We start from the raw sequence: 113988 nt of genomic DNA on the forward strand, positions 1-113988 counted from the left end.
CCGCTGGCGGCCCCCGCATGGCAGAACACGCTGCTCTATATAAGCAACTGCATTCAGCTCGTTGCCCTGCCCGCCCTGATGGTGGGCAACGCGGTACTGAGCCGGGGGGCAGACCAGCGCGCGGCGGAAGACCATGCGGCGCTGATGGAAATTCTGAATGACGTACGCGATGAGGTGACCGAACTGAAAACGGTCATCAATGACCTGACCCGCAAAACGGATGAAGTGGCCCATCGCCCACCATCGGAAGTGGTGTCGATTTCCGATGAGGCTGTTATCAATGTGACGGATGAAGCGCCGCATGTCACTCCGCCTGCCCCGGCATCCTGACCAGTCACTATTGAGGGAAAACCACATGCCCCCGGAACTGAACCGCAATGAAATCGTGGCGGAACTGACCGCCATGTCCGACCGCTACGAGCGTGCATTGGGTGAAAACGACATCCCTGAACTCGATGCCCTGTTCTATCACGGACCTGAAACGGTGCGTTATGGCGTGGGCGAGACGTTATATGGATATGACGAAATTGCCGCCTTCCGCCGCAACCGCACGGGCGGTTCGCCACCGCGCGATGTGCTGCGTCGGCACATCACCGCCATTGGCACGGATCTGGGCACGGTTGATCTGGAATTCCGCCGCCATGGCAGCGAACGCATCGGGCGGCAGAGCCAGACATGGGTGCGTATGCCCGATGGCTGGAAGATCATCGCGGCCCATGTCTCCCTCATGGCCGATATTTCCTGATTTAATCGTGCGCCATGCCCTGCAACTGCGCCAGGGCATCAACAAACGCCGTGGCGAAGGAGGCTGGGCCCTGCGCTGGGCCAGCCGCTTTTTCGGCAGCGCGGGCATACAGGGCATGCACTGCCGCGACGGCTGTCAGCCGCTCGTCTGGCCTGGGGGTTACGGCAAGGCTGGCAGCAATCAGGCCGCCCAGGGCACAGCCCGCCCCGGTTACGGCTGTCAGCCAGACATGCCCGCCCGGTATGATGATCAGCGCACCATCGGGGGAAAGGACATGATCCTCCGGCCCGCTGATGGCCACGATCGCACCCAGCCTGTGCGCCAGTTCCTGCCCCAGTGGCACGGCCTGCGTGATCGAGGCCGTTGTTTCCACCCCGCGCGCGGTGGCGGCACCGCCTGCCAGCGCCATGATCTCGCTGGCATTGCCGCGAATGACCGCAGGCCTGCGCGCTGCCATGCTGCGAATGATGTCATCATATTCCGCAGCGCCAGCCCCCATGGCCACGGGGTCGAGCACCCACGGTACCGCTGCCGCGTTGGCCGCGTCGATTGCAGCCAGCATATCGTGCACTGTCGCGTTGATCAGCCCCGCCGCATTCACCCATAGCCCACCAGCCCCCGCCCCGAAGGCGGCAGGCCAACCGGGAGCGGCCCCAATGGCAGGCGCCGCGCCTGCGGCAAGCAACACATTGGCGCTCAGGGTGGCGGCGACATAGTTCGTCAGGCCATAAACAAAAGGGGCACGCACGCGGATGCGCCGCAGGACGGGGCCGCAATCGGGACTATCATGCTGCATGCGGCGCGTGACACATGTTACAGAATGCATGGATGCGTTTCCTTCCCTTCCCGTCATGCAGGCAGAGGGCATGAAACAGACAGGGGGTTGCCTTTTGATGATAATCAACTGAAAAACAAAGAACGAAGCCGGTCAACCATGCCGGAGCCCAGTGACGACCTTCATGCTCCCAGCCAGCCTATCGTAACAGGAACATATCGTGCGCCCAGCTCTTCTTTCCGCCCCCGTCCTTTTTGCAGCGGGACTACTGGCCGCCCCCTCCGCCTGGGCGGCTGACGCGCTGGGCCAGCCCACGGCTTCGCTGTGCTTTCGCCTGCATGACGCCGCCCTTGCCGGTGGCTATTCATGGGGCAAGGGGCGGCTTTATTTTGGCGGCCATTCCTACCCGGTCAAGATCACGGGCGGTGGCGCTGTGGGAATCGGCTACAGCACGCTACGCGGCGAGGGAAAGGTCTATAACCTTGCCCGCCTGTCCGACATCAATGGCACGTACTGGTCGGTAAGGGCTGAAGGCACGATTGGCCGGGGCCGCAACGTGACGGTGCTCGATAACAACCACGGCGTCGACATCAAGGCGACCATGCACACGAGCGGGGCGCATCTGGCTGCCGCCGTCATGCGCCTGACCCTTAAGGTCAATCCCGGTGGCGAACGGGTCGAGGCCACGCCCGCGGCCTGCACCTTTCCCATCCGTTAACTGTTGATGGAGCGCTTTTTTCAAAAGCGCTCCAGCTCAACTAGACCGTACTGATCACGATCTCCACAAGGTTGGGCCGCCCAGACGCCATCGCGGCCTCAATGGCCGGTGCAATGTCGGCTGCCCGCGTGATCTGCCGGGCCTCCAGCCCGTATGAAGTCGCCATCGCCTGATAATCGATGGGCGGATCGCACAGATCCATCGCCAGAAAATTCCCCTGCCGGGCCGAGACATAATGCGTCTGCCCGCGCATGAAGCCCTTGAGCACGTTATATTCGCGGTTGTTCATCACCACGAATGTCACGGGCAACCGCTCGTGTGCGGCCGTCCAGATCGCCTGCGGGGAATAAAGGGCCGCGCCATCACCCACAAGGCAGACCACCGGCTCGCGCCCCAACCCGAGCGAGGCCCCCACCGCAGCGGGCATGCCCCAGCCCAGCGCCCCTCCGCGCAGGAAGGAATACTGCGCTGCCCAGTCACTGTTGAGGAACATGCGCGTGTAGGACGACGTGGCGATTGCCTCATCCACAATGGCAACCTGCGGGCCAATGGCGCGCACGGCCTCGTGGGCGGCAACACAGGGGGCGATGACCGCATCATCCTGATGGGCCGCCACCAGTTCTTCGGCCTCGAGGCGCCTGCGGGTGCGGGCCGCCACAACTTTTTCGCGCGCGGCGACATGGGCCGCGCGGTTCGGCTCCGTCTCGCGCTGCAACAGCGGCAGCAGCACGTCGAGCGAGGCGCGGATATTACCCACGAGGGAGAGTGGCGTCTGGAACGTGCGGCCAAGGTCACGCGCATCAGCCGAGACCTGATAGACCGCGCAGCCCGGTGGCACGGGCGAACCTTCGGAATAAAGGATGGTGATGAGCGACTTGCCGCCCAGCGCGAAAATCGCATCATAATCCGCAAGGCGGCTGGCGATATCGGTAGCGCGCGTGGGCATGTTGCCTGCCCAGAGCGGGCACGACGTGGCGAACGGAATGCGTGAGGGCCATGACGCGCCATAAACCGGCGCCCCCAGCATGTCAGCCACGGCAGCGACCTGTGCTGCGGCATCCGCCCCATGCACCTCGTCGCCCGCGATGATGGCCAGCCGGCCCGGCGCAATGCCAGCCAGCGCGCGGGCCAGTTCCGGCAGCCCGCCCGCTATGGCCTCGCGGTTGATGACAGACGGGCTGCCGATGTCGATATCGCTGGCCTCCTCCATCACATCCATGGGCAGCGACAGGAAAACCGGCCCCGAAGGTGCCGCCATCGAATCGTTGAAGGCCCGGCGCACCAGCACGGGCAACTGGTCGGCATGCAGCACTTCCTGCGCCCATTTCACGGCCGGGGTGGCGATGCTGACCAGATCGCCAAACAGCAGCGGATCGGAAATGGTATGCCGCGAATCCTGCTGGCCCGCCGTCACCACCAGCGGTGTCTGCGATACGCTGGCATTGAGCAGGTTGCCCATGCCATGCCCCAGCCCGCCTGCCGTATGCAGGTTGAGAAAGCCGGGACGGCCTGCCGCCTGGGCATAGCCATCGGCCATGGCCACCACGCTGGCTTCCTGCAGGGCCAGGATATATTTCAGGTCCGGGCGGCGCTGCAGGGCATCGATCAGGGGGAGTTCCGTCGTGCCGGGATTGCCAAAGATATAGCGAACCCCTTCACTTTCCAGAATTTCCAGAAGGATGTCGGCGCCGCGCCGTCCGCCTGTTCCCCGTGCCGCGACCTCAAGCGGTGTAATGGCCATGCTGTTCCCTGCCTGCTTTGAAGGTGTGGGTCATGGCAACACGTTTTAGGGTGCGGGTCCAGCAGCAGCGGGGGAAGCGGGCGTCAATTTTTATCTTGATAATAATAATTATTATCATTATCAGAACTGTCACCCGTGGGTTCCCCGACAGATTCCCGACCGTCGATTTCCCAACCCTTCCCACGGAAACTTACGGCATCACCTGCACCCCGGTGATGCCGTTTTTTTATGACAGGCCAGAACAGGCCCGTGCCGCATGGCAGCCCAACCGTACATCTTGTGATTGACCACCCGCCACAACGCGAAGATGATACACGCTTACGCGACCATGAAAGTACGCCCCTTGCCTGCCGACAGTCCCGCGCCACTGACTGCCCAGCCAACCGCCCCTGGCACGCAGGCGGATCATGACCCGGCACTCCCCGTCATTATCGAGACCCTGCGCCATGATGGCATCATTACCGCCCGCCAGGTCGAGGCGGCACGGTTCTGGGCCACGGATTACCGGATTGGCGTGCTGGGGCTTGAAGATCCGCTGTTTGACCGGACATCGCTCGGCCTGTCGCGCCGCCCGCTCAACGGGCGGATCGGGTCGATCAACCGGTATCGCCACATTCACGATATTATCGGGGCGCGTTACGAGCGCGTGCTCATTGCTGCGATGATCGACCAGCGCCCCCTGCCTGAACTCGCCCGCCATGCCCACCATGACCCGCAGCATATGGGGCAGGTGATCGCCCTGCTGCTCGATTTCCTGACCCGGCATTACGATGCCATGCCCGGTCATCTGTGGCGCGGCTGAAGTCTGCGCGCCCATAACAAACTGAAATCACAATTTTTTTGTGAAGCGTTTTAAAAAAATACCGCCCTTTCTTGCGAAAAGGCGGCATCAGGACGCTGTTATTATTTTTTATCAGGCAGCCCTTTCCGGGCTGGCTGTCAGTCTTGGCGGTAAGCCTCGGCAAAGGCGGCTGCCGCACCGAGCAGGCCGGGCTGCGGATAGGTAATCAGCTTCACCGGCATTTCCGACATCATGCCCTCGAACCGGCCCTTGGCCACGAAGCGTTCGGCAAAGCCGGAATTGGGCAGGTGCTTGGCCAGGCGCAGCCCAAGGCCGCCTGCAATCACCACGGCGCTGCCGCCCTGCGCCAGCGCAAGATCGCCCGCCACGGTGCCCAGGCTGAGGCAGAAGCGCTCAAGCGCTGCGGCCGCCACGGGGTCGGAGCCTTCCAGCGCCATGGTCCACAGAGCCTTGTCATCACGCGCCTTGACCGAGAGTTCCCCCATTTCGGCAATCGCCTCATACAGGTTCAGCAGGCCCGGCCCGGACACCACGCGCTCGACCGACACGCGGCGGTAACGGCGGCGCAGCACGGTCAGGATCCGGTCTTCCAGCTGGTCGAGCGGCGAGAAATCGATATGACCACCCTCGGTCTCGCACACGAAGTAACCATTCTTGCGCCGCACGATGTAAGCCGAGCCCAGCCCCGTGCCCGGCCCCACCACGGTGGTCACACCCTGCTCGGGCAGCGGAATGTCAGGCCCGCAGATATGCTGGAGGCTGTCCACGCCCACCTGGGCCACGGCATGGGCCACCGCGCCGAAGTCATTGACCAGGATCAGCTCGTCCACCCCCAGCTTGACCGGCAGCCACGCAGGCTGGATCACCCACGGGTTGTTGGTCAGCTTGAGGATATCGCCCTTGATCGGGCACGCCACGGCAATGCCGGCCGCCTTGGGCAGCGGGCGGTTGACCACGCGGGCAAAGGCTTCCCACGCCAGCTGCAGGCTGGCGTGATCGGCACATTTCAGGGTCGTGGCCTCCCCCAGCGTGACGACACGGCCCTGGTCTACCTGGGCAATGGCAAACCGCGCATGGGTTCCACCAATGTCAACTGCTACGATCTCTTTCATGTCCGGTCACGCTCCGTGGCCATACGGCAGCTTGCTGCCCGCATCATTGTAATAAAAATGGCCTGCAAGTGTGCCCGCCCCCGGCATCACATGCAACAGGCGGATGAATTGAAGCCTCGCAGGCCCATGGGTTTATATCTCAGAACTGAAAAGAGACCAGCCGGGTCGGCATTTCATTGATCGAGGTCACAAAATGGCCATAATCGTTGCGATCAGGACTAAAATACATTTTATAACCTCCCCGCACGGCCCGGTCAGTCCGTCTGGTCCGCCTTGATGGCGGCAAGGATACGCCGCTTGAGCGGCCACGGCACCAGCGTATCGACCAGCCGCAGCACCGAAAACACGAACGGAAAGACCAGATGCGGCTGGTTACGGGCCACCGCGCGCGCAATGCGGTGGGCGGCAGAGGGCGCGCTCTGCAAAAAGGGCTTGGCCCCCACCACGCGGCGGCTCATGGGCGTATCGACAAACCCCGGCGAGACCAGCGTCACCCCGATGCCAAGGGGAGCAAGGGCCATCTGCTGGGCCTCGGCAAAACGCTTGAGCCCGGCCTTGGAGCCGGAATAGGCAGCGGCAAACGGCAGCGCATGAAAGGCCGCGACCGAACCGAGCATGACGATATGCCCCCGCCCGCGCGGCACCATGCATTCCGCCGCCGCCGCCGCCATGGCGGAAGGGGTGGCGTAATTGACCAGTCCCAGCCGCAGCACGTCCTCCGCCTTTTCCACCACCTCATCACCGCGGCGCATGTCGCCCAGTCCGGCGGCAAGGATGGCGATGCCGATGGGATGGGCGGCATCATCAGCGCGCAGGGCCGCGATGGCGGCGGCCCCGTCCGCCAGGTCGAGCACGCGGGTCTGCACCGCAACGCCATGGCCCCGCGCGCGCGCCGCCACCGCATCGAGCCGCCCGGCATCGCGCCCCCACAGCACAAGTGGGCGCCCCTGGGCCGCATAAAGCCACGCCAGTTCCGCTCCTATCCCGCTCGAGGCCCCCGTAATCAGCACATATCGACCTTCATCCGTGCGTGATGCAGAGCTTACTGTCATTGTCCATCTTCCTTTTCAGGGTCCATCTGTGCCATGAGCACAACAACAGGACGGACCACCGAATCATTTCTTTCAACCCATGCCTGCATAGCCTGCCCCGTTTTGCCACGGAATGAAGGTCGATGCCGGTAATGTTCAGGATGCAACGAACCGGTCATGAACGAAACCGATCGCCTTACTATCATACCCGTTTCCGGTTTTCGTCAGATGACCACCTTCATCCAGTTGCCCCGCCATCTCTATGCGGGGCTGCCGGGCTATGTGCCACCACTCGACCTGACCCAGCGCGACCTGCTCACCCCGCGCAAGAACTCCTTTTTCCGCAACGGGCGGGCGCAGTATTTTCTGGCCATGCGCGGCAGGCGGGCCGTGGGCCGCATCTCGGCGCAGATCGATCCGGTCTCGATGGAGCATTATGGCGAGCCGATCGGCTTTTTTGGCGCGCTCGATGCGATTGACGACCTTGAGGTGGTTTCCGCCCTGCTCGATGCCGCAGGCACATGGCTGCACCAGCGCGGCATGAAGACCATGCGCGGCCCCCAGACACTCGACAGCAATGGCGAGTTCGGGATGATGCTCGAAGGCCACCACGCGCTGCCCATGGTGGCCATGCCGTGGCACCCCAAATGGCTGCCCGGCATGATGGATGCCTGCGGCTGCACCAAGGTGCGCGACCTCGTGGCCTACCAGATGCATACCGGGCCGGATGCGGAGGAAGCCCATCTCGTGCCCGCCAGCCTGCGGCTGGGCGAAGGCAGGCTGGGCAATGTCACCACGCGCGGCCTGCGCATGGACCGCATCAAGGAAGATGGCGAGATCCTCCGCCAGCTTTACAACGATGCCTGGCGCAATAACTGGGGATCGATCCCGCTGGCGCGCGAAGACATCGAATCCATGATCGTGGAGATGAAGCCACTGCTCAAGCCCGAGCATTTCGTGCTGATCGAGCAGGCGGGCAAGCCGGTCTGCGTGGCGCTGGTGGTGCCCAACGTGTTCGACATCTCGGCCGACCTGAATGGTGACCCCTCGCCTCTGGGCTGGCTCAAGCTGGGCAAGCGGCTGCTGCGCCACGAGTTCCATTCCGCCCGCGTGATCCTGCTTGGCGTAAGCTCCGTGCTCGATGGCACCGCGCTGGGCGCGATCATGCCGGCCCTTGCCATTACCGAACTCATGAAGCGTGGCCGCAGCCTGCCCTACCGCACCATCGAACTGGGCTGGGTGCTAGAAACCAACACATCGATGCGCCGCCTGATCGAGCGCATCACGCCCGAGCCGTGCAAGCGCTACCGGGTCTATGACCGCGCGTTGGAAGAATAAGAAAAAACAGAAGTTTCCGGGCGCCGTCTTTTTTCCAAAAGGCGGCGTTCTTCAAAGCTTTCCGAAAAAGCTTCACCAGAAACTTTCTTATGTTTCAAGGTCGGCCACGTGGCTCCAGCCACGGTGGGCCAGTTTTATGTCCTGCCCCGCTTCATCACGCACCTGCACGCCGCTCCCTGGCACGATCTGGCCAATACGGGTCATGGCCACGCCCACGCGGCCAGTATGGGCCAGCAGGCGGGCCTCCTGCGCGGGCGGCACGGCCAGCAGCAATTCATAATCATCGCCGCCTGTCAGGCAGCGCGGCAGCCATGTGGGGCCAAGTGCGCGCACCGCAGGCGAAAGCGGCACCCGTGCAGTCTCGATTATGGCACCCACACCGCTCTCACGCGCCATGTGCCCCAGATCCTGCACCAGCCCGTCCGACACATCCATGCCCGCCGAGGCAATGCCGCCGAGTTCAAGCCCCAGACGCGGGCGCGGCAACTGGTATCGGCTGGCAAGGAAGCCATCAGGGTCGGGCACCTGTCCCTGCCGGGCCAGCAGGCCCATGGCGCCATCGCCAATCGTGCCGGTGACCCATATCCCGTCACCTACCCGCGCCGTATTGCGCCGCAGCGCCATGCCCGGGGCCACATGCCCCAGTATGGTGAGCGAGAGCACCAGCGGACCAGCCGTGGCGGTGGTATCGCCACCAAGCAGGGTAATGGCGAACTGCTGCTGGTCCTGCGCGAGACCTGCCGCAAACCCGGCAAACCAGGCCTCATCACGCGCAGGCGGCATGGAAACGGTCAGCAGGTAGCCCAGCGGCGTTGCATCCATGGCCGCAAGGTCGGACAGGTTGCAGCGCAGCAGTTTGCGGCCAATGGTATGCGAAGGGTCATCAGGCAGAAAATGCACGCCCTCGACCATGGCATCCGCCGCGACGACAAGCTGCTGGCCCGCAGGGGGCGTAAATACGGCAGCGTCATCACGCAGGTCCAGCGCCCCGTTCCCGGCCAGCGGGCGGAACACGCGGGCAATAAAGCCGAATTCAGCCGGCAGGCCGTTCTCCTCGGCGTGATCCGCTGCCATGGCCGCCCTCCTTATCTCCCCGCTTCAGGAAGCCGGGCTGTCGGGCGCTTCTTCATCAACGACTTCCTGAACCGCCTCGACCGTGGCGGCGGGAGCCGGTTCGTTCACGCGGCGTGACAGGGCATCGAGCACGCCGTTGAGCATGCGCGGCTCATCACCGGCCAGAAAGCCATGGCCGATATCCATGTATTCATTGATGATGACGCGCGCGGGTGCGGGGTCAGCGGCCAGCATCTCGCCGCCTGCCGCATGCATGATGGCGCGCGGCACCGGGTCAAGCCGGGCCAGCGGCCACGAGGCGGGCAGGATCTCGTGCAGCAGCGCGTCGATACGCTCCTGCCGGGCCATGGCCCCGCGCACCACAATGCCGAACAGCCGCGCATCGGCTTCAGGCACCTGGCCTTCGGCATATTCGGACCCGGCCCCGCCAAGGCGGTGGCGGTTGAACTGGTTGATGACCTGCTCCGCCCCTTCATGGCCCTGTTCGATCTGGAACAGGGCCTGCACCGCTGCCACGCGTGAAGCGGTACGGGAACGGACCTTGGGCTGCCGGTCGCCGTCTGTCTGTGTCATGGCGCGTTACTCCTGCTGTGGCGTTGCTGCAAAATCACGGCTTCATCGCCTCTTTGGGCGGCGGGGTCCAGTTCAATCTTTGTCTTTCGGGCCGGAAGGCGGAAAGTCCTCGCCGCCCTCCCCCGGCCCGGCGGTTGAAATCGTGGCCAGAATATCAGCAAAATCCTTGGTTTCACGGAAATCCCAGTGCACGCTGGCAAAACGGATATAGGCAACCGAATCAATTTCGCGCAGCGTTTCCATGACCAGCCGCCCGATATCGCGTGAGGGGATGTCCGTCTCGCCCATCGCCTCGAGCCTGCGCACCAGTCCGTTGACGATCCGCTCGATCCGCTCGGCATCCACCGGGCGCTTGCGCAGCGCGATCCGCACCGAGCGGGCAAGCTTGTCGCGCTCAAAGGGCACGCGCCGCGCATCGGCCTTGATGACCACAAGATCGCGCAACTGCACGCGCTCGATGGTGGTGAAGCGCTGCCCGCATGAGCCACAGATGCGCCTGCGGCGGATGGCCGCCCCATCTTCATGCGGGCGGCTGTCCTTTACCTGTGTGTCATCATGTCCGCAAAAAGGGCAACGCATGGGCAAGCTGTTCCTGATCTGGGGGCAAAATCATGCATGGCGCGGCCTCAGGCCCCGGTTTGCGCCAGCACATCGAGCACCGCCTCACCGTAGCGGGCCAGTTTCGAGCCCCCCACGCCACGGATCATGCCAAGTTCATCAAGCGAGGTCGGCCGCTCAAGGGCAATATCATGCAGCACGGCATCATGAAAAATGACATAGGGCGGAATTTCCTGCTCACGGGCCTCGCCTAGCCGCCAGTTGCGCAGCGCCTCGTAGCGGGCGGCAGCCTCAGGCGTCAGGTCGGCCATGGCAGGCCGGGTGCCGCCGCCGACGCCACGCACTGCGGTGGCCTTGAGATCCTCGGTTGCGTCCTCGCGCAGCATGATCGGCTGCTCACCCCGCAATATGGGCCGCGCGCGCCCTTCCTCAAGGGCCAGGGCGTTATATTCGCCCGTTACCCTGATGGCGCCGCGCGCGATGAGCTGGCGGATCACGCCACGCCAGAACGGCTCGGGCCGGTCGCGGCCTATGCCGAACACGCTCAGCTTTTCATGCCCGTGCCGCGCCGTCATGTCCGATGTCTTGCCGCGCAGCACGCCCGCCACATGCACCGCGCCAAAGCGCTGCCCGGTGCGGTAGATGGCCGAGAGCACCTTCTGCGCGGCCACCGTGCCATCAAACGTGGCCACCGGGCTGCGGCAGTTGTCGCAATGGCCGCAGGCTTCATCGAGTTCCTCGCCAAAGCACGAGAGCAGCGCCTGCGTGCGGCAGCCCGTGGTTTCGGTCAGGGCGATCATGGCTTCGAGCCGTGCGCTCATGATGCGTTTCTGCGCATCGGGCGCGTTGGACTGCTCCAGCCAGTAACGCGCGCGGGCCATGTCATCGCCGCCATAAAGCAGCACGGTTTCCGCCTGCTCGCCATCGCGCCCGGCGCGGCCGATCTGCTGGTAATACCCTTCGGGCGAGGAGGGCATGTCCAGATGCACCACGGCGCGCACGTCGGGCCGGTCGATGCCCATGCCAAAGGCGATGGTGGCCACGATCACCACCGGCTCGCCCGAGCGGAAGCGCATCAGTGCCGCACGCTTTTCCACCGGCGAGAGACCGGCATGGAACGGCAGCGCCGCATAGCCCTTGCCCGCAAGCGAGCGGGCCACGCGCTCGGTCTTGCTGCGGCTGCCGCAATACACGATGGAGGCCGCCCCGCGATGCCGGTCGAGAATGGCGGTGAGCTGGCGGATTTCCGATGTCTTGGGCTTGACCGCAATATCAAGATTGGGGCGGTGGAAGCTGGCCTTGAGCACCGTGGCATCGGGCATGGCCAGGGCTTCAAGGATGTCGCTGCGCGTGCGTGCATCCGCCGTGGCGGTGAGGGCTATGCGCGGCACATTGGGGAAATGCTGCGGCAATGCCGCAAGCTCGCGGTATTCGGGGCGGAACTCATGCCCCCAGGCCGAGATGCAGTGCGCCTCGTCAATGGCGATGACCGAGAGCGTCAGCCGCCCGAGCCGGTCGAGCATGCCCGGCGAGAGCAGGCGCTCGGGCGAAACGTAAAGAATGTCGAGCCGCCCCGCCATCAGGTCGGAACGCACGCGGGCAGCATCCTCTGGTTCCTGCTCGGAATGCAGGGCACCCGCGTTGACGCCAAGCTGCCGCAGCGCGGCAACCTGGTCATCCATCAGCGCAATCAGGGGGGATATGACCAGCCCCGTGCCGGGCCGGGCAAGGGCGGGCACCTGGTAGCACACGCTCTTGCCGCCGCCGGTGGGCATGAGCACAAGGCAGTCGCGCCCGGCCATGACCTCCGCCACCGCCTGCTGCTGCAGGCCGCGGAAATCGGGAAAGCCGAAAACCTCGGCCAGCACCGCGCGCGGGTCGCGCGTGCCGCCTTCGGGCGTGGTCATATCATCAAAAGCGGGGCCTTCGCTCAGCGTCCGCCAACCTCGATCTCGACCCGGCGCGAGGCCAGCGCACCGTCCTCATTGTTCATCGGGCCACGCGGCTGCTGGCTGATATGGCCTGCATCCACGCCGTCAACCGCAAGCTGGCGGGCCACGATCTTGGCGCGGTCAATGGCCAGCAGCTCATCGGCCGACAGGTCATGGCTGGCAGCGGCATAGCCTTCAACGCGCACCTTGGCGTTGTGCGCCACCGCGCGCTGGGCCGCCTGCGAGATCACGGTCTGGGCCGGAGCATCAAGCTGGGCCGAATTGGGGGTGAAGAACACGACATATTTGCCCGGATGGCCACCAGCGCATCCTGTCAGCAGACCAAGACCAAGAAGAAGGGACAGGCGACGCATGATGGAGTTACTCCCGTTTCAGATATGCATGACGGACCGCGCCCAGCCTTGAGGTGTGTCCGATCCGGTTTTCCGCTACTTCGTGCCCGCTGGGGCGGGGCACGTCAATCCTTTCGGCGGGCATGACCGCCCCTTCATGCCGTAGCGGCCACAGTTTTGCCACCCACGATACGCCATGCCTGATCCAGCTTTTCCACACCCGTCAGCCGATGCACGATCAAAATGACCGTGCGCCCCTGCGTCACGTCATTGAGGGTGAGCAGGAATTCACGCTCGGTCTGGGCATCAAGCCCGGTGGCCGGTTCATCCAGAATCAGGATCGGCGCGCGCGACAGCAGCACGCGGGCCAGCGCCAGCCGTCGCCCCTGCCCGCCGGACACGCTCGCCCCCCCTTCACCCAGCCAGCTATCCAGCCCATCAGGCAGGTCGCGCACCACATCGGCCACGCGGGCCTGCTCGAGTGCTGCCCACAGGTCGGCCTCGGTGGCATCGGGGCGGCCAAGCAGCAGGTTGGCGCGAATCGTATCGGTAAACAGATGCGTCGCCTGTGACAGCCACGCAATCCGCCCGCGCAGCGCCTCGTCGCGGATGGTGGCGATATCCTCGCCCCCCAGCGTAATGCGCCCCGCCTGCGGCCCCACCACCTTGAGCAGCAGCGCCGCCAGCGTGGACTTGCCCGCCCCCGATGGCCCCATGACCGCAATGCGCTGCCCTGCGGGAATGCTCAGGTCAAGATGATCGAGCACGGGCGCGCGGGCCTCATCCCAACGGAAGGAAACCTGCTCGAAGCGGATATCGGTGCCTTCGGGCGCGGGTTGCGTGCCTTCAGGCGGCGCATGCCCGGGCAGGTCGCCCACCGCCACCACGCGGGCGGCGGCACGGGTGATGTTGCCCGCCAGCGCGCCCGCGCGCGTCAGCCCGCCAATGCTCTCGAAGGCCGCAACCGTGAGGAACAGCACGGCGGCGGCAGGCAGCGGGGCAATGCGCGGCATACCCAGCCCAAGGGCCGCGGCCAGAACCGCAACAACCGCCGCCTGCCCGCACAGATAGGAGGCAGCGCCAGCAAGCGCCAGCATACGGGCCTGCTTCATCTGCGCGCGGCAAAGGGCGGCATCCCGGTCGCGCACATGGTCGAGCATGCGCCCCTCCGCACCGAAGGTCGCGATTTCACGCAGGCCACCCACCATGTCGAGCACGCCCACGCGCAACTGCGCGGCCTCATGGTTGACCACTCCACCTTCGCGCCGCCCCAGCATGGCGGCGCACAGCGGCAGCACGAACGCCCCGCAGGCGAACAGCGCACACACCACCATGGCCAGAACGGAACTGACCATGTTGATGGCAATGAACAGGAACGGCAGCACAAGGCACGCCCCCGCCAGCGGAATGATGATGCGCAGGTAAAGCCCGTCCAGCGTCTCGACATCCGATACGAGGCGCGAGAGCAGATCGCCCGCGCGGCGGAAGCCAAGCCCCGCCGCCGCCCCGCGCGCAAGGTGGCGGAAGAACCACACCCGCACATCCGCCAGCGCGCGGAACATGGCATCATGCGTGACCAGCCGCTCCGCATAGCGCAGGATCACCCGCGCACTGCCAAAGATGCGCAGCGCCCCGGTGGTGACCACGATCATGCCCATGGTCATGGCCGCGACGCGGATGCCGGCCTCGCGCATCAGCACAAGGCCGATGATCAGGGCCAGCAGCGACAGCAGCGCCCCCGCCGTGAGCAGCGGCGCACGACGCTGCCAGATCTGCAGGATGCGGCCCACGGGGGCGAGCACGCCCTCGCGCCGGGCCATGCGGTTCAGTTCCCTTGTCTGTGAGGATTTCACGATACTTTCTCCCCACTGGTCACGACATGGCCCTGCGCCAGGTCAATCCGCTGGCCGTCAAAGCCCGTTACAGCACTGGAATGGGTCGCCAGGATGACGGTGCGCCGGGCGGCAAGGCGGCGCAGGCTTTCAAACACATCGGCCTCGGTATCGGGGTCAAGATGCGCGGTTGGCTCATCAAGCACCACAAGCGGCGCATCCTTGAGGAAGGCGCGGGCGATCGCCACACGCTGCGCCTGCCCGCCAGACAGGCCAAAGCCTCCCTCGCCAATAAAGGTATCAAGCCCGTGGGGCAGGCTGGCCACGAAATCCTCGGCCGCTGCCGCCACAACGGCCGCTTGCAACTGTTCGGGTGTTGCATGGGGGCGGGCAAACAGGATGTTCTCGCGCAGCGTGCCCGCAAACAGCACCGGCTTCTGCCCGATCCACGAGGTCATGGCCACCAGCGCTTCAGGCGCCAGCGTGGTCATGTCCACGCCGTTGAACGTAATGCGCCCGCTGGCGGGCTGGATGAAGCCGAGCAGCAGTTCGATGATGGTGGACTTGCCCGAACCCGATGCACCGCACAGCAGCAGCGTCTGGCCCGCGGGCACGTTGAAGGAAACATCATCAACCGCCATGCCGCGTGCCGCATCCCATGCGAAGCTGACATGCTCGAAAGCGACCGCGACACCCCCCGTCATGTCGCACACCGCCTGCCCGCCAACCCGCGCGGGCGTGGCATCGGGCAGGATGCGCATCGCGCCCGCCGCACCCGAGGCATGGGCCCGGTCCTGATAGGCCAGGGCAAGACTGCGGAAGGGCGCAAAGAATTCCGGCACCACCAGCACCACGAACAGCCCGCGCGCGACCTGCCCTGCCATGATGGCGGCAGGCACGCCCTGCTCATGCAGGTCCATCAGGTGGGCGCCGTTGCGCAGGGCGATGAGCACGAGGGCCACAACCATGGCGCAGTCGATGGAGGCGGAAGACAGGAAGGCCACGCGCAGCACCTTCATGGTGCGCAGGCGCAACTCCTCGGCCGCAGCGGCAAGCTTGCGGGTTTCATCCTCCGTGCGACCGGACAGGACAATGGTGGCGATGCCGCGCACCCGGTCGAGAAAGCGGGCCTGCAGGCGGGTCATGGCCAGAAACTGGTTGCGTGAGGCCACGGCCGCCCCGATGCCGAACAGCGCCTGGCCAAACGGCACGGCCATGCCGCACACGGCCATGATCAGCGCCGAGCCCGGCTGCACGAACGCCGCGAGCACGCCAATAACAAGCGGTGCCGCCACCCACAGCACGGAAGCGGGCAGCCAGCGGGCGAAGAACCCGTCCAGCGCCTCGATCCGGTCAACGGCCAGCGCGGTCAGCTCACCCGTGTGGTGCTGGCGCAAAAGGCCCGGCCCGCCACGCATGATGGCCTCGATCACGCCATTACGCAGCCGGGCGCGGCCTTTCATGCCCGCCCGCGCGGCCAGGGTGTCAGACCCCGCCTGCAACCCCGCGCGCGCTACCGCCAGCCCGGCCAGCCCGGCCAGCGGCCACGCAACGACCGGCATGCCACCGGGCACCAGCACGCAGGCCAGCACGGTGGCGATGCACCACACCTGCCCCACGGCGATGGCGGATATGGCCAGACCCAGCAACACGACAGGCATGGCCTGCCTGCGCCCCAGGCGCGACTGTGCCCGGGTCCACGCCTTCATCACTGTCTTGTCATCGTTCATGACCGCTCCCTATACCGAATGACACGACACAGGGACAGCCATCATGCGCCGCCATAAACTGCCCGTGAGATAACTCTGCCATGCATTTTTGCATGTATTCAGTCGGCCAGTTCGTCCTGATCGGGCCGCTTTAACGGAAAAACAAGCACATAGCGGGTGCCGTTTTCCTCGAACATCTGCAACGTGCCGCCCAGTTGCCGCGCAAAGCCGCGGATCAGCTGCATGCCGATTCCGCTGCGCTCATCTTCCGCGCCCCCAAGGTTGCGGCCCGCCGCCATGCCCACGCCGTTATCGGCAATCCACAGGCACGCCCGCCCGCCATCAAGCGCGCGCAGCCCCACTTCCAGCGTGCCGTGCAACTGATCGGGGAAGGCGTATTTGATGGTGTTGCTGACCGCCTCGGTCACGATCAGGGCCAGCGGCACGGCCTGATCGGGCACCATCAGCAGGTCATCGACGCGGATATCAAGCGTGATGCGCGCTTCATCGGCTTCACCAATGGCATGTATGATCTGGCCACACAGTTCACGCACGAAGCTCTGCATGTTCAGGCTGTACAGCTCGCCATCGGCATACAGGTAGCGGTGCAGGGTCGCCAGCGCGCGCACGCGGTCACGCGCCTGGGCAAATTCCTCGCGCGCCCCGGGCTGGCGGATGCGCCCCGCCTGCAGGTTGAGCAGGGAGGCCACGATCTGCAGGTTGTTCTTGACGCGGTGGTGCATCTCCTTGAGCAGCAGCTCCTGGCGCACCTGCGCGCGTTCAAGGCGCTTTTCATGGCGCGCCAGCCTGCGCGTGGCCTTGCTGAAGGCATGGGCCAGCTGCCTGACTTCAAGCGGCATGGCCCAGTTCGAACGCACGTCATACACGCCGCCAAGCTGCCATTGATTGACCGAGGCCGTAAGCTGGCGCAGGGGCGTTATGACCAGCACATCCGCACTTTTCGAGGCCCCCAGAAGCCCCACGAGCAGCAGCACCCCGCTGGAGACGAGCGAGATGGCGAACATGACCACCGCATGCCGCTCGCTGGCGTTGCGCCGCGTCATGGTGAGCACATACACGCCCCCCTGCACCCGCCCGATGGAATACGAGCCTTCCGGCAGGGTGATGTGGTCGTGCTCCACGCCATGCGTGACCTCGAAGCGCGCCCACTGCATGATCCGCGCCGGTGGGTGGTCCTGCCAGTTGCAATCCGCGCATAGCGGCATGGTGGCGCGGGCACGGCTGTCCATGACCCAGATCTCGATCGGGCCGTTCTGCTGCATCAGGTCAAGCCGGGGGTCGCTGGTCTGGAGCATGGCGCTGCGCCATGACAGCGGCATGATGGCCGTAAGGTAGCCCGACCGGGCCGTACGCCCGGCATCATCGCCAATCATGGCCGCAACCGTGATGCGGAAATGATCGGGCACGCCCGTCAGCGCATCAGGTATGGCCACAAGCTTCACGTCACCCTGAAAGCGGGGCATCTCGTCAACGGTCAGGGGTGTCGCGTCATGGTCGGGGCCGACGGCGGCGGCGATATTGCCCCGGTCATCGGCCAGCGCGATCTGGCTGTAATGCCGCCCGGTCAGGGAATCGACAAGCTGCAGCATCCGCGCAAGCCCGCCGCTATCGAGCCGCATGCGCGCCACGGCCTGCAGCAGCGAGGCGACATGCTCGGATTCATGGCGCAGTTCAAGATCGATGCGCGCCACGGCCATATCGGTGCGGTAGCCCGGCGCCTCGAGGGTATTGTGATAGCTATGCCATGCCTGCACGGCCCCGATCAGGGCGATGGGCATGGCCGCAAGCAGGATGATCGCCATCATCCGGCCACGCACGGCGTCGAACACTCGCCCGACCCGCGTAAACAGGCTGCGATGGCGCCCGTGCCTGCCGCCCCGACCGGAGGAAGGTGGAAGGGACATCTATTTTGTCCGCTTCCGGTCTTCCTCAATAAGACGCAGCAGTTCCTCGGGAACAGGCTCTTTGGTCACATCATCGAACAACTGGTGCAGCCCTCGCCTCAACCATAGCTCGAACGCATCATCCGATTTGCCTGTGGACTTCTTTCCTGGTTGCCTGGGAGGACACCTGTCCTTCAGAGCCATCGCATTATCCCGAAGTAAATTCCCGTTCGTAGCGGCATGCCCGGGCGGTTTCATTGGAAAATATATCTCGCTTTTCCTTCAGGCATAACCGCCTGCCATGCTGCTGACCCCAGGGATGGAGCCGTTTTCATTCCGATATGTTAAGGCACGCCTCAGTCCGCACCAAGAGCAGCCGCCCTGTCGTCTTTCTGCCGCCAGTAACGGGAAACCGCCAGCAGAACAAACGGTATGACAAGAACAAACGGACCGATGGCCCCCATGAGAAGAAACATCAAGAAATATGCGAGGCCATGCTCGTAAACAAAGGCAACACCAGAGAGAATCCACTCGAAGAACGTCTTCGCGTCATCGTCCTTTTTCTTCTTGCCCTCGTCTTCACCGGTTGCGGTGATCTGGGTAACGGCCATGTTCAGCAGGTATGATGACAGAAGCCACACGATCAACATGCTGAAAAGCAGGGCCGCCAGGTAGCCAGGGCGCTCGTACCACCAGTGCGCCCTGAAGAGACCGAATATATACTGCTGATGCTCGTGCATATGTCACCTACCCCCATACAACCGCTGGCTACGCCAGCACGCTCTTCCCCTGTAAACGCCGGGATACCAGCGGTGTTGCCATTGTCAGTGCCATATTCACGTCACAATTCAAAGTAGGAATTCCCGTATCAGGCCGATGCCGTTGCCGTAGCGACACGGGCCTGCGTGCGCGAGCGCAGGCGCTCCACGGCTCCGCGCAGTTCAACGGTGGAGATATCGCGCTCTTCACCATACAGCCACGTGGCGAGCTGGCGGCGGGCACGGAACACGCGGCTCTTGGCGGTGCCCACGGCGCAGCTGGTGGCGGCGGCAAGCTCGTCATAGCTCATGCCCTGCATCACCACGAGCACCAGCGCCTCGCGCTGGTCGGCGGGCAGGCGGTTCATGGCTTCGGCCAGTTCCTTGACCATCAGGCGCTCTTCATGCGCGCCGCTGCCAGCCATGCTCGATGCGGGCACATCGTCGATATTGCCGGTCTCGCGCTTCTTGCGCAGGTCGGAAATGAAGCGGTTGCGCAGGATGCGGTGCATCCATGCCGAGAAATTGGTGCCCGGCGTAAAGCTGTGCTGGGCGGCCAGGGCATTGCACACGGCATCCTGCACCAGATCATCGGCTGCCGCGCGGTTGCGCGTGAGCGACAGGGCCTGCACACGCAGTCGGGGCAGGATTGCAATCATCTGGTCATGAAAGCTGCTGGTCATTTTCATCTCCCCTGTTTCGTCGTTCATGCCGGTGCAATGAACGGGAGAGAGGAAAGGTTACATTTTTCATGTAACGAAAACGCGAGCACCGCGCGGTGGTTCCCTCAGCCTTCGCCCCCGGCGCCCGCCTGCATGTATTCCATGATCTGTACGCGCGCGCGTGATACGCGGGCCTTGAGCGTGCCCACCGTCACGCCGCACACATGGGCGGCCTCGGCGTAAGTCATCTCCTGCACGCCCACCAGCACCAGCGCCTCGCGCAGGCGGGGGGTGAGCTGCCAGATCGCGCCGTTGAGGTCGCGCAGCGCATCGGCCTCGCCCGCGCTGGCGCCACTTTCGGCCTGGTCGGGGCGACAGGCGTAATCCGACATCACGTCACGCTCGCGCCTGCCTTTTCGCGCCTGCTCGTAAAACAGGTTGCGCGCGATGGTATAAAGCCACGCCTTCATGCTGGTGCCCGGCGTGAACTGCTCGAGCGCGCCGAGCGCGCGCAGCACTGTTTCCTGCACCAGATCATCCGCCGCCGCGGGCTGGCCGGTCAGGAAGCGGGCAAAACCACGCAATTGTGGCAGGAGAGACAGGATCTCCCCACGCAAGTGCGTGACCCGTGACGGATCGGATGGTATTCTGGATTCCAGTTTGTTTACTCTTCAACTCTTGCAGCACAGTCTAACGCTGTCATGATCCGGAGTGTAACAGTTTATCTGGAGAGATGAATGCCTCATGCCGCTATCACGGCGTCAAGACCTGCTTCGCGCCCTGCCCTATGCCCGGCGTTACGCCCGTGCATTATGTGGCAGCCAGTCAAGCGGCGACCTTCTGGTGGCCGAAAGCCTGCGCGAACTCATGGCGGTGGATGACCCCACCCTGCCACCGAGGCTACGCCTTTACCAATGGATCTCGCGCCACCATGCCCAGCACGGCGCGCAGGATGCAAAGGCGGGCGGCATGCCGCCGCTGGCACGCAAGCTGCTCCTGCTCACCTCGCTCGAGGAACTCAGCGTGAATGACGCCGCCCGCGTGCTGGCCATTGCCCAGCCGCAGGCCGCCGCCATGCTGGAGGATGCCCATGCCCGCCTGCGGTCATGCGCCCAGACCAGCGTGCTGATCATCGAGGATGAACCGATCATCGCGATGGATATCGAGGAACTGGTGCGCCAGTGCGGCCACACCATTGCCGGCGTTGCCAGCAGCGAGGAAGAGGCCGTGCGCCTTGCGCGCGAGACCCGGCCCGGCCTGATCCTGGCCGACATCAACCTTGGTGATGGCGGCGACGGGATGAAGGCCGTCTCGGCCATATTGCAGCACCAGGATATTCCGATCATCTTCGTCACCGCCTACCCCGAGCGACTGCTCACGGGTGATACGATCGAGCCTGCCTTTGTCATCACCAAGCCGTTCGAACCACTGACGCTGGCGGTCTCCACCTATCAGGCCGTATCGGGCGGCGTGCCGCTGAACTGACAAAGCCGCATGCCTGTCCCGGTGCAACCGGCATCCCCCTGTCCGGTTAGATGTGTATGCTGCCCCTGTCGTGCTGCCGGACAAAGCTGGGCCGCCATGCGACAGCTGAGTGAAGAGAGGGCAGAATGAAACGGCTGGTCATCGTCTCCAATCGCGTTCCCGTTCCCAAGGAGGGGCTGCGGCCAGGCGGCCTTGCGGTGGTACTCAAGGACCTGCTGGCCCGCCAGGGCGGCATGTGGTTCGGCTGGAACGGCACCTGCCACCCCGATGCCGCCCACCTGCCACCTGAACACCAGCAGGCGGAAGGGGTGGAATACGCCACCATCGGCCTCACGCCAGCCGAGCACCGCAATTATTACACCGGCTTTTCCAACGCCACGCTGTGGCCGCTCATGCACTCGCTGCCCGAGCACATCCACTTCGAGCGCCGTGAGCTTGAAACCTACTGGTCGGTCAACCAGCGCTTCTGCGAGAACCTGCTGCCCCTGCTGCGGCCTGATGACATCATCTGGATTCACGACTACCACCTGCTGCCGCTGCCCGCCCTGCTGCGCCGCAACGGGGTGCGCCAGCCCATCGGCTTCTTCCTGCACACCCCCTTCCCCGCGCCCGACATGCTGGCCACGGCGCCTGATGGCGGCACGTTCCTGCGCGACCTGCTCAAGGCGGACCTGCTGGGCTTCCAGACTGCGGATGACACCGCCAACTTCATTTTCGCCGCAACCCGCACCGCCGGCGCGATCCATACAGTCGAGGACACGCTGGTGTTCGAGGGGCATACGGTGCGGGTGGGCACCTTTCCCGTCGAGATCGACCCGCAGGCCTTTGCCCGCGTGGCCGCCACGGCCGCCGATTCGCAGGATCTCAGGCGCCTTTCAGGCTCGCTGGCGGGGCGCAAGCTGATCTTTGGCGTGGACCGCATGGACCCCACCAAGGGGCTGGACCACCGGCTGGCAGGCTACGAGCGCATGCTCGAGACCTACCCCAAGCGCGAGCGGCAGGTCACCTTTTTGCAGATCGCGGCCGAAAGCCGCACCGAGGTGGCCTCCTACAAGGCGCTGCGCAAGAAGCTCGAGCACCAGATCGGCAAGCTCAACGCCCATCGCGGCCAGGCGGACTGGACGCCGCTGCGCTTCCTCACCCGTGGCAGCCCGCGCCCCACGGTGGCGGGCTACATGCGGCTGGCCGATATCGGCTACATCACCCCGCTGCGCGATGGCATGAACCTCGTGGCCAAGGAATTCATCGCAGCCCAGGACCCCGAAAACCCCGGCGTGCTCATCCTGTCGCGGCTGGCGGGGGCGGCCAACCAGCTTGATGCCGCCCTGCTGGTCAACCCGCTCGACCATGATGGCATGGCCGATGCGCTCGAGCGCGCGCTGGCCATGCCTGCACCCGAAAAGCGTGAACGCTGGCAGGCCTGCTGGAACGCCATCGCCAACCGCACCGCGCTGGGCTGGGGGCTTTCCTTCCTCAAGCTGCTGGAAAGCACGGCGCGCAAATAGGGGTTGCCCACACGGACCTTGCGCCAGGCCCGCCAGAGGCGACATAAGCGGGTATGGCTCCTCCTCCCCTTCTCCTCCTCCAGGATATTACCCTGACCCTTGGCGGCGCGCCGCTGCTTGATGGCGCGGGGTTTGGCATCGGCCCCGGCGAGCGGCTCTGCCTTGTCGGGCGCAATGGCTGCGGCAAGTCCACCCTGCTGCGCATTGCGGCGGGCGAGATCCAGGCCGATGACGGCACGGTGTTCCTCCAGCCCGGCACCACGGTGCGCTACCTGCCGCAGGAACCCGACCTGTCGGGCTTTGCCACCACGCTGGATTACGTGCGTGCGGGCATGGGGCCGAACGACCCGGAATACCGCGCCGAACTGCTGCTGAACGAACTCGGCCTGAATGGCACGGAAGACCCGGCCACGCTCTCGGGCGGGGAAGCGCGCCGCTGCGCACTCGCCCGCGCGCTGGCCCCCGAGCCGGACCTGCTCCTGCTCGATGAGCCGACCAACCACCTCGACATGCCCACCATTGAATGGCTGGAGCGTGAACTGCTTTCACTCTCATCGGCCATGGTCATCATCAGCCATGACCGCCGCCTGCTCGAGACACTATCGCGCTCGGTGGTGTGGCTCGACCGTGGCGTGACCCGCAGGCTCGACCAGGGCTTTGCCCGCTTCGAGACCTGGCGCGAGGAGGTGCTTGAGCAGGAAGAGCGCGACAGCCACAAGCTCGACCGCCAGATCGCGCGGGAGGAAGACTGGATGCGCTACGGCGTGACCGCACGCCGCAAGCGCAACGTGCGCCGCGTGGCCGAACTGGCCGAACTGCGCAACCAGCGCCGCACCGCCATCCGCCCGCAGGGCGGGCTGAAGATGGAAGCCCGCGAGAGCGACCTGTCGGGCAAGCTCGTCGCCGTGGCCGAGGATGTCTGCCGCGCCTATGACCCCGCCCACCCCGTGGTCAGCCACCTCGACCTGCGCGTGCTGCGCCGCGACCGGCTGGGCATCGTGGGGGCAAACGGCGCGGGCAAGAGTACGCTGCTGCGCCTGCTCACCGGGCAGGACCAGCCGGATTCGGGCACGATCAGCATCGGCAGCGCGCTGTCGGTCGTGACACTGGACCAGCAGCGCCGCACGCTCGACCCCAGGGCCACTTTGGCCGATACGCTGACCGGCGGCGGTGGCGACATGGTGCAGGTGGGCGACGAGAAGCGCCATGTCATTGGCTACATGAAGGACTTCCTGTTCCGCCCCGAGCAGGCGCGCACCCCGGTGGGCGTGCTGTCAGGCGGTGAGCGCGGGCGGCTGATGCTGGCCTGCGCGCTGGCACGCCCTTCGAACCTGCTGGTGCTTGACGAACCGACCAACGACCTTGACCTTGAAACGCTCGACCTGCTGCAGGAGATGCTGGCCGCCTATTCCGGCACGGTGCTGCTCGTAAGCCACGACCGTGACTTCCTCGACCGGGTCGCCTCCTCCATCCTGATGGCCGAAGGGGGTGGCAAATGGGTGGAATATGCCGGTGGCTACAGCGACATGCTGGCCCAGCGACAGGATGCCACCCTCGCCGCCCGCCCCCGCGCCGAGCGCAGTGAGGCCGCTCCCGCCCAGCCCGATGTCAAGCCCACCGCCTCGCCCCGCCAGCCCGCGCGCAAGATGACCTACAAGGACAAGCATGCGCTTGAGCAGCTGCCGAAGCAGATGGCGGCACTCGAGGCGGAAATCGGGCGCCTGCGCGCAATCCTGAGCGATGGCGGGCTTTATGCCCGCGACCCGGCAGCCTTCACCACCGCCACCGCGGCACTGGAAAAAGCGCAGACCGACCTGACGGCCGCCGAGGAACGCTGGCTGGAACTCGAAATGCTGCGCGAGACGCTTCAGTCCCCCTGAACGGGGGGAATGATCAGCCCCGAGGCCTCCATCCGCACCCGTGTTGCGGCAATGCCCTGTGTTACCGCAAGGGCTGCCGCCAGCGCCCGGCGGCCTGCCGCACCATCCACCAGCACTTTCGCGCCATCAAGGCAGGATGCGGCAAAGGCCGCGTGTTCGGCGGCCAGCGTGTCATGGTCGCGCCACGTGACCGATTCGCGGCGGAAGCCGCCTGTGCCCGGCAGCGGCAGGCCACGCTCGCGCCCGATCATGGTCAGTTCGCGCTTCATGAAATCGGCGGAGAGATAGCCTTCCTGCGAGAACACGCGCATGCGCCGCTCGGTCTTGAGCGAGATGCGGCTGGCAGCAATCGTGGCGACACAGCCATTTTCAAAACGCACGCGGGCATTGGCAATATCCTCGAACGGTGAACTCACCGCCGCCCCCAGCGCATCCACGCTTTCGATCGGGCTGTCCACGATGGCCAGCACCAGGTCGAGGTCATGGATCATGAGGTCAAGAATGACCGATACATCCGTGCCGCGCGGCTTGTAGGGCGCGATGCGGGTCGCCTCGATATAGAGCGGGCGGGTGATGCGCTCGGTAATGGCCCGGTGCTCGGCGGAATAGCGCAGCAGATGGCCAACCTGAAGCACCACGTCGTGCTTCCGCGCCAGATGCATCAGCTCATCGGCCTGCTCCAGCGTCGCGGCCATGGGTTTTTCCACCAGCACATGCTTCCCTGCCATGAGTGCTGTTCGGGCAAGGTCGAAATGATATTCGGCAGGGGCGGCCACGATGATCGCGTCGGAACAGGCCAACAGGTCGGGGTAGGACAGCACCGGCACGCCACCGGCCTCATCAGCTACCTTGCGCGCCCGCGCGGCATCGGGATCATGGATGCCCACGAGTTCCTCCCGCGCGCCAGACAGCACCTTGAGCGCGTGAAAGCGGCCAAAATGCCCTGCCCCCACAATGCCGATGCGTAACCGCCGTGCTGCCTGCGCCATATCCTGCCTTCCCTGCGTATTGTTCTTTCAGGACCGTTTCAGAAGCGGGCCCATGCGACCACGCTTTTGAAACAGCCCCCCTGCCGGATTAGCAGCCAGCACGCCGGTAGCCCAGCCCCTGCCCTGCCCGCTTCTCCCCGCCAATGCGGCAAAACGGCAACGCCGGGCAGGCGCTCCGCGCATCAGCGGTTGCATCATCGGGCGTGGGGCGGCATGTTCCCGCACTGATTTTACGTGCACACGACACATTGACCATGCCGGGCAAGTGAACCGGCTCAGCCGGGCGCAGGGAGCTTTCCATCAAGTCATGATGTATTACAGTCGGCTCAGAATGGCTTCGGTCATTGGCGTATGTCTGATCGGGCTGGCGCTGTGCCTGCCCAATTTCATCCGCCAGCCCAGTCCCTCCCTGCCCTGGCGCCAGATCCATCTGGGCCTTGACCTGCGTGGTGGCTCATACCTGCTTCTGCAGGTGGACATGGCCAGCGTTACCGCCGACAGGCTGCGCGGCCTGCAGGATGAAACGCGCCAGACCCTGCTCAAGGCCGGGCTGGGCTACCGCAATCTCGCCACCGGCGCCCATGCCGTAACCTTCACGCCCCGCACGCCCGACGAGACGCAGCCCGACCTCAAGGTGCTGCGCGCCATGCCGATGAACGCGCCGGGCGAGTTCAAGGTGGAACAGGGCGAAGGCGGCCAGATCGCCATCACGCTCGCGGCCGATGCGGCCCGCCAGCGCGCCTATGATGCCGTGACCCAGTCCATCGAGATCGTGCGCCGCCGCATTGACGCCACCGGCGCCATCGACCCCGAGATCACCCGCCAGGGCGAAGACCGGATCATTGTGGAGCTGCCCGGCATCAGCGACCCCGAGCGGGTGAAAAACCTGCTTGGCACCACGGCGAAGATGACCTTCCATCTTGTGGCCGATTCCGCCATTGGCTCAGCCGTGCCGCCCGCAGGCGTGGAAATGCTGCCCATGAGCGAGGGACAGGGCACGCTGCCGGTCTTTTCACACGTGGACGTGGATGGCGCTGACCTGACCAACGCCAGCGCCTCGATCGACCAGCAGAGCGGCGAATGGGCGGTGAACTTCACATTCGATTCGACCGGCGCGCAGGAATTTGGCGATGTCACCCGCGCCAATATTGGCAAGCGCTTCGCCATCGTGCTCGATAACAAGGTGATCGAGGCCCCGGTCATCCGCAGCGCCATTACCGGCGGCAACGGGCAGATTACCGGCGGCTTTTCCGCCCAGCAGGCCACCGACATCGCCCTGCTGCTGCGCGCGGGCGCCCTGCCCGCCCCGCTCAACGTGATCGAGCAGCGCTCCATCGGCCCGTCGCTCGGCGCTGATTCGATCCGCGCTGGCGGCTACAGCCTTGCGGCTGGTTTCGTGCTCGTGATCGCGTTCATGGCGCTGTTCTATGGCCGGTTTGGCTGGTACGCCAACATCGCCCTGCTGGCCAACCTGGTGCTGATGAGCGCCATCCTCTCGCTGTTCGAGGCCACGCTGACCCTGCCGGGCATGGCGGGCATGCTGCTGACCCTGGGCATGGCGGTGGATGCCAACATCCTCATCAACGAGCGCATCCGCGAGGAAGTGGCCCGTGGCCGCAGCGCCCTGCAGGCCATGCAGGCAGGCTTCGAGCGCGCCACAGCCACCATCGTGGACAGTAACGCCACCGCGCTGCTGGCCCATGTGATGCTGTTCGTTTTCGGAACAGGGCCGGTGCGCGGCTTCGCGCTCACCATCACGATCGGTATCGTGACGACCCTGTTTACCACCCTTCTCCTATCCCGGATGCTGATGGTGCGCTGGTATGCCCGCACACGCCCCAGCACCCTGCCGGTCTGAGGCGCGCCGAATGATGTTTGATCGTCCCCTTCTCCGGTTCGTGCCGCGTGGCACGAAAATCAACTTCATGCGCGGGCGCTTCATCGGGCTGGCCACGTCCGCCGTGCTGTCCATCGCCTCGCTGATCCTGTTCTTCCACCCCGGGCTGACGCTGGGGCTGGATTTCCGGGGCGGCATCGTGGTCGAGGCCCGCACGCAGGGGCCGGCTGATTTCAACGTCATCCGCACGGCCCTTGCTGCCCAGCATGTCTCGGCTGCGGGGGTGCAGTCCTTTGGCGGCCCGGACGATGTGCTGATCCGCCTCGACACCCCGCCAGACAGCGAACCCGACCACGAGGCCCGCACGCAGGCCATGGTCGACTCCGTGCGCCATGCCATCGCCACCCTGCCCGGAGCCCAGGTGTTGCGGGCTGATGCGGTGGGGGCCTCGGTGTCGAAGGAACTGTTCCGCAACGGCATGCTGGCGCTGGGCATCAGCCTGCTGATGATCCTGGCCTATATCTGGTTCCGTTTTGAATGGGAGTTCGCGGTCAGCGCGGTGGTGACGCTGGTGCTGGACCTGACCAAGGCCATCGGCTTTCTGGTCATTACGCATTTCGAGTTCGATCTGGTGATGGTGGCCGCCATCCTGACCATTCTGGGCTATTCCACCAACGACAAGGTGGTGGTGTATGACCGCGTGCGCGAGAACCTGCGCAAATACCGCACCATGCCGCTGGCCGAACTGATTGACCTGTCGATCAACGAAACGCTGAGCCGCACGCTGGGCACGTCGTGCACCGTGTTCCTTGCCGCCCTGCCGCTGGCGCTGTTTGGCGGGGCCAGCCTGTCCGGCTTTGCGTGGGTGATGCTGTTCGGGATCGTGGTGGGCACGTCCTCGTCCATCTTCATCGCAGCGCCCCTGCTGCTGCTGATGGGCGAGAAGCGCCTGCGCCGGGATGCACGACCGCCCGCGCGCTCCTGAGAGGCGAGTGTAAGCCCCTAAAATCCACAAAGATTAAACGTTTCCGGGTGCCGCCTTTTTTAAAAAGGCGGCATTCTTTTTTTGATTATCTGGGGGCAGGCCCGGCCGATGGCGGCACGACCTGCCCGTTTGCATTGACCGGCATGAGCGGCGCGCCAGGAATGCAGCGTGGGGGCGCCACGCCATGCAACGTGGAGGGGTCAGGCTGGTTGGCGCATGCCACCATCAGCGCCACGGCCTGCCTGCCATCGCGGCGCGCGCGGCGCGAGGGCTTCTGCAGCACGGTCATGATCGTGTGCTTGCCGTATTTGAGCGAGGCCGCCATGTCATACACCTGCTGCCCCGACAGGCCGCCATCCTGCAGGCGGCTGACAAGGCTGCCCTCGGCCATGAAATAGGTCGAGACCAGCAGGTAATCCTGTGCCGGGCCGGGCAGACGCGCCATGTCCGGGCGCTGCGGGCCATGGCAGCCCGCAAGCAGGCCGGCTGCCGCTACAAGCAGCATGCCGGAACGGACATGTCGTCGGATATCAATCATGTAGCGCCAACCCTGTAACGGCTGTGAAAATTCTGTCATGCACAGTGCATGCCCCACGCCGTGGCCAGGCCAGGCGGTCAGGTTATGGCCATCGGGTTACACAAACGCCGCATCCGATCAACCTGCGCCTGCAATAGTGGGCACGCAGGCCAGCGGGCACAAGGGTGCGCACGGACACAAAAAAACGGGCACCCATAACAGGGTGCCCGTTCCTTACGCTGCGCCCGGGGCGTGCGCTCAGGCCTTGGGAGCCTCGCCCTTCTGGGCGGCTTCGGTCTTGAGTACGTCGAGAATGTCCTGCAGCAGCACTTCGCTGCGCGGGGGCGCGGGCGGCGTTGTGGGCTTCTCGGCTTCTTTCTTCGCGCTCAGGCGGTTGATGGCCTTGACCACCCAGAAAATCACGAAGCCGATGATGACGAACTGGATCACGGCGTTGAGGAACAGGCCCACGTTCAGGGTTACGGCCCCGGCCTTCTGGGCATCGGCCAGCGTGGCCAGATGCGGGCCGCGCAGGGTCACGAACAGGTTGGTGAAGTCGATGCCGCCAATGAGCAGGCCAAGGATGGGGGTGAAGATATCCTTCACCAGGCTGTTCACGATGGCGGTGAAAGCCGCACCGACGATAACACCGACAGCGAGGTCAACCACGTTGCCACGCATGAGGAAGTTACGGAATTCACCCAGCCAGCCGGGTACATGAATATCCTTGACGTGCAGCTCAGGCACGTGATCCGGCAGTTTCGCCATTAACGCCAATCCTTTATTTCTCAGAAGAGATTCACTCCTAGCAACATCGGACGCGCGTGACGACTGCATCAAGCCCGCTTTTTTGCCATTCCGCCCCCCTGATGCAACGCGGTAACACCCGCCTGCCCACTAAAGGCGCGGGTTTTCTTGCCATCGGGTGTTGATCTCGGGCGCCCATCTCGTCTATAGGCCAGCCGAACATACGCCCCCGGTCGGCATCGGTGGGCCCAGCGCGAAAGTTGTTTGAAATGAAATCCGGCATCCACCCCGACTACCACGAGATCAATGTCATCATGACCGATGGCACCGAGTACAAGACCCGCTCCTGCTACGGCAAGCCGGGCGACACGCTCCGCCTCGACATCGACACCAAGTCACACCCGGCGTGGACCGGCGTGCAGCGCATGATGGACACCGGGGGCCAGGTCGCCAAGTTCAACAAGAAGTTCGGCGCGCTGGGCCAGCGCAAGAAGGGCTGATAACCCTCACCTCCACCGAACATACACTGCGGTTACCGGCAATGCCCGGTCCCTTGAACGGGGGACCGGGCATTCCCATGTCTGGACCATGCGAACGCCCGAGCGGGTTCGCATATTCCCTACAGCGCGGCTCGCTCGACCGAGGGGCCGCCCACCCGCAGACCTTGCTTCATGGAGGTTTTGAACATGGCTTATGATTTCGCACCGCTGTTTCGCAGCGCAATCGGGTTTGACCGGCTGGCACAGCTTGTCGATACGGCGGCCCAGAATCCGGTCAGCCCGTCCTATCCGCCCTATAATATCGAAAAACTGTCCGATGCCCGCTACGTCCTGACCATGGCGGTGGCAGGCTTCGGCGCCGATGACATCGAGCTGACCGTGCAGGACAACACGCTGATCGTGGCCGGTCGCGTGGCGGAAAACACGCAGGACCGCGAGATGCTCCATCGCGGCATCGCAACCCGTGCGTTCGAGCGCCGCTTCGTGTTGGCCGACCACGTGGTAGTGGAAAAGGCGGACATGACCAACGGCATGCTGCGCATTGCCGTGCGCCAGATCGTGCCCGAAGCGCTCAAGCCGCGCCGCATCCCCATCTCGTCGGGGCAGGTCATGGGCATGGAAGGCGCACAGCCTGCGCCAGACTCCGTTGCAGCGCCTGCCATGACGGCACAGCCCGCCGCCTGTGGCTGCGCGGCCTGAACAGGGTCATGAATGACGGGGCGGGCCATCTGGCGCGCCCCTTTTTTACATGGCGCGGGAGCCTGCCCGGCTGGTGGCCGTATTTGCAAACTTCAGGCTGATGGATGCGAAACATCCGGCGCGGGCGGATTGAAGTCTTGACCTTTGGCGCCCTCAACCTTCATATCACTTCCACGAGTGTTTTCCGTTTCTGGCGCGCCAGCAGGTACGCACGGCTCCCGCTTCGGGATGGAGCCGTTTCAAACACCCTTTCAGGTGCCTGCGTGTGGCGCCACACGCTGTAGGACCTGAGTGACAATGACTGCCCTGCCCCTGATGCCCAAGGCAACCGCCGTGTGGCTTATTGAAAAGACGGCGCTGACCTTTACCCAGATTGCCGAGTTCTGTGGAATGCACCCCCTTGAGGTGCAGGCCATCGCCGATGGCGAAGTGGCGCAGGGAATCGTGGGCTATGACCCGATTGCCAACCACCAGCTGACCCAGGCTGAAATCGACCGCTGCGAAAAGGACCCTGAGTCGCGCCTCAAGATCCTGCCGCCCGCCAACCCGATCAACCGCCGCTCGAAGGGCGCGCGCTATACGCCGGTGGCCAAGCGCAACGACCGCCCGGATGCGATTGCGTTCATCCTGCGCAACTTCCCGCAGCTGTCCGAGCAGCAGACCAGCAAGCTCCTGGGCACCACCAAGGACACAATCGAGAAAGTGCGCAGCAAGCAGCACTGGAACAGCCCCAACATCAAGCCGCGTGATCCCGTCACGCTGGGCCTGTGCAGCCAGACCGACCTCAACGCCATGGTTGCCGCCGCCAATGAGCGCCTTGCGCGTGAAGGCCAGGCCGTGCCCCCGCCGCTCGAACTTGACGACGACGCCGAGCACTCACTGTAAGCCTGATCGCCCGGCGGCATGAGCCACCGGGCGGAAGCAGGGCTTTTTTTCAGCCCAGCCTGGCCAGTCGCTCGATTTCTTCCTTTACGCGCAGTTTTTCCAGCTTGAGCCGCCTGATCGCGCCTTCATCGGGCAGCGGCCTGCGGTCTTCATCAAAAATGCGGGCATCAAGCCGCGCATGGCGAGTTTTGAGGCTGTTGATACGCGCTTCATACGACATGGAACCCTCCAGCGTCATTGCTACGACCCGATCAGGCTAGACCAGACGCGCAGGCAAATTCCATGCTAAAATTGCAGACCGTAGGGCAGGGTGCGCATTTCGCCTTTTGGCGCGGATATGCTTAGACTAGGCCCCTGCCCACCGAACAGATGAGCCGCCATGCTGACAGATCGCGAGACCCTCCTTCGCAAGCTGCATGAACTGCGCAGCGAACATCGTGACCTTGATACGGTCATAAGCCGCATGGCCCTGCAGATATCGGACCAGTTGCAGCTGCAACGGCTGAAAAAGCGCAAGCTGCTGCTCAAGGACGAGATCACCTGGCTGGAAAGCCGCCTGATCCCCGACAGCATTGCCTGACGACCTGACGAGAGTATTTCAAACCGTGAGCCACCCCTCTTCCGCCTCCCCCCGCGTGGGGATCATCATGGGCAGCCAGTCCGACTGGGAAACCATGCGCCACGCCATCGCCGTGCTGGAAAAGCTTGAAGTTGCGCATGAAGTGCGCATCGTCTCCGCCCACCGCACGCCAGACCGTCTGGCCGAATACGCCAAATCAGCCCAGGGGCGCGGTCTTTCGGTCATTATCGCGGGCGCGGGCGGGGCGGCCCACCTGCCGGGCATGTGCGCGGCATGGACGGCGCTGCCGGTGCTGGGGGTTCCGGTCGAATCGCACGCGCTCAAGGGCATGGACAGCCTGCTTTCCATCGTGCAGATGCCCGGCGGCGTCCCCGTGGGCACGCTGGCCATTGGCAAGGCCGGGGCCACCAATGCCGCGCTGATGGCATCTGCCATCCTCGCCCTGTCCGACCCGGCGCTTGGCACGCGGCTGGCGGCATGGCGCGCCGCCCAGACAGCCGCCGTGGCGGATGAGCCGACCCGATGAGCATACTGCCCCCCGGTTCCGTTCTGGGCATTGTGGGCGGTGGCCAGCTTGGCCGCATGTCCGCCATCGCCGCGGCCCGCCTTGGCTACCGCGCCCATATCCTGACCACCGAGGCCGATGGCCCGGCGGCCCAGGTGGCGCATGCCGTGACCCTTGGCAAATATGATGACCACGACGCCCTGCGCCGTTTTGCCAATGCGGTAGATGTCATTACCTTCGAGTTCGAGAACATCAGCGCCGACGGGCTCGACCTGCTCTCGAGCCTGCGTCCGGTTCACCCGGCGGGCGCCATCCTGCGTATCAGCCAGGACCGCATTGCCGAGAAAACCTTCATGGGCGAACACGGCATTCCCGTCGCCCCCTGGCACGCGGTGGAAAGCCGGGCCGACCTTGACCGCGCAGCGGAAGTGCTGGGCTATCCCTTCATCCTCAAGACCACGCGGCTGGGCTATGACGGCAAGGGGCAGGCCCGCATTCACAGCGCCGCCGATCTGGACCCCGCATTCGATACGCTCCGCCCTCATCCGCTGGTGGCCGAGGGCATGATCCGCTTCGCCTGCGAGGTGAGCGTGATGGTGGCGCGCAACGAACACGGCGAGATCAGCACCTTTGACGTGACCGAGAACCGCCACCGCAATGGCATTCTCGACATCAGCCTGGCCCCGGCCCGCATCAGCCCTGATCTGGCGGCGCAGGCCCATGACCTGGCCCGGCGCATTGCCGCGGCCCTCGGCCTTGTCGGCCTGCTGGGCGTGGAAATGTTCGTGGACCACGATGGCAGCCTGCGCGTGAACGAGATCGCGCCCCGACCGCATAATTCAGCCCACTGGACCATGAATGCCTGCCCGGTGGACCAGTTCGAAATGCATGTGCGCGCCGTAACCGGCCTGAAGCTGCCGCCCGCCACCCGCCATAGCGACGCGGTCATGAAAAACCTGATCGGCCCGGATGACATGGCGCTGTGGCCTGAAATCATGGCCACCCCGCACCTTCTGGCCCACCACTACGGCAAGGCCGAGGCCCGGCCGGGGCGCAAAATGGGGCATGTGAACGTGATCTTTCCGCTTGGCAGCCTGCCCGGTGAGTTCGGCGTTGAAGCAGCACTTGGTCCGCTCGCGACCCCTGCGGACGCGACCGGCTAGGTCAGCCTGAAAAATGCTCAAGGCTGCCGGGTGTCGCCTTTTTTAACAGGCTTCACCAATCTGCCTTTCAGGCAGCCTCTCAGGTAATCAGCCCCATGGCGCGAAAGCTATGGCTACGCCCGTTACCCACGATAATATGGTCATGCACCACAACGCCCATCAGCTTGCCGATCTGGGCAATGCGCATGGTCATCTCGATATCGGCGCCCGATGGCTCGGGGCGGCCTGCGGGGTGGTTATGGGCCAGCACCAGCTTTTTGGCACCAAGCTGAAGGGCGCGCCGCATGATCTCGCGCGGATAGACGGGAGAATGGTTGACCGTGCCGGTGCCCATCAGGTCATCGGCCAGCAGGCGGCATTGCCCATCGAGAAACAGCACCCGGAACTGTTCGATCACCTCATGGCCCATGCAGGCCTGCAGGTAGGCCTCCAGCCCCTTGCGCCCCGCAAGCACATCCGTGCGCCGCACCCGGCCCCGATACAGCCGTAGCGCCGCCTCACGCGCCACTGCGAGCAGCGGCGGCACGAGGGTTCCGCGCCCCGCTACTTCATCAAGCCCGCCCACATGCGCCGAAAGCGCCATGCCCGCCGAGCCAAAACGCGCCAGAAGGCTGGCGGCCAGCCGGTCGGGGGCGGGATGCGCCGCATCAAGCGTGCGGATGAGGCGATGCAGGAAGGCATGGTCCTGCGCGCGGCTGATGGTGCTGCCGCCCAGAGGCACCGATGCGGGGACGGGTGGTCGCTCAGGATCGGACAAAACGGCCCTTCTCCAACAATTGCAGGACAGAACGCGCCGCCATGGTGCATGATGGCGACAAAATAAGGAGGTTATGAACCTGCATGCGTCTTCATCAGTCCCATACCGTACTTTTTGACCTCGACGGCACCATCATCCGCTCGCGCGATGGCATTGTCGAATCCATCCATGCCGTGCTGCGCGACCTCGGGCATGAGCCTGACCTGTCGATGGACCTGACCTGGGTGGTCGGCCCGCCGCTTGAGGAACTGATCGGCCACATCCTTGCCCATTATGGCGATGACCGGGTGCACGAGGCAATGGCGCTGTATCGCAAGCACTACGAGTCGGGCGGCATGCACAAGAGCCCGGTGTTCGAGCATATGCGCGAGGTGATCGAGACCCTCTCGGCCGAAGGCGTGCGGCTGTTCGTGGCCACCTCCAAGCCGCGCTACCTGGCGCGCAAGATCCTGCATATGCGTGGCCTCGTGCAGTATTTTGATGGCCTGTCCGGCGCGCGCGAGGATGAAAGCGGGGCCGAAAAGCCCGAACTGATCGCCGCCGTGCTGCGTGAATACGCGGTCAACCGCGAGGATGCGCTGATGATCGGCGACCGCCGCTTCGACATCAGCGGCGCGCATGCCAATCATGTGCGCGCGCTGGGTGTGCTGTGGGGCTACGGCACGCGCGAGGAACTGGTGCTGGCAGGTGCGGATGCGCTGGTCAGTCAGCCCTCCGAACTGCTTGCGGCCATCCGCCAGCAATTCGCGGCAGCCGAGGCGCATCCCCATAGCTGAACGGGTTATCCGTCAATGCCGCCTTGCTGAAAAAAGGCGGTGCCCAAAAATACCTGTTCTCCGCTTTCAGCGTTCCATCAGCGCCCGCATGCTCACCACCTGCCCCGCTCCGCGCACCAGACAGTCCTGAAACATCAGGCCAAGCAGGCGGGCATGCGCGTGCAGCATGCGCAAAAAGCGTAGTTCGGGCAGGTTTTCTGGCGGTGGTGGCGCATTCTGGCCCATATCGCGCACCGCAATGAGCGAGACCGCATGCAGTTCCAGCGCGCGGGCCAGAACCGCGCGGCACTGTTCGGGCGCGGGGCCTGCGGGCACGACCTCATCGGCCAGCATGTGCCGGGCTGAATCAAGGTAGAACAGACGCATGCCATCAGCCTCGCAGGCAGGCAGGCGGTCGCAGTAATCGAGCAGCACCGCCATATCGGTAAAGACAACCTGCCCGCGCAGGTCGGCATGGGCCAGGCGCTGCGCCACCTCCGCCGGCACGCTGACAACCGCTACCCCGCGCGGGCCAAGCCCCGCAGCCCGCAGGGCGGCGGGCGTGGCCTCAAGCACCGCCTCAAGGCTGCCAAACTCAGCCAGCAGCGCCTTGGCCTGCGGCTTGGTGTCGCGCCGGGGGGTTGATGCAAACAGCAGCACCTCCAGCAGTTCATAATCGGCCAGCGAGTGCGCGCCCGCCACGCGAATGCGCTGGCGCATGCGCGCCCTGTGGCCGCCGGGGCCGACCCGCGCCGGTGTTTTTGCGGGTTCTGTTGCCTTCATGTCCCCTCCCCTCGCCCGATAGCATTGGTGCGCACCACCCGGATTGGTATAGAAGAAAACGTGATGGACAGCCTTATCCCTACCGGCAACGCGCCGGAATACCTCAGCCGCCTCAACCCCGAGCAGCGCGCCGCGATCGAGACCACCGATGGCCCGCTGCTGGTCCTTGCCGGTGCGGGCACGGGCAAGACGCGGGTGCTGACCACGCGGTTCGCGCATATCCTGCTGTCTGGCCGGGCGCGCCCCAACCAGATTCTGGCCGTGACCTTTACCAACAAGGCCGCGCGCGAGATGCGCGAGCGCGTGAGCGCGCTATTGGGCGAACCGGCGGAGGGGCTGTGGCTGGGCACCTTCCACGCGCTGTGCGCGCGCATGCTGCGCCGCCATGCGGAATATGTGGGGCTTACCAGCAGTTTCACCATCCTTGATACCGATGACCAGTTGCGCCTGCTCAAGCAGGTGCTCGAGCCTTACCGTATCGACACCAAGCGCTGGCCGCCACAGGGGATCATGGGCGTGATCCAGCGCTGGAAGGATCGCGGCCTCGTGCCCGACGCCATCACGGCGGCCGAGGATACGGATTTCGCCAATGGCCGCTGCGCCGAGATCTATACCGACTATCAAAACCGGCTCAGACAGATCAACGCCTGCGATTTTGGCGACCTGATGCTGCACATGACGGAGATCCTGCGCAGGCACCCCGCCGTTCTGGAGCAGTATCACCGCTACTTCCGCTACATTCTGGTTGATGAATATCAGGACACCAACACCATCCAGTACCTGTGGCTGCGGCTGCTGGCCCACAGGGAAGGCCAGCCGTCGAACATCTGCTGCGTGGGCGATGATGACCAGTCCATCTATTCATGGCGTGGGGCGGAGGTGGAGAACATCCTGCGTTTCGAGCGCGACTTCCCCGGTGCGCGCGTGGTGCGCCTTGAGCGCAATTACCGCTCCACCCGCCAGATCCTTGGCGCGGCATCGGGCCTGATCGCCCATAACGAGGAGCGTCTGGGCAAGACGCTGCACCCCGGCCGCGAAGATGCGGAAGGCGAGAAGGTGCGCGTGATTGCCGTGCAGGACTCAGATGACGAAGCCCGCATGGTCGGTGCCGAGATCGAGCGCCTGCGCGGCGATGGCCACGCCATGAGCGAGATCGCCATCCTCGTGCGCGCGGGCTTCCAGACCCGCGCATTCGAGGAACGGCTGATTACATTGGGCCTGCCCTACCGCGTGGTCGGCGGCCTGCGCTTTTATGAACGCGCCGAGATCCGCGATGCCATTGCCTATATGCGCGTGGTCAGCCAGCCCTCCGATGACCTGGCGTTTGAGCGCATCATCAACGTGCCCCGCCGGGGCGTGGGGGCTACGGGGCTGCAGAAGCTGCACATGCACGCCCGCGAACGCCAGATACCACTCACCGCCGCCGTGCTGGAAATGCTGGCCACCGGCGAGATCAGGGGCCGGGCGAAAGAGCATCTGACCGCGCTGATGCACGCACTCGCCACCGCGCGCGAGCAGGCCGGGCGCGAAGGGCATGTCGTGGCCATCGACAACCTGCTTGAGGAGAGCGGGTATATCGAGATGTGGAAAGCCGACAAGTCACCCGACGCGCCGGGCCGGATCGAGAACCTGAAGGAACTCGTCCGCTCGCTGGCCGATTACGAGAACCTTGGCGGGTTTCTCGAACATGTCGCCCTTGTCATGGATACCGAGGCGAAGGCGGGCGATGACAGCATGAGCATCATGACGCTGCATGGCGCCAAGGGGCTGGAATTCGATACCGTGTTCCTGCCGGGCTGGGAGGAAGGGGTCTTTCCCTCGCAGCGCACGCTTGATGAAGGCGGGCTGAAGGGGCTGGAGGAGGAACGCCGCCTGGCCTATGTGGGCATTACGCGCGCGCGCAGGCTGGCCATCATCAGCCATGCCGCCAACAGGCTCATCTACGGGAGCTGGCAGTCCGCCATTCCCAGCCGGTTCGTGGAAGAACTGCCCGCCGAACATATTGAAAGCCGGGGCGACAGCGCCAACAGCCGCCGCAACTTCATGGGCCGCCCGGCAGTGTTTGGCTCCGCCCCCTTCCCGCTCGTGGCGGCGCGAAAGGTGCATGACGTCACCCCCGCATCCGCTCCGGCCGCGGGCATGAAGGTGGGGGTGCGTGTGTTCCACCAGAAATTCGGCTACGGCACGATTACCTCGGTCGAGGGAAACCGGCTGGAAGTCGCGTTTGAAAAAGCAGGCCCCAAGCGGGTGATCGATAAATTTGTTGAGCAGGTATAGATGAGCCTTTCCCCCCGGCGTCACGCCACCGAACTTGAAACCATATCGGTCACCGTTCCGCCTGAGGCGGTCGAGGCCTATGAATCCGCACTGGCCACCGTGTGCGCCACCATCGGCATCTTTGAACTCGATGACAGCCAGACCCTGTGGCGCGTGGAAGGGGTGAAGGACACCGGTAACGGCGAGGACGAACTGCGCGCGGCCCTGATCCTGGCAGCCCTGACCAGCGGCGTGGATGCCGAACTCGAGCGCAGCCACACCGAGGCCGAAGGCTGGCTGGCCCGCACCTACGAATCCTTCCCCGAGCAGCTTGCGGGCAAGCGCTTCGCCATTCGTGGCACGCACCTTGAGGATGCGCCCAGCCCACAGCGCATTACCATCACGCTTGATGCGGGCGTTGCCTTCGGCTCGGGCGAGCACGGCTCCACGCGCGGCTGCCTGCGCGCCCTCGAGATGGTGGCCTACCGCAGGCCCCAGCGTATCCTCGACCTTGGCTGTGGCTCGGGCATCCTTGCCATGGCGGCGGCAGCCCTGCTGCACAAGCCGGTGCTGGCAACCGATATCGACCCGTGGTCGGTGCGGGTGACAAAGCGCAACGCCGCCATGAACGGGCTGGCCAATCTGGTTGACTGCCATCTGGGCAATGGCTGGGCCACGCCCGCTATCCGCCATCATGCGCCGTATGATCTTGTGTTTGCCAACATTCTGGCCCGCCCGCTGTGCAGCATGGCGGCCGACCTCGCGCTCAACCTGCTGCCCGGCGGCACCGCCATCCTGGCAGGCCTGCTCAACACGCAGGTGCGCATGGTGCTGGCCGCCCATCGCCGCCACAGGCTTGTTCTTGAGCGCCACCTGCGCGAGGGAGACTGGGGCACGCTGATCCTGCGCAAACCCCATGGCTGACACGCCTGCCCTCCTGATCCGCGATGCGACGGATGACGACATCCCGGCCATTGTCGAGATCGTCAACCACGCCATCCGCAACAGCACCTCGATGTGGGAAACGCAGGAAACCACCATCGAGGCCCGGCTGGACTGGCTGCACACCAGCCAGGCCAGCGGCTTTCCCGTGCTGGTGGCGCAGATGCCCGATGGCAATGTTGCAGGCTACAGTAGCTGGAAGATGTTCCGCCCGTTTTCGGGCTACCGCCATACGGTGGAACATTCGCTGTATATCGCGCCCGACTACAAGCGCCAGGGCATTGGCAGCGCCCTGCTGCAGGCCCTGTGCGAGCGGGCGAAGGCTGCGGACGTGCATGTGATGATCGCGGGCATTACGTCAACCAACATCGCCTCGCGCAAGCTGCACGAGCGTTTTGGCTTCCAGCACGGGGGCCTGCTGCCTGAATGCGGCACCAAGTATGGCCGCTGGATGGACCTGCTGTTCCTGTACCGCATCATGTCGCCGGTGTGAGTTCCAACCCCCATCCAAGGATACGCCCATGTCGCCTGTTCCCAGCCGCCCCGATGCCCTGCGTGCCGCCCTGAGCCAGATGGGCGTGGATGGCTTCATCCTGCCGCGTGGCGATGAGCATCTGGGCGAATATGTCGCCCCCTGCGCGGAACGGCTGGCCTGGCTCACCGGCTTTACCGGCAGCGCGGGGCTGGCGGCCATCCTGCCTGAGCGTGCCGCCGTGTTCTCTGATGGGCGCTACATTACCCAGATGGACCAGCAGGTTGATGGAACAGCGTGGGAACGGCTGCACATCACCCGGACCCCGCCCGCCAGCTGGCTGGCGCAGCATGGCGCACAACGGCGCATCGGCTACGACCCGCGCCTGATTGCCGAGAGCGCGCTGCGCCCGTTCAATGATGCGGGGCTGACGCTGGTGCCGCTGGCCGAAAACCCGGTCGACCGGATCTGGACCGACCGCCCTGCGCCCCCCTGCACGCCCTGCGTGCCCCAGCCCGAGGCATGGGCCGGGCAGGCCAGCGCCCCCAAGCGCGAAGCCATTGCCGCCAGTCTGCGCGCGGCAGGCGAGCACGCGCTGGTGCTGAGTGACCCGGCCTCGATCGCGTGGCTGCTCAACATTCGCGGCGCCGATGTGCCCTACACCCCGCTCAGCCTGAGCTTTGCCATCGTGCATGATGATGCCCGGGTGACGCTGTTCATCGACCCGGCCAAGGTGGCAGGGCAGACGCGCGACTGGCTGGGGGCCGACGTGACCCTGCTGCCGCCCGCAGCACTGGAGGAGAGCCTGCGCGCCCTGGCTCCGGCCCGCGTGCAGGTGGACCCAGCCCGCAACGCCATCTGGTTCATGCAGGTGCTGGAACAGGCCGGGGCGACCGTCATCCGCAAGGATGATCCCTGCCAGTTGCCCAAGGCCATCAAGAACCCGACCGAGCAGGAAGGCAGCCGCCGCGCCCACCTGCTTGATGGGGTTGCGATCTGCCGCTTCCTGCACTGGCTGGATGAAAACGCGGCCCGCACCACGGAACTGGCTGCGGCCGAAAAGCTCAACGGCTTTCGCGCCGACTGCCCCGATTACCGTGAGGAAAGCTTTCCCGCCATCTCCGGCGCGGGGCCGAATGGCGCGATCATCCACTACCGCGTCACCCCCGAAAGCAACCGCGCGCTCCACGCCAATGAGGTCTATCTGATTGATAGCGGCGGGCAGTATCCCTTTGGCACCACCGACATCACCCGCACCATCTGGACCGGGCCGGATGCGCCTGATGCGGATGTGCGCGATGCCTTTACCCGCGTACTGCGCGGGCATATCGCGCTGGCCCGCGCGCGCTTCCCCACTGGGGTGACCGGGCACGCGCTCGATGCGCTGGCCCGCCATGCCCTGTGGGAGGGCGGCCTGAATTACGACCACGGCACCGGCCACGGCATTGGCAGCTACCTGTCGGTGCATGAGGGACCGGCCACGATCTCACCCGTGTTCCGGCCCGTGGCCCTGCATGCGGGCATGATCCTGTCCAACGAGCCGGGCTATTACCGGCCCGGCGCGTTTGGCATCCGGCTTGAAAACCTGCACCTGATCCAGCCCAGCACTGTGGGGGAGGCCAACCGCTCGTTTATGGAATTCGAGGTGCTGACCCTTGCCCCCTTTGACAGGCGGCTGATCGATGCCACGAGCCTTTCAGCAGCCGAAACTACGTGGCTGGACGGCTATCATGCACGGGTTTTTGAAAGCATCGCGCCGCATCTGCAAACTCCGGCGCGCACATGGCTTGCGGCGGCCTGCGCGCCGCTGCACGCCGGATAATGTGACTGTAAAACCACCAGCCCGGCCCCGTGGCCCGATTGTCACGCCGGACTGGGGGGCCTAGGACTTTTAACCAGTTCCGACGGGGCACCCGGCAACGAACCGGGTCCGCCAAGCCGGTGCGTATGCTGAAACGCTTTTCAGTAGCAAGCACTAAAGGGAGACGTTCGAGAATGTCCGCAGAAAAAACAATTCCCGCTACCCTGATTCCCGGTGATGGAATCGGGCCTGAAATTGTCGACTCCGTTGTCGAAATCCTTGATACCGTTGGCGCACCCTTCAAATGGGAAAAGGCGCTTGGTGGTGTTTCCGCCCTTGAAGCCACCGGCAGCCCGCTGCCCAAGGAAACGATCGAGAGCATCCGCCGCACCGGCCTTGCGCTGAAAGGCCCGCTGACCACGCCCGTCGGTGGTGGCTTCAAGTCCATCAACGTCACACTGCGCCAGGAGTTCGGCCTGTTCGCGAATGTGCGCCCCACAAAAACGATCGTGCCGGGCGGGCGCTTCGAGAACATCAATCTCGTCATCTTCCGTGAGAACCTCGAGGGCTATTACGCGGCACTCGAAAACTACATTCCCGTTGGTGATGACCCGCATGCCATTGCAACGAGCGCAGGCTACACCTCGCGCGCGGAATGCAACCGCATCGTGCGCTATGCCTTTGAATACGCGGTCAAGAACAACCGCAAGCGCGTGACACTGGTGCACAAGGCCAACATCCTGAAGCTGCTGACCGGCCTGTTCCTTGAGGAAGGCCGCAAGGTCGCCAAGGAATATGAAGGCCGCGTGGAAGTGAACGAGCGCATCGTTGACGCCTGCGCCATGCAGCTCGTGACCGATCCGTGGCAGTATGACTGCATTGTCACCACTAACCTGTTTGGTGACATCCTGTCCGACCTGACCGCCGGTCTGGTTGGCGGGCTTGGCCTGGCACCGGGTGCGAATATTGGCGAGAAGGCCGCCGTGTTCGAGGCCGTGCATGGTTCCGCCCCTGACATTGCGGGCCAGAACAAGGCCAACCCGACCTCGCTGCTGCTCGCTGCCAACATGATGCTGCAGCATGTGGGCCGCCAGGACCTGGCCACCCGCATCGACAAGGCCATCGAGAAGGTCATCTCCTCGGGCGCCGTGCGCACCGGCGATCTTGGCGGCAAGGCCAGCACGACCGACCTGACGGCAGCGCTGAAGCAGGCTGTTTCCTGATTTTCGGTGCATCCTGCGGCGGGGCGACCTGCCGCAGGTGCCTGCAAAAAGGGCCGTGGCATGATCGCCACGGCCCTTTTTGCGTTTATGCTTGTGAAGCTTTTTGAAAAAAGCTTCACCAAACACTTCTGATCCTAACTGCCGCGATAGGTCGAAAACCCGAACGGCGAGGCCAGAAGCGGCACATGGTAATGCCCACCCTTGCCATCTGCCCCCGCTGGCGCGATGCCAAACGCGATCGGCACCACATCAAGGAACGGCGGGTCTGACAGCGCCGCACCCTGCGCGCGGAAATAGGCAGCCACGGCAAATTCCAGCCGGTAGGCGCCCGGGCGCATCTCGCCTGTCTGCTGGCCCAGTTCGGGGCAACGGCCATCGGCGTTGGTCACGCCACGGAACAGGCAGTCCTGCCCCGCCCACAGGCTGATGGCCATGCCAGCGGCGGGCCTGCCCGATACGAGATCAAGCACATGCGTGGAAAGGGTGCTCATACGTCATGCTCCAGGCGTTCGAGCACATCGGCCAGGCGGAGTGCTGCGATCTTGTTGATCTCGGCCAGCGCGGTCTGCTGCTCGGCCTCGGGCGTGTTTTCCAGCCGGGTCCGCAGTCCGTTCAGGATGGCCTGCTTGTCCGAGCGCCGCACGCAGATGATGAAGGGCATGCCGAATTTGGCGGCATAGGCCTCATTGAGCGCGCGGAAGTCGGAAAACTCATCAGGCGTCAGCCGGTCCAGCCCGGCGGAGGCCTGCTCGGCCGCCGAGGCCGAGGTGAGCGTGGGGTCAACCCCCATGCGCTGCGCCAGTTCAGGGTGAGCGCGGATAAGGGCCATCTTTTCGGCCTCATCGGCCTGCTCCAGCACCAGCGCCATGGCGGCCAGCATGGACTCATGCCCGGCAAAGGGCGCATGGCCATGGGCGCGCTGGGCAATCCAGGGCGAATGCTCGTATATCGGGCCGAACAGCTCTACAAACCGCACGGCGGAGAGCGCATTGACCCGGTCAAAAACGCGGTTCATGCCGGGTGCGTCTCCAGCCAGTGCCGCGCGATGTCCAGCCGGGTAGCGACCCACACCTTCTCGCGCTGGGCAATATAGTCAAGAAAACGCGCTACTGCCCGCGCACGACCGGGGCGGCCCGCCACGCGGCAGTGCAGGCCCACCGACATCATGCGCGGCCTGTCCGCCCCTTCCTCATACAGTTCATCAAACGTGTCGCGCAGGTAGTTGAAGAACTGCTCGCCCTCGGTAAAGCCGTTCAGCGCCACGAAGCGCATATCGTTCACATCAAGCGTATAGGGCACGACCAGTTGCGCCCGGCCAGAGCTGCGGTCGTAATAGGGCAGGTCATCAGCGTAGGAATCAGCGTCATATACAAACCCGCCTTCCTCGGCCACGATGCGGGCGGTATTGGGGCTGGTGCGGCCCTGGTACCAGCCCAGCGGGCGCGATCCGGTCAGCTTTTCATGCAGCGCGATACATTCAAGAATATGGGCACGCTCCACGGCCTCGGGCACGTGCTGGTAGTCAATCCAGCGCAGCCCGTGCGAGGCGATCTCCCACCCGGCTTCCTTCATCGCGGCAACTGCTGCGGGGTTGCGCGCCATGGCGGCGGCCACGGCAAAGACCGTAAGCGGCTGCCCGCGCTGCGTAAAGATGCGGTGCAGCCGCCAGAACCCGGCGCGTGAGCCATATTCATACAGGCTTTCCATCGCAATGGCGCGGGCGCCGGGAATGGACTGCGCCCCCACCATCTCGGACAGGAATGCCTCCGACCCGCGATCACCATGGAGGACCGAGTTCTCGGCCCCCTCCTCGTAATTGATGACGAACTGGACCGCGATCCGCGCCCCGCCGGGCCATTTTGCATCGGGCGGATTGCCCGCGTAACCAACCATGTCGCGCGGATAGGCACCTGTGTCAGACATTACGCCGGGTCTCCTGTTATCAGTCGTTATAAGCGGCAAGGGCGGCATCGACGCCTGCACCCGCGGCAAAGCCGTGGCCTTCATGGCGCAGAACGGTTTCGAGCGCGCCCATGGTCAGCAGCACCTTGTGCTTCTCCGCATTGTAGCCCATGGCCCCGATGCGCCAGATCTTGCCCTGCAGCGGACCGAAGGCGGAGCCGATCTCGATCTCGAAATCCTCGCGCATGCGCGCGCGCACCTTCTCCCCGTCAATGCCCTTGGGAATGTACACGCCGGTCACGTTGGTCATGCGGTGTTCGTCGCCACCAAACAGTTCGAGCCCCATGGCGCGCAGCCCGGCGCACACCGCGCGCGAGGCGCTGGCATGACGGGCGAAGCGGGCCTGAAGCCCTTCCTCAAGCACCACGCGGGCGGCTTCACGCGCGCCATACAGCATGGTGGTGGCCTCGGTATGATGGTTCAGGCGCTTTTCGGACCAGTAATCCATGACCATGGCGAGGTCGAAATAGTTCGACGGAATGCGCACGCGGGTGCCGTCCGTGGTGTCGCTGCCGCGAATGCCAGCCTCGACATGACGGCGGGCGAAGATGTGCTCGGCCGCACGGTCGGAGATGGTGATGGGGGCCGAGCCCGGCGGGCCGCCCATGCACTTCTGCAGGCCCGAACTCACCACATCCACGCCCCAGCGGTCGGTCGCCACTTCCATGCCGCCCAGCGTTGCCGTGGTATCGACATAGGACAGCACATTGTATTTGCGGCAAAGCGCGCCCACGCCATCGAGCGGCTGGGCCATGGTGGTGGACGTATCGCCATGAATGCACGCCAGCACATGCGGGCGGTGGGTGATGATGGCGTCCTCGATCTGTTCAAGGCTCGCCACCTTGCCCCACGGCAGGTCCAGCGTCACGATCTCGGCGCCGATGCGCTGCGCGATCTCGGAGAGCAGCAGGCCAAAACGACCCGCGCGCACAATCAATAGCTTCATGCCCGGCTCGACGAGCGAGACGAGGGCCGCCTCGATGCCCGCGCGCGCCGTGCCATCAACCAGCAGGGTCCAGCGGTTGTTGGTCATGAACACCTGACGGTAGAGTTCCATCGTCTGGTTCATGTAGTCAGTCATTTCGGGGTCGAACTGGCCCAGCATGTCGGCCGCCATGGCGCGCAGCACGCGCGGGTGCGCGTTGACCGGCCCCGGCCCCATGAGCAGCCGGGCGGGAGGGTTGATCTGGCCGAAAAAGGTCTGGGTCATCCGAAATGTCTCTCAAAAAGTCCGATAAAGGCGATCATGGCCCGCAGCGCCGCATCCACATCCGCGTCGGTCACGGATTCCGCCGGGTTATGGCTGATGCCGCCCGCGCAGCGGATGAACAGCATGGAAACCGGGGCCAGATGCGCCATGATCATGGCATCATGCCCGGCACCGCTGACCAGCAGGCGCGGCTCTGTTCCCGTCACATCGCGCACGGCCTGCTCCATGAAGGATGTCAGGCGCGGGTCACACGGGGTGGCGTCAAGATCCTGCTGCACGCTGATGGCGACTTCCAGCCTGCGCGCCTGCGCCACAGCGCGAGCCACGGCCAGGATTTCCTGCGCCGCCCGGTCACGCGCTTCATTGGTGCCAGCCCGCACATCAAGCGTGAACACCACCTCGCCCGGCACCACGTTGGCGGCACCCGGCATCACATCGAGCGACCCCACGGTAGCCACCAGCCCCTGCGTGCCCGCGCGGCCGATGCGCTCGGCGACGAGAATGATCTCGGCGGCCCCGGCCAGCGCGTCGCGCCGCAGGTCCATCGATACGGTGCCCGCATGCCCCGCCATGCCGCGCAGGGTGATGCGGTAGCGGTGCTGGGCGGCAATGGCGCTGACCACGCCAAGGGCCCGGCCCTCTGCCTCGAGCACCGGCCCCTGCTCGATATGCGCCTCGACATAGGCAAGGATCTGCTCTCCCTTGCGGGATGCCTTGTGCATCTGGCCTGCATCCAGCCCGAATGCTTCGAGCGCCGAGGCCAGCGTTGCGGTCTCGGCCCAGTCGCGCATGGCGGGATCGGGGGCTTCGAGCACGCCCGCCACGGCATGCGAGGTCAGCATGCCTGAGGGAAAGCGCGAGCCCTCCTCATCGCCAAAGCCGATGACTTCCAGCGCGAAGGGGAAGCGCCTGCCCGCTGCCGCGAAATGGGCCACGGCCTCGATGCCGAGGATGACGCCCAGCATGCCATCAAAAAAACCGCCATCGCGCACGCTGTCGATATGCGAGCCGAGCAGCAGCACCGGGGCATCAGGCGTCAGGCCCTCATACCGGCCCAGCAGGTTACCTGCCGCATCCATGCGCGTGGTCATGCCCGCCGCATGCATCCACGTGGCCAGCCGGTCGCAGGTGGCGCGGTAGGATGGGCCGAGATAGGGGCGGAACAGCCCGCCCTCCATCTCGGAATACGGCGCGCGCCCCAGTTCGGCGCAGCGTGCAACCGCACGCTGGCCCGAAGGCTGATCCATGCCCGCCTGTGCGTTTACCATGCTGCTACACACCCGTCGCTACGCGGATCGGTCGCCCCTTCGAGCAGGCCGGATTCATGGCGCACCAGCGCGCCCGCATGCCCCATGATGGAGGAAAATGGCGCCACGCGTTCCATCTGGTGGCCTGCGGCACTCATGCGGGCAATCACCTCGGGGTCGAAGCGGTCCTCGTATTTCAGGCTGACGCTGGATTCCCCCCATGTGCGGCCCAGCAACCAGCGCGGCGCCGTTATGGCGCGCTGCAACGGCATGCCGTAACGCGCGTAGCGGGTGAATACGGCCGCCTGTGTCTGGGGCTGTCCCTCGCCCCCCATGGTGCCGTACACCATGGTCCGGCCATCCTCGAAGCGCGCGCCCGCCGGGTTGAGCGTATGGAACGGCTTGCGGCCTGGCTGCAGCCCGTTCCACCCCTGCGGGTCAAGGCCAAAGCTGGTGCCCCGGTTCTGCCACACAACACCCGTGCGCGGCAGCACCACGCCCGAGCCATATTCAAAATACAGGCTCTGGATCATGCTCACGGCCAGCCCGTCGGAATCGATCACGCCCAGCCAGACCGTATCACCCTGCTGCGACTGCCAGGGCCACGGTGCCGCCTTGTTGGGGTTGATGGCGGCTGCCATGCGGTCGAGCGCCTTGCGGTCATCAAGGATGTCCTGCGCCTGCACGGTCATGTAGGCGGGATCGCCCACATGCGTGTCGCGATAGCGGAACGCCTGCTTGGTGGCTTCAACCAGCCCGTGCAGGTAATCGAAATCATTCGCTTCCGCCGCCTTGAGCCGGTCGAACAGCGCCAGGATCAGCAGCGAGGCCACGCCCTGGGTGGGCGGCGCCATGTTGTACAGATCCGCGCCGTGAATGCGGGCATGGAGCGCTGGCTGGTGGGTTGCCCTGTGCGCCTGCAGGTCGGCCAGGGTGAGCGGGCTGCCAAGGGCCTGCAGGTCAGCGGCGAGTTCACGCGCCACCGTGCCGCGATAGAAACTCGAAAGCCCTTCATCGGCCAGTTGGCGCAGCGTCGTGGCCAGGCGCGGATTGTGCAGGATGTCGCCTGCCTGCGGCAGCTTGCCACCGGGCATGAACTGCGCGGCAAAGCCGGGTATATCCTTGAGTTCTTCCACCTTCTGGCGGGTGATCTCGGCAGCACCAGCGGTTACGGGCACGCCCTGCTCGGCATAGTACAGCGCATCGCGCAGCACGCGGCCAAGCGGCAGGCCCGGCGCCATGGCGTGGCTCCAGGACAGGGCCATCTCCCACCCCGACACCGTGCCCGCGACCGTATTGGCCGCAAGCGGGCCACGCCACGGAATCGTGTCATGGCCTGCGGCGTGATAGAACGCGGCATCCGCCTTGCCTGCAGCCGCCCCGCAGGCATCAATGGTTTCAACCCTTCCATCGGGCCACATGGTCAGCCAGAAGGCATCGCCCCCGATGCCGGTCATGTGCGGATAGACCACGGCCAGGGCCGCGGCGGTGGCCACGGCGGCCTCAATGGCCGTGCCGCCTGCCTTGAGCACGTCAAGGCCTGCCTGGCTGGCAAGGTGGTGGGGGGATGTGACCATCCCCCGGCACGAACGCGGCGTGTTCAGCATGCCTTTTCCTTCCGTGCGTAACCCGCATCAAGCGGGCGGCAGGCGGCAAGGCCCGCGCGTTGCAGTTCGGCGGCTACGGCGAACAGTTTCGCCTCGGCACCCGCCGCGCCAATGAGCTGGATGCCCAGCGGCAGGCCGTCTACAGCCAGCGGCGTTGCCAGCACCGGCAGCCCGGCCAGGCTGATGGGCTGGGTATAGATGCCCAGATTGGCCCGCGCGGAGACACTCTTGCCATCCACCATGATGGAGGGCTGGTCGATGCGCGGCGCAACACCCACCGTGGTGGGGGCCACCAGCACATCGGCCTGCGTGAAGGCTTCATGCACCTGCGCGCGGAACCACCGGCGGAAGCGCTGCGCCTGCACAAAGGTGGCGGCAGGCAGCATGGCGCCTGCCATGAGGCGGCTGCGGGTGGCGGGGTCATACTGCATGGAGCGCCTGCGCAGGCGGGGCAGGTGCAGGTTCCCCCCCTCCGCAGCACTGATGAGGAAGGCCGAGGCCCGCGCCCGCGCGACCTCGGGCAGTTCAATCACGCGGTCATGGCCCAGATGCGCCATCACGCCATCAATCGCGGCACTCAGTCCGGTGCTGATATTGCGGGCGAACCAGCCCCCCAGCCGCGCCACTTTCACGGATGCCACATCGGGCAGGGCCGATACATCCCGGCCTGACATGATGGCATACACCGCCATCAGGTCTTCGAGCGTGTCAGCCATGGGGCCTGCGGTATCGAGGCTGGCCACGAACGGATAGACCCCGCGCAGCGGCACCTGCCCAAAGGTGGGCTTGAGCCCCCACACCCCGCACAGCGCGGACGGAATGCGGATCGAGCCATTGGTGTCCGACCCCAGCGTAAAGGGCAGCAGCCCTGCCGCCACGGCGGCCGCCGACCCGCCGGAGGAACCACCGGCAAGGCGGGCATGGTCATGCGGGTTGCGGGTGGTGCCGTTATGCGCGTTCTCGGTGGAGAAGCCGTAGGCGAACTCATCCATGTTCAGGGTTGCCACCGGCACGGCGCCGGCGGCGCGCAGGCGGGCGATGACGGTGGCGTCCTCGGTGGCGGGCAGGTTGTCACGCAGCACGATGGAGCCTGCGGTGGTGACCTCGCCACGCACGTCAAACAGGTCTTTTACGCCAAAGGGCACGCCCGCGAGCGGACCGGGGTCGCGGCCTGCGGCAATGGCCTTGTCCACCTCCTCGGCCTGCGCCACGGCGGCGGGGCCAAGGATGCGGGTTACGCTGTTGAAGCGGGTATCACGCGCCTCGATATCGGAAATGACCGCCGTGACCACGCCCACGGCATTGCGGTGGCCTGCGCGTATGTCAGCGGCGATGCCGAGCGCTGCCCCCATGGCGCGCGCACTCATGGCGCGTACTCATAGGCTGGCTCGCAGTCATCAGGCAGCACGAAGCCTGTCACGAGGTCGGCATAGCCCTGCAGCAACGCCGTGTTGGCCAGGACATCGGGCAGGCAGGCCACCGGAATGTTCAGGCCGATGATCCGGGCCATGTCTGCCACGGGGGGAACCGTGTGGTCATTGCTTGCCCCCGCGCCGGCAACGCCCGGCGCGGAAGGTGAAAGGCTTACAGCGCTGCTCATCTACTCACTCTCTCCCGAATGGATAAATCTACCCGGGGCGCATCATGCAACAGGAGGATCGAGACTGACCAGTTCCGCCACGTCATAGGACAGCAGACTTTCAAGGTGCTGCTGGCCATCGGCCACGTACAGGTCACGCCCCAGCCCATGGGCCAGGCGCTCGACGCCAAAGCGCATGCCGCTGATAGAAGCGCCCGACAGCCCCATGCTCGGCGTGGCCGAGAACGTGAAGTTGTGGATGTTGGCCAGCATGGGCGCCAGCGGATCATCCTTGTGGCGCGGCAGGAACTGATAGCAGTCGCCCAGATAGGGGTAGCTTTCCAGCACCGCGCTCTCGGAACCGGCAGGTGCCGTGTAGCGCTCGCCCCACAGCGCGACGGAGGGCGCAAACGATGCGGTCTCGGGCCGGCGCGACAGGTCGGTGGCGAAGCCGGTGCCGATGATCACGAAGTCAAAGCGCATCTCGCCGGTGGGCGAATCAACAACGATTTCATCGCCTTCCATGCGTGCGCCCGTCCAGGGGCAGCCGGTGCGGTAGGCGAAGTTTTCATGCTTGCGGCACCGCCAGAACGTATCCTGCGGCGGCGGCTGGTTGAGGTCGAAGATACGGCGCATGAAGCCCCAGCGCAGATCATCGGACAGGGCCGGGTAGTAGGCGAGGAAGCCCGTATTCTCCATCCACCGATACGGGTTGATGGAAGGGATTTCCTTGCGGCGCAGGCACAGCGTCACGCTGCCGGCACCATCCTCAAGCGCCGTGGCGGCGTTATCGAACGCCGAGGCCCCGGCGCCGAGCACGCCAATGCGCTTGCCCTTGAGTGCCGCGAAATCGATCGCCTCCGACGTGTGGGCATAACGGTCGCGCGGCAGGCCTTCACGGATGAAGTCGGGCACATGCCACGTGCCACAGCCCTCGATGCCGGTGGCCAGCACCAGCTTGCGGGCATAATGCACGTGGCTCGTGCCATCCGGGCGGCGGAAGGTCAGGCGCAGCAGGCCATCCTCCCACGTCACACCCGTGAATTCATGGTCGTTGGCCACCGGCAGGTCGAGGATGTCGCGGTACCAGTCGAGATAGGCCTGCCAGTCACCACGGGGGATCTTGTCCAGCTTCTCCCACGCGGTGGCGCCGTACTGCGCCTCATACCATGAGCGCGGGGTGAGAGAAGGCACGCCAAGGTCGGGGCCGGTCACGTATTTGGGGGTGCGCAGCGTGATCATGCGCGCGAATGTCACCCACGGGCCTTCGCCACCTTTTGAGGCCCGGTCGAATATGCGCACGTTGGTGATGTTGTTGCGCTTGAGCGCAAAGGCCGTGGCAAGACCACCCTGCCCCGCGCCGATAATCGCCACATCAAGCACGCGCTGGCCATCACGTTCGATGGGAGGAATCCATTCCTTGCGCGGGTAGCGGATGATTTCCAGATCACGGCGCACGGCTGCATCGAGCGCTGCCAGCCCCCCGTCTTTCGGCTGCATGTTGGTATCCATCTGCGGGTCCCCATCTGTTTTTTCGTCTTTTGCTGATGCAGCCCCGTATGACGTCCCCCGACGCCATACGGATATCCCCCAACCGCACCATGATGGATTGATCTAATCAGCCCGCAGGGTGTTTCGTCCAGTAGAATGATTTCATCGTTACGTTGCGTAAATCGCAACAGTAGTCAGACCACCCGCTCGTCGCTCACGCCCTGCACGCGGCGCAGTTCAAGGCGCAGCTCCTCGATAACGGTTTCCAGCAGGGGCGGCAGCCAGCGGGATTCGCGCACATAGGCCCCGAGGTCGGTCACGGCGCGGGTGTCACGCAGCGGCACATGGCGCAGGCTGTCCTGGCCGGGCTGCACGCCCACCGCAAGCGGCGACTGGAAGGCCAGCCCCGCGCCTGCAAGCACCATGCGGTTGGTCAGTTCGATCGAGCCGGTCTGGAGCACGACGTTCAGCCGGTCCTGCCACGGACGCAGCATGGGCTCCATCACGCGGTAGAGCGAGAGCGTGCGCGTGGGCAGGATCAGGCGGTAGGCCACGCATTCCTCCACCGTCACGGTGCGCAGGTGCGCGAGCGGGTGATCCGCGCGCACAATCGCGCCCACGGGAAAATGCCCCACCGCCACCCGCCGCAATTCGGGGTAGAGCGCCAGCGAGAACGCGATGCCAAGGTCAACCCGCCCATCCTGCAACGCCGAGACGATGGTCTTGGGCGCGCCCACCTCCACATGCAGTTCAACGGCGGGAAAGGCGGAGATGATGCGCTCGAGCAGCGCGGGCAGGAGCTGGCCCGCAATGCCTTCCACCGCCATGATGCGCAGCCTGCCATCATGCCGCCCGGACAGGGCGTTGATCTGCTCCTCCGTGCGGGCGGCATCCTGCATCACGGTCACGATATGGCGGGCCATGATGGTGCCCACCTCGGTCAGGACCATGCCTTCGGGCAGGCGGTCGAACAGGGGCGCGCCGATCTCGGCCTCCATCTGCGCAAGCTGCCGCGTGAGTGCTGATGGGGTGACATTGAGCCTGCGCGCCGCCTCGCGGATGGAACGGCATTCCCGCACCGCATTGAAGTAGGAAATGCCCCGCGCGTGCAGGCGCATCATGCGGGGCGTGCGCGAAAGCGGATCGTTCATAAGCGTTTCTCATCCCCATCTGCATCACACCCTTCCTGCGGCGCGTGCAGGAAGCGCGTGACGATTTCCGCCGCCACCAGCGCCGCAATGACCGGGGGCCGCTTGTCACGCACGCCCTGCCCCCCGATCGGGCAGACCATGGCATTGATGCGGTCTTCGGGCAGGCCGAGCGCACGGAAGGCCGCGACAAAACGGCGGCGCTTGGTGTGCGAGCCGATCAGGCCCACATAGCGAAAATCGCCCCGTTCGAGGATGGATGCAACAATCACGCTGTCAAGCGCGTGGCTCTGGGTCAGCACCAGTGCGCCAGAACCGGCGGGCGCACCGGCTACAAGGTGCTGCCAGTCGCCATCATCATGCACGTCCACCCCTGCGGGAATGACGGGGCCGAATTCATGCGGGCGCGAATCGCACCAGGCCAGCCGCAGCGGCAGCGGCGCCAGCACATGGGCCAGCGCGCGGCCTACATGCCCTGCCCCGAACAGCACAAGCAGCGGCGCCGCGCGCCGCTGGCGCTCGAGTTCCGCCATGATGCCGTCCAGCCCCTTGCCATCGGGCACATCGATGAACAGCACCACCTCGCCCCCGCAGCACTGCCCTGAGCGACCGCCGAGGTCGATGCGCAGTTCCTGCGCCCCGCCCCCCGTGGCGAGCAGGGCGCGGGCGTGATGGATGGCATTCCATTCCAGATCACCACCGCCCACCGTGCCGGACTGCTCCGTGCTTGTGACCAGCATGAAGGTTCCCGCCTCACGCGGGGTGGACCCGCGCGCGGCGGCCACGCTGATCCGGGCCACCGGCTGGCCCATGAGCCGCCACCGGGCCAGATCGGCGCGCATGTCCATGCTCATGGGGTTCAGCGGGCGGGAGGCTGGCCGCAGCGCAGGCGCTCTGCCGTGCGCAGGATCATCTCCGGCGTGGCGGGCGCGTCGAGCCGGGGGCAGGTGCGGTAGCCATCAAGGCTGGCCAGCGCATCCGATATGGCCTGCAACACCGACACCCCATGCACGAAGGGCGGCTCACCCACCGCCTTGGAGCGGAAGATGGTGTGCTCGCGGTTGGGCGCGTTTTCCAGCAGATCGACATTGAACACGCGCGGGCGGTCGGAACAGGCGGGAATTTTATAGGTGCTGGGCGCGTGCGTGCGCAGGCGGCCCGCATCATCCCATACCAGTTCCTCGCATGTCAGCCAGCCTGCGCCCTGCACGAAGCCGCCCTCGATCTGGCCAATATCAAGGGCCGGGTTCAGCGACTGGCCCGCATCATGCAGGATATCGACCCGGTCGATCCTGGTCTCACCCGTAAGGAGGTCGATCACCACCTCCGAACATGCGGCCCCGTAGGCGAAGTAATAGAAAGGCCGCCCCTGCCCCGTATCGCCATTCCACGAGATCTTGGGCGTTTTATAGAACCCGTTGGCCGACATGGACACACGCGCAAAATAGGCCTGCCGCGTAAGGTGCGAGAACGCGATGACCTTATGGCCCACATGCACGCCATCGGGGGCAAAGCGCACCTCGTCCTCGCCCACGTTCCAGTGGCTGGCGGCGAATTCAACAAGGCGGCGCTTGATGCGGCGCACGGCATCGAGCACCGCCATGCCGTTGAGGTCGGCCCCGCTCGAGGCCGCGGTGGCCGATGTGTTGGGCACCTTGCCGGTGGTGGTGGCGGTAATACGGACCTGGTCGGTGCCAAGGCCGAATTCCCGCATTGCCACCTGCACCATCTTGGTGTGCAGGCCCTGGCCCATCTCGGTGCCGCCGTGGTTCACCTGCACCGAGCCATCGGTATAGACATGCACCAGCGCGCCCGCCTGATTGTAATGGGTGGCGGTGAACGAGATGCCGAACTTGACCGGGGTGATGGCAATGCCACGCCGCAGGTAGGGGCTGGCCGCGTTGAACTCACGGCACGCCGCGCGGCGTTGCGCGTAATGGCAGCGCCGGGCCAGTGCGGGCAGCAGATCGTGGGTGATCGAGTCTTCCACCACCATGTTGTACGGCGTCACGTTACGGTCATGCGTGCCATAGGCGTTGCGCAGCCGGACTTCGAGCGGATCGAGGCCGGTGGCGAACGCGATCTCCTCGATCACGCGCTCGGCGGCGACAATGCCCTGCGGGCCGCCAAAGCCCCGATAGGCGGTGTTGGACTGCGTGTTGGTGCGCAGCGGCTCCGAGCGCAGGCGCACATCGGGGTAGAAATAGGCGTTATCGGCATGGAACAGCGCGCGGTCGATGACCGGGCCGGACAGGTCGGCCGACCAGCCACAACGCGCGGCGAGCACCATGTCCACCGCCACGATCCGGCCTTCATCGGTAAAGCCGACATCGTAATCGATCACGAAGTCATGGCGCTTGCCGGTCATGGTCATGTCGTCATCGCGGTCGAGGCGCATCTTGGCAGCACGGCCCGTCTTATCGGCCACGAGGGCAGCGAGGCAGGCACAGGCATTGGCCTGCGTTTCCTTGCCGCCAAAGCCGCCGCCCATGCGCCGCACCTCAACGGTAATGAGGTTTGAGGGACGGTCGAGCACATGGGCAATCATGTGCTGCGTCTCGGTCGGGTGCTGGGTGGAGGAGGTGACATGCATCTCCCCTTCCTCGCCCGGGCGGGCAAGGGCGACCTGCCCTTCAAGGTAGAAATGCTCCTGCCCGCCCACCGTAATGCGGCCTGAAAGCCTGCGTGGCGCATGTTCCAGCCCGGCCAGCGCATCGCCACGCTTCATTTCCATCTGTCGCCAGACCATGGGGCTGCCGTTTTCACGGGCCTGCGCAATGTTCAGGATAGCGGGCAGGTCTTCATATTCCACCTGCGCCAGACGCGCGGCACGCCGGGCCGCGCCACGCGTGGTGGCGGCAACCACGAACAGGGGCTGGCCGTAAAACGAGACAAGATCCTTGGCCAGCAGCGGCTCATCGCCCTTGCCCACCGGGCTGATCTGGTTCTCGCCCGATATGTCGGCTGCCGTATAGACCGCCACCACGCCCTCGGCCTGCCGCACGGCGTCAAGGTTCATGGACACGATGCGGGCATGGGCGCGCGCGCTCAGCCCGGGCACGAGGTGCAGCGTGCCACGGGGCTCGGGCAGGTCGTCAATGTAACTGGCCGTGCCCTGCACATGCATGGCCGCGCTCTCGTGGCGCAGGCTGTCCGATGCGCCGCCGGGCACGAAGCCCGCAGCCAGTACGGGGGCGGCGGTGGCCGCGATGTTTGCATCAGCCATGAGCGTGTTCTCCCGTGGCGGCACAGGCGGCGTGCACGCTGGTGGGCACACGGGCGGCCTGCGGCCCGCAATCAGCGTAAAGCCGGGTGAGCAGGTTGGCGGCTACCGTGCTGCGGTACCACGCACTCGCCCGCATGTCGGTCAGTGGCGTAAAATCCTTCATGATCGCCTCACGCGCGGCCTGTAGCGTGGCCTCATTCCATTTGCGGCCCGCAAGGGCTGCTTCCGCAAGCAACGCGCGGCGCGGGGTGGCGGCCATGCCGCCAAAGGCGATGCGCGGATTGCTGATGGTGCCATCGGGCGCAAGCGTGAGCGAAAACGCAGCCAGAATGGCCGAAATGTCCTGATCGAAGCGCTTGGACACTTTCCACGCGCGGATGACCGTATCGGGCGCGGGAGCAGGAATGGTGATCCCTTCCACGAACTCGCCCGGCGCGCGGTCCTGTTTGCCGTAATCGATGAAAAAATCTTCCAGCGCGATGGTGCGGCGTGCCTCACCGCGGCGCAGGTGCACGCTCGCCCCTGCCGCGATCAGCACCGGCGGCCCATCGCCAATGGGCGAGCCGTTGGCAATGTTGCCGCATACCGTGCCTGCATTGCGCACCTGCACCGAGCCGATGCGGCGGAATACTTCCTCATCCGGCTGGGGCAGAATTGCCGCCAGGGCTGCGCGGGCTTCCTGCCATGTAACGGCAGCGCCGATGTACAGCCCTTCTGCCGCAGGCTCGATACGCCGCAGGTCGGCAATCTGGCCAATCGAAACCACATGCGGCAGTTCGCGCAGGCCCTTGGTCACCCACAGCCCCACATCGGTCGCCCCCGCCACGATGCGGGAATCGGGGTTTTCAAGCAACGTATCGGCCAATGCATCAGCCGTGGCGGGAATGGTCAGGCGGCCCGTGGGCGTGGCGATGTCAACCGTGGCCCCATCACGCAGGGCACGCAGGCGATCGGCCATATCATCCGCCATGGCATCGAAATGGTCCGGCCCGGCCTGCATGGCGTGGCGCATGGCGCGCACGATGGGCGCATAGCCGGTGCAGCGGCACAGATTGCCTGCCAGCATGTCGTCAATGCCGCGTTCATCCTGCGCAAGTCCTGCGGCCTTGCGGCCCGCCACCATGGACATGACAAAACCCGGCGTGCAGAACCCGCATTGCGAGCCATGATGCGCCACCATGGCCTGCTGCACCGGGTGCAGCGTGCCATCGGGCGCGCGCATGTCCTCGATGGTCAGCACCTGCGCGCCATCGAGCATGCACACGAACTGGATGCATGCATTGACCGCACGCCAGATCAGGCGCTCGCCTTCCAGCCGCACCACCAGCACCGTGCAGGCACCGCAATCGCCTTCGTTACAACCTTCCTTGGTGCCGGTCAGGCCACGCTCCTCGCGCAGCCAGTCCAGCAGCGTGCGTGTTGGCGCGATGTTGTCCAACACATGATACTCGTTTCCGACATAGAAACGGATATCGCGTCTGATCCCCGTCAAACCTGTTCCCTCATTCCTGTGGCCACGGACTGCCTCACCCCCCTCAAGGCAGACAGCCGGAACAGCCATTGATGTTTCCTGATCCTACCCTGCCACTCCGCCCGAAAGCAAAGGGGCAATGCCATGAAACGTTTTTTCAGGATGTGGTTTGAAACGTCGCCTTTTCTTTAAAGAAGGCGGCATCCAAAAACTTTCATCATTGTTGTCAGGACGTTAATTTTTAAACAGATAACCGCGCCGCCTGCCGCATCCGCGCCGACAGGCCGGGCTGGAACGCCGGGCAGGGCACGTAGGCACCCCGGCCCGCCCCCTCCTGCAGCGCCCCGTTGCGCAACGCCACCACGCCGCCCCGGATCACGCATACCGCCTGCCCGCCCAGCATGATGCCACCATACAGGCCGCCCGCGCTGGCTGGGCGCATCTCCTGCGCATCGGGGTTCCACAGCACGAGATCGGCATCGGCACCCGGCATGATGGCCCCCTTGCGGGGGTAAATGTTAAACGCCCTTGCCGCCGCCTCCGACGTGGCGCGGACGAATTCCTCCGCCTCCATCACGCCCGCCTGCACGCCATGCCGCCACACCACGCGCATCCGCTCGGCCAGCCCCTCCGGCATGCCGTGCGCCGCCTGCCCTGCCGGGCTGAAGCCACTGGCCACCATGCCCACCGCGCCACAGGCCAGCGCGCCCCACAGCGCGCGCCGGTGCGTACTGTCCCGAAAAGGGGGGCGGGCCAGATAGGGGGAAGCATCATCAGCGTCATACACAGCCTCATCGAGCACAAGATGCGGGGCGAGCACATGCGCCTGCACGCGCTGGGCCTGGGCACGGGCGGCAATAATGGCGGCACATGAACCCGTGGTTGAAACCGGCCCCACATGCACCGGCGCCCCCACCAGTCCCGCCAGCATGATGGCGCGGCCTGCGGCTTCCGCCTCGATGGCGGGCGGGCAGGCCAGCAGGCAGGCCTCGGCCCCGCTCACCCCCGCATGGTCAAGGGCCGCGCGCAGGTAAGCCATGGCCTGCGCGTTCTGTGCCTCGATCACGCATAATGCGCCAAGACCCGCTGCATGGGCCGCCAGATCAAGGATTTCACGATCCGCCATGCCCGATGCCATGGACAGGTGAAAGCTGTTGACCCCATGGGCCGCCAGCATGTCCATGCCGCCCATGACAGCGCCACCGGCATCAGGCAGCCCCATGCACAGCCCGACATCAACCGGCGCGTGGGCCGCTGCCTGCCGCCAGTCGCGCCAGGCCTGCGCCATGTCCCGCCCGTGGGGCCGCATCACATCAATGATGGTGGTGGTGCCGCCTGCCAGCGCCCCGGCCGTTGCGGCAAAACCGGCCTCATCCACGCCAATGCCGGTGTGCGGGTCAACGCCGCCCGGCAGCACCAGCAGGCCATCGGCGTCAATGACCGTGCAGCCGGTGGGGACGTCAAGCTCCGGCCCCACGGCCAGAATTTCCCCCACGCCGCCGCACAGCACGTCCACCCGCAGGCTGGCCTGACCCGTTACGACCATGCCGCCGCGGATCAGCAGCAGGTCGCGTTGCTCTCCGTGCTTCATGCCCGCCCCCTGTTACCGATATGCCTGAGCGTTATTGAAGGAACGCCGCCTTTTTGGAAAAAGGCGGCACCCAAAAACTTTTATCCTGAACCAATTTTCCACTTAATGGTCGCGGATACGCACCGGCATGTCCATGGCGCTGCCCAGGCGCTCAAGTCTGCGGCGCACGCTCTCGCCCTGCACCACATCGCGCCCCGGCGCGAAATGCAGCGACAGCGTGCCGCCCGCCATTTCCAGCCGCGTGCCATCAAGCAGGGCTTCCGTGCCGCCACTCACCGTATAGGCCAGCCGCAATGCCTGCCCCAGCACCACGGCATGGGCAAACTGCGCGGAGTCAAGCAACTGGCGCGAGGGCTGCAGATACGCCACCGACAGGTCGGCCCCGTAGCGCACCGCAAGCGTCAGCGACAGGAAAGCCCGCGCCTGATGCGTAAAGCCCACGCCCTGCAGGCGCAGGATGCGCAGGTAGGTCTGCTCGGCACGGTATTCAGGGTGGTCATGCGCGCCAACATCCGACAGCCAGCACGCCACCGCGCGCAGGCGGCTGGCCACGGCGTCTTCATCGGGGAAGAGCGGTGCTGTCCAGTCAGCCAGGCGCTCGGGCAACTGCATACTGCGGCCAAGCATGCTGCACATCTCGCGCGCCACGGCATCCTGCGGGTCGTTATCGGCCACGCTGGCGGCGACATTGCGCATGTACCACCCCTCGCGCAGGCCATCGACGCAGAAGACCAGCCCGTTGGGCTGCGCATGCCGCATGAGCCGGCGCAGCACGGTAGCGGCAAAGGGCGCATCATCCAGCCGCTTGCGCGGCACGCCGGGCAGGCGCTCGATCGAGCGTTTGTTGGCGCCCAGGATCCAGTCCGTCATCTCGCGCGCGGTGTCGGGTGCAAGCTGGTAAAGATGCACGATATTGAGCGGATAGGCCGTGCGCGCGATCTGCATGCGCGCCAGCGCGCGAAAGGCGCCACCCACCAGGTACAGATCCTGCCCGCGCACATCCTCCAGCCAGCCCACGCGGGCCAGGTCTTCATCCACCAGCGCACGCGCGCGCGACAGGTCGCCATCGGCGCGGTCATTAAGCCGGATCACGCCCAGCGGCAGGGTGCAGGCATCGCGCTTGCGCCCGTTCTCGATGCGGATCAGCTCAAGCGAACCGCCGCCAATATCAGCCACCAGCCCGTTGGCATCAGGGATACCGCACAAAACGCCGGTAGCGGAATAATCGGCCTCCTCCTCCCCGCTCAATATACGGATCGGCACGCCGGGCAGGCGTGATTTCAGGCCCGCCACGAATTCAGGCCCGTTGGTGGCATCGCGCACCGCCGCCGTGGCCAGGACCTCGAAGGGGCTGGCCTCCATGCCACGCGCAATGGCGTTGAAACGGGCCATGACCTCCATGGCCAGCGGCACCGCCGCCTCGTTCAGTCGGCCCGTGGCGTTGAGCCCCCGGCCCAGCCTGAGCACGACCTTCTCGTTGAAAATGGGCGCGGGATTGCGCGAAATGCCGTCAAACACCACAAGGCGCACGGAATTCGAACCCAGATCAATGACCGCCGAACGGCGAAACCCGCCAGCACCCGTCACATCGCGCCCCATATGCTGCCAGCGCGTTCTGCCTTGAGCCTGCCCATGACGTAATCCTCAGTCCTCAATAATCTGTTCCGCATGCCAAGGCTGCGATGCGCTGACCCGGATCGGGGCTTCTGGCGCGCCACGCACCGGATAACCCGGATGCTCCATGAAATACTCATGCGATGAAAAGGGCCTGCGCCCCGGCTCCAGCCGCCGCCAGACCCCGTTACGCTGTAGAATCCACGACTGCAGGTTGTCTTTGAGATCGATCATCATGATCTGGTCAAGCACGCGGGCATGAATTTGCGGGTCGAGCATGGGCACCATGCTTTCCACCCGCCAGTCCATGTTGCGCTGCATCCAGTCCGCCGAGGAGATATACAGCTTCGCCTGCTTTGATGGCAGGCGGTGCCCGTCGCCAAAGGCATAGATGCGCGCATGCTCCAAAAAGCGCCCCACGATGGACTTGACCTTGATGTTCTCCGAAAGGCCGGGAACACCGGGGCGCAGGCAGCAGATGCCGCGCACCACGGCCACTATGCGCACGCCTGCATTCGATGCCGCATACAGCCGGTCGATCAGGTCGGGATCGACCAGCGAGTTCATCTTGAGCCAGATCTGCCCCGGCCGGCCCGCCTGCACATGCGCGATCTCGCCTGCGATCAGTTCCTCAAGCGTGCGGCGGATGGTCACGGGCGAGAACGCGATCGCCTCCATCTTCGCGGGCATGGCGTAACCGGTCATGTAGTTGAACAGCCGCGCCGAATCGCGCGCAAGCTCCGGGTTGCACGTAAAGAACGACAGGTCGGTATAGATCCGCGCCGTAATGGGGTGGTAGTTGCCGGTGCCGAAATGCGCGTACGAGCGCAGGCCACTGCCCTCGCGCCGCACCACGAGGCTGAGCTTGGCATGGGTCTTGAGGTCGGAGAAGCCGAACACCACCTGCACGCCCGCCGCCTCAAGCGCGCGGGCGAGGCGGATGTTCGCCTCCTCGTCAAACCGGGCGCGCAGTTCGACCATGGCGGTGACCGCCTTGCCTGCTTCCGCCGCCTCGATCAGCGCCTTGACGATCGGGCTGTCGCGCGAGGTGCGGTAGAGCGTCTGCTTGATGGCCACCACGGCGGGGTCGAGCGCCGCCTGCCGCAGGAACTGCACCACCACGTCAAAGCTTTCAAACGGATGATGCACGATCATGTCGCGCGCGCGGATGGCGGCAAAGCAGTCGCCACCGCAATCAACAATCCGCTCGGGGAAGCGCGGCGTATAGGGCGGGAACAGCAGGTCGGGCCGGTCATCGACGATCAGCTGCTTGAGGTCCACCACCCCGATCAGCCCGGACTGCACGAACACTTCATCAGGCGGCGGGGCCAGCCCGTCGGCCATGGAGCGGGCCAGATCCTCGGGCATGCGCGATTCGATATCGAGATGGATCACCACGCCACGCCTGCGGCGCTTGAGCGCGCTCTCATAGGAGCGGACCAGATCCTCCGCCTCGTCCTCGAACTCCACATCCGTGTCGCGCACCACGCGCATCACCCCCCAGTCGCCCGCCACAAGGCCGGGGAACAGGCGGTCGATGCACATCACGATCAGGCGCTCAAGCAGGATGAAGCGCGTGATGCCGGGTGGCGAGAGGCTTGCCGGCAGCCGGATGAAACGCTCGATGCGCGCGGGCAGCAGGATCAGCGCCTCCATCACGAACTGCCCGGTCTCGGCGTTCATCAGCCGCAGCGCCTGCGCGATGCCCATGTTGGGGATGAAGGGCAGCGGATGGGCGGGGTCGATGGCCAGCGGCGTGAGCACGGGAAAGACGCGCTCCATGAAGCAGCTATCAAGCCATTCCTGCTCCTCGGCGGTGAAGGAGACTTCATCGCACACCACCACGCCAGCAGCTTCAAGCTCGCGCTGCAGGTCACGCCAGATGCGCTGCTGCTCCTGCAACAGCCGCCCCGTGCGCTCGCGCACGGCGGAAAGCTGCTGCTGGGGCGTCAGCCCATCGGGCGAGGTCTTGACCAGCCCCTCGCGCACCTGCCCCACAAGCCCCGCCACGCGCACGGAATAGAATTCATCAAGATTGGAGGCGCTGATCGACAGGAAACGCACGCGCTCGAGCAGCGGATTGCGGGGATTATCAGCCTCATCAACCACGCGCTGGTTAAAGTCGAGCCAGGACAGTTCGCGGTTGATGAAGCGCGCGGGCGATGTGGCGTCGATGTGGGTTTCAGGGGCTTCGCGCACGGCAACCTGCCGCCCTGCCGCCGTGGCGGAGTGGGCGCGGCTACGCGCGCGGGGCGCCGGTTTTGCGCCCGTGGCAGGCTTGCGTGGCGTTCTGGCCAATGGATTCGCGCTCCCGTTCGGCGGTGGCATTGCTTGTTGCAAGCGATTCTAGACGACGGGACACCCTCTTGGCCAGCACCAAGCCCATGCGTGCCCCGTTGCCCTCAAGGGGGCATCCGTAAGTTTCCGATGACGCTTTTTTCAAAACGCTTCGGGGAACGCCGCTTTTTTGCAAAACGGCGGCACCCGGCAACTTCTATTTCCAAAAAATATCCACCGACGCGCTTCAGGCTGAAGCCCATGAATTTTTCATGACAGGCGCAAGCCCCTGTTTTTTCTAGTCCGACGGCATGAGCGGCAGTTCGACTGGCAGCAGGTCGGCCAGTGCGTGCACGGCCAGAGCGCGGGTGACCGGGCGCCCCGAGGCAAGGGCTGCGTGATCCAGCCGGTTCACGGCCTCCTGCATGGCCAAAGCCGTGCGCGGCAGGCGGCGCAGCAGCCACTCCACCACCGGCTGCGCCACCACGATCTGGCGCTCGGCCAGCAGGCGCAGCAAAAGCACGCGCAACAGCCCGTCACCCGGCTGGCCGATGGCCACCGCCATCGTCGCACGCAACCTGCTGGCCAGGTCCGGCAGCGCCACCATCCAGCGCGCGGGCGGCGTGCGCGCGCCGAGCAGCAGGACCATGCCATGCTCGCGCGCGGCGTTGATCAGGTGCAGCAGGGCGCGCTCGTCAGCGCATTCATCGGCACTGTCAAGCGCAATGGCCATGAGCGGCACCCGCGCGCCACAGGCGGGGAACAGGGCCGCCACATGCGCATGCGACAGGCTGGCCCCATGCAGCAGCCGCGCGCCATGCCGGTGCGCCCAGATTTCAAGCAGATGGGTCTTGCCGGTGCCCGCCGCGCCCCAAAGCGCCAGCCTGCGCTCGGGCCAGGGCGTGGGGCCAAGCAGCCAGCTACGCGCGGCAGCGTTGGAGGCGGCAAAAACGAAGTCAGCAGCGGCAAAACGCGGCGTGTGGGCAAACGGCAACACCATCTGCCCGATCACCGCGGCAGGCGTGTTTTCATCCGTTTTCAGCTTCGTATGCTCAACCACCGCTTTGTGCACAGCCCCGCCATGACGTAAAGAAAGCCGGAAGTCCGTTTGAACCCGGCTCCAAGGGCAGTTTTCATAGCCTGCGCGAGGGAGTCCGGGAAAGTGATAGTTTGCTTGTGAAAAAGGCCTGCTGCATGACGTCCGCCCCCCGCCCGCCCAATGCCACCCCCGCCAACGCGCCGAGCGCCACCTACCGCGATGCCGGGGTTGATATCGCCGCGGGCGACGCCCTGGTCGAAGTCATCAAGCCTGCGGCAAAGGCCACCGACCGCCCCGGCACCATGGGCGGGCTTGGCGGATTCGGCGCGCTGTTCGACCTCAAGGCCGCCGGTTTTTCCGACCCCATTCTCGTGTCATGCACCGATGGCGTGGGCACAAAGCTCATGATCGCCATCGAGAGCGGCCTGCATGAAACCGTGGGCATCGACCTTGTGGCCATGTGCGTGAACGACCTTGTGGTGCAGGGCGCGACACCGCTGTTCTTCCTCGACTACTTCGCCACCGGCAAGCTTGCGGTCGAGGATGCGGCCAAGGTGGTGCGCGGCATAGCCAAAGGCTGCGCCGAGTCGGGCTGTGCGCTCGTGGGCGGCGAAACCGCCGAGATGCCAGGCATGTACGGCCCCGGCCATTACGACCTGGCCGGCTTTTCGGTCGGTGCGGCCGAGCGCACGGCGCTGCTGCCCGGCGATATCCGCCCCGGTGACACGCTGATCGCGCTGCCTTCGGCGGGCGTGCATTCCAATGGCTTTTCGCTGGTGCGCAACATCGTCACGCGCAGCGGTCTGGGCTGGGATGCCCCCTGCCCCTTCGCCGATGGCCTCACACTGGGCGAGGCGCTGATGACGCCCACCACATTATACGTTCGCCCCGTGCTCGACCTGCACCATGCGGGCCTGCTGGTGGGCGCTGCCCACATTACGGGTGGCGGCCTGCCGGGCAACCTGCCGCGCGTGCTGCCCAGGGGCGTGCGCGCCGTGCTTGATGGCACGGCCTGGCCTGTGCCGCCGGTGTTCCCGTGGCTGGCCAGCATTGGCAATGTCACCACCGAGGAAATGCTGCGCGTGTTCAACTGCGGCGTGGGCATGGTGCTGGTGGTGCGCGACAGTGACGCCGCCATGGCGAAACTGGCCGAGCGCGGGCAGCAGGCGTTCATCATCGGCACCATCACGCAGGGCGAAAGCCCGGACAGCCCGGCCACGCTGACCTTTGATGAACTGCCCGAACTGCGTGACTGACCCGGCTCCGATGCACAAGACACCCATCGCCATCCTCATCAGCGGGCGCGGCAGCAACATGCGCGCGCTGATTGCCGCCTGCGCGCGGCCTGACTACCCCGCCCGCATTGCCCTGGTGCTGAGCAACAACCCCGACGCGCCGGGACTGGACGTGGCGCGGGAAGCCGGGCTTGAAGCCCGCGCCATCGACCACCGCGCCTACCCCCGCGACCGTGAGGCCCATGAGCGCGCGCTTGACGCAACACTGCGGGCGGCGGGCGTGGAATATATCTGCCTTGCGGGCTACATGCGCCTGCTCACGCCATTCCTGACCACGGCATGGAAGGGGCGGATGCTCAACATCCACCCCAGCCTGCTGCCCGCCTTTCCCGGCCTGCACACGCATGAGCGCGCGCTGGAAAACGGCACCCGCATCCATGGCTGCACCGTGCATTGGGTGACGGAGGGCATGGATGAAGGCCCGGTCATCGGCCAGGCCGCCGTGCCCGTGCTCGATGGCGACACGCCGGACATGCTGGCCGCCCGCGTGCTGGTGCAGGAACACAGGCTCTACCCCGCTGCCCTGCACCGCGTGCTGGCTCCGGCCACGACACCCGTGCCTGACGCGGCTGACAGCCTGCTGGCGGTTTAAACAGGCTTCCGGGCGCCGCCTTTTTCACCAAGGCAGCGCCCTGTCGAAGCTTTTTGAAAAAAGCTTCGCCAAAAACTTCTTCTCTTTGCCTTTATCAGAGCCGGGCATCTGCGCGGCTTGCGCTGCGCTTTCCGCTTTTCAATACCATTATGTGCGATAAAATATTCAGACGCCCGTCAGCCCGCAGGCATAAAAAAAGCCGACCCGAAGGTCGGCTTTTCCGCAACCGGAGCATGATGCCCCGGCCCTTTTCCAATCCATAAGGATCAGGGCAGGATCTCGGTGCCAGCGAAGAAGAAGGAGATCTCGTTCTTCGCGTTCTCGAGGCTGTCGGAGCCATGCACGGAGTTGGCTTCGATGCTCTCGGCAAACTGGGCGCGGATGGTGTGGGCTTCGGCCTTCTTGGGGTCGGTGGCACCCATCACTTCGCGGTTCTTCAGCACGGCGTTCTCGCCTTCAAGCACCTGCACCACGACCGGGCCAGAGATCATGAAGGACACGAGGTCGTTGTAGAACGGGCGCTCCTTGTGCACTTCATAGAACGCGCCAGCGGTCGCCTTGGTCAGCTGGATGCGCTTCTGGGCAACGATGCGCAGGCCATTGCCTTCGAACACGGCATTGATCTTGCCGGTCAGGTTACGACGGGTCGCATCGGGCTTGATGATGGAGAGGGTACGTTCGACTGCCATGGGACAGCTCCTTTCAACAGGTTGCAAAATATACGAGGCGGCATTGGACATAAGCCGACATCACCTTACAACCGCCATCTAGAGCATATCGCCGCAGACTGGTAGGTACAAAGCCGCACGAAACCAGCCATGCCCCCTATTATTGCCGGAGTTTTCCGCCCGTGAGCCTGCTCGTCATATCTGACCTGACCCTGCGCATTGCAGGGCGCACCCTGCTCGATGGCGCGAGCCTGAGCATCGACCCCGGCCGCAAGATCGGCCTTGTGGGCCGCAACGGGGCGGGCAAGTCCACGCTGCTGGCCGCCATTGCAGGTGATATCGCGCCCGATGGCGGCTCCATTCATCTTTCCGCCCGCGCGCGCATGGCCCGCATCAAGCAGGAAGCGCCCACCGGCTACGGCTCCCTGCTCGACACCGTGCTGGCGGGTGATACCGAGCGCACGAGCCTGCTGGCCGAATCCGAGACCTGTACCGATCCCGCCCGCATTGCCGATATTCACGAGCGCCTGCTGGCCATTGATGCCCACAGCGCGCCCGCCCGCGCCGCCGCGATCCTGTCCGGCCTTGGCTTTGATGCCAGCGCCCAGGCGCGCCCGGTATCCGACTTTTCGGGCGGGTGGCGCATGCGCGTGGCGCTGGCAACCGCCCTGTTCCTCAACCCCGACCTGCTGCTGCTCGATGAGCCGACCAACCACCTCGACCTCGAGGCCACGATCTGGCTCGAGAACTGGCTGGCCCGCTTTGGCGGCGCTGCCCTGATTGTCAGCCATGATCGCGGGCTGCTCGACCGCGCGGTGGATGCCATCGCCCATCTCGACCGGGGCAAGCTCACGCTCACGCCCGGCGGGTATGAGGAGTTCGTGCGCATCCGCACCGAGCAGGCGCTGCAGCAGGCCCGCATGGCCGAGCGCATCAACGCCAAGCGCGCGCATATGCAGTCCTTTGTTGACCGTTTCCGCGCCAAGGCCACCAAGGCCAAGCAGGCGCAGGCCCGCATCAAGGCGCTGGAAAAACTGCCGCAGATCGACAGCGTGGTAGAGGATACGCCCAGCCACTTCTCCTTCCCCGAGCCCTCCGCCCTGCCGCCGCCCATGCTGACCATGGAGCGCGTGAGTGCGGGGTATGGCGAGCACACCATCCTGTCCAACCTGTCGCTGCGCATCGACATGGAGGACCGCATCGCCCTGCTTGGTGCGAACGGCAACGGCAAGTCCACCTTCGCCAAGCTGGTGGCGGGCAGGCTGGAGCCCCAGTCGGGCACGATCCAGCACAGCCCCAAGCTGAAGGTGGGCTATTTCGCCCAGCATCAGGCCGAGGAACTGCGCCCGGACGAGACCCCGGTCGACCACATGGCCCGCGCCCTGCCCGAAGCCACGCCGCCTGCCGTGCGCGCGCAGCTTGCCCGCTTCGGGCTGGATGCGGAGCGGGCCGAAACACCCACGCGCGACCTGTCAGGCGGCGAGAAGGCCCGCCTGCTGCTGGCGCTGGCAACGCGGGATGCCCCGCACCTGCTGATTCTGGATGAACCGACCAACCACCTTGACCTTGATGCGCGTGACGCGCTGATCCGCGCACTGGCGGAATTCGAGGGCGCGGTGCTGCTGATCAGCCATGACCCGCATCTGGTCGAACTCGTGGCCGACCGGCTGTGGCTGGTGGGCGATGGCACGGTGCGCCCGTTTGAGGGCGACATGGCGGAATACCGCGTATGGCTGACCGAACGCGCCCGCGCTGTCGCGGCCAGCAACCCCGACCGCCCCGCCGCCGCCCCGAAGCGCGATGACCGCCGCGAACGTGCCGAGGCCCGCAAGGCCACGGCCCCCCTGCGCAAGCGCATCCGCGATGCCGAGCAGCTTATGGCAAAACTGGTGGCCGAACGCGCAAAACTCGAAGCCCGCCTTGCCGACCCCAAACTGTATGAAACCGGCAAGCCCGAGGAGGTTACGGCACTCAACACCCGCCTTGCCGCCATTGCCCGCGAACATGACCACGCCGAGGAAGACTGGCTGGAAGCCGAAACCGAGCTTGAAGCCGCGAATGCGGACTAAGGCCGATAAAAATTTTTGGTAAAGCTTTTTTTCAAAAAGCTTCGAAAGAACGCTGCCTTTTTGAAAAAGGGCAGCACCCAAAAACTTTTAGCATTTACAGGTTGCTTTCCGGGAACCGGCCAGCCCGATCAGGAAAATCCCCAACCCCACAGCCGAGAGGCAGGCCCCGGCCCACCCCACGGACTGCGCGCCATAACCCGCCGCAATCACCGCCCCGCCCAGCCAGGCCCCGAAGGCATTGGCGATGTTGACGGCACAATGGTTGAGTGCCGCCGCCAGCCCCTGCGCCTCGGCTGCCACGTCCATGAGGCGGGTCTGTAGCGCGGGCAGCAGGGCGATGATGCAGCCGGTCAGGCCGATGACCGGCAGGATCAGCCACACGTTGCCCGCGCAGAGCGCAAACAGGCATGACATGAGCGTGCTCGCAATCAGGGTTACGATAATGGCCAGCACCGGGCTCACATCAACCAGCCGCGCGCCCGCCATGTTGCCCGCCACCATGCCCAGCCCCCACAGCATCTGCGCTACCGGCAGCACGCCAGCGGAAACCCCCGTCACGCCCAGCAGCACGGTGGAAAGATAGGTGCCGACACAGAACATGCCACCAAACCCGACCGCGCCGGTGGCCAGCGTCAGCCATACCTGCGGGCTGCGGAGCGCACCAAGCTCGCGCCTTAGGGAGGGCGCATGGGCAGGATCGACCGGCACCTGCGGCAGGCTGCGCGCCATCAGCCCGAAGGCGAAGACACCCATGAGCGTGACCAGCGCGTAAACCGCGCGCCAGCCCAACGCTTCACCCACCCATGTCACCAGCGGCACGCCCACCACATGCGCGATCGTAAGACCTGAGAACACGCCTGCCACCGCCCGCCCCCGGCGCGCGGGTGGCACCATTTCTGCCGCCACCAGCGCCGCCACGGCATAAAAGGCGCCATGCGGCAGCCCGGTCAGAAAACGCAGGGCCACCAGCGTGGCATAACCGGGTGCCAGCACGCACCCGGCATTGCCCGCCACGAACACGGCCTGCAGCACCAGCAGCAGCCTGCGCCGGGGCATGCGGGCGGCCAGCAGGATAACAAGCGGCGCCCCCACCACCACCCCCAGCGCATAGGCGCTGATGACATGGCCTGCCACCGGCACGCCAACGCCAAGCGACCGCGCCACGCCGGGCAGCAGCGCCATGAGCGCGAACTCACCCGTGCCGATGGCAAAGGTGGCGACCGCCAGCGCAGCCCAGGCCATCCATACGCGCCCCGCCGGAAGGGGGGCCATATTCGCATCACTCACACATACGCCCTTTCCCGATGGGGAAGATTGGCTTACCGCTTGCATATCAATGCGGCATTAACCCATCAGGGGCCATATCACTTTATCAGACCATCCGTGACGGAATTTCATTCTCCGGCAATCCGTCCGCCTCACCATGCGTTATCCGGGTTCACGCCACGCGCACGTCAACCCCGTTCCACACGTTCCATGCCCAGCACACGGACCCATAGATGACAGCCTCGCCCCCTACGGCTCCTTCTTCCAACGAACCCGATTCAAGACCTGCCCACCACAAGGATGACATACCCGACCCCCGCGCCACACAGCTAGCGCGTATCTATGCCCTGCTGCGACTGACGCTGATCGTGACCATCGTGGTCATGCTGATCTGGGTTGTGGGCGATGTGCTGATGGTCATCTTCGCCGCAACCCTGGTGGCGGTGATCCTGCACAATCTGGCCCGCCTGGTTGAGCAGCGCATGCGCATGCCTTACTGGCTGGCGCTTTCCATCGTGGTGGTGGCGCTGATCGGCGCGCTGACCGGGCTGATCTGGAGCAGCGGCCCCGAAATATCGGAGCAGGCGGTCAAGCTGCGCACGGCCCTGAGCGAGCAGGCCCACAACCTGCGTGACAGCATGGGCAATTCCTCCACCGGGCGGATGATCCTCGATAACCTGCCCACCACCCTTGGCGGCAACGAACAGACTTCGGGCAATGCCGGGTTCGGTTCCATCGCGGGGTCGATGACCGGCTTTGTCTCCTCGGCCTTTGGCGCTGCGGGCACGCTGGCCGTGATCCTGATCGCGGGGCTGTATTTCGCCATCTCACCCGAAATCTATGTCAACGGCATGCTGCGGCTGATCCCCCACCCCTACCGCAAGACCTCGCGCGAACTGCTGCTGACCGCAGGCCGCACCCTGTGGGCGTGGACGGCGGGGCAGGCGCTGGACATGACGGTGGTGGGGCTGCTGTCCTTCATCGGGCTGTGGTGCATTGGCGTGCCGCTGGCCCTCGCCTTGGGCGTGGTGGCGGGGATGGCCAATTTCATCCCCTATATCGGGGCCTTCGTGGGGGCCGTGCCCGCCGTGCTCATCGGGCTTTCGCAGGGCACGCGCGAGGGGGTCATGGTGCTGGGGCTTTACGCCGCCATCCAGTTCTTCGAGGGTAATGTCATGGCGCCGCTCATCCAGCGCCATGCGGTCAAGATGCCGCCGGGTCTGACCATCCTGTCACAGACGATCTTTGGCACCATTCTGGGCATTTCGGGCCTGATCCTGGCCTCGCCGCTCACCGCTGCCCTGCTCGCCACCATGGACAAAGCCATGCCAGAACTCGATGATGACGAGCGGGTCTAGGCACCGGCAGGCTGGCAGGGAAGTCATGCCGCCTTTTTTGAAAAAAGGCGGCACCCAAAAGCCTTGATCTTTTTATCAGGCCTGCAGGGTATTCACATCCACATGCGCCATGCCAGCCCGTGTGGCGGCCTGCATGCCCTCGCGGCTGTCCTCGAACACGAGGCAGGCGGCGGGCGCACAGGCAATATTGCGTGCCGCGAGCAGGAACATGTCCGGCGCGGGCTTGGGGTGGTTCACGTCATCAATGGTGATGATGACATCGAACAGCTTCTCGAGCCCGAGGTGGCTCAGGCAGGCCGAAACAACCTGCCGCGACCCGTTCGAGGCCACCGCCATGGGCAGGCGGCCATGATATGCGCGGGCGATATCGGTCACGACCGTGATCTCGCGCAGCACATGCAACTGCCGGAGCATGCTGGCGCGCGCGTTCGATATGATGCCATCACGGTCCACCACGCGGCCCAGGCGCTGCTCGACAATATCAAGCACCATATGCTCGGACATGCCGCCATGACCATGAAACCATTCCGGCGGCACGCCCTGGCCGATCGCATCCTCAAGGGCGGCGAGCCAGCCTTCACGGTACAGCGGCAGGCTATCGACGAGCGTGCCGTCGCAATCAAAGATCAGGCCCTGCGTGCCCGCGCGCACAAGGCTCATGGGAAAGCCGACCGGGCATAGTCATACTGGTTGACCAGATCACGCAGCGCGTCGAAATCCTTGTCCTTGTAGTGATGGAAGCGGATCACGGCGCCAGGGCGCTCCTCCACGAACACGGTGTTGTTCCAGTCAGCAGCGCTGATGCCGGTCCATAGCGTGATGCGATATGGCACGGCGGGGCCGCTGGCCTGTCTGCCATCTTGCGCCACCTGCATTTCCATCACGGCATCACCGCTTGAAGGCGGGGTCTGCCCCAGCGGGCCCCAGCCCTTGGTGTGGGCCTGCAGCCAGTCATTAAGCGTCTTGACCTGCGCTGCCGTGAGCGTGCGCTCGCGCCGCATGGGGCCGACCGCAATGGTGCCCGACTGCATGGTGGGGAAGCTCAGCGGCCGGAAATTGGGCATGGCCATGTACCACAACCCTGCTGCCGTGCCGATAGTGATGAACAGAAACCCGATCAGCAGGGCGGTTTCGCGTCTCATTGGCGTATGGTCTCCTTATGCACACACAGCCGCGATAACCCGGGCCACGTCATTGTCCGACAGTTCCGGATGTAGCGGAAGCGCCATGATCCGGCGCGAAAGATCTTCGGCCACCGGCAGCGACGCGCCATCATGACACGCCTCATAGGCGGGCTGGCGGTGCAGCGGCCGGGGGTAATAGATGGCCGAGGCCACGCCACGGGCCTTGAGCTTCTCCTGCATGGCGGCGCGATCGGCCTCGCCCTGGGTCAGCACGGAATAGATCGCCCACGAGGACTCGCTATCCGCCACGCGGGCGGGCGGCACCAGATGGCCCGCAATGCCCTTGTCATAGGCGCTGGCAATGGCCCGCCTGCGGGCAAGCTCCGCATCGAAACGCTCCAGCTTGGCCAGGATGATGGCGGCCTGCAGCGTATCAAGCCGGGCGTTCATGCCCGTGCGCAGCACCTCGTAGCGGGTCTTGCCCTCGCCATGGGTGCGCAGCGAGCGGTAGAGTTCAGCGCGTTCGGGGTCATCGGTCAGGATCGCGCCTGCATCGCCATAAGCGCCGAGCGGCTTGGAGGGGAAGAAGGACAGCGTGGTGGCCACCCCCTCGCGCCCCAGCCTGCGGCCCGACAGGCTCGCGCCATAGGCCTGCGCGCAGTCCGCCATGAGGAACAGGTCTTCTTCCGCCGCAATGGCCCGCAGTTCGGGCCACGGCGCGGGCTGGCCAAACAGGTCCACCCCGATCAGCGCGCGCGGGCGCAGGCGGCCAGCCTTGCGCACATCGGCAATGCGCTGGCGCAGGTTTTCAGGGTCGATCTGGAAGGTGCGCGGGTCCACATCCACAAAGACCGGGGTAGCGCCAAGCACCAGCGGCACCTCCGCCGTGGCGGTGTAGGTAAAGGCGGGCAGGAACACGGCGTCGCCTTCCCCGATTCCCTCCGCCATCAGCACGACCTGGATGGCATCGGTGCCCGATGAAACGCCCACGCATTCCGCTGCCCCCACATAGCTGGCCAGCCGGGATTCGAGCTCGGCCACTTCGGGGCCCATGACAAAGCGGCAGTGCCGCATCACCGCATCGACACGCGCGCGCAGTGCATCGGCAATGGCAGCCTGCTGTCTGGGCAGGTCAAGAAAACCTATAGGCGCCTGCGCCGGAGCGTTCATGATGCATTCCTTTCCACATCGGCCTGCCCCGCCGGAACCTGGCTGGCCACGCCGTGCGGGTTATGGACAAATTCAGGTACGAGCCTGCGCGCAAGGTCCAGCGCCTGCGCGCTGTCACCATGACGACATGCCACTGTCAGTGCATCCATGATATTGACGACCTGCGCAAGGTCCACCGTACGCGGCGTTGCCATCCGCAAACCGGGACAGCCGGTGGGTTGCAGGATTTCCTGACTGTAAAACAGGTCTTCGGCCAGCTTTTCGCCCGGTCGCAGCCCGGTAAAGTGGATCTGCACGTCACGTCCCGGCCGCAGCCCCGCCAGCACGATCATCTGCCGCGCCAGTTCAAGGATGCGCACCGGCGTGCCCATGTCGAGCACGAACACTCCGCCCCGGCGCAGCAGGGCGGCGGCGAGCTGGTCCTCCTGCGCGCCGGTGCCACAGGCGCTGGCCTGCAGCACCAGCCCCACGGCCTCCGACACGGTCATGAAATAGCGCTGCATGCGCGGGTCGGTCACCGTAAGCGGGCCGCCACGCACAAGCTGGTGCTGGAACAGCGGAATGACCGAGCCGGTCGAGCCCATCACGTTGCCAAAGCGCACGGTCACGCAGCGCATGGCCTCCGGGCCGCCCGCGCGCCGGACCCGGGCATCAAGGGCCTGGCAGTACATCTCGGCAATGCGCTTTGAAACACCCATGACACTGGCGGGATTGACGGCCTTGTCAGTCGAGATGAGCACCATGGCCCGCACGCCGTGGCGGCTGGCCGCATCGGCCACGATGCGGGTGCCGGTCACGTTGGTCAGCAGCCCCTCGCACGGATTGGCCTCGACCATGGGCACCTGCTTCAGCGCCGCTGCATGAAACACCAGTTCGGGGCGATAGCGGGCAAAAACCTGCTCGATGCGCGCGTGATCGCGTATGTCGGCCAGCACCAGATGGCGCTTCAGCGCAGGCACCATCGCTTCAAGGTCGATATCCACCTGCCATAGCGGGAACTCCCCCATATCGAGCAAAATGAGTTCCGCAGGCGCATGGCGGGCGATCTGGCGCACCAGTTCCGCCCCGATCGAGCCACCCGCCCCCGTAACCAGCACCCGCCGCCCGCGCAGCATGCTGGCCAGCCCCTGTTCATTCGGCGCCACGGGCTGGCGTGGCAGCAGGTCCGCCAGCCTTACGGGGTGCAGGGGCGCCCGCGCGGTGCCTGTCAGGCCGGACAGGTCGGGCATGCAGCGCACCGGGGTGCCGCTTTCATGCGCCATGCGCAGCACAGTGGAAAGCCGCTCGCCGCGGAAATGCGGGTCGGCCACCACCACCATCCAGTTTTCATCCGCACCCAGTGCCGCAAGAATGGCCCGCAGGTCGCCCGCCTGCCCCAGCACCGGCAGGCCGCGCAGCCTGCGGCCGGGGCGGCGCTGGCGGCCTTCAAGCACCAGCCCCGCCACCCGGCGGCCCATATGTGGCACCAGCGCCAGGAAGCGGCTGGCATCTTCCCCATCGCCCAGCACGATCACGCGCTGGCTGCCCTCAAGCCCCCGCAGGCCCTGCCGCCAGTACTGATAGCCGCCCCGCACGCCCGCCAGCAGCACGAACGCCGCCATGCCGTAAACCATGCCAAATGCCGGGGCGGGCGCGCCCAGCAGGTCTGTGGCCCCCAGCACCAGCCCGGACGCCAGCGCGCAGGCCCCGCCCAGCCGCCAGAAATCGGATTGCCCGGCAAAGCGCCAGTGCTGCTGAAAGACGCGGAACGGCCACCCCGCCACGCCAAGCCCCGCCATGCCAAGCACCTGCACGCCACCAGCCAGCACCCTGTCAGACACTGGCACCTGATAGCCACACGCCCAGCCCGCAAGGCTTGCCGCCAGCCCCCCCAGGACCGTATCAAGCATGCAGTTCAGCGCTATGGTCCGTGTCATGCGCAGGCACTCGGCCAGGGAGTGGCTGCTGGAGGATTGCGTTGCCATTACCTCCTCCCTATAGCCGAGCCTGCAGGGGGGCAAGAAGGAGAGACCATGCCCCGGACCCTGCTTTCATGACCCTTTTACATAACGATCATGCCGAAAACGTAATTTTCGTGCTGCTGCTGGGCGCGGGCGCGGTCATGGCCGCCCTTCTGTCGCGCCGGGTCATCGGGCTGCGCATACTCGATTACCCCACCGGGCGCAGCGCCCATGCCCGGCCCGTGCCCAAGGGTGGTGGGCTTGCCATTCTGGCCGTGTTCGTAACAGGCGTGCCGCTGGCGCAGATGATCCTGCACCATGCCCCCACCCTTGCTGACAAGACCCTGCTGGCCGCGACTGCCTGGCTGGGCCTTTTTTCATGGCGCGATGACATGCACCCCATGCCCGCCATATGGAAGCTGGGCGCACAGGTACTGGCGGCATTGCTGGTGGCCTGGGGCAGCCTGGGCGTGCTGCCGCATGATGGCGCGACATGGGGCCTGCTGCTGGGGCGCGGCCTGTGGCTGGTCGTGTTGTGCAACACCATCAACTTCATGGACGGGCTGGACGGGCTGGCCGCGGGCTGCACCCTGCTGGCCTGCATGGTCACCGCCATTTTGTGCCTGCATGCGCACGCAGGGGTGGAGACATGGGGCACGGCGCTGGTCATGGCTGTTGCCATTGCCGGTTTCCTGCCCTTCAATTTCCCCAAAGCGCGGCTGTTCATGGGCGATGTGGGCAGCCAGTGCTGCGGGCTGGTGCTGGGCGCGCTGGGGCTGCACATGGCCGACCTGCCGCAACTGGCGCATGGCTGGGCGCTCATGCCGCTCATGCTATCGGGCCTGCTGGCCGATGTGGGGGTGACACTGCTGCGCCGCACCGTGCTGCGTCGCCCGCTCCTGCAGGCGCATCGGGAGCATCTCTACCAGATGGCCCATCGCAGCGGCATGAAACCCGCATCCATCACCATACTGGCATGGGCGGCAACGCTATGCGGCGCGGGGGCGGCGTGCGCACTGGCTGGCAGCGTCATTGACCTGCCAGCCGCCTTGCTCGGGCCGCTGGCGCTACAACTGGCCTGGGGCGTGGCGGTGATCGGGCGCGTGCGCCATGCGCCGGAATTGCGGTGGTAGAAACAGAACAGGGGGAACGGCCGTGCGACCATTCCCCCTGCCGATCGTGACAGATAACGGACCTTACTTGCCGGTAAGGGTAATCTTCATGCCCTGGGCTGCGGCGGCAAGGCGACCGCCGGAGCTTGAGGTATCGAGCCGGATGCGCACGCCCGCGGGGTTGTTGAGCAGGACCGCGCCAATGCCGGTGCCTGCTGTCACGTCACCGTTGACGGCGGCATAGCTTCCCTCGAAATCCTTGACCGAATGCAGGTTATAGACCGTGCCGCTGCCCTTAATGTTGGCATAGCCCACGGCCGCAAGCGACCCGCCCTCGATCTTGAAGCGGTAGGTATGGTGCCCATAGACCAGCTTGCCCGTGCCCCATGTATGCCCCACGCCGATATCAAGCGACTTGAACTTCATGGTGACGGTGCCCGATGGCGTGCCCAGCGAGGATTCCTCGGCCATGGCCGCACACGGCAGGCCGGCAAGGGGCGCCACGGCGATGGCCAGGGCAAGCAGACGTCGAGAGATATGCATGTAAGGTAAACCTTCCGTCGCGAAATGCACGAAGAGAACCTGCTGCTAACTCAGCTCGCGCGGCGAAGTTCCTCGGTGCGGCGCGCACGCGGGGCCTTGCGCACGGGGGCGGCAACCTTTTCCTGCGCTGCAGCGGATGTTTCGTTCACGATCGTGCGCAGGTCACGCAGGAAGCCGTTGCCCTGCGGGGTGTGCGTAATCAGCACCGAGCGGCGATCCATCGGGTCGGCCGTGCGGCGGGCGAGGCGCAGATCCTCGAGCCGGTCGAGCGCGCGGGTGATCGCGGGCTTGGACACGTTCAGCTCGGCGGCGAGGCCACGCACGGTGTGGGCGTTGTCGCTGAGGTAGCAGGTCAGGAACACTGCGAGCTGGCGGGCTGAAAGGTCAGGCCCGTCGCGGCGAACCATGGCGACAACGGTGTCGCGCAGGGACTGCGTCATCTGGTCCGCGTTAGCCTGATTAGCCTGTGATGACTTGGCCATCGGTTGGAATCCTCTGTCATGATGTCGTGCCGGCCCATGGGTTCTGGAAGCCCTGGAATCGGGCCGACACGGAATGGTTTCTTCTGGTGGTGCCTATATAATTAGCATTTACGGCATATATAAGTCGCATCTGGCAAATTAGTTCGGTTTCATAATTGTTTCTTTAACGTCGCGTTCATTTCGTCAAGATTAAATATTTTTAATATCCCTGCGTAAGCTGCTCTTAAACCTAGGCTTTCTCCGCCTTCCGGGCGGCCAGGGCGGTCAGAATCGTTCCACCCGTAGGTATCGATATGAACCCAGCGCACATCAGTTTTGACAAAATTCTCTAAGAAAAGCGCCGCCGTAATCGCCCCGGCCATCGGTTTGGATGAAATATTGTTCAGATCTGCCACCGGACTGCGCAGCCATTTGCGGTAGCCCGGCCATAGCGGCAGGCGCCATAGCGGGTCGCCGCAGGCACGCCCTTCCCCCTCCAGCGCAAGGGCTGCTTCATCGCTGTTGCTGAACAGCGCGGGCATGTCGGGACCCAGCGCCACGCGGGCCGCCCCGGTCAGGGTCGCGGCATCGATCAGCAGGGCGGGATCATGCTCGCACGCGGCATGCAGCAGGTCGCACAGCACCAGCCTGCCCTCGGCATCGGTATTGCCCACTTCCACCGTCAGCCCCGCGCGCGTGCGCACCACGTCGGACGGGCGCATGGCGCGGCCCGACACGCTGTTCTCCACGCAGCCCAGCCGCAGTTCCAGCCGCACCGGCAGGTCGCGCAGCACCACCAGCCGCGCCAGCGCGAGCATGATGGCCGCGCCCCCCATGTCCTTTTTCATCCGCAGCATGGATGAAGGCGGCTTGAGGTCGTAGCCGCCGGTATCAAAACACACGCCCTTGCCCACCAGCGACACAAGCGGCGCATCCTCGGGCGCGGTGCTGCCGCTCCAGCGCGCCACCACCACGCACGGCGCGCGCTCCGAGCCCATGCCCACATGGAACACGGTGGGGAAATCCTGCTCCAGCCGCGCGCCACGAATGACCGACACATCGGCGCCCAGCGGCTCAAGCGCCACCTGCGCCGCCCGCGCCAGATCATCAGGGCCCATCAGGTTGGGCGGCGTGTTGATGAGCGAGCGCGCAAGGTTGATGCACTGCGCCACCGGGCCTGCCGCCAGACCCGCCGCGTCAACCACGAGCCGCGCCCGTGGCGGTTTCGGGGCACCATCGCGCCCGAAAGCGGGCATGCGATACGCGCCAAGACAGAAGCCAAGGGCCATGTCGGAGGCGGAAACATCTGTGGGTGCGCTGATGCGCCACAGCCCGCTCGGCAGCGAGTCGGGCAGGATGCCGAACACGAAGGGATCGGCTCCATCCGCCGCTTCCGGCACGCCAAGCACGGCGGTGGTGATGTTGCCATCCGCATCGGGCAGGCCCTGCACCTGCCCGTAACGGGCGACAAAACCGGCCTGGAGCGCAAAACGCGCCGCCTTCTCGCCCACCAGCGCCTCAAGCCCCCCCAGGGCCGAGGGGCGAACGGCGTGCACCACGCCTACGGGTTCATGGCCCACATCGTGCGCGGCGACCAGGCAGTCGGGTTGTTGCGGCTTGTTCATGGCATTCCTCGGTTGCGTCATCCGTTATTGGCGCCAAGGGTGCGTCCGCCATCGCGCCAACGCAACACCCTCAGCCATGCACCGGGGCATACCCACGTGGTTTTGCTTGCATTTCCGTCCACTTGGCCGGAGCATACCGGCATGACGGGTGTACCCTCGGGGCTTTGTGGCCCCCATCGCGCAGCGGCCGGGCATCGCTCCGGCCCCCATTCCGACCAGGTGGTCCGGGCTGTGCTCGGCCCGACCAATACCGGAAAGACGCATCTCGCCATCGAGCGGCTGCTCTCGCATTCCAGCGGGGTGATCGGCTTCCCGCTGCGCCTGCTGGCCCGTGAGAACTACGACCGCATGGTGGCCCGCAAGGGCGCGCACGCCGTGGCGCTGATAACGGGGGAGGAAAAGATCATCCCCCCGAAGGCACGCTGGTTTTCCTGCACGGTCGAGGCCATGCCGCTCGATCGGCGGGTGGAATTCGTGGCGGTGGATGAAATCCAGCTCTGCGCCGACCCTGACCGCGGCCACATCTTTACCGACCGCCTGCTGCATGCGCGTGGCACGGCGGAGACGATGTTCCTCGGCGCGGACACCATCCGCAACCTGATCCGCCGCCTTGTGCCGGGCATCGAGATCGAGCACCGGCCCCGCCTGTCGCAACTGACCCATGCAGGCGCGTGCAAGCTGACACGCCTGCCGCCGCGCTCGGCCATTGTCGCGTTCTCGGCAGGCGAGGTTTACGCCATTGCCGAACTGCTGCGCCGCAGGCGGGGGGGCTGCGCCATCGTGATGGGCCAGCTTTCGCCACGCACGCGCAACGCGCAGGTGGCGTTGTATCAGGAAAAGGAAGTCGATTACCTCGTCGCGACCGATGCCATCGGCATGGGGCTGAACATGGATGTGAACCATGTGGCCTTTGCCAGCCTGTCGAAATTCGACGGCTCGCGCATCCGCCCGCTCACGGCAGGCGAGATCGCGCAGGTGGCGGGGCGTGCCGGGCGCGGCCTGCGCGATGGCACGTTTGGCACCACCGGCACCTGCCCCGCCCTGCATGAGGAACTGGCCGAGGCCGTGGAGCAGCACCGCTTCGACCCGCTCACCCGCCTGTCATGGCGCAACAGCGCGCTTGATTTTTCCTCGCCCGCCAGCCTGCTTGGCAGCCTCAACCAGGCCTCGCCCCGGCTGGAACTGATCGCGGGGCATGAAGCGAGCGACGTGCTGGCCCTTTCCGCCCTTTCGGCCAACTCCGACATCCGCCCGCTGGTCCATTCCCGCGCCGCCACCCGGCTATTGTGGGAGAGCTGCCAGATCCCGGACTTTCGCAAGTTGGGCGATGACAGCCACATCCGCCTGTGCGGGCGCATCTTCACCCATCTCATCAGCGATGGCCGCATCCCGGCCACATGGATGGAGAACCAGATCACCCATTTCTTCCAGACCGATGGCACCATCGATACGCTGATGCAGCGCCTGGCGGGAATTCGCGTATGCAGCTACATCGCCGCCCGCCCCGGCTGGATCGCCAATGCCGAACACTGGCAGGCCCGCACGCGTGAGGCGGAGGACCGGCTGTCCGACGTACTGCACGAGCAGTTGACCGCCCGCTTTGTCGACCGCCGCGCCACCACACTGATCCGCAGGCTTGACGAAGGCGGGCACGACAACCTGCTCTCTGCCGTGACCGCGCAGGGCAATGTGGTGGTGGAAGGCCATGAAGTTGGCCGGATTGCGGGCCTGGACCTGATTGCGGGCGATCATACCGATGCCGAGGATGGCCGCCTGCTCATGCGGGCCGCCCGGCGTGCCGTGCGCAGCGAAATTCCCCGCCGCGTGGCGCTGCTGGTGCAGGATGACGACCAGCAGTTCGCTTTCTCGGCCGATGGCACGCATATCATGTGGCAGGGCATGAACCTCGCCCGCCTGCTGCCGGGCGCCGATGTGCTCTCGCCCCGCCCGCTGGTGCTGGACAACCCGCTGCTCGACAACGCGCAGCGCGAGCGAATCCGCAACCGGCTCCAGACCTGGCTCGGGCAGGTCGTGCGCGAGCATCTTGCCCCGCTTTTTGCCGTGCAGGCCGCCGTCGCCACCACGCCGGAACTGCGCGGCATCATTCACCGCCTGCTGGAAGGGGCAGGCATCGCCCCGCTGCACCGGGGCGAGCGCCTTGCACCCGAGATGCTGGGCCGCCTGCGCAGGCTGGGGGTGCGCGTGGGCCATTACACCCTGTTCATGCCCGCCATCCTCAAGGAGCGCCCGCTGCAACTGCGGGGCTGGCTTGTGGCCATCAGCCTGAACATGCCCTGCCCCACCCTGCCCGCCATGAGCCGCATCACCCTGCCGCCCGATGCCCTGCCCCCGGCCTTCATGGACCGCATGGGCTGGCTTGCGGCGGGCCCTGTGCGCATACGGCTCGATATTGCGGAAAAATTCATTCGCGAACTGGCCCGCCTGACCCGCCGCGCGCCCGTGCCGCTGCCACCACAACTGGCATCACGGCTGGGCGTGCGCCGTGAAATGCTACCCGCCGTGCTGAAGGGGCTGAACATGCGCGTGTACCACCCCCGCCCCATGCCGGCCGACCGCTACGGGCCGCCTGCCCCGGTCATGATCCGCTTCCATGCGGAGGGCGAAAATACCCGGACCGAAAAAACCCGCCCGGCACAGCACCGCCAGGCCAGCAGGCGTGCAGCCACCCGTCGGCCCGCGCGGTCCGACAGCCCCTTCGCCGCGCTTGCAACCCTTCTGGATCGGCCCTGAACGTATGAAACAGGCCCCTGCCCTCCAGCCCCAGAGCCAGCGCGTGGATGTGTGGCTGTTCCATGCCCGCTTCGGCCGCAGCCGCAGCGCCTGCGCGCAGATCGCCACCAGCGGGCATGTGCGCATCAACCGCCAGCGCGTGACCAAGGCGCATGCACTGGTGCGCGCGGGTGATGTACTGACCCTGCCCGCCCCGGACCGCAAGGCCGTGATCGTCATTCGCGTGCTAGGCCAGGCCGAGCGCCGCCAGGCTGCGCCACTTGCACAACTTCTGTATGAAATTGTTCCAGAAACTGCCTGAATATTGTGGCGATACGGACAATACAGGCACCGATTATGCATTAGCCGCCGTCTTGGGCTTGCCACGACCGGAAAACACTCTCATATCTTCCGCCATTCCCGATGAGGTCATGCCCCCTGTGGCGCCTCGTCCCTTTCCATGGCTGGGCCTACTGCCACAGGCCACACAAATAACGATCGGAGATAGGCGATGACCTATGTGGTCACCGAAAACTGCATTCGCTGCAAATTCACAGATTGTGTCGAAGTCTGTCCGGTTGACTGCTTCTACGCGGGTGAGAACTTTCTCGTAATCAATCCGGATGAATGCATCGACTGCGGCGTATGCGAACCGGAATGCCCGGCTGAGGCCATCTTCCCCGATAGCGACGACCGCGCCACCCCCTGGGCGGAACTCAACGCCAAATACGCCGCCGTCTGGCCCAACATCACCCGCAAGATCGATGCCCCGGCCGATGCCGAGGAATGGAAAGACAAGCCCGGCAAGAAAGACCTGCTTTCCCCCGAGCCGCAGAAGGGCTGATCCCGCCTTTCCTGCCCGGAGACAATAAAAAAGACCGGCACGGTTTCCCGTGCCGGTCTTTTTTTTATGCCGTCTGGCCCCGGGGGTGGTTGCCCACCCCCAAAGCCCAGCATGAAGCCGCGTATCAGCGCGACATCATGTTGATGGACGTGTCATGCATGATGAACATCGTGCCGGCCACAAGGACCAGAACCGACAACACCGTGAATGTAAACGCCATGACGTTCCAGCGCTGCTCGGACGAACCGTTCATGTGCAGGAAGTAGATCAGGTGAACCACGATCTGGACCACCGCCAGCAGGGCGATCGCCCCACCGGTGGCGGACGGTGACATCGCATGCGACATCACCAGACCGAAGGCTGCTACCGTCAGGATAACGGCAAGTACGAACCCGGTAAGGTAAGATCCTACGCTACCATGGCCCTCTCCCGAGGATGAAATATGATCAGCCATCAGAGCACACCCATCAGATAGACAAAGGTGAAGACACAGATCCAGACAATGTCCAGGAAGTGCCAGAACAGGCTGAGGCAGGTCAGCTTGCCGATCATGCGCTCGTTCAGCTCAGTCTTGCCAGCCGTCTGGAACAGCAGGACCGCCATCCACAGCAGACCGCAGGTGACATGCAGACCATGCGTGCCAACCAGCGTGAAGAAGGCGGACAGGAACGCGCTGCGATCCGGGCCATTGCCTTCGGCAATCATGTGCGAGAACTCGCGGATTTCCATGAACAGGAAGCCCAGCCCCAGCAGGAAGGTCACCCCGAGCCAGGTCCGCATGGTGCTGACCTTGTTCTCGTGGGCGGCGATCATGCCAAAACCGTAGGTGATGGAGCTGAACAGCAGGATAGCCGTTTCAATGCCAACACCCGAAAGTTCGAACACTTCGTGGCCGGTCGGACCGCCGGCAAACTGGTCACGCAACACCGCGAACACTGCGAACAGCGTACCGAAGATGATGCAGTCCGTCATCAGATACAGCCAGAACCCGAACACCACGGGAGATTCGTGGTGTTCATCATGGGCATGGGCTGCATCAGCAGTCATGTTTTGCGCCATTATTCCGCTGCCTGTGCTGCCATAAGGTTATGGGTGTGCTCCTGCTCGATACGAGCCACCTCGGACACCGGCACGTAGTAATCGACGTCATTGTCAGCCGAACGTGCGATCACCGTAGCGATGACACCGATCAGACCAACAGCCGCCAGCCACCAGATGTACCAGATAGCACCGAAGCCAAGCACGAAGCTGAAGGCACCGATCAGGAAACCGCATGCCGTGTTCTTGGGCATGTGGATGGGCTGATAGTCACCACCCGCGCGACGCGTATCGATACCCGCTTCCTTGTCGTGGGCAAAAGCGTCGAGCTCGTGCACTTCCGGCAGGATGGCGAAGTTATAGAACGGCGGCGGCGAAGAGGTGGACCATTCCAGCGTACGAGCGTTCCACGGATCGCCCGTCAGGTCACGGTTCTCGGCCAGGTTACGGTCGCGGATCGAGACATAGAGCTGGGTCAGCTGGCACACGATACCGCATGCAATCAGCACGGCACCGGCTTCAGCAATCAGCAGCCAGGGGTGCCATTCCGGGTTGTCGTAGTGGTTCATACGACGGGTCATGCCCTCGAAACCAACGACATACAGCGGCATGAACGCCACATAGAAGCCAATGAACCAGCACCAGAACGCCCGCTTGCCCCATGCTTCGTTCAGCTTGAAGCCGAAAGACTTGGGGAACCAGAAGTTCATGGCCGCCACGTAGCCGAAATACACACCACCGATAATCACGTTATGGAAGTGGGCGATAACGAACAGCGAGTTATGCAGCACGAAGTCGGAAGCCGGGATGGCGAGCATCACGCCGGTCATGCCACCGATGGAGAAGGTGATCATGAAGCCGATCACCCAGTACATGGTCGCATGGAACTCGATGCGGCCCTTATACATGGTGAACAGCCAGTTGAAGATTTTCACGCCAGTCGGAACGGCGATGATCATCGTCATGATGCCGAAGAACGCATTCACGTTCGGGCCAGCACCCATGGTGAAGAAGTGGTGAACCCACACGACCAGCGACAGGACCATGATGGAAGCGGTCGCGTAGACCATGGTCTTGTAGCCGAACAGCGGCTTGCGGGAGAAGGTCTGCGTGATTTCGGAGAAGGCACCGAAGGCAGGCAGAACCAGGATGTACACTTCCGGATGGCCCCAGCCCCAGATCACGCTCAGATAGAGCATCTGGTTGCCGCCGCCGTCGTTGGTGAAGAAGTGCATGCCCAGGTAACGGTCCAGACCAAGCAGGCCCATGGCCACGGTCAGGATCGGGAAGGCAACCATGATCAGCACGGTGGTGCAGAAGATGGTCCAGGTGAACACCGGCATACGCATGTAGGTCATGCCCGGCGCACGCATCTTCACGATGGTCGCGAAGAAGTTCACACCCGTCAGCAGCGTGCCCACACCGGACAGCTGAACCGCCCAGATATAGTAGTCAACACCGACACCGGGGCTGAACTGCTGCTCGGACAGGGGCGGGTAAGCCAGCCAGCCGCACTGCGAGAACTCACCGATGAACAGCGAGACGTTGACCAGCAGGAAGCTGATGGTCGTCATCCAGAAGCTCAGCGTGTTCACGAACGGGAAGGCCACGTCGCGCGCACCGATCTGCAGCGGCACCACGATGTTCATCAGACCCTGCATGAACGCCATGGCCATGAAGAAGATCATGATCGTGCCGTGAGCGGAGAAGATCTGGTCATAGTGATGCGGCGGCAGGTAGCCGGGGTTACCGGCATAGGCCAGCGCGAGCTGGGAGCGCATCATGATCGCGTCCGCAAAACCACGGAACAGCGCCACGAGGGCCACAACGATATACATGACACCAATGCGCTTGTGGTCGACCGAGGTCAGCCATTCACGCCACAGGTAGCCCCATTTACCGTAATAGGTGATGAGACCGACAACGGCGAGACCCGCGATAGCGGCACCGATGAACGTCCCAACAAGGATCGGCACATCATAAGGGATGGCCGACAAAGTTAATTTGCCAAACATCTGTCCTATTCCTTCATGTTCATGTCGGACATCGCGGACTGCTGCACGTGCAGCATCTTGCCGGTGCTCTTGTCCATGACCATGCCGTCATTGTACTTGGCAACAATGGCATCGAAGAGACCCGCATCGACATGCGAGAAGTACTCAACCGGGTTGGCCTCGCTCGGCGCGGCCAGCTTCGGATAGCTTGCGCTGTCCAGCTGCTCGGAAGAAGCCTTCACCTTCTCGACCCAGGCGCTGTACTGGTCCGCCGGCATTGCCAGCGCACGGAAGCGCATGTCGGAGAAGCCCTTGCCGCTGAAGTTGGACGACTCACCCTGGAAGTCACCCGCCTCGTTGGCGATCAGGTGCAGCTGTGTCTGCATCCCGGCCATGGCATAGATCATCGTACCGAGCTGCGGAATGAAGAACGAGTTCATCACGGAGTCAGAGGTGATCCGGAAATCGACCGGCGTATTCACCGGCATGGCCATCTGGTTGACGGTAGCGATCCCTTCATCCGGATAGATAAAGAGCCACTTCCAGTCCAGTGCCACAACATCGACATGAATTGGCTTGACGTTGGCTTCAGCCTCAAGCGGCTTGTACGGGTCAAGCGAATGACATGTCTGATAGGTCAGCACCGCCAGGAACAGAATGATCAGGCTGGGGATTGCCCAGATGATCACTTCGATCTTGTTGGAATGCGACCATTTCGGCAGGTATTCCGCCGAAGTATTGGACTGACGGTACTGCCATGCGAACAGCAGCGTCAGGATACATACCGGTATGACAACCAGCAGCATCGCGTAGGTCGAGGTCAGGATCAGGCTTTTTTCCTGAGCACCGACAACGCCCTTGGGATCAAGTGTATCCCAGGTACAGCCTGCTAACAGCGCTGCTGAAGATAGGCTCATCAGCTTTGTTAATCTCGGCAAGATTTTTTTCTTCATCTCACGCCTCGTTGGTTTCGACATCACCCTGTTTTGCTCACATCCTCGCTTCATCCACGGGCTTAGACAACAGCGGCCACGTTATACGCATGGCGGGAAAAAAGCATTCTGCTTTCCCGGCATCCAGCGACATCGCGCCTGAGTCGACTTCCGAAAACGACAATCGCCTCTTTCGGTTTGCATCCGTCATGAGTTAGTTGCCGGCCAGCTGGCCATGACCTTGATCAATACGGCCCGCCAGACCTTACGTAAATATTACTCTCAGGGCAGATCGGACCATGAATCGCGATGCCGTCCTGTGTGCTGAAGCGCATGTCCTGTGCCGCATACCCTTTCATATGGTTTTTCTATTCAAGGGTTATCCGACCTGAACGGCCTCATAGGCAAGCCTTCACATAATATTTCAATAGATTTCATTGCTTAAAATTTATCTTACAAAATCGTTGTTTTACAGCGACTTAATCGGGTGTCATTAACCTCACACTCTCGTCATCATATAATTTCCATATATGAATAAGTCTTATCTTTTTTAACAGAAAGGCCTTTCCAGCCCCCCATTCACGCAAAAAGGGCCGCCACAACCGTGGCAGCCCTTCTCATGCAGGCAAACAGGACTGAAACAGTCCTTGAAAGCAGGAATCCTGCCGATCAGTCGTTGCTGCTGTTTCGCACGCCCATGAACTGCAGCAGGAACTGGAACAGGTTGATGAAGTTCAGATAAAGGTTCAGCGCATCATAGACAGACCGCTTCGCGGCCTGGTCCGGCCCTTCATAGGCCGCAAGCTGCTGGTAGTTGGCCTTGATGTTCTGCGTATCGAACATGGTCAGCCCGACGAACAGCAGCACGCCCGCAGCGCTGTAGACAAAATACAGGGCCGGGCTGTGCAGGAACATGTTCACCACGCCCGCGATGATCAGGCCGAACAGCCCCATCATGAAGAACGAGCCAAAACGGCTGAGATCGGTACGAGTCGTGTAGCCCCAGATGGACATGGTGCAGAACGTCGCTGCGGTAACGAAGAAGACGCGCGTGACCGAAACCCCCGTGAACACCATGAAGATGTTGGACAGGCTCGCCCCCATCACCCCGCAGAACAGCCAGAACAGGGTCTGCACCGCCTGGGTAGAGAGTCGGTTGACCCCGAACGACATGACCAGGACAAAGCCGAGCGGCGCAATCATGGCCAGCATGCCAAGCCCGGTCGGCTTGATCGTGTTCAGGGCAGGCACGTACTGGAAGAACAGCGACTGCAGTTGGGTGTTGGCGATCAGATAGGCGACCAGTCCGGTCAGGACCAGCCCGGATGCCATCCAGTTATAGACTCGCAGCATATAGGCGCGCAGGCCCATATCGACGGAGCCCATGGCACTCTCAGCGGTGGGGCGGATGAAACTCCGCGAATCAGGGCCAAAAGCCATTTGTTGTTTCCTTCCTCCACGTCCGTAACTGACGTGCGTCTGCCAGCATGTGGGCTCATGCTAGACGAGGTTCAAGAACATCAGCGTGAAGAACACATTACAATGCGGCAACACGCTCCGTATTTCGTGGCACTATATATACTGTACAAGGCATGCGGCATGTGCCGTTTTTCCTTTCCATCAAAAAAGGTGCCGGATGCGTCTGTTCATTGGCCTTGAACTCCCCCTTCCGCTCACGCGCGCCCTTGCTGGCCTGCGGGGCAACCTGCCGGACGTGACGTGGTCTCCACCGGAGTCCTATCACCTCACACTGCATTATCTGGGCGAGGTGACGCACGGCCATGCGCTTGAAGACATCCACCACGCCCTGAACGCCATAACGGCCACGCCCCCCACACTCAGCCTGACCGCGCCGGGCCTGTTTGAAGCCGAAACCCACCACGGACTGGATGCGCTGTGGGTCGGCTGCGCGGCCGATGCCGCCCTGATGCACCTGCAAAAGCGCATCCGCACCAGCATGAACCGGCTACTGCCCGGCGCGGCCCGATCCGCGCGCCGCTTCGTGCCGCACGTAACGATGGGCCATATGCAGCACCCCGACCCGTTACGGCGCCAGGCCTGGCTGGCTTCAATGCCGCCGATGCCGGATGGCGAGCCGGTAGGGCATTTCACGCTTTTCCAGTCGCTGCGCCATGCGGACGGGCCGTTTTATGAAGCGCTGGAGCATTATCCGCTACGCGGCTGATTCTCTGGCCTGATCCGTTACGCGTACGGCGTGAAGCAGATGCTCGTTTCACCAAAAATTTATGCCATTCATGAATAATAAAAATATATTTCTCATCATTTATTGTGAAGCACCTGTCGCGCGGTCTCAGGCGGGTCTTCTCATTCTTGCTGCAATATCAACATATTTTAAAAAAAACTCGGCCAGAGCGAGCTATCTGTTTCATTGCTTATCAGACAACATATTCACGTTTTCGTGAGCCTGAACACTAAAATGTCAGGAGACGGGCGTGCTAGCCTCGGTATGTTCGGATGAAACGGACTACCTGCTTTTTCTCCCTGCCCGAAGCCGGTTTCCTGTCTGGTCGGAAAATGAGCGCTCCCCGCGCTTTTTGCCGGTTACATTCAGAAAGCCTGCCCGGACGGAAAGTTGCAGCGGCGGCGTCCTGAATTCGAAACCGTTAGTTTTCTGAGGACATCACATATGATTTCTGCCGTTTTCGGAAAAAGACGTTCTCTGAGCAGAACGCTTACAGCCGGAACGATATGTGCGGCTCTCATCTCGGGCTATGCCACCATGGCATCCGCAGATGACGGGCAGGGCGCCACGGGTGAAGCAATCATCCATGCGGATGACCATCCCGGCGACTGGATGACCTATGGCCGCACCTATTCTGAACAGCGCTACAGCCCGCTGGACCAGATCAATCGTTCCAACGTTGGCAACCTGAAGCTGGCCTGGTATCTCGACCTTGATACCAACCGTGGCCAGGAAGGCACGCCGCTGGTTGTTGATGGCACCATGTATGCCACCACCAACTGGAGCATGATGAAGGCCATCGATGCCGCCACCGGCAAGCTGCGCTGGTCCTATGACCCGCGCGTGCCCGGCAACATCGCCGACAAGGGCTGCTGCGACACGGTCAACCGTGGCGCCGCCTACTGGAACGGCAAGGTCTATTTCGGCACCTTCGACGGCCGCCTGATCGCGCTTGACGCCAAGACCGGCAAGCTGGTCTGGAGCGTGAACACCATCCCGCCCGAGGCGGAGCTGGGCAAGCAGCGTTCCTACACGGTTGATGGCGCACCGCGTATCGCCAAGGGCCGCGTCATCATCGGTAACGGTGGCTCCGAGTTCGGCGCGCGTGGCTTTGTCTCCGCGTTCGATGCCGAGACCGGCAAGCTGGACTGGCGCTTCTTCACGGTTCCGAACCCCAAGAACGAGCCGGACCATGCTGCCTCCGACAGCGTGCTGATGAACAAGGCCTACCAGACCTGGAGCCCGACCGGCGCCTGGACCCGCCAGGGTGGCGGCGGCACGGTGTGGGATTCCATCGTGTATGACCCCGTGTCCGACCTGGTCTACCTGGGCGTGGGCAACGGCTCGCCGTGGAACTACAAGTACCGCTCGGAAGGCAAGGGCGACAACCTGTTCCTGGGCAGCATCGTGGCGCTGAAGCCGGAAACGGGCGAATACGTCTGGCATTTCCAGGAAACGCCGATGGACCAGTGGGACTTCACCTCGGTCCAGCAGATCATGACGGTTGACCTGCCGATCAACGGTGAAACCCGCCACGTGATCGTTCATGCGCCGAAGAACGGCTTCTTCTACATCATCGATGCGAAGACCGGCGAGTTCATCTCGGGCAAGAACTATGTCTATGTGAACTGGGCCAGTGGCCTCGACCCCAAGACCGGCCGCCCGATCTACAACCCCGATGCGCTCTACACGCTTACGGGCAAGGACTGGTACGGCATTCCGGGTGACCTTGGCGGCCATAACTTCGCGGCCATGGCGTACAGCCCCAAGACCGGGCTGGTCTACATCCCCGCGCAGCAGGTTCCGTTCCTGTACACCAACCAGGTCGGTGGCTTCACGCCGCATCCCGACAGCTGGAACCTTGGTCTGGACATGAACAAGGTCGGCATCCCCGACTCCCCCGAAGCCAAGCAGGCCTTCGTGAAGGACCTGAAGGGCTGGATCGTGGCCTGGGATCCGAAGACGCAGGCTGAAGCCTGGCGCGTGGACCACAAGGGCCCGTGGAACGGTGGCATCCTGGCAACGGGCGGCGACCTGCTCTTCCAGGGTCTGGCCAACGGCGAATTCCATGCCTATGACGCGACGAACGGTTCCGACCTGTTCCACTTCGCGGCAGATAGCGGCATCATCGCCCCGCCGGTCACCTACCTTGGCAACGACAAGAAGCAGTATGTCGCGGTTGAAGTGGGCTGGGGCGGCATCTATCCGTTCTTCCTTGGTGGCCTTGCGCGCACCAGCGGCTGGACCGTCAACCACTCGCGCATCATCGCCTTCTCGCTCGAGGGCAAGTCGGCCCCGCTGCCCAAGCAGAATGATCAGGGCTTCCTGCCCGTCAAGCCGCCGGCACAGTTCGACAGCAAGCGCACCGATAACGGCTACTTCCAGTTCCAGACCTATTGCGCCGCCTGCCATGGCGACAATGCCGAAGGTGCTGGCGTGCTGCCTGACCTGCGCTGGTCCGGGTCCATCCGTCACGAGGATGCGTTCTATAATGTTGTCGGCCGCGGCGCCCTTACCGCCTACGGTATGGATCGCTTCGACAGCAGCATGAACCCCACCGAGATCGAGGATATCCGCCAGTTCCTGATCAAGCGTGCGAACGAGACCTATCAGAGGGAAGTTGATGCCCGGAAGAACGCTGCCGGTATTCCCGAGCAGCAGCCATAATCTCCCGGTTTTGACAATTTTTCGCATCAACGCGACGCATGATGGTGAACATAATGATCAACAGGCTTAAGGTGACATTCAGCGCGGCAGCGTTTAGTCTGCTGGCAGGGACGGCATTGGCACAGACGCCAGATGCCGACCCCGCGCTGGTCCAGAAAGGGGCGTATGTCGCACGACTGGGTGACTGCGTAGCATGTCACACCGCCCTCCATGGGCAGTCGTATGCAGGCGGGCTTGAAATCAAGAGCCCGATCGGCACGATCTATTCCACAAACATTACACCGGACCCCACCTACGGTATCGGTCGCTACACCTTCGCCGAATTCGACGAAGCGGTGCGCCACGGTATCCGCAAGGATGGTTCCACGCTGTATCCGGCCATGCCGTATCCTTCCTTCTCGCGTATGACGAAGGAAGACATGCAGGCGCTGTATGCATACTTCATGCATGGGGTTAAGCCGGTCGCGCAGCCTGACAAGCAGCCGGACATTTCCTGGCCGATGTCGATGCGCTGGCCGCTGGGCATCTGGCGCATGATGTTCTCGCCCTCGCCCAAGGAATTCACCCCCGCCCCCGGCACCGATGCCGATGTGGCCCGTGGTGACTACCTGGTGACGGGTCCGGGCCATTGCGGTGCGTGCCATACACCGCGCGGCTTCGCCATGCAGGAAAAGGCGCTCGACGCTTCGGGTGGGCCTGACTTCCTGTCCGGTGGCGCACCGATCGACAACTGGGTTGCTCCCAGCCTGCGTAATGACCCGGTCGTGGGTCTGGGCCGCTGGTCGGAAGATGACATCTACACCTTCCTCAAGTCCGGCCGCATCGACCACTCCGCCGTGTTCGGTGGCATGGGCGACGTGGTGGCATGGAGCACCCAGTACTTCACCGATGACGACCTGCACGCCATCGCGAAGTATCTGAAGAGCCTGCCGCCGGTGCCGCCTTCACAGGGCAACTACACATACGATCCGTCCACCGCGACGGCCCTGAACTCTGGCAACACCGCCAGCATGCCGGGTGCTGATACGTATGTGAAGGAATGCGCCATCTGTCACCGTAACGACGGTGGTGGCGTGGCCCGCATGTTCCCGCCGCTGGCTGGCAACCCGGTTGTCGTGACCGAGAACCCGACCTCGCTGGTGAACGTGATCGCTCATGGTGGCGTGCTGCCGCCGAGCAACTGGGCACCGTCCGCAGTGGCCATGCCGGGTTACAGCAGCTCGCTGTCCGCCCAGCAGATCGCCGATGTGGTCAACTTCATCCGCACCAGCTGGGGCAACAAGGCGCCGGGCACCGTTACGGCAGCCGACGTGACCAAGCTGCGTGACACCGGGGCTCCGGTTTCCAGCTCCGGCTGGAACAGCATGAGCAGCGGCTGGTCGGTGTTCCTGCCGCAGCCTTACGGCTCGGGCTGGACGTTTGCACCGCAGACGCACACCGGTCAGGACGCCGCGCAGTAATACGCGGCAGGGGTGGCCTCTTCTCGCGGGCCACCCTCACCCTGATACGCATTACGGAAAACCGCCATGGGCTTATGTCCATGGCGGTTTTCTTATGTACGGCAATGCCTCACACTGGCCTTTCACCTTGAGGGAGAGTTCGCATGCAGCGCATCGTTGTCCTGACCGGGGCGGGCATCAGCCAGGAATCGGGTCTCCAGACCTTTCGCGGGCCGGATGGGTTATGGAACCATGAACGGATCGAGGATATCTGCACGCCCCAGGGCTTCGCGCGTGACCCGTTGCGGGTGGACCGGTTCTATAACGGCCTGCGCGCCCAGCTCCCCACCGTGCACCCCAATACTGCGCACGCGGCGCTTGCCGCCTTGGAAGAGGCCGGACGTGCGGGCGACTGGCCTGGCCACCTCACCATCATCACGCAGAATATCGATGACCTGCATGAACGCGCGGGCAGCCGGAATGTCATTCACATGCATGGCGAACTGCTGCGCCTGCGCTGCACCCACTGCCACGCCACTCCCGCCTGGCACACCGACTGCTACCCCGATACGCCCTGCCCCGATTGCGGCGCCGCAGCGCTTCGGCCCGATATCGTCTGGTTTGGGGAAATGCCCTACCATATGGAAGCCATAGCCCGGCAGCTTGAGGCCTGCGACCTGTTCGTGGCCATTGGCACCTCCGGCGTGGTCTACCCGGCAGCAGGATTTGTGGATAGCGTGGCTGACCATGCCGATACGATGCTGTTCAACCTTGAAGCCCCAGCGGGCCGCAGCGCCTTTGACCAGACCATTCTCGGGCCAGCCACCCGCACGGTTCCGGCATGGACAAGCGACGTGATGAAAGCGTAAGGGCAAGCCCCATGGCCGAAACCCTTGAAGACCTGCTGCGCGCCATTCGCGCCTGCCAGACCTGCGCGGCGCATCTGCCGCTTGGCCCCCGCCCGGTGCTGCATGTCTCGCGCACGGCGCGGCTGCTTATTGCCAGCCAGGCACCGGGCACGCGCGTGCATGAAACCGGGCAGTCCTTCAATGATGCCTCGGGCGACCGGCTGCGGGGCTGGATGGGGGTGGATCGCGCCACGTTCTATGATTCCAGCCGCATTGCGCTGGTGCCCATGGGCCTGTGCTATCCCGGCCGCCTGCCCAAGGGCGGTGACTGCCCGCCCCGGCCGGAATGCGCGCCGCAGTGGCGCGAGCGCATCATGGCGCAGATGCCTGAACTTGAACTGACGCTGGTGGTGGGCAGCTACGCCCAGCTTCATATTCTGGGCAAGGGAAAGGTGAGTGAGCGCTGCCTCGACTTCCGCCACTACCTGCCGCGCTACTTCCCCCTGCCCCACCCGTCATGGCGCACGGGGGCGTGGGAGCGGCGGACGCCACAATTCGGCGCGGATGTGCTGCCTGCGTTACGTGCCTGCGTGCATGCCGTGCTTGAGGGACGGCCCGTGCCTGAAATTGCCCCGTCGGCGGAATGGGAAGCTTTCAGCCCGCCATCGTGATGACGGCATGCGCGGTTGACAGCACCACGCCCTGCACGCCCGTAATCAGGATCTGCACGCCAATCGAGAGCAGGATCAGCGCGGCGAGCCGCGAGACAATGCGGGTGCCGGTCGTGCCCAGCAGGTACAGCAACTGCTCGGCATAGGCATAGGCCGCCCAGACGATGGCCGCCACCAGCACCGCCGCAATCGACAGCACGCCATAGAATACGATGTGGTTGCCAGCAGGCGGCCCCTCCGAGCCGAGGGCAATGGCCACCGCAATCGTGCCGGGGCCGACGGTAAAGGGCATGGTCAGCGGAAAGAATGCCTGCCCCATCAGGTTGGCCGCCTGCGTGCTGCCACTGGCCTGGGCCTGCTTGCGGGCTTCCTCCGTCTCGGGGGCCTGAAGCAGCGACCATGCCCGCACCGCCACCACCAGCCCGCCTGCAATGCGCAGGGCATCGATGGTGATGCCAAAAAACGACAGCACCAGCCCCCCGATCCAGATCGAGGCCAGCATCAGCATGGCGGAATAGAACGCCACCTGCCCGGCCAGCGCCACGCAGGTGCGCCGGTCATGCCCCGCCGTCACCTGGGCAAAGATCAGCGCCGCCCCCAGTGGATTAACAATGGAGAACAGCGCCGGAAACGCCATCAGGAACGCACCCGACAGGCTGGGCAGGCCCACCACGGTAGAAAAATGCGTAAGCAGTCCGGCATGGGCGGTCATGAGCGGCTTCCTTTACGCCACGCGACGGCGGCGGCGGCGGCAAGCGCCTTCAGCATCCTGTCTGCCCCAGCGGCGCGAAGGCCTTGTCCATGAGCGTGCGGATCATGTTCAGGTCATCCGCCCCCGCGCACAGAAAACACGGGTGCAGCGGCGCGCCTTCTTCCGTCAGCGGCCAGGGCGTCAGGCCCAGTTCGTTATAGACCGCAAGCAGGCTTGTGCCGACATGCCAGAAGGCTGGCTGGCAACCCTCCTGCACCGCAAGGTCGCGCAGCCACCATATGGCCGATGTGCAGTCATCCGCATGGCCCGCCGGGTCGCCCAGCCCGACCAGATACGGCCCCACCCGCACGAAGGGCAGCAGCGCCTGCCGCCGCGCCCCCGGTATCATGCCCGAAGGCGCGGGCGTGACCTGCCCTACGCCATCAAGCGCATGGTCAAGCGCGCGGTAACGGGCCTGACCCTGCTTGTTCCACGGCAGTACATGAATGCGCCCCGGCCGCACCAGCCGCACGATCATGACCAGCCCCAGCATGACCGCGAGCCCCAGCGTCCATTGCGCAATGCCCGGACGGGTGGCGAAGAGCATGATCTCCCACCAGCTTCCCCCTGCCGAATCATGCGGGCCCGCCAGCACCAGCACCACGACCGAACTGATCAGCAGCACGAGGGAGAGGATGGTCTGCGAGGAAAGCGGCTCGCTCATGATCCGCGCATGGCGGTAATAGGAGCCACGGAAAGGGGCGATCAGCAGGCACACCAGCATGAGCAGGCCCGGCACCGCCATGGGCGAGTCGCGCAGCAGCGTCAGCGCACAGGCCACCGCCAGCAGCCCGATCGTCGCCTTCCACGCCAGCGTCACGCGCTGCGAAAGCCCGATGTGTTGATTTTCACTGAGAACTGACCCGGGTAGGGCGGAAATTTTCATCGAGATTTGACCCATGCCTTCACACTCCCCGGCAGCATCTGCTGGGGGTTTGAGGAGTGATTGACATGGAGCTTCTGAGTGTGATCCGTCGGTGGCACTGCCGGGATCATCTTCCGATCCGCGAGATCGAACGCCGGACGGGACTGTCACGCAATACGATCCGGAAATATCTCCGGGCACAGAGTATTGAACCACGGTTTCAGGTTCCCGAACGTCCCAGCCGACTGGACCCGTTTGCTGACAGGCTGAGGGGATGGCTGGTCCTGGAAGCCGCTCGCCCCCGCAAGAACCGGCGCACGGCGCGACGACTGCATGAAGACCTTGTGGCGCTGGGTTATGATGGGTCCTACGGACGGGTGGCCGCTTTCATCCGGCAGTGGAAACACGAACAGCGCCAGGCACGCCAGACAACGGGTCGGGGTGTTTTCGTGCCCCTGTGCTTCCAGCCCGGGGAAGCCTTCCAGTTCGACTGGGGCGAGGACTGGGCGGTGATTGCCGGGCATCGCGTCAAGCTGCAGGTTGCCCACACCAAACTGTCCTTCAGCCGGGCCTTCATACTCAGGGCCTATCCCCTGCAGACCCACGAGATGCTTTTCGATGCGCTTACCGAGGCCTTCCGCGTGCTCGGTGGCGTGCCGCGGCGGGGTATTTTTGACAACATGAAGACCGCCGTGGACCGGATTGGGTCGGGCAAGGCACGTCAGGTCAATCTGCGCTTCATGGCCCTGGCCAGCCATTATCTGTTCGAGGCGACCTTCTGCAATCCGGCAGCCGGATGGGAGAAAGGGCAGATCGAGAAGACCGTGCAGGATGCCCGGCGCCAGATCTGGCAGGATCTGCCTGCCTTTCCTGATCTGGGGGCGCTGAACGCCTGGCTGGAAGCCCGCTGCCTGGACTGTTGGGAACGGCTGCAGCATGCTGAATTGCCGCACAGCGTCTCCGAGGTCCATGCCAGCGAACGTCCCCACCTCATGATCCCGGGGCGGCCCTTTGACGGGTTTGTCGAACAGACCAAGCGCGTCTCACCAACCTGCCTGATCCAGTTCGAAGGCAATCGCTACAGCGTGCCGGCCTCCTTTGCCAATCGTCCGGTCAGCCTGCGGGTTTATCCCGACAGGCTACGCATTATCGCCGAAGGGCAGGTTCTGTGCGTGCATGACCGGATCATCACGCGTTCGCATGGTGTGCCAGGCCGCACGGTGTATGACTGGCGGCATTATCTGGCGGTCATCCAGCGCAAACCGGGCGCCCTGCGCAATGGCGCGCCGTTTACCGAATTGCCAGCCGCCTTCCGGACCCTGCAGGATCAACTGCTCAGGCGGCCTGGAGGCGACCGGGAAATGGCTGAAATCCTGGCCCTTGTGCTGCAGCATGATGAGCAGGCTGTCCTCTGCGCGGTTGAACTGGCACTTGAAGACGGCGTGGCGACCAAGACCCATGTTCTCAATACGCTTCATCGCCTGATCGATGCCAAGAGAACCGTGGTTCCCCGGCTTGATGCCCCACAGGCCCTGGTGCTCGCACACGAACCGTGCGCCGATACAGGGCGGTATGACATCCTGCGAAGGGACAGCCGCCATGCGTCATGATCCTGCTGCTGCTTCACTTGTCGTCATGCTCCGTGGATTGCGGATGTATGGCATGGCCCAGGCCACGGCCGACCTCATCGAGCAGGGCGCGCCCGCCTTCGAGGCGGCCATCCCCATCCTCTCGCAGCTCCTGAAGGCGGAACTGGCCGAACGCGAAGTCCGCTCCATCGCCTACCAGACAAAGACCGCCCGGTTCCCCGCCTACAAGGACCTGTCCGGGTTCTCCTTTGCCGATACGCAGGTCAACGAGCCCATGATCCGCCAGCTCCATGGCGGGGACTTCATCGAGCGTGCTGAAAATGTCGTGCTGATCGGTGGCCCGGGAACCGGGAAAACCCACCTGGCGACCGCGCTGGCCATCCAGGCGATCACCCATCACCGCAAGAAGGCGCGCTTCTGGTCAACGGTCGACCTGGTCAATGCGCTCGAACAGGAAAAGATCGCCAACCGGGCCGGGCAGATTGCCGACAGGCTGCTCCGCCTGGATCTCGTGATCCTTGATGAACTCGGTTATCTCCCCTTCAGTGCATCAGGGGGCGCCCTGCTGTTCCATCTGCTCAGCCGCCTCTACGAGCGCACCAGTGTCATCATCACAACCAATCTCAGCTTCAGTGAATGGGGTGATGTCTTTGGTGACCCGAAGATGACGACGGCGCTCCTCGATCGGCTGACCCATCACTGTCATATCCTCGAGACAGGAAATGACAGCTACAGGTTCCGCGCCAGCACCGCCGCGTCAAAAAACAAAAAGGACAGATCCTCTTCTTGACCGCCCGCCTCACTATGCCTGAAATAGCATCTGGCTGGGTCAATTCCTGATGAAAAACCCGGGTCAGTTCTCAGTGAAAATCAACACCCGATGCCCAGCCCGATCAGCACCACGCCAATCAGCGAGAGCAGATAATCCCCCACCATGGCGAAAAGCGGTTGCAGGCGGCCTGCGTTCAGCCAGTTTTCGGGGTCGAGCAGGGTCAGCGCCAGCAGCAGCCCACCGCATAGCGAGACCGCGCCGGTCGCCACCGCCACCGAAAAATCGGCCTCGCTTTCACGGATCACCTGGCTCGGCCTGCCGGGTCGCGGGCCACGCAGGGGGCTGCCCGCGCTCGCCTTGCGCGCAAGGGCGGCATCACCGCGCAGGAACAGTTCATGCGCCGCGAACATGATGCCCGCCACGAACAGCGGCACGATGTAGTAAAACAGGCGAAAGATCAGGATGGCGGTCACAATGCGCGTGGCGGGCACGTAAGCGCCGAGCGCCAGCATCATCGTGCCGTCAAACACGCCCAGGCCCCCCGGCACGCTGGCCACCAGCCCCGCGGTGTAGGAGGCGATGTAGATGGCAAGGAACGTGCCATAATCCAGCCCCGGCGCGGCGGGCAGGAAGGTGTAGGCAATGGCTGCCGTCGCCGCGACCTCGAGTGCCGCGACGAGGGTCTGCATCACCGCCATGCCGGCGGATGGAAAAGTGACCTGCCAGCGCCAGATCCTGATTTCGTTCACGTAGCGACCGGCAACGACATAGCCAGCCACGCCCGCCCACAACACGCAGCCCACCAGCCGCATCATGGGCGTGGGCAGCGCATGCCCGATAAAGGGTACCGTACCCGGCTCCAGTACCAGCACGCTGCCGATCAGCACCGCCGCCCCAAGCAGGTAGGTGGCCGAGCAGAACGCAATGATCTGCGCGACCTCAAAGGGTTTCAGCCCCCAGTTGCCATATAGCCTGAAGCGCACCGCCGCACCCGAAATGGCGGAAAACCCAAGGTTATGCGACAGCACATAGGAACAGAACGCCGCAAACGCCGTGCGCCGGAAGGCAAGCTGGCAGCCTACCTGCCGCACGGCAAGCCAGTCATAGAAAGACAGCACCAGATAGGACAGCAGCGTAAACCCTGCCCCCGCCCACAGCGTAGTGGCGGGAATGGTGAGCAGCGCGTGGCTGATGTCCTGCCAGTGCAGGGTACGCACCTCGCGCTGCACAACAATCACCGCCCCCACCAGCAGCAGCAGCCCCAGCACATGCGGCAGGTGGCGCAGCAGCGCATTGCGGCGGCGCACGGGAGTCAGGCCTGCCCCGGTGCGCCCATCATCATCGGGATGGGCAGGCGTTGCGTCTTGGGTCGGACGTTCAGCCATGGGCAGGCCCTTAGGCCGCTGTTCCCTCGGCGCGGGTCAGGGCGGCCTCGATCAGGGCCACGGTTTCCGCCACGCCATAGAGGGCAACAAAGATGCCAAAGCGCGGACCTTCCTTCTGGCCCAGCAGCACTTCATACAGGCAACCGAACCACGCGCGCAGCGGCTCGAAGCCGTGGGTCTTGCCAATCTCGAACACAAGGTTCTGGCAGGCATCGGGGCTGACATCGCCGCCTTCCATGCCGCGCAGGGCCTGGGCCAGGTCGGCCAGCGCCTTGCGTTCATGTGCGTCGGGTGTGCGGTACTGCTTGGTGGGGCGCACGAAATCGGCGTAGTAGACGATCGCGTATTCCACCAGCCGCGCCAGCATGGGGCAACTTTCCGGCGTGGCATCGGCGTCGTAGCGCTGGATGAACTTCCACAACACATCCGGCGTCTCGGCATTGGCGACCGAGGCAAGGTTGAGCAGCATGCCGAACGTGACCAGGCTGCCCGCATCGTGCGGGATCGCACCCTTGTGGATGAACCAGGCCGGGTTGGTCAGCAGCGCGGGATCGGCGGACTCCATGGCGCGGGCCTTGCCCACATGGGCCAGATATTCATCCGTCGCCTTGGGGATGACATCAAAGAACAGCCGCTTGGCGCGCTGCGGCGCGTTGAACATGTACTGGCCCAGACTTTCGGGCGGGGCGTAGCGCAGCCATTCCTCGACCGAGATGCCATTGCCCTTGGATTTGGAAATCTTCTGCCCGTTCTGGTCAAGGAACAGTTCATAGGTCAGGCCCGCGGGCGGCTGGCCGCCAAGGATGCGGCAGATCTTGCCCGACAGGCGCACGCTGTCGATCAGGTCCTTGCCCGACATTTCATAATCAACGCCCAGCGCATACCAGCGCATGGCCCAGTCGGCCTTCCACTGCATCTTGGCATGGCCGCCGGTGACCGGCGTTTCGAAGGTTTCGCCCGCTTCATCGGTCCAGCGCACGGTGCCCGCGACAGGGTCGATGGCGTCCATCTTCACCTGCATCACCTGCCCCGTGCGCGGGTGGATGGGCAGCACGGGGGAATAGGTGGCGCGGCGTTCCTCGCCCAGCGTGGGGGCGATAACGGCCACGATCTTGTCATGCACTTCGAGCACGCGCCTGAGCGCCGCGTCAAAACGCCCGCCTTCATAATACTGCGTGGAAGAGGCGAATTCGTAATCAAACCCGAAGCCATCAAGGAAGGAACGCAGGCGGGCATTGTTGTGGGCGGCAAAGGATTCATGCGTGCCGAACGGATCTGGCACGCGCGAGAGCGGCTTGCCGATATACTGGCACAGCATTTCCTGATTGGGCACGTTCTCAGGCACCTTGCGCAAGGCGTCCATATCATCGGAGAAGGCCAGCAGCCGCGTGGGCAGGCCGGTCAGCTTCGTAAACGCCTGCCGCACCCATGAGGTGCGCGCCACCTCGCCAAACGTGCCGATATGCGGCAGGCCGGACGGGCCATAGCCGGTTTCCAGCAGCACGGGTCTGTTGGCCGTAACGGCACGCGCGCCAACATGCGCGGACAGTTTGGCGGCCTCCTCGAACGGCCAGGACTTGGGAAGGGGCGAGATAAGGGCAGGATGCTGTTCTGACATGGACCGGCAAGCTATGGACAGGAAGGGCACGGGTCAATCCATCCTATTCCACACCATAGGGTACAGCAATAAGAATGGCATGACACACGGCGGGCGACATCTGCCCGCTTGTACCCTATATCATTGACGACCATGCCAGACACCCCGCCCCTGCCGGACAGCGCCCCGGCGATCCTTCCCCGGCACGGCGCCTGGTCGGTGCTCACGCCGGATGGGGAAATCCTGTCCATGCAGGCCCCCGACATTCGCCGTGAACTGCCGCAGTGGCCCGCGCCCATGGTCATCCATGCGCCCGCCATCGCGCGCAGGCTCGACCTACCGCCCCCGCCGCGCCCCTGCCCGTGGCTGGACCTGCTGGAACTGTTCGCCTTCACCCTGCCCGCCCACGCAGCGCCCCCCACCGCGCGCGGGCTGGGCATGGCGCTTGAGCTTGAGGCGGACAGGCTCGAAGCCCCCGAGGCCGACCTGCTGCCCGACCTGGCCTTCGAGATGCTTGGCCGCCTCGCCCGTCTGCGCAACACGCCCGAAGGCGGCATCCGGGCGGCACTCGCGTGGCGCATGCGCAAGGCCGGGTGGGCATGGGGGCCATCGGTCTGCGCCGCACTCGGCCTGAAGGATGGCGGCCCGCTGCCCGCGGGCATGATCCAGCCCGACGAGGCGCTCAAGGTCTGGACCCGCCTGCCCAAATGGGAAGAAACCGCCCCGCGCCCTGCTCCTGCCGCGCACCCGGTTAGCGGGGAGGAGGCTCAGGCGCACCTGCGCGAGATTATTGGCGAAGGGGCCGAACACCGCCCGGCACAGGAGGCATTCAGCCACGTCGCCGCCCGCGCCTTCACCCCCCGCGCCACGCAGGGCGACCCGCACATGGTGCTGGCGGAAGCAGGCACCGGCACCGGCAAGACGCTGGGCTACGTGGCACCTGCCAATATATGGGCGCGCCGCAACGGGGGGGCGGTGTGGATCAGCACCTATACCCGCCACCTGCAACGCCAGATCGAATCCGAACTGGCCCGCCTCTACCCCGACCCGGCGGTGCGCCGCAGCCATGTGGTGGTGCGCAAGGGGCGCGAGAACTACCTGTGCCTGCTCAACATGGAGGAGAGCGTGAACATCGCGCTTTCACGCGGGCAGGCGGGCGATGGCACCCTTATCGGGTTGGCGCTGGTGGCCTTGTGGGCGGCCCATACGCTTGATGGCGACCTGTTTGGCGGCGACCTGCCCGGCTGGTTTGCCGATCTATTCGGGCGCGGACTGCTGAGCGGCATTGCCGACCGGCGGGGCGAGTGCATCCATGGCGCCTGCCCGCATTACCAGCAATGCATGGTGGAGCACTCCATCCGTCGCGCACGCACGGCGGACCTCGTGATCGCCAACCACGCGCTCGTCATGTCGCAGGCGGCGTGGCACGCACTTGATGGCACTGGCGCCAGCAACGAGGACAACACCCCCACCCGCTACATCATGGATGAGGGCCACCATATTGCCGATGCGGCGGACAGCGCCTTCGCCCTTGAACTCTCAGGGCTCGAAGCCGCCGAACTGCGGCGCTGGCTGCTCGGCGCCGAAGGTGCGCGTTCACGCGCGCGCGGCCTGCGGCGCAGGCTTGAAGACCTGCTGGCCAACATCCCCCGCATCGAAACCCCGCTTGACACCGCGCTGATGGCTGCACGCGCCCTGCCGGCGCCGGGCTGGTCGGCCCGCCTGGCCGCCCTTGACCTGGTGCACCGGGCCGCGCGCGTGCCCGCCGGGGGCGAGGAGCCGGTGCTGTCCAACCCCTCCGAGGTGCTGCTGCATGAACTGCGCCAGCAGGTGCTCGCCCGCACGCAGGGCAGCCCCGAAGGCGGCCCGCGCCGCAGTGACAGCGAATGCGACCTCTACCCCATGCCCGAATCGCTGCATGAGGCGGCGCAGGCGCTGGAACGGGCGTTAAGGCGGCTGGCCGAGCCGCTGCGCACGCTGGTCGCCCGCCTTGATGAAGCGCTGGAAACCGAGGCCGACTGGCTCGACACCCCCATGCGCGAGCGCATTGCCGCCGCCATCCGCTCCATCCGCCGCCGGGCGCTGGCGCGTGTGGATGGCTGGTGCGCCATGCTGGGCAGCATGCAGGCCAACGAACCGCCCACGGGTGGCGAAACCCCGCAATATATCGATTACATCCGCATGGACCGGCGCGAGGGCCAGAACCCCGGCGAGCGCGACGTGGGGCTGTACCGCCACTGGCTGGACCCGACCATTCCGTTCGCCAGCGTGCTGGCAGCCCCGGCACATGGCGTGCTGGTCACCTCCGCCACGCTGCGCGACGAAAGCGGCGAGGACAACACCAATGACAGCGCCGAGCGCGCATGGGATGCCGCCGAGGCCCGCTCAGGCGCGATCCACCTGCCTTCGCCCGCCATACGGGCATCGTTCCCAAGCCCGTTCGATTACGCAAGGCAGAGCCGGGCCTTCATCATTACCGATGTGGCGCATGATGACCCGGCGGCGCTGGCCGGGGCCTACCGCACGCTTTTCATGGCATCGGGCGGGGGGGCGCTGGGGCTGTTTACCGCCATATCGCGCCTGCGCGAGGTGTACCGCCGCATCGTAACCCCGCTGGAGGAAGCGGGCCTGCCGCTGTTTGCCCAGCATGTGGACCCGATGGATAACGCAACGCTGGTCGATATCATGCGCAGCGAGCGCAATGCGTGCCTGCTGGGCACGGATGCAATGCGTGATGGGGTGGATGTGCCGGGCGAGGCCCTGCGTCTTGTCGCCTTCGAGCGCGTGCCGTGGCCGCGACCCGATATCCTGCACCGTGAGCGGCGCATTCACCTGTCGGGCGGCGCACCGGGGCGCTTTGATGACAGGATTGCCCGCCTGCGCCTGCGCCAGGCCTTTGGCCGCCTGATCCGCAGCAGGCAGGACAGGGGGGTATTCGTCCTTCTGGACCGGCGCACCCCGTCGCGCCTGCTTTCCGCCTTCCCCGAAGGGGTGGCAGTGCGCCGCCTTGGCCTGAGTGCGGCGGCGCGGGAGATCACGGCCTTCCTGCAGGCGCAGGACACATCCGCGGACCAGCTTTCCTGATCGTGTCTCCCTGCCCTTCCCCGCGCGGTGCGGGGCAGATGCCTCAGAGCGCCTTGAGGTTGGTCGCGGCAGCCTTGCCACGCTCCATGGCGATGTCGTAGCTGACCGCCTGGTCCTCGTTCAGGCCACGCAGGCCAGCAGCCTGCACCGCCGTGATGTGCACAAACACGTCCTTGCCGCCATCATCAGGCATGATGAAGCCAAAACCCTTGGTTGCGTTGAACCATTTTACTTTTCCGGTAGCCATAGCCAGTCTCTTCTCCAGCGCCATCCTTGCCGGTCCTAATACCGGCAATCCGGGCGCGTGTGCCTTTACCGCCATGAAAAAACGGGGCATCCGGAAAACACCCTGCCACTTCCACGCCGTTCGTGCACCCATAGGGGCAGCATGAAATGGGCACCCGTGTCAAATGATCCCGACATGATGAAACGCCCGGACCATAAAAAAAGGGGGAAAGGCCAATGGCCCTTCCCCCTTTTTTATTCTGGCATCCGGCCCCGTGCTGCAGCTTGGGGCCGGGGTGCGCAGGGCTGGCCGGATCAGAAATCCATGCCGCCCATGCCACCCATGCCGCCCATGCCACCTTCCGGTGCAGCGGGCTTCTTCTCGGGGCGCTCGGCAACCATCGCCTCGGTGGTGATGAGCAGGCCCGCGACCGATGCCGCATCCTGCAGCGCCGTGCGCACGACCTTCATCGGGTCGATGATGCCAGCTTCCACCAGGTCCTTGTAGTCGCCGATCTGGGCATCGAAACCGAAGGTGTAGGTGTCGTTTTCCAGAACCTTGCCAGCGATGACCGCACCATCTTCACCCGCGTTGTGGGCGATCTGGCGCAGCGGAGCCTGCAGGGCCTTACGGATGATGTCCGCGCCGACGCGCTGGTCGTCGTTATGGAAGTGCAGGCCACCAAGCTTGGTGGATGCGCGTGCCAGCGCCGTGCCACCACCGGGAACGATGCCTTCTTCAACAGCCGCACGGGTTGCGTGCAGGGCGTCGTCCACGCGGTCCTTGCGCTCCTTCACCTCGATCTCGGTGGAACCACCCACGCGGATCACGGCAACACCGCCAGCCAGCTTGGCCAGACGTTCCTGCAGCTTCTCGCGGTCGTAGTCGGAGGTGGTTTCCTCGATCTGCGCGCGGATCTGGCTGCAACGGCCCTTGATGGCCTCGCCTGCGCCCGCACCTTCGACAATGGTGGTGTTTTCCTTGTCGATGTGCACCTTCTTGGCGGTGCCCAGCATGTCCAGCGTCACGCTCTCGAGCTTGATGCCGAGGTCTTCGCTGATGACCTGACCACCGGTCAGGATCGCGATGTCTTCCAGCATGGCCTTGCGGCGGTCACCAAAGCCCGGCGCCTTGACGGCGGCGATCTTCAGGCCACCACGCAGCTTATTGACCACCAGGGTCGCCAGCGCTTCGCCATCGACATCTTCAGCGATGATCAGCAGCGGACGGCCGGACTGCACGACGGCTTCAAGCAGCGGCAGGATGGGCTGGAGCGAGGAGAGCTTCTTCTCGTGGATCAGGATGTAGGGGCTGTCCAGATCGACGGTCATCTTCTCCGCGTTCGTCACGAAATACGGGGAGATGTAGCCACGATCGAACTGCATGCCCTCGACCACGTCGAGTTCGGTGTGCAGGCCCTTGGCCTCTTCCACCGTGATCACGCCCTCGGAGCCGACCTTCTGCATCGCCTTGGAGATCATCTCGCCGATTTCATGCTCGCCATTGGCGGAAATCGTGCCGACCTGCGCGGTCTCGGCAGGCGTGGTGATCTTCTTGGCGTTCTTCTTCAGCTCTTCAACGACAACGCCAACCGCCTTGTCGATGCCGCGCTTGAGGTCCATCGGGTTCATGCCGGCGGCAACAGCCTTGGCGCCTTCACGCACGATGGCCTGTGCCAGCACGGTTGCCGTGGTGGTGCCGTCGCCCGCGATGTCGTTGGTCTTGGAGGCGACCTCACGAACCATCTGCGCGCCCATGTTCTCGAACTTGTCAGCCAGTTCGATTTCCTTGGCGACGGAGACACCGTCCTTCGTGATGCGCGGTGCGCCGAAGCTCTTGTCGAGCACGACGTTACGGCCCTTGGGGCCCAGCGTCACTTTTACTGCATCGGCCAGAATGTCCACGCCACGCAGCATGCGCTGGCGGGCTTCACCGCCGAACTTTACGTCCTTGGCTGCCATTGTTCTCTTCTCCGTATGGAAAGGTTTTTTAAAAGGTTACCCGGTGTGGAAAGCGCGGGTGGGTCAGGCGACCACGCCCATGATGTCGCTTTCCTTCATGATCAGCAGTTCTTCACCGTTGATCGTCACTTCCGTGCCCGACCACTTGCCGAACAGGACGCGGTCACCCGCCTTCACGTCGAGGGCCACAATCTGGCCCTGCTCGTTACGGGCACCTGCGCCCACCGAGATCACCTCGCCTTCCATCGGCTTTTCCTTGGCGGTCTCAGGGATGATGATACCACCTGCTGTCTTTTCCTCGCTCTTAAGGCGACGGACGACCACACGGTCATGCAGGGGACGAAATTTCGTCATGGATCGCTCCAAATCTTCTAAAGGTAACGCCCTTGAATCAAGCAACGCCACCGGTTGGCGCGCGCGCCAGGCCGCATCGCGTTAGCACTCCCCTCGTGAGAGTGCTAAACACCAGATAGGTAGCCCCCCCACAGGTGTCAAGAATGGCACGGAGCGAGACGGCGCAGAATTCGCGCGCAAAAGACCCACCAGGGAGAAATTGATATTTTCCATATAAATATCAATGGTTTAATGAATTACCTTATCCCCCATCAAAAGCGGCGGAACAGCCCTCCCCACAATGCATGACACGCGGCCATGCCGATTCCATGATGCCGCCCGGCAGCGCGGGCCTTCATGAGAAAGAATTCTCATAAAGTCGTCCTTCACGCGGGTTTCATATTGACGTCAGGGCAGGCGGCATCATTCTTTGCCAGACAATGAAGGAAATAATGGAGTGAAAACCATGGGCGCAGTCGTAACCGTTACAGCGGCGGACGGGCATGAATTTTCCGCCTATCGGGCCGGTCGGCCCGATGCGGCGCGCGCCGTGGTGGTGGTGCAGGAAATATTTGGCGTTACCCCCTATATCCGCGCGGTGTGCGACGCCTTTGCCGCCCAGGGCTATCAGGCCATTGCCCCCGCCCTGTTTGACCGCGCGCGGCGCGATGCCATCCTGCCCTATGACAATGCGGGCGTACACGAAGGGCTGAAACTGCGTGCCGAAACAGGGCAGGAGAACGCGCTGCGCGACCTCGTGGCCGCAGCCGATGTGCTGACAACCGAGAAGAAGGGCATCGTGGGGTTCTGCTGGGGCGGCAAGCTGGCATGGGAGGCCGCATGCCACACCAAGGCCTTCGCGGCGGCGGTGGCATGGTATGGCGGCGGCATTGCCGAGACCCGCAGCCAAGTGCCCAACTGCCCCGTGCAGCTGCATTTTGGCGCGGAAGACGCCCATATTCCGGCAGACGACGTGGACGCCATCCGGGCTGCACATGAGGAGATCGAGATCTTTACCTATGAGGGTGCCGATCACGGCTTTGGCTGCACGGATCGCCCGTCTTACAACGAGGCCGCCGCCACCCTGGCCATGCAGCGCACGCTGAGCTTTTTCGAGCACTGGCTATAAAAAAAATGCCGCCTTTTTAAAAAAAGGCGGCACCTAAAAACGTCTGTTTTTAAACGTTTTTTTAGCTGCGGTTCAGTACGCGGCCTGCAACGGCCTCAAGCTTGGCAAGCAGGGCCGGGTCGCGCTTTTCAGGTGCGGTGATGATGGCGTGCTCGAGTGCGCGGTCGCAACCTGCGTAACAGGGGCCACGCTTCGCGCCGAGCTTGGGAATGACCGAACGCACGAGCGCGCGCGCGCGGCTGGCGTTCTGCTGCATCACCTTGACCACTGCATCGACCGTGACGCTGTCATGGTCGTCGTGCCAGCAGTCATAATCGGTGACCATGGCGACGGTGGCGTAGCAGATCTCGGCCTCACGGGCGAGCTTGGCCTCGGGCATGTTGGTCATGCCCACCACCGAGCAACCCCATGAGCGGTAGAGGTTGCTCTCGGCGCGGGTGGAGAACTGCGGGCCTTCCATGACCAGGTAGGTGCCGCCACGGGTCACATCCAGCCCGAGTTCGCGGCACTGGCCTTCAAGCACATCGCCAATGCGCGGACACAGCGGGTCGGCCATGCCGACATGGGCCACGCAGCCGGTATCGAAAAAGCTCTTCTCGCGCGCGAACGAGCGGTCGATGAACTGATCGATGACCACGAAATGGCCCGGCGGCAGTTCTTCCTTGAGCGAGCCGACCGCCGAGAGCGAGACGATATCGGTCACGCCCGAACGCTTGAGCGCATCGATATTGGCGCGGTAGTTCAGGCGCGAGGGCGGCAGCGGGTGGCCCCGGCCATGACGCGGCAGGAACACGCAGCGCACGCCATCAAGCCTGCCAAACAGAAGCTGGTCGGACGGCTTGCCCCACGGGGTCTCGACCGTGCGCCATTCCTTGTCCTCAAGGCCTTCGATATCATACAGGCCGGACCCGCCGATCAGGCCGATAACCGGCTCGATCTGCTCGCCGGTGGCAGCGTTAGTGGACATTGGACCACGTTCTCCGTTTCAGACAGATGGAAAGTACAAGCAGGATCAGCAGGAACACGCTCGCCCCCACCCCTGCGCGATGGCGCGCCGTCAGGTGCGGGCTGGCCACCCAGGCCAGATAGGTCGTGACATCACGCGCCTGCTGCTCGACCGTGGCGGGCGTGCCATCGGGGTATGTAATGCCGCCTTCATACAAAGGCGGCGGCATGGCGATCTGCCCATTGGCGGCATACGGGTTGTAGAACGTGCCCGGCGGCACCACCGTGCCTGCGGGCGGGGTCTGTCCATAGCCGGTCAGGAAGGCATAGATGCGGTCCACCCCGCCGGGATGCACCACGGCAAGCCGCGACTGGTCGGGCGGCACCACGCCATGATTGGCCGCGGCGGCCGCATGCGCATCGGGATAGGGGGAGAGCAGGTGGTCATCCATGTTGGCGGGGCGGCTGACCGGGTGGCCGCCCGCATCCACGCCTGCGGGAATGCGGTGGCTGGCCGCCAGCGCGTTGACATCCGCCTCCTTCAGCCCCAGCCCGGCCAGATCGCCATAGGTCACGGACTTCATGCCGTGGCAGGCGGAACAGACCTGGGCATACACCGTGTAGCCACGCTGCACGGCCGCCATGTCAAAATGCCCCAGCGGGCCCTGAAAGCTCCAGTGCTGGGGCGGCGGCTCGCGGTAGTCGTGCGCCATGGCCCCTTTGCCCACAGGCAGGGCCGCCAGCAACCCGCCAAGCAGCAGGCCATGCCGTAACATGATGCGCCAGGGTTGCGCCCCGCGCTGCCGATGACCCGGTTCATGCATGTCTGCTACGTTCCCGCCACAATTTCCATATCCCGCCGCGTTCCTGCGCTGGGCTGGCCTCCTTCCTAGCGGCAGCGCGACCGGTCTTGCAATCACCCGTCTTGCAATAAGTGGAACAAACGGGCACCCGTAATATCCATCGCGAACGACCAGAACGGGCTAGATGAGACGAACATGACAATTTCCCGCACCCCCGTCGCCCACGACGCACTGAAGGACACGGCCCGGACCTGGTTTGAAACCCTGCGCGACCGGATCTGCACGGCCTTTGAACAGATCGAGGATGAGGCCGTGACCGCTGGCACGCCCACCCTGCCCGGCAAGGAAGCGGCGGGCCGCTTCGAGCGCAAGCCGTGGTCGCGCACCAATGAGGATGGCACCCCCGGCGGCGGCGGCGTGATCAGCCTCATGCGCGGGCGCGTGTTTGAAAAGGTGGGGGTCAATGTCTCCACCGTGAGCGGGGTGTTCAGCCCCGGCTTCCGCGACTCGATTCCCGGCGCGTCGGAAGACCCGCGCTTTTTTGCCACCGGCATCAGCCTCGTCGCCCACATGTGCAGCCCGCTCGTGCCCGCGGCCCATTTCAACACCCGCATGATCATCACCACGCAGGGCTGGTTTGGCGGAGGCGGCGACATTACCCCCATGTTCCCCGAAAGCGCCGAGGCCATCAGCGATGGCGAACGTTTTCATGACGGATTCCGCAAGGCGTGCGAAAAGCATGACCCGGAGTATTATCCCCGCTTCAAGGAGTGGTGCGACAAATACTTCTACCTGCCCCACCGCGATGAAGCGCGCGGCCTGGGCGGCATTTTCTATGACCGGCTCAATACCGGCAACCTCGATGCCGATTTCGCGTTCACCCGCGATGTGGGGCTTGGCTTTCTGGAAACCTATCCCGACATCGTGCGCAGCCGCATGATGGAGCCGTGGACGCAAGAGCAGCGCAAGGCGCAGCTTGTCCGGCGCGGGCGGTATGTCGAGTTCAACCTGCTGCATGATCGTGGCACGATTTTTGGCCTCAAAACCGGCGGAAACACCGAAGCCATCCTCATGAGCCTTCCCCCGGAAGTCCACTGGCCATAAGAATAGCGCCATGTCCGTTCCACGCTCCCTGCCCCGCCCTGACCAGCCCCCCTGCCTTCATGCAGCATGGCCCGACAGCACGCAGGCGGCGCACAGGCCCCACCGGCGACGCCAGCCATGATCAACCGCCGGGCTTTCATGGCCCTTGTGGCCGCAGGTTCCGCCCTGCCGTGGGGCGTACGGGCCTCGGAACTCCCGCGTGAGCGCCTGCCCCAGTCGCCCACAGGCACGCCGGGGCTGCTCGTGGCGGGCAGCCACAGCGCCATGGCGGAACGGTGGAGCCCCATCCTGCCCACGGCGCTGGGCCAGGCGCTGGGCCTGCCCAACCCGCTGAGCGTGCGCGATACCGTGGGGCAGGACGGGGTGACGGGGGCCAACCTGTTCGATTCCCAGTTCGCATCCGATGGCATGATGGCGCTGGCCGCACCCGGACAGGCGCTGGTCTCCTCGCTGTGCGGCGACCCGCGCATTCATTTCGATTACAGCCGCTGGCTGCCGCTGCTGCTCAGCCTGACGGTGCCGATCGTGATCGGGCGCACACAGTTGCACCGCAGCCTTGGCAGCTTCATGCGCGACCGACCCGTGCGCATTGCCGTCTCGACGCTGACCGGCATCGAACTGCCCACCGTGCTGGCCATGACGCTGTTCGGGCTGCGGCCCATACCGGTTACGGGCCTTGCCACGCCGCAGGCCGCCGCCGCCGCCCTGCGCGACAATCAGGTCGATGTCATCCAGATTACCGACCCGCTGGGCACGCCCGAAACGGCGGCGCTGACCAGCACGCTGGCGCAGGCGGGCTGCCCTGCCCTGTTTGCCCTGACCGACCGGCCCGGCCCCTTCGCCCTGCCCGGCCAGACGATCATGAACATGGAAGACCGCCTGCGTCAGGATGCACGCTCGGCGCTGAACAGCCTGCTCCATGCCGCACTCAGGCCGCTGGCGGGCGCTGCGGGCGTGGATCTGGCGCTGGTGCGGCCCATGCTCACCTCATCGGCCACGCTGGCGCGGTGGCGGGCGGCCACCACGCAGGCGCTGCGTGACGGCGCCCTGCAGGCCATGACGCATGATGCGGGCCGCACGCTGCTCACCGGCACGGACGCGACCGAGGCGCTGCGTCAGATCTCGGGCGATACCTCAAGCATCATGACCCTGCGCCGCTGGCTGGCCGCCAACCTGCCCACCTGGCGGCTGGGCTGAGCGGCGCTAGCGGTAAACGCCGCGCCCCGGCCTGCGCAGCAGCACGCGCACGGCACCCTGATTGGCCGCATGCGGGTGCACCACGGCCAGGATCAGGCGGCCAAGATCGCCGCGCCCCAGCCACAATGGCAGCTCGCGCCGCAGGATGCCGCCATTATGGCCGCTGCCCAGCCCGGTAATGATCTCGACACAGCGCACGTTGTCGGCATGGGCCTGAATGAGAAAGCCGTGCAGGCGGTGGAACGCCGTCTGCGCCACCTGCCCGTGCAGGTCGAGCCTGCGCTCGGGGCGCAGCTTGCCGCTCACCAGCCCGCGCCAGCTCGTATCATCGAGCCCCGGCCTGCGCACCCCGATCTCGAATGCGCCGCCCTTGCCCTTCTGCACCGTCAGGCTGTGCCCGGCGGTCTGGTGCACCGCGTGCACGCCGCCCTGCGCAAGGCGCTGCATGATGGCGGCCCGGCTCATGCCCGGCCGGTCAGCCTCGGGCGGCACGGCAGGCGGCGAAGCGGGTGGTGGCGTCTGGCCCGTGTGGCGTGGCGCGGTCCGTAGCGGCGCGATACCCTGCGCGAAGGCCGCCCACAGGGCCTGTTCCTCCTCGTTCAGTCTGCGCTGCCTCACGGTATGATTCCTTTCTGCGGGCCGGTGGCCTGCGCGCATAGAATCATACCGCGCCCGCAAGGTCCATGTTTTCAGGCATGGCCCCTGCGCAAAAGCCCCGAAAAGCCAGCCGGGAAAACCGCCGGAAGCGCTTGATGAAGCTTTTTTCAAAACGATTCAAAAGGGCGCCGCCTTTTTTCAAAAAGGCGGCGCCCGGAAACGTTTATCCTCTCAAGGTGTCGTGTTGCGCAGGGTCTCGCCCTGATAGCGCCCCGTCAGCGTGTTGAGGAAGGCCACGATATCCGCCACATCCTGGTTCGACATGTCATGGTCCGGCGTCTGGTAACGCGCCATCTTGCGCACGGCGTCATCAAGTGTCTTGACGCTGCCATCATGGAAGTAGGGCGCGGTCAGCGCGATGTTGCGCAGGTTGGGCACCTTGAAGCGCTCCATGTCGGCCGGGTCGTGGGTGACTTCAAAGCGCCCCTTGTCGGCATCGGTCAGCGTGCCGCCACGGGCCGCGAAATAATCGCCTTCCAGCCCCATCGGCTCAAGCGCCTGCCCACCCATGGACGGGCCGGTATGACACCCCGCGCAGCCCACCTGCTTGAACAGCGCGTAGCCATGCTTTTCCTGCGTGTTGAGCGCCGCGTCATCGCCCTTCAGATACTGGTCAAAGCGGCTGTCAGGCGTAATCAGCGTCTTTTCATATTCGGC

General features: G+C 64.6%; 104 protein-coding genes and 2 pseudogenes (2 of these 106 only partly in view). 41 read left to right on the plus strand and 65 right to left on the minus strand.

Going from position 1 to position 113988, the window contains the following annotated elements; translation table 11 throughout:
* Both R5N89_RS09850 and hpxZ read left to right on the plus strand, forming a co-directional pair.
* Positions 1-330, plus strand: the 3' portion of a protein-coding gene (locus R5N89_RS09850) for a hypothetical protein (RefSeq protein ID WP_110566416.1). The gene continues 123 nt to the left of window position 1, outside the view; 330 of the gene's 453 nt are visible here — the last part of the coding sequence; its start codon lies off the left edge, out of view; the stop codon is at positions 328-330.
* Positions 331-355: 25 nt separating this feature from the next.
* Positions 356-745: an oxalurate catabolism protein HpxZ gene (gene hpxZ, locus R5N89_RS09855; protein ID WP_110566418.1), complete on the plus strand. Its 390-nt coding sequence runs from the start codon at positions 356-358 to the stop codon at positions 743-745.
* Between the two features lies 1 nt (position 746).
* Here the strand turns inward: hpxZ and R5N89_RS09860 are convergent, their stop codons facing one another.
* Positions 747-1571 (minus strand): hydroxyethylthiazole kinase, encoded by an 825-nt coding sequence (locus R5N89_RS09860; RefSeq protein WP_244192013.1) that lies wholly within the window; start codon positions 1569-1571, stop codon positions 747-749.
* 169 nt (positions 1572-1740) lie between these two features.
* Here R5N89_RS09860 and R5N89_RS09865 point away from each other — a divergent pair, with 169 nt between their 5' ends.
* Positions 1741-2238, plus strand: a complete 498-nt coding sequence (locus R5N89_RS09865; protein ID WP_208624596.1) for a hypothetical protein — start codon at positions 1741-1743, stop codon at positions 2236-2238.
* A 40-nt stretch (positions 2239-2278) separates the two neighbouring features.
* Here the strand turns inward: R5N89_RS09865 and R5N89_RS09870 are convergent, their stop codons facing one another.
* Positions 2279-3979, minus strand: coding sequence for a thiamine pyrophosphate-binding protein (locus tag R5N89_RS09870; RefSeq protein ID WP_110566420.1), 1701 nt, complete (start codon positions 3977-3979; stop codon positions 2279-2281).
* A 328-nt stretch (positions 3980-4307) separates the two neighbouring features.
* On the opposite strand from R5N89_RS09870, the gene R5N89_RS09875 reads away from it, so the two are divergent.
* Entirely contained in the window at positions 4308-4781 is a 474-nt protein-coding gene (locus R5N89_RS09875; RefSeq protein WP_110566424.1) for a hypothetical protein, read from the plus strand.
* 137 nt (positions 4782-4918) lie between these two features.
* Here R5N89_RS09875 and glk read toward each other — a convergent pair whose 3' ends face one another.
* The 3 genes from glk to R5N89_RS09890 all read right to left on the minus strand — a co-directional run bounded on the left by glk (position 4919) and on the right by R5N89_RS09890 (position 7103).
* Entirely contained in the window at positions 4919-5893 is a 975-nt protein-coding gene (gene glk, locus R5N89_RS09880; RefSeq protein WP_110566426.1) for a glucokinase, read from the minus strand.
* 254 nt (positions 5894-6147) lie between these two features.
* Positions 6148-6945, minus strand: coding sequence for an SDR family oxidoreductase (locus tag R5N89_RS09885; RefSeq protein ID WP_110566428.1), 798 nt, complete (start codon positions 6943-6945; stop codon positions 6148-6150).
* Positions 6942-7103, minus strand: coding sequence for a hypothetical protein (locus tag R5N89_RS09890; RefSeq protein ID WP_167400802.1), 162 nt, complete (start codon positions 7101-7103; stop codon positions 6942-6944). Before R5N89_RS09890 ends, R5N89_RS09885 begins: the two co-directional genes overlap by 4 nt.
* On the opposite strand from R5N89_RS09890, the gene R5N89_RS09895 reads away from it, so the two are divergent.
* On the plus strand, positions 7102-8262 hold the full coding sequence (locus R5N89_RS09895; protein ID WP_110566430.1) for a hypothetical protein: 1161 nt from the start codon (positions 7102-7104) through the stop codon (positions 8260-8262). The genes R5N89_RS09890 and R5N89_RS09895 overlap by 2 nt on opposite strands.
* Before the next feature lie 87 nt (positions 8263-8349).
* Here the strand turns inward: R5N89_RS09895 and thiL are convergent, their stop codons facing one another.
* From thiL to R5N89_RS09955, 12 genes are all read right to left on the minus strand, one after another.
* Complete coding sequence (gene thiL / locus R5N89_RS09900; RefSeq protein ID WP_110566432.1) at positions 8350-9336, minus strand: thiamine-phosphate kinase; 987 nt, start codon at positions 9334-9336, stop codon at positions 8350-8352.
* 24 nt (positions 9337-9360) lie between these two features.
* On the minus strand, positions 9361-9909 hold the full coding sequence (gene nusB / locus R5N89_RS09905; protein WP_354680678.1) for a transcription antitermination factor NusB: 549 nt from the start codon (positions 9907-9909) through the stop codon (positions 9361-9363).
* Positions 9910-9981: 72 nt separating this feature from the next.
* The gene (nrdR, locus tag R5N89_RS09910; protein ID WP_110566436.1) at positions 9982-10488 is read right to left on the minus strand and encodes a transcriptional regulator NrdR; all 507 of its coding nucleotides are present in this window, start codon (positions 10486-10488) and stop codon (positions 9982-9984) included.
* A 47-nt stretch (positions 10489-10535) separates the two neighbouring features.
* Positions 10536-12374, minus strand: a complete 1839-nt coding sequence (recQ, locus tag R5N89_RS09915) for a DNA helicase RecQ (RefSeq protein ID WP_110566438.1) — start codon at positions 12372-12374, stop codon at positions 10536-10538.
* Positions 12375-12397: 23 nt separating this feature from the next.
* Positions 12398-12772: an OmpA family protein gene (locus R5N89_RS09920; protein WP_078526863.1), complete on the minus strand. Its 375-nt coding sequence runs from the start codon at positions 12770-12772 to the stop codon at positions 12398-12400.
* Positions 12773-12906: 134 nt separating this feature from the next.
* Positions 12907-14571: a thiol reductant ABC exporter subunit CydC gene (gene cydC / locus R5N89_RS09925; RefSeq protein ID WP_208624608.1), complete on the minus strand. Its 1665-nt coding sequence runs from the start codon at positions 14569-14571 to the stop codon at positions 12907-12909.
* Positions 14572-14600: 29 nt separating this feature from the next.
* Positions 14601-16313: a thiol reductant ABC exporter subunit CydD gene (gene cydD, locus R5N89_RS09930; RefSeq protein ID WP_110566442.1), complete on the minus strand. Its 1713-nt coding sequence runs from the start codon at positions 16311-16313 to the stop codon at positions 14601-14603.
* A 98-nt stretch (positions 16314-16411) separates the two neighbouring features.
* Entirely contained in the window at positions 16412-18217 is a 1806-nt protein-coding gene (locus tag R5N89_RS09935) for a sensor histidine kinase (RefSeq protein ID WP_110566444.1), read from the minus strand.
* Positions 18218-18400: a hypothetical protein gene (locus tag R5N89_RS09940; RefSeq protein ID WP_110566881.1), complete on the minus strand. Its 183-nt coding sequence runs from the start codon at positions 18398-18400 to the stop codon at positions 18218-18220. It abuts the gene before it with no gap.
* Between the two features lie 152 nt (positions 18401-18552).
* Complete coding sequence (locus R5N89_RS09945) at positions 18553-18936, minus strand: hypothetical protein (RefSeq protein WP_110566446.1); 384 nt, start codon at positions 18934-18936, stop codon at positions 18553-18555.
* Between the two features lie 128 nt (positions 18937-19064).
* Positions 19065-19637 carry a sigma-70 family RNA polymerase sigma factor gene (locus tag R5N89_RS09950; protein WP_110566448.1) on the minus strand — a complete coding sequence of 191 codons (573 nt, stop codon included), beginning with the start codon at positions 19635-19637 and terminating at the stop codon, positions 19065-19067.
* A gap of 104 nt (positions 19638-19741) precedes the next feature.
* Positions 19742-20233, minus strand: coding sequence for a sigma-70 family RNA polymerase sigma factor (locus R5N89_RS09955; protein ID WP_110566450.1), 492 nt, complete (start codon positions 20231-20233; stop codon positions 19742-19744).
* A gap of 127 nt (positions 20234-20360) precedes the next feature.
* On the opposite strand from R5N89_RS09955, the gene R5N89_RS09960 reads away from it, so the two are divergent.
* The 3 genes from R5N89_RS09960 to R5N89_RS09970 all read left to right on the plus strand — a co-directional run bounded on the left by R5N89_RS09960 (position 20361) and on the right by R5N89_RS09970 (position 24486).
* Positions 20361-21101: a response regulator gene (locus tag R5N89_RS09960; protein ID WP_110566452.1), complete on the plus strand. Its 741-nt coding sequence runs from the start codon at positions 20361-20363 to the stop codon at positions 21099-21101.
* Positions 21102-21226: 125 nt separating this feature from the next.
* The gene (locus R5N89_RS09965) at positions 21227-22606 is read left to right on the plus strand and encodes a trehalose-6-phosphate synthase (RefSeq protein WP_110566454.1); all 1380 of its coding nucleotides are present in this window, start codon (positions 21227-21229) and stop codon (positions 22604-22606) included.
* 53 nt (positions 22607-22659) lie between these two features.
* On the plus strand, positions 22660-24486 hold the full coding sequence (locus tag R5N89_RS09970) for an ABC-F family ATP-binding cassette domain-containing protein (protein WP_110566456.1): 1827 nt from the start codon (positions 22660-22662) through the stop codon (positions 24484-24486).
* On the opposite strand, the gene R5N89_RS09975 is transcribed toward R5N89_RS09970, so the two are convergent.
* Entirely contained in the window at positions 24474-25475 is a 1002-nt protein-coding gene (locus R5N89_RS09975) for a Gfo/Idh/MocA family protein (protein WP_110566458.1), read from the minus strand. The genes R5N89_RS09970 and R5N89_RS09975 overlap by 13 nt on opposite strands.
* Before the next feature lie 307 nt (positions 25476-25782).
* Here R5N89_RS09975 and secD point away from each other — a divergent pair, with 307 nt between their 5' ends.
* On the plus strand, positions 25783-27333 hold the full coding sequence (secD, locus tag R5N89_RS09980) for a protein translocase subunit SecD (protein ID WP_110566461.1): 1551 nt from the start codon (positions 25783-25785) through the stop codon (positions 27331-27333).
* 13 nt (positions 27334-27346) lie between these two features.
* Positions 27347-28297 carry a protein translocase subunit SecF gene (secF, locus tag R5N89_RS09985; RefSeq protein ID WP_110566883.1) on the plus strand — a complete coding sequence of 317 codons (951 nt, stop codon included), beginning with the start codon at positions 27347-27349 and terminating at the stop codon, positions 28295-28297.
* 85 nt (positions 28298-28382) lie between these two features.
* Here secF and R5N89_RS09990 read toward each other — a convergent pair whose 3' ends face one another.
* Positions 28383-28874, minus strand: coding sequence for a hypothetical protein (locus R5N89_RS09990; RefSeq protein WP_265001312.1), 492 nt, complete (start codon positions 28872-28874; stop codon positions 28383-28385).
* Positions 28875-29072: 198 nt separating this feature from the next.
* Positions 29073-29582 carry a large conductance mechanosensitive channel protein MscL gene (gene mscL / locus R5N89_RS09995; protein WP_110566465.1) on the minus strand — a complete coding sequence of 170 codons (510 nt, stop codon included), beginning with the start codon at positions 29580-29582 and terminating at the stop codon, positions 29073-29075.
* Between the two features lie 248 nt (positions 29583-29830).
* Here mscL and rpmE point away from each other — a divergent pair, with 248 nt between their 5' ends.
* From rpmE to R5N89_RS10010, 3 genes are all read left to right on the plus strand, one after another.
* Positions 29831-30061 carry a 50S ribosomal protein L31 gene (rpmE, locus tag R5N89_RS10000; protein ID WP_061272648.1) on the plus strand — a complete coding sequence of 77 codons (231 nt, stop codon included), beginning with the start codon at positions 29831-29833 and terminating at the stop codon, positions 30059-30061.
* Positions 30062-30247: 186 nt separating this feature from the next.
* Positions 30248-30760 carry an Hsp20 family protein gene (locus R5N89_RS10005; protein WP_244192014.1) on the plus strand — a complete coding sequence of 171 codons (513 nt, stop codon included), beginning with the start codon at positions 30248-30250 and terminating at the stop codon, positions 30758-30760.
* A 297-nt stretch (positions 30761-31057) separates the two neighbouring features.
* The gene (locus R5N89_RS10010; protein ID WP_110566467.1) at positions 31058-31645 is read left to right on the plus strand and encodes a DUF1013 domain-containing protein; all 588 of its coding nucleotides are present in this window, start codon (positions 31058-31060) and stop codon (positions 31643-31645) included.
* Between the two features lie 49 nt (positions 31646-31694).
* Here R5N89_RS10010 and R5N89_RS10015 read toward each other — a convergent pair whose 3' ends face one another.
* On the minus strand, positions 31695-31865 hold the full coding sequence (locus R5N89_RS10015; protein ID WP_078526835.1) for a YdcH family protein: 171 nt from the start codon (positions 31863-31865) through the stop codon (positions 31695-31697).
* Positions 31866-32024: 159 nt separating this feature from the next.
* On the opposite strand from R5N89_RS10015, the gene R5N89_RS10020 reads away from it, so the two are divergent.
* The 3 genes from R5N89_RS10020 to R5N89_RS10030 all read left to right on the plus strand — a co-directional run bounded on the left by R5N89_RS10020 (position 32025) and on the right by R5N89_RS10030 (position 33893).
* Positions 32025-32225 (plus strand): YdcH family protein, encoded by a 201-nt coding sequence (locus tag R5N89_RS10020; protein ID WP_061272640.1) that lies wholly within the window; start codon positions 32025-32027, stop codon positions 32223-32225.
* Between the two features lie 67 nt (positions 32226-32292).
* Positions 32293-32751 (plus strand): 5-(carboxyamino)imidazole ribonucleotide mutase, encoded by a 459-nt coding sequence (gene purE, locus R5N89_RS10025; RefSeq protein WP_110566885.1) that lies wholly within the window; start codon positions 32293-32295, stop codon positions 32749-32751.
* Positions 32748-33893, plus strand: a complete 1146-nt coding sequence (locus R5N89_RS10030; protein ID WP_110566469.1) for a 5-(carboxyamino)imidazole ribonucleotide synthase — start codon at positions 32748-32750, stop codon at positions 33891-33893. The genes purE and R5N89_RS10030 overlap by 4 nt, the downstream gene beginning before the upstream one ends.
* Positions 33894-33972: 79 nt before the next feature.
* Here R5N89_RS10030 and R5N89_RS10035 read toward each other — a convergent pair whose 3' ends face one another.
* On the minus strand, positions 33973-34650 hold the full coding sequence (locus R5N89_RS10035; RefSeq protein WP_110566471.1) for a RadC family protein: 678 nt from the start codon (positions 34648-34650) through the stop codon (positions 33973-33975).
* 83 nt (positions 34651-34733) lie between these two features.
* Here R5N89_RS10035 and R5N89_RS10040 point away from each other — a divergent pair, with 83 nt between their 5' ends.
* Positions 34734-35426, plus strand: a complete 693-nt coding sequence (locus R5N89_RS10040) for an HAD hydrolase-like protein (protein ID WP_110566473.1) — start codon at positions 34734-34736, stop codon at positions 35424-35426.
* A gap of 66 nt (positions 35427-35492) precedes the next feature.
* On the opposite strand, the gene R5N89_RS10045 is transcribed toward R5N89_RS10040, so the two are convergent.
* A complete protein-coding gene (locus tag R5N89_RS10045; RefSeq protein WP_244192015.1) occupies positions 35493-36188 on the minus strand; it encodes a JAB domain-containing protein in 696 nt (231 codons plus the stop codon).
* A gap of 63 nt (positions 36189-36251) precedes the next feature.
* Here R5N89_RS10045 and R5N89_RS10050 point away from each other — a divergent pair, with 63 nt between their 5' ends.
* From R5N89_RS10050 to R5N89_RS10070, 5 genes are all read left to right on the plus strand, one after another.
* Complete coding sequence (locus R5N89_RS10050; protein ID WP_110566475.1) at positions 36252-38465, plus strand: ATP-dependent helicase; 2214 nt, start codon at positions 36252-36254, stop codon at positions 38463-38465.
* Entirely contained in the window at positions 38466-39368 is a 903-nt protein-coding gene (locus tag R5N89_RS10055) for a 50S ribosomal protein L11 methyltransferase (RefSeq protein WP_110566478.1), read from the plus strand. It begins immediately after the preceding gene.
* The gene (locus tag R5N89_RS10060) at positions 39361-39879 is read left to right on the plus strand and encodes a GNAT family N-acetyltransferase (RefSeq protein ID WP_110566480.1); all 519 of its coding nucleotides are present in this window, start codon (positions 39361-39363) and stop codon (positions 39877-39879) included. The genes R5N89_RS10055 and R5N89_RS10060 overlap by 8 nt, the downstream gene beginning before the upstream one ends.
* Positions 39880-39907: 28 nt before the next feature.
* Positions 39908-41680, plus strand: a complete 1773-nt coding sequence (locus R5N89_RS10065; RefSeq protein ID WP_110566481.1) for an aminopeptidase P family protein — start codon at positions 39908-39910, stop codon at positions 41678-41680.
* A gap of 173 nt (positions 41681-41853) precedes the next feature.
* The gene (locus R5N89_RS10070; RefSeq protein WP_110566483.1) at positions 41854-42882 is read left to right on the plus strand and encodes an isocitrate/isopropylmalate dehydrogenase family protein; all 1029 of its coding nucleotides are present in this window, start codon (positions 41854-41856) and stop codon (positions 42880-42882) included.
* A 134-nt stretch (positions 42883-43016) separates the two neighbouring features.
* Here the strand turns inward: R5N89_RS10070 and uraH are convergent, their stop codons facing one another.
* The 17 genes from uraH to R5N89_RS10155 all read right to left on the minus strand — a co-directional run bounded on the left by uraH (position 43017) and on the right by R5N89_RS10155 (position 64365).
* Complete coding sequence (uraH, locus tag R5N89_RS10075) at positions 43017-43373, minus strand: hydroxyisourate hydrolase (protein ID WP_110566485.1); 357 nt, start codon at positions 43371-43373, stop codon at positions 43017-43019.
* Positions 43370-43897, minus strand: coding sequence for a 2-oxo-4-hydroxy-4-carboxy-5-ureidoimidazoline decarboxylase (gene uraD, locus R5N89_RS10080; RefSeq protein WP_110566487.1), 528 nt, complete (start codon positions 43895-43897; stop codon positions 43370-43372). The genes uraH and uraD overlap by 4 nt, the downstream gene beginning before the upstream one ends.
* A complete protein-coding gene (gene puuE, locus R5N89_RS10085; protein WP_110566489.1) occupies positions 43894-44805 on the minus strand; it encodes an allantoinase PuuE in 912 nt (303 codons plus the stop codon). The genes uraD and puuE overlap by 4 nt, the downstream gene beginning before the upstream one ends.
* 19 nt (positions 44806-44824) lie before the next feature.
* Entirely contained in the window at positions 44825-46054 is a 1230-nt protein-coding gene (locus R5N89_RS10090; RefSeq protein WP_110566491.1) for an alanine--glyoxylate aminotransferase family protein, read from the minus strand.
* Complete coding sequence (locus R5N89_RS10095; RefSeq protein ID WP_110566493.1) at positions 46051-47322, minus strand: allantoate amidohydrolase; 1272 nt, start codon at positions 47320-47322, stop codon at positions 46051-46053. The genes R5N89_RS10090 and R5N89_RS10095 overlap by 4 nt, the downstream gene beginning before the upstream one ends.
* Positions 47316-48908, minus strand: coding sequence for a gamma-glutamyltransferase family protein (locus tag R5N89_RS10100; protein WP_110566495.1), 1593 nt, complete (start codon positions 48906-48908; stop codon positions 47316-47318). Before R5N89_RS10100 ends, R5N89_RS10095 begins: the two co-directional genes overlap by 7 nt.
* Positions 48902-50275 (minus strand): AtzE family amidohydrolase, encoded by a 1374-nt coding sequence (locus R5N89_RS10105; RefSeq protein ID WP_110566497.1) that lies wholly within the window; start codon positions 50273-50275, stop codon positions 48902-48904. The genes R5N89_RS10100 and R5N89_RS10105 overlap by 7 nt, the downstream gene beginning before the upstream one ends.
* A complete protein-coding gene (locus R5N89_RS10110) occupies positions 50272-50508 on the minus strand; it encodes a DUF4089 domain-containing protein (protein WP_110566499.1) in 237 nt (78 codons plus the stop codon). The genes R5N89_RS10105 and R5N89_RS10110 overlap by 4 nt, the downstream gene beginning before the upstream one ends.
* A gap of 42 nt (positions 50509-50550) precedes the next feature.
* The gene (locus R5N89_RS10115) at positions 50551-51999 is read right to left on the minus strand and encodes a SidA/IucD/PvdA family monooxygenase (protein WP_110566501.1); all 1449 of its coding nucleotides are present in this window, start codon (positions 51997-51999) and stop codon (positions 50551-50553) included.
* A 173-nt stretch (positions 52000-52172) separates the two neighbouring features.
* Entirely contained in the window at positions 52173-53129 is a 957-nt protein-coding gene (locus R5N89_RS10120; protein ID WP_110566503.1) for a LysR family transcriptional regulator, read from the minus strand.
* Positions 53126-53980 (minus strand): xanthine dehydrogenase accessory protein XdhC, encoded by an 855-nt coding sequence (gene xdhC / locus R5N89_RS10125; protein WP_110566505.1) that lies wholly within the window; start codon positions 53978-53980, stop codon positions 53126-53128. Before xdhC ends, R5N89_RS10120 begins: the two co-directional genes overlap by 4 nt.
* A gap of 5 nt (positions 53981-53985) precedes the next feature.
* Positions 53986-56352 (minus strand): xanthine dehydrogenase molybdopterin binding subunit, encoded by a 2367-nt coding sequence (xdhB, locus tag R5N89_RS10130; protein WP_110566507.1) that lies wholly within the window; start codon positions 56350-56352, stop codon positions 53986-53988.
* The gene (xdhA, locus tag R5N89_RS10135) at positions 56345-57835 is read right to left on the minus strand and encodes a xanthine dehydrogenase small subunit (RefSeq protein WP_167400810.1); all 1491 of its coding nucleotides are present in this window, start codon (positions 57833-57835) and stop codon (positions 56345-56347) included. The genes xdhB and xdhA overlap by 8 nt, the downstream gene beginning before the upstream one ends.
* A 229-nt stretch (positions 57836-58064) precedes the next feature.
* Entirely contained in the window at positions 58065-59414 is a 1350-nt protein-coding gene (locus R5N89_RS10140; RefSeq protein WP_110566511.1) for an amidohydrolase family protein, read from the minus strand.
* Positions 59415-59516: 102 nt separating this feature from the next.
* Complete coding sequence (locus tag R5N89_RS10145) at positions 59517-61013, minus strand: Ppx/GppA family phosphatase (protein WP_110566513.1); 1497 nt, start codon at positions 61011-61013, stop codon at positions 59517-59519.
* Positions 61014-61058: 45 nt separating this feature from the next.
* Positions 61059-63356 (minus strand): RNA degradosome polyphosphate kinase, encoded by a 2298-nt coding sequence (locus R5N89_RS10150; RefSeq protein ID WP_110566515.1) that lies wholly within the window; start codon positions 63354-63356, stop codon positions 61059-61061.
* A gap of 247 nt (positions 63357-63603) precedes the next feature.
* Positions 63604-64365 (minus strand): chromosomal replication initiator DnaA, encoded by a 762-nt coding sequence (locus R5N89_RS10155; protein ID WP_110566888.1) that lies wholly within the window; start codon positions 64363-64365, stop codon positions 63604-63606.
* Positions 64366-64499: 134 nt separating this feature from the next.
* Between R5N89_RS10155 and purM the strand changes: the two genes are divergently transcribed.
* Together purM and purN are read left to right on the plus strand one after the other, a co-directional pair.
* Positions 64500-65600 (plus strand): phosphoribosylformylglycinamidine cyclo-ligase, encoded by a 1101-nt coding sequence (gene purM / locus R5N89_RS10160; RefSeq protein ID WP_110566516.1) that lies wholly within the window; start codon positions 64500-64502, stop codon positions 65598-65600.
* 10 nt (positions 65601-65610) lie between these two features.
* Entirely contained in the window at positions 65611-66231 is a 621-nt protein-coding gene (gene purN / locus R5N89_RS10165) for a phosphoribosylglycinamide formyltransferase (RefSeq protein ID WP_110566518.1), read from the plus strand.
* A 266-nt stretch (positions 66232-66497) separates the two neighbouring features.
* Here the strand turns inward: purN and ndk are convergent, their stop codons facing one another.
* Positions 66498-66920, minus strand: coding sequence for a nucleoside-diphosphate kinase (gene ndk, locus R5N89_RS10170; protein ID WP_010514331.1), 423 nt, complete (start codon positions 66918-66920; stop codon positions 66498-66500).
* 161 nt (positions 66921-67081) lie between these two features.
* Between ndk and R5N89_RS10175 the strand changes: the two genes are divergently transcribed.
* Positions 67082-68968: an ABC-F family ATP-binding cassette domain-containing protein gene (locus R5N89_RS10175; protein WP_110566520.1), complete on the plus strand. Its 1887-nt coding sequence runs from the start codon at positions 67082-67084 to the stop codon at positions 68966-68968.
* Between the two features lie 87 nt (positions 68969-69055).
* Here R5N89_RS10175 and R5N89_RS10180 read toward each other — a convergent pair whose 3' ends face one another.
* Positions 69056-70240: an MFS transporter gene (locus R5N89_RS10180; protein WP_244192017.1), complete on the minus strand. Its 1185-nt coding sequence runs from the start codon at positions 70238-70240 to the stop codon at positions 69056-69058.
* 227 nt (positions 70241-70467) lie between these two features.
* On the opposite strand from R5N89_RS10180, the gene R5N89_RS10185 reads away from it, so the two are divergent.
* Positions 70468-71592: an AI-2E family transporter gene (locus R5N89_RS10185; protein ID WP_110566522.1), complete on the plus strand. Its 1125-nt coding sequence runs from the start codon at positions 70468-70470 to the stop codon at positions 71590-71592.
* A gap of 75 nt (positions 71593-71667) precedes the next feature.
* Here R5N89_RS10185 and R5N89_RS10190 read toward each other — a convergent pair whose 3' ends face one another.
* From R5N89_RS10190 to R5N89_RS10205, 4 genes are read right to left on the minus strand one after another with little or no spacing between them, the layout of a single operon-like run.
* Positions 71668-72252, minus strand: a complete 585-nt coding sequence (locus tag R5N89_RS10190; RefSeq protein ID WP_110566524.1) for an HAD family phosphatase — start codon at positions 72250-72252, stop codon at positions 71668-71670.
* A complete protein-coding gene (locus R5N89_RS10195; protein WP_110566526.1) occupies positions 72249-72734 on the minus strand; it encodes a hypothetical protein in 486 nt (161 codons plus the stop codon). The genes R5N89_RS10190 and R5N89_RS10195 overlap by 4 nt, the downstream gene beginning before the upstream one ends.
* A gap of 15 nt (positions 72735-72749) precedes the next feature.
* The gene (locus R5N89_RS10200; protein ID WP_110566528.1) at positions 72750-73886 is read right to left on the minus strand and encodes a DegT/DnrJ/EryC1/StrS aminotransferase family protein; all 1137 of its coding nucleotides are present in this window, start codon (positions 73884-73886) and stop codon (positions 72750-72752) included.
* Positions 73883-75850 (minus strand): nucleoside-diphosphate sugar epimerase/dehydratase, encoded by a 1968-nt coding sequence (locus tag R5N89_RS10205; protein WP_208624598.1) that lies wholly within the window; start codon positions 75848-75850, stop codon positions 73883-73885. The genes R5N89_RS10200 and R5N89_RS10205 overlap by 4 nt, the downstream gene beginning before the upstream one ends.
* Before the next feature lie 68 nt (positions 75851-75918).
* Here R5N89_RS10205 and R5N89_RS10210 point away from each other — a divergent pair, with 68 nt between their 5' ends.
* Entirely contained in the window at positions 75919-76959 is a 1041-nt protein-coding gene (locus tag R5N89_RS10210; protein WP_110566530.1) for a glycosyltransferase family 4 protein, read from the plus strand.
* Between the two features lie 63 nt (positions 76960-77022).
* Here R5N89_RS10210 and R5N89_RS10215 read toward each other — a convergent pair whose 3' ends face one another.
* The 3 genes from R5N89_RS10215 to R5N89_RS10225 form a co-directional block, all read right to left on the minus strand.
* Complete coding sequence (locus R5N89_RS10215; RefSeq protein ID WP_208624599.1) at positions 77023-77481, minus strand: hypothetical protein; 459 nt, start codon at positions 77479-77481, stop codon at positions 77023-77025.
* Positions 77482-77531: 50 nt separating this feature from the next.
* Positions 77532-77963 (minus strand): MarR family transcriptional regulator, encoded by a 432-nt coding sequence (locus R5N89_RS10220; RefSeq protein ID WP_110566534.1) that lies wholly within the window; start codon positions 77961-77963, stop codon positions 77532-77534.
* 149 nt (positions 77964-78112) lie between these two features.
* Positions 78113-79567 (minus strand): M17 family metallopeptidase, encoded by a 1455-nt coding sequence (locus R5N89_RS10225; protein WP_110566536.1) that lies wholly within the window; start codon positions 79565-79567, stop codon positions 78113-78115.
* 141 nt (positions 79568-79708) lie between these two features.
* On the opposite strand from R5N89_RS10225, the gene R5N89_RS10230 reads away from it, so the two are divergent.
* The 3 genes from R5N89_RS10230 to fdxA all read left to right on the plus strand — a co-directional run bounded on the left by R5N89_RS10230 (position 79709) and on the right by fdxA (position 83141).
* Positions 79709-82318 (plus strand): helicase-related protein, encoded by a 2610-nt coding sequence (locus R5N89_RS10230; protein WP_110566538.1) that lies wholly within the window; start codon positions 79709-79711, stop codon positions 82316-82318.
* Positions 82319-82322: 4 nt separating this feature from the next.
* Positions 82323-82619 carry an RNA-binding S4 domain-containing protein gene (locus R5N89_RS10235; RefSeq protein WP_110566540.1) on the plus strand — a complete coding sequence of 99 codons (297 nt, stop codon included), beginning with the start codon at positions 82323-82325 and terminating at the stop codon, positions 82617-82619.
* A gap of 189 nt (positions 82620-82808) precedes the next feature.
* A complete protein-coding gene (gene fdxA, locus R5N89_RS10240; RefSeq protein WP_110566542.1) occupies positions 82809-83141 on the plus strand; it encodes a ferredoxin FdxA in 333 nt (110 codons plus the stop codon).
* A gap of 124 nt (positions 83142-83265) precedes the next feature.
* Here fdxA and cyoD read toward each other — a convergent pair whose 3' ends face one another.
* The 5 genes from cyoD to R5N89_RS10265 all read right to left on the minus strand — a co-directional run bounded on the left by cyoD (position 83266) and on the right by R5N89_RS10265 (position 88545).
* Positions 83266-83595, minus strand: a complete 330-nt coding sequence (gene cyoD, locus R5N89_RS10245; RefSeq protein ID WP_078526758.1) for a cytochrome o ubiquinol oxidase subunit IV — start codon at positions 83593-83595, stop codon at positions 83266-83268.
* The gene (gene cyoC / locus R5N89_RS10250; protein ID WP_061272539.1) at positions 83595-84200 is read right to left on the minus strand and encodes a cytochrome o ubiquinol oxidase subunit III; all 606 of its coding nucleotides are present in this window, start codon (positions 84198-84200) and stop codon (positions 83595-83597) included. Before cyoC ends, cyoD begins: the two co-directional genes overlap by 1 nt.
* Entirely contained in the window at positions 84200-86194 is a 1995-nt protein-coding gene (gene cyoB, locus R5N89_RS10255; RefSeq protein WP_110566544.1) for a cytochrome o ubiquinol oxidase subunit I, read from the minus strand. The genes cyoC and cyoB overlap by 1 nt, the downstream gene beginning before the upstream one ends.
* Positions 86195-86199: 5 nt before the next feature.
* The gene (gene cyoA, locus R5N89_RS10260) at positions 86200-87126 is read right to left on the minus strand and encodes a ubiquinol oxidase subunit II (RefSeq protein ID WP_165165683.1); all 927 of its coding nucleotides are present in this window, start codon (positions 87124-87126) and stop codon (positions 86200-86202) included.
* 648 nt (positions 87127-87774) lie between these two features.
* Positions 87775-88545, minus strand: coding sequence for a Bax inhibitor-1/YccA family protein (locus R5N89_RS10265; protein ID WP_167400803.1), 771 nt, complete (start codon positions 88543-88545; stop codon positions 87775-87777).
* A 196-nt stretch (positions 88546-88741) separates the two neighbouring features.
* Between R5N89_RS10265 and thpR the strand changes: the two genes are divergently transcribed.
* The 5 genes from thpR (at position 88742) to R5N89_RS10290 (ending at position 94933) form a co-directional block, all read left to right on the plus strand.
* On the plus strand, positions 88742-89290 hold the full coding sequence (gene thpR / locus R5N89_RS10270; RefSeq protein WP_110566546.1) for an RNA 2',3'-cyclic phosphodiesterase: 549 nt from the start codon (positions 88742-88744) through the stop codon (positions 89288-89290).
* Positions 89291-89752: 462 nt separating this feature from the next.
* Positions 89753-91975, plus strand: a complete 2223-nt coding sequence (locus R5N89_RS10275) for a PQQ-dependent dehydrogenase, methanol/ethanol family (RefSeq protein ID WP_110566548.1) — start codon at positions 89753-89755, stop codon at positions 91973-91975.
* Positions 91976-92028: 53 nt separating this feature from the next.
* Positions 92029-93435: a cytochrome c gene (locus R5N89_RS10280; RefSeq protein WP_373320375.1), complete on the plus strand. Its 1407-nt coding sequence runs from the start codon at positions 92029-92031 to the stop codon at positions 93433-93435.
* A 143-nt stretch (positions 93436-93578) separates the two neighbouring features.
* On the plus strand, positions 93579-94283 hold the full coding sequence (locus R5N89_RS10285; RefSeq protein WP_110566552.1) for an NAD-dependent deacylase: 705 nt from the start codon (positions 93579-93581) through the stop codon (positions 94281-94283).
* Between the two features lie 11 nt (positions 94284-94294).
* Entirely contained in the window at positions 94295-94933 is a 639-nt protein-coding gene (locus tag R5N89_RS10290; RefSeq protein WP_110566554.1) for a uracil-DNA glycosylase family protein, read from the plus strand.
* On the opposite strand, the gene R5N89_RS10295 is transcribed toward R5N89_RS10290, so the two are convergent.
* Both R5N89_RS10295 and R5N89_RS10300 read right to left on the minus strand, forming a co-directional pair.
* Positions 94917-95645, minus strand: a complete 729-nt coding sequence (locus tag R5N89_RS10295) for a MarC family protein (protein WP_110566556.1) — start codon at positions 95643-95645, stop codon at positions 94917-94919. The two genes, R5N89_RS10290 and R5N89_RS10295, sit on opposite strands and share 17 nt — an antisense overlap.
* 49 nt (positions 95646-95694) lie before the next feature.
* Positions 95695-96522 (minus strand): annotated as a pseudogene (locus R5N89_RS10300) (lysylphosphatidylglycerol synthetase family protein); the annotation flags it as partial.
* Positions 96523-96635: 113 nt separating this feature from the next.
* Between R5N89_RS10300 and istA the strand changes: the two are divergent.
* Together istA and istB are read left to right on the plus strand one after the other, a co-directional pair.
* A complete protein-coding gene (istA, locus tag R5N89_RS10305) occupies positions 96636-98159 on the plus strand; it encodes an IS21 family transposase (RefSeq protein ID WP_110570287.1) in 1524 nt (507 codons plus the stop codon).
* Entirely contained in the window at positions 98149-98928 is a 780-nt protein-coding gene (gene istB / locus R5N89_RS10310) for an IS21-like element helper ATPase IstB (RefSeq protein WP_087609052.1), read from the plus strand. The genes istA and istB overlap by 11 nt, the downstream gene beginning before the upstream one ends.
* A gap of 86 nt (positions 98929-99014) precedes the next feature.
* Here the strand turns inward: istB and R5N89_RS10315 are convergent.
* Together R5N89_RS10315 and R5N89_RS10320 are read right to left on the minus strand one after the other, a co-directional pair.
* Positions 99015-100295 (minus strand): annotated as a pseudogene (locus tag R5N89_RS10315) (lysylphosphatidylglycerol synthase domain-containing protein); the annotation flags it as partial.
* A gap of 10 nt (positions 100296-100305) precedes the next feature.
* On the minus strand, positions 100306-101913 hold the full coding sequence (locus R5N89_RS10320; protein WP_110566560.1) for a lysine--tRNA ligase: 1608 nt from the start codon (positions 101911-101913) through the stop codon (positions 100306-100308).
* Between the two features lie 132 nt (positions 101914-102045).
* Here R5N89_RS10320 and R5N89_RS10325 point away from each other — a divergent pair, with 132 nt between their 5' ends.
* Positions 102046-104976 carry an ATP-dependent DNA helicase gene (locus tag R5N89_RS10325; RefSeq protein ID WP_110566562.1) on the plus strand — a complete coding sequence of 977 codons (2931 nt, stop codon included), beginning with the start codon at positions 102046-102048 and terminating at the stop codon, positions 104974-104976.
* A gap of 43 nt (positions 104977-105019) precedes the next feature.
* Here the strand turns inward: R5N89_RS10325 and R5N89_RS10330 are convergent, their stop codons facing one another.
* The 3 genes from R5N89_RS10330 to groES all read right to left on the minus strand — a co-directional run bounded on the left by R5N89_RS10330 (position 105020) and on the right by groES (position 107517).
* Entirely contained in the window at positions 105020-105223 is a 204-nt protein-coding gene (locus tag R5N89_RS10330) for a cold-shock protein (RefSeq protein ID WP_010507660.1), read from the minus strand.
* Positions 105224-105516: 293 nt separating this feature from the next.
* Positions 105517-107163, minus strand: coding sequence for a chaperonin GroEL (gene groL, locus R5N89_RS10335; RefSeq protein WP_078526738.1), 1647 nt, complete (start codon positions 107161-107163; stop codon positions 105517-105519).
* A gap of 63 nt (positions 107164-107226) precedes the next feature.
* A complete protein-coding gene (gene groES / locus R5N89_RS10340; RefSeq protein ID WP_078526736.1) occupies positions 107227-107517 on the minus strand; it encodes a co-chaperone GroES in 291 nt (96 codons plus the stop codon).
* A gap of 445 nt (positions 107518-107962) precedes the next feature.
* Here groES and R5N89_RS10345 point away from each other — a divergent pair, with 445 nt between their 5' ends.
* Positions 107963-108625 carry a dienelactone hydrolase family protein gene (locus tag R5N89_RS10345; protein ID WP_110566896.1) on the plus strand — a complete coding sequence of 221 codons (663 nt, stop codon included), beginning with the start codon at positions 107963-107965 and terminating at the stop codon, positions 108623-108625.
* A 61-nt stretch (positions 108626-108686) separates the two neighbouring features.
* Here R5N89_RS10345 and R5N89_RS10350 read toward each other — a convergent pair whose 3' ends face one another.
* Together R5N89_RS10350 and R5N89_RS10355 are read right to left on the minus strand one after the other, a co-directional pair.
* Complete coding sequence (locus tag R5N89_RS10350) at positions 108687-109592, minus strand: S-methyl-5'-thioadenosine phosphorylase (RefSeq protein WP_110566564.1); 906 nt, start codon at positions 109590-109592, stop codon at positions 108687-108689.
* On the minus strand, positions 109582-110394 hold the full coding sequence (locus R5N89_RS10355) for a cytochrome c1 (protein ID WP_110566566.1): 813 nt from the start codon (positions 110392-110394) through the stop codon (positions 109582-109584). Before R5N89_RS10355 ends, R5N89_RS10350 begins: the two co-directional genes overlap by 11 nt.
* A gap of 174 nt (positions 110395-110568) precedes the next feature.
* On the opposite strand from R5N89_RS10355, the gene hemF reads away from it, so the two are divergent.
* A complete protein-coding gene (gene hemF, locus R5N89_RS10360; RefSeq protein WP_110566568.1) occupies positions 110569-111477 on the plus strand; it encodes an oxygen-dependent coproporphyrinogen oxidase in 909 nt (302 codons plus the stop codon).
* A gap of 117 nt (positions 111478-111594) precedes the next feature.
* A complete protein-coding gene (locus R5N89_RS10365; protein ID WP_354680715.1) occupies positions 111595-112674 on the plus strand; it encodes a hypothetical protein in 1080 nt (359 codons plus the stop codon).
* Between the two features lie 6 nt (positions 112675-112680).
* Here the strand turns inward: R5N89_RS10365 and R5N89_RS10370 are convergent, their stop codons facing one another.
* Together R5N89_RS10370 and R5N89_RS10375 are read right to left on the minus strand one after the other, a co-directional pair.
* The gene (locus R5N89_RS10370) at positions 112681-113292 is read right to left on the minus strand and encodes a Smr/MutS family protein (protein ID WP_110566898.1); all 612 of its coding nucleotides are present in this window, start codon (positions 113290-113292) and stop codon (positions 112681-112683) included.
* A 210-nt stretch (positions 113293-113502) separates the two neighbouring features.
* Positions 113503-113988: the 3' end of a cytochrome-c peroxidase gene (locus R5N89_RS10375; protein ID WP_244192033.1), read on the minus strand. It continues 921 nt past the right edge of the window; 486 of the gene's 1407 nt are visible here — the last part of the coding sequence; the start codon falls outside the window, past its right edge; the stop codon is at positions 113503-113505.

The sequence above is a fragment of the Komagataeibacter sucrofermentans DSM 15973 genome, from assembly GCF_040581405.1.
Lineage (GTDB): Bacteria > Pseudomonadota > Alphaproteobacteria > Acetobacterales > Acetobacteraceae > Komagataeibacter > Komagataeibacter sucrofermentans.

Excerpts from the sequence above, each read along its gene's own strand:
- hpxZ (WP_110566418.1), top strand. The coding sequence starts at position 356 with ATGCCCCCGGAACTGAACCGCAATGAAATCGTGGCGGAACTGACCGCC.
- R5N89_RS09860 (WP_244192013.1), bottom strand. The coding sequence starts at position 1,571 with ATGCATTCTGTAACATGTGTCACGCGCCGCATGCAGCATGATAGTCCC.
- R5N89_RS09870 (WP_110566420.1), bottom strand. The coding sequence starts at position 3,979 with ATGGCCATTACACCGCTTGAGGTCGCGGCACGGGGAACAGGCGGACGG.
- R5N89_RS09875 (WP_110566424.1), top strand. The coding sequence starts at position 4,308 with ATGAAAGTACGCCCCTTGCCTGCCGACAGTCCCGCGCCACTGACTGCC.
- glk (WP_110566426.1), bottom strand. The coding sequence starts at position 5,893 with ATGAAAGAGATCGTAGCAGTTGACATTGGTGGAACCCATGCGCGGTTT.
- R5N89_RS09885 (WP_110566428.1), bottom strand. The coding sequence starts at position 6,945 with ATGACAGTAAGCTCTGCATCACGCACGGATGAAGGTCGATATGTGCTG.
- R5N89_RS09895 (WP_110566430.1), top strand. The coding sequence starts at position 7,102 with ATGAACGAAACCGATCGCCTTACTATCATACCCGTTTCCGGTTTTCGT.
- R5N89_RS09890 (WP_167400802.1), bottom strand. The coding sequence starts at position 7,103 with ATGACCGGTTCGTTGCATCCTGAACATTACCGGCATCGACCTTCATTC.
- thiL (WP_110566432.1), bottom strand. The coding sequence starts at position 9,336 with ATGGCAGCGGATCACGCCGAGGAGAACGGCCTGCCGGCTGAATTCGGC.
- nusB (WP_354680678.1), bottom strand. The coding sequence starts at position 9,909 with ATGACACAGACAGACGGCGACCGGCAGCCCAAGGTCCGTTCCCGTACC.
- nrdR (WP_110566436.1), bottom strand. The coding sequence starts at position 10,488 with ATGCGTTGCCCTTTTTGCGGACATGATGACACACAGGTAAAGGACAGC.
- recQ (WP_110566438.1), bottom strand. The coding sequence starts at position 12,374 with ATGACCACGCCCGAAGGCGGCACGCGCGACCCGCGCGCGGTGCTGGCC.
- R5N89_RS09920 (WP_078526863.1), bottom strand. The coding sequence starts at position 12,772 with ATGCGTCGCCTGTCCCTTCTTCTTGGTCTTGGTCTGCTGACAGGATGC.
- cydC (WP_208624608.1), bottom strand. The coding sequence starts at position 14,571 with ATGGCCCGGCGCGAGGGCGTGCTCGCCCCCGTGGGCCGCATCCTGCAG.
- cydD (WP_110566442.1), bottom strand. The coding sequence starts at position 16,313 with ATGAACGATGACAAGACAGTGATGAAGGCGTGGACCCGGGCACAGTCG.
- R5N89_RS09935 (WP_110566444.1), bottom strand. The coding sequence starts at position 18,217 with ATGTCCCTTCCACCTTCCTCCGGTCGGGGCGGCAGGCACGGGCGCCAT.
- R5N89_RS09940 (WP_110566881.1), bottom strand. The coding sequence starts at position 18,400 with ATGGCTCTGAAGGACAGGTGTCCTCCCAGGCAACCAGGAAAGAAGTCC.
- R5N89_RS09945 (WP_110566446.1), bottom strand. The coding sequence starts at position 18,936 with ATGCACGAGCATCAGCAGTATATATTCGGTCTCTTCAGGGCGCACTGG.
- R5N89_RS09950 (WP_110566448.1), bottom strand. The coding sequence starts at position 19,637 with ATGACCAGCAGCTTTCATGACCAGATGATTGCAATCCTGCCCCGACTG.
- R5N89_RS09960 (WP_110566452.1), top strand. The coding sequence starts at position 20,361 with ATGCCGCTATCACGGCGTCAAGACCTGCTTCGCGCCCTGCCCTATGCC.
- R5N89_RS09965 (WP_110566454.1), top strand. The coding sequence starts at position 21,227 with ATGAAACGGCTGGTCATCGTCTCCAATCGCGTTCCCGTTCCCAAGGAG.
- R5N89_RS09970 (WP_110566456.1), top strand. The coding sequence starts at position 22,660 with ATGGCTCCTCCTCCCCTTCTCCTCCTCCAGGATATTACCCTGACCCTT.
- R5N89_RS09975 (WP_110566458.1), bottom strand. The coding sequence starts at position 25,475 with ATGGCGCAGGCAGCACGGCGGTTACGCATCGGCATTGTGGGGGCAGGG.
- secD (WP_110566461.1), top strand. The coding sequence starts at position 25,783 with ATGATGTATTACAGTCGGCTCAGAATGGCTTCGGTCATTGGCGTATGT.
- secF (WP_110566883.1), top strand. The coding sequence starts at position 27,347 with ATGTTTGATCGTCCCCTTCTCCGGTTCGTGCCGCGTGGCACGAAAATC.
- R5N89_RS09990 (WP_265001312.1), bottom strand. The coding sequence starts at position 28,874 with ATGACAGAATTTTCACAGCCGTTACAGGGTTGGCGCTACATGATTGAT.
- mscL (WP_110566465.1), bottom strand. The coding sequence starts at position 29,582 with ATGGCGAAACTGCCGGATCACGTGCCTGAGCTGCACGTCAAGGATATT.
- rpmE (WP_061272648.1), top strand. The coding sequence starts at position 29,831 with ATGAAATCCGGCATCCACCCCGACTACCACGAGATCAATGTCATCATG.
- R5N89_RS10005 (WP_244192014.1), top strand. The coding sequence starts at position 30,248 with ATGGCTTATGATTTCGCACCGCTGTTTCGCAGCGCAATCGGGTTTGAC.
- R5N89_RS10010 (WP_110566467.1), top strand. The coding sequence starts at position 31,058 with ATGACTGCCCTGCCCCTGATGCCCAAGGCAACCGCCGTGTGGCTTATT.
- R5N89_RS10015 (WP_078526835.1), bottom strand. The coding sequence starts at position 31,865 with ATGTCGTATGAAGCGCGTATCAACAGCCTCAAAACTCGCCATGCGCGG.
- R5N89_RS10020 (WP_061272640.1), top strand. The coding sequence starts at position 32,025 with ATGCTGACAGATCGCGAGACCCTCCTTCGCAAGCTGCATGAACTGCGC.
- purE (WP_110566885.1), top strand. The coding sequence starts at position 32,293 with ATGGGCAGCCAGTCCGACTGGGAAACCATGCGCCACGCCATCGCCGTG.
- R5N89_RS10030 (WP_110566469.1), top strand. The coding sequence starts at position 32,748 with ATGAGCATACTGCCCCCCGGTTCCGTTCTGGGCATTGTGGGCGGTGGC.
- R5N89_RS10040 (WP_110566473.1), top strand. The coding sequence starts at position 34,734 with ATGCGTCTTCATCAGTCCCATACCGTACTTTTTGACCTCGACGGCACC.
- R5N89_RS10045 (WP_244192015.1), bottom strand. The coding sequence starts at position 36,188 with ATGAAGGCAACAGAACCCGCAAAAACACCGGCGCGGGTCGGCCCCGGC.
- R5N89_RS10050 (WP_110566475.1), top strand. The coding sequence starts at position 36,252 with ATGGACAGCCTTATCCCTACCGGCAACGCGCCGGAATACCTCAGCCGC.
- R5N89_RS10055 (WP_110566478.1), top strand. The coding sequence starts at position 38,466 with ATGAGCCTTTCCCCCCGGCGTCACGCCACCGAACTTGAAACCATATCG.
- R5N89_RS10060 (WP_110566480.1), top strand. The coding sequence starts at position 39,361 with ATGGCTGACACGCCTGCCCTCCTGATCCGCGATGCGACGGATGACGAC.
- R5N89_RS10065 (WP_110566481.1), top strand. The coding sequence starts at position 39,908 with ATGTCGCCTGTTCCCAGCCGCCCCGATGCCCTGCGTGCCGCCCTGAGC.
- R5N89_RS10070 (WP_110566483.1), top strand. The coding sequence starts at position 41,854 with ATGTCCGCAGAAAAAACAATTCCCGCTACCCTGATTCCCGGTGATGGA.
- uraH (WP_110566485.1), bottom strand. The coding sequence starts at position 43,373 with ATGAGCACCCTTTCCACGCATGTGCTTGATCTCGTATCGGGCAGGCCC.
- uraD (WP_110566487.1), bottom strand. The coding sequence starts at position 43,897 with ATGAACCGCGTTTTTGACCGGGTCAATGCGCTCTCCGCCGTGCGGTTT.
- puuE (WP_110566489.1), bottom strand. The coding sequence starts at position 44,805 with ATGTCTGACACAGGTGCCTATCCGCGCGACATGGTTGGTTACGCGGGC.
- R5N89_RS10090 (WP_110566491.1), bottom strand. The coding sequence starts at position 46,054 with ATGACCCAGACCTTTTTCGGCCAGATCAACCCTCCCGCCCGGCTGCTC.
- R5N89_RS10095 (WP_110566493.1), bottom strand. The coding sequence starts at position 47,322 with ATGGTAAACGCACAGGCGGGCATGGATCAGCCTTCGGGCCAGCGTGCG.
- R5N89_RS10100 (WP_110566495.1), bottom strand. The coding sequence starts at position 48,908 with ATGCTGAACACGCCGCGTTCGTGCCGGGGGATGGTCACATCCCCCCAC.
- R5N89_RS10105 (WP_110566497.1), bottom strand. The coding sequence starts at position 50,275 with ATGAGTGCGCGCGCCATGGGGGCAGCGCTCGGCATCGCCGCTGACATA.
- R5N89_RS10110 (WP_110566499.1), bottom strand. The coding sequence starts at position 50,508 with ATGAGCAGCGCTGTAAGCCTTTCACCTTCCGCGCCGGGCGTTGCCGGC.
- R5N89_RS10115 (WP_110566501.1), bottom strand. The coding sequence starts at position 51,999 with ATGGATACCAACATGCAGCCGAAAGACGGGGGGCTGGCAGCGCTCGAT.
- R5N89_RS10120 (WP_110566503.1), bottom strand. The coding sequence starts at position 53,129 with ATGAACGATCCGCTTTCGCGCACGCCCCGCATGATGCGCCTGCACGCG.
- xdhC (WP_110566505.1), bottom strand. The coding sequence starts at position 53,980 with ATGAGCATGGACATGCGCGCCGATCTGGCCCGGTGGCGGCTCATGGGC.
- xdhB (WP_110566507.1), bottom strand. The coding sequence starts at position 56,352 with ATGGCTGATGCAAACATCGCGGCCACCGCCGCCCCCGTACTGGCTGCG.
- R5N89_RS10140 (WP_110566511.1), bottom strand. The coding sequence starts at position 59,414 with ATGAAGCACGGAGAGCAACGCGACCTGCTGCTGATCCGCGGCGGCATG.
- R5N89_RS10145 (WP_110566513.1), bottom strand. The coding sequence starts at position 61,013 with ATGGGGCGCGATGTGACGGGTGCTGGCGGGTTTCGCCGTTCGGCGGTC.
- R5N89_RS10150 (WP_110566515.1), bottom strand. The coding sequence starts at position 63,356 with ATGCCACCGCCGAACGGGAGCGCGAATCCATTGGCCAGAACGCCACGC.
- purM (WP_110566516.1), top strand. The coding sequence starts at position 64,500 with ATGACGTCCGCCCCCCGCCCGCCCAATGCCACCCCCGCCAACGCGCCG.
- purN (WP_110566518.1), top strand. The coding sequence starts at position 65,611 with ATGCACAAGACACCCATCGCCATCCTCATCAGCGGGCGCGGCAGCAAC.
- ndk (WP_010514331.1), bottom strand. The coding sequence starts at position 66,920 with ATGGCAGTCGAACGTACCCTCTCCATCATCAAGCCCGATGCGACCCGT.
- R5N89_RS10180 (WP_244192017.1), bottom strand. The coding sequence starts at position 70,240 with ATGGCCCCCCTTCCGGCGGGGCGCGTATGGATGGCCTGGGCTGCGCTG.
- R5N89_RS10185 (WP_110566522.1), top strand. The coding sequence starts at position 70,468 with ATGACAGCCTCGCCCCCTACGGCTCCTTCTTCCAACGAACCCGATTCA.
- R5N89_RS10190 (WP_110566524.1), bottom strand. The coding sequence starts at position 72,252 with ATGAGCCTTGTGCGCGCGGGCACGCAGGGCCTGATCTTTGATTGCGAC.
- R5N89_RS10195 (WP_110566526.1), bottom strand. The coding sequence starts at position 72,734 with ATGAGACGCGAAACCGCCCTGCTGATCGGGTTTCTGTTCATCACTATC.
- R5N89_RS10200 (WP_110566528.1), bottom strand. The coding sequence starts at position 73,886 with ATGAACGCTCCGGCGCAGGCGCCTATAGGTTTTCTTGACCTGCCCAGA.
- R5N89_RS10205 (WP_208624598.1), bottom strand. The coding sequence starts at position 75,850 with ATGGCAACGCAATCCTCCAGCAGCCACTCCCTGGCCGAGTGCCTGCGC.
- R5N89_RS10210 (WP_110566530.1), top strand. The coding sequence starts at position 75,919 with ATGACCCTTTTACATAACGATCATGCCGAAAACGTAATTTTCGTGCTG.
- R5N89_RS10215 (WP_208624599.1), bottom strand. The coding sequence starts at position 77,481 with ATGCATATCTCTCGACGTCTGCTTGCCCTGGCCATCGCCGTGGCGCCC.
- R5N89_RS10220 (WP_110566534.1), bottom strand. The coding sequence starts at position 77,963 with ATGGCCAAGTCATCACAGGCTAATCAGGCTAACGCGGACCAGATGACG.
- R5N89_RS10225 (WP_110566536.1), bottom strand. The coding sequence starts at position 79,567 with ATGAACAAGCCGCAACAACCCGACTGCCTGGTCGCCGCGCACGATGTG.
- R5N89_RS10230 (WP_110566538.1), top strand. The coding sequence starts at position 79,709 with ATGACGGGTGTACCCTCGGGGCTTTGTGGCCCCCATCGCGCAGCGGCC.
- R5N89_RS10235 (WP_110566540.1), top strand. The coding sequence starts at position 82,323 with ATGAAACAGGCCCCTGCCCTCCAGCCCCAGAGCCAGCGCGTGGATGTG.
- fdxA (WP_110566542.1), top strand. The coding sequence starts at position 82,809 with ATGACCTATGTGGTCACCGAAAACTGCATTCGCTGCAAATTCACAGAT.
- cyoD (WP_078526758.1), bottom strand. The coding sequence starts at position 83,595 with ATGGCTGATCATATTTCATCCTCGGGAGAGGGCCATGGTAGCGTAGGA.
- cyoC (WP_061272539.1), bottom strand. The coding sequence starts at position 84,200 with ATGGCGCAAAACATGACTGCTGATGCAGCCCATGCCCATGATGAACAC.
- cyoB (WP_110566544.1), bottom strand. The coding sequence starts at position 86,194 with ATGTTTGGCAAATTAACTTTGTCGGCCATCCCTTATGATGTGCCGATC.
- cyoA (WP_165165683.1), bottom strand. The coding sequence starts at position 87,126 with ATGAAGAAAAAAATCTTGCCGAGATTAACAAAGCTGATGAGCCTATCT.
- R5N89_RS10265 (WP_167400803.1), bottom strand. The coding sequence starts at position 88,545 with ATGGCTTTTGGCCCTGATTCGCGGAGTTTCATCCGCCCCACCGCTGAG.
- thpR (WP_110566546.1), top strand. The coding sequence starts at position 88,742 with ATGCGTCTGTTCATTGGCCTTGAACTCCCCCTTCCGCTCACGCGCGCC.
- R5N89_RS10275 (WP_110566548.1), top strand. The coding sequence starts at position 89,753 with ATGATTTCTGCCGTTTTCGGAAAAAGACGTTCTCTGAGCAGAACGCTT.
- R5N89_RS10280 (WP_373320375.1), top strand. The coding sequence starts at position 92,029 with ATGATCAACAGGCTTAAGGTGACATTCAGCGCGGCAGCGTTTAGTCTG.
- R5N89_RS10285 (WP_110566552.1), top strand. The coding sequence starts at position 93,579 with ATGCAGCGCATCGTTGTCCTGACCGGGGCGGGCATCAGCCAGGAATCG.
- R5N89_RS10290 (WP_110566554.1), top strand. The coding sequence starts at position 94,295 with ATGGCCGAAACCCTTGAAGACCTGCTGCGCGCCATTCGCGCCTGCCAG.
- R5N89_RS10295 (WP_110566556.1), bottom strand. The coding sequence starts at position 95,645 with ATGACCGCCCATGCCGGACTGCTTACGCATTTTTCTACCGTGGTGGGC.
- istA (WP_110570287.1), top strand. The coding sequence starts at position 96,636 with ATGGAGCTTCTGAGTGTGATCCGTCGGTGGCACTGCCGGGATCATCTT.
- istB (WP_087609052.1), top strand. The coding sequence starts at position 98,149 with ATGCGTCATGATCCTGCTGCTGCTTCACTTGTCGTCATGCTCCGTGGA.
- R5N89_RS10320 (WP_110566560.1), bottom strand. The coding sequence starts at position 101,913 with ATGTCAGAACAGCATCCTGCCCTTATCTCGCCCCTTCCCAAGTCCTGG.
- R5N89_RS10325 (WP_110566562.1), top strand. The coding sequence starts at position 102,046 with ATGCCAGACACCCCGCCCCTGCCGGACAGCGCCCCGGCGATCCTTCCC.
- R5N89_RS10330 (WP_010507660.1), bottom strand. The coding sequence starts at position 105,223 with ATGGCTACCGGAAAAGTAAAATGGTTCAACGCAACCAAGGGTTTTGGC.
- groL (WP_078526738.1), bottom strand. The coding sequence starts at position 107,163 with ATGGCAGCCAAGGACGTAAAGTTCGGCGGTGAAGCCCGCCAGCGCATG.
- groES (WP_078526736.1), bottom strand. The coding sequence starts at position 107,517 with ATGACGAAATTTCGTCCCCTGCATGACCGTGTGGTCGTCCGTCGCCTT.
- R5N89_RS10345 (WP_110566896.1), top strand. The coding sequence starts at position 107,963 with ATGGGCGCAGTCGTAACCGTTACAGCGGCGGACGGGCATGAATTTTCC.
- R5N89_RS10350 (WP_110566564.1), bottom strand. The coding sequence starts at position 109,592 with ATGTCCACTAACGCTGCCACCGGCGAGCAGATCGAGCCGGTTATCGGC.
- R5N89_RS10355 (WP_110566566.1), bottom strand. The coding sequence starts at position 110,394 with ATGCATGAACCGGGTCATCGGCAGCGCGGGGCGCAACCCTGGCGCATC.
- hemF (WP_110566568.1), top strand. The coding sequence starts at position 110,569 with ATGACAATTTCCCGCACCCCCGTCGCCCACGACGCACTGAAGGACACG.
- R5N89_RS10365 (WP_354680715.1), top strand. The coding sequence starts at position 111,595 with ATGATCAACCGCCGGGCTTTCATGGCCCTTGTGGCCGCAGGTTCCGCC.